General features: G+C 72.4%; 99 protein-coding genes and 7 tRNA genes (2 of these 106 only partly in view). 42 read left to right on the forward strand and 64 right to left on the reverse strand.

All coding sequences use genetic code 11. The features are described 5' to 3' along the window. The 3 genes from AOM03_RS02640 to hisS form a co-directional block, all read right to left on the reverse strand. Window positions 1-1,047: the 5' portion of a replication-associated recombination protein A gene (locus tag AOM03_RS02640; RefSeq protein ID WP_062378025.1), read on the reverse strand. 300 nt of this gene lie to the left of the window's left edge; only the first 1,047 of its 1,347 coding nucleotides appear in the window; the start codon lies at window positions 1,045-1,047; the stop codon falls past the left edge of the window. Between the two features lie 125 nt (window positions 1,048-1,172). Further along, complete coding sequence (aspS, locus tag AOM03_RS02645; protein ID WP_062378028.1) at window positions 1,173-2,978, reverse strand: aspartate--tRNA ligase; 1,806 nt, start codon at window positions 2,976-2,978, stop codon at window positions 1,173-1,175. A gap of 56 nt (window positions 2,979-3,034) precedes the next feature. Next, on the reverse strand, window positions 3,035-4,393 hold the full coding sequence (hisS, locus tag AOM03_RS02650; RefSeq protein ID WP_062378030.1) for a histidine--tRNA ligase: 1,359 nt from the start codon (window positions 4,391-4,393) through the stop codon (window positions 3,035-3,037). Window positions 4,394-4,457: 64 nt separating this feature from the next. Between hisS and AOM03_RS02655 the strand changes: the two genes are divergently transcribed. The 3 genes from AOM03_RS02655 (at window position 4,458) to AOM03_RS02665 (ending at window position 7,741) form a co-directional block, all read left to right on the forward strand. Then, window positions 4,458-5,225 carry a peptidylprolyl isomerase gene (locus AOM03_RS02655; RefSeq protein WP_062378033.1) on the forward strand — a complete coding sequence of 256 codons (768 nt, stop codon included), beginning with the start codon at window positions 4,458-4,460 and terminating at the stop codon, window positions 5,223-5,225. Next, a complete protein-coding gene (locus AOM03_RS02660; protein WP_062378035.1) occupies window positions 5,222-6,904 on the forward strand; it encodes a DUF349 domain-containing protein in 1,683 nt (560 codons plus the stop codon). The genes AOM03_RS02655 and AOM03_RS02660 overlap by 4 nt, the downstream gene beginning before the upstream one ends. 303 nt (window positions 6,905-7,207) lie before the next feature. Beyond that, complete coding sequence (locus AOM03_RS02665; protein WP_062378036.1) at window positions 7,208-7,741, forward strand: hypothetical protein; 534 nt, start codon at window positions 7,208-7,210, stop codon at window positions 7,739-7,741. Window positions 7,742-7,772: 31 nt separating this feature from the next. Here the strand turns inward: AOM03_RS02665 and AOM03_RS02670 are convergent, their stop codons facing one another. Further along, window positions 7,773-8,954: an ROK family transcriptional regulator gene (locus AOM03_RS02670; RefSeq protein ID WP_227589898.1), complete on the reverse strand. Its 1,182-nt coding sequence runs from the start codon at window positions 8,952-8,954 to the stop codon at window positions 7,773-7,775. Between the two features lie 149 nt (window positions 8,955-9,103). On the opposite strand from AOM03_RS02670, the gene AOM03_RS02675 reads away from it, so the two are divergent. From AOM03_RS02675 to AOM03_RS02700, 6 genes are all read left to right on the forward strand, one after another. Then, window positions 9,104-10,141: a substrate-binding domain-containing protein gene (locus tag AOM03_RS02675; RefSeq protein WP_082092037.1), complete on the forward strand. Its 1,038-nt coding sequence runs from the start codon at window positions 9,104-9,106 to the stop codon at window positions 10,139-10,141. A gap of 83 nt (window positions 10,142-10,224) precedes the next feature. Then, window positions 10,225-11,241 (forward strand): ABC transporter permease, encoded by a 1,017-nt coding sequence (locus AOM03_RS02680; RefSeq protein WP_227589861.1) that lies wholly within the window; start codon window positions 10,225-10,227, stop codon window positions 11,239-11,241. Then, entirely contained in the window at window positions 11,238-12,014 is a 777-nt protein-coding gene (locus tag AOM03_RS02685; RefSeq protein ID WP_062378040.1) for an ATP-binding cassette domain-containing protein, read from the forward strand. Before AOM03_RS02680 ends, AOM03_RS02685 begins: the two co-directional genes overlap by 4 nt. Beyond that, window positions 12,014-12,943 (forward strand): sugar phosphate isomerase/epimerase family protein, encoded by a 930-nt coding sequence (locus AOM03_RS02690; protein WP_062378042.1) that lies wholly within the window; start codon window positions 12,014-12,016, stop codon window positions 12,941-12,943. Before AOM03_RS02685 ends, AOM03_RS02690 begins: the two co-directional genes overlap by 1 nt. Next, window positions 12,940-13,809: a sugar phosphate isomerase/epimerase family protein gene (locus AOM03_RS02695; protein WP_062378044.1), complete on the forward strand. Its 870-nt coding sequence runs from the start codon at window positions 12,940-12,942 to the stop codon at window positions 13,807-13,809. Before AOM03_RS02690 ends, AOM03_RS02695 begins: the two co-directional genes overlap by 4 nt. Further along, window positions 13,799-14,476, forward strand: coding sequence for a nucleoside/nucleotide kinase family protein (locus AOM03_RS02700; RefSeq protein WP_062378047.1), 678 nt, complete (start codon window positions 13,799-13,801; stop codon window positions 14,474-14,476). The genes AOM03_RS02695 and AOM03_RS02700 overlap by 11 nt, the downstream gene beginning before the upstream one ends. Before the next feature lie 59 nt (window positions 14,477-14,535). Here AOM03_RS02700 and AOM03_RS02705 read toward each other — a convergent pair whose 3' ends face one another. The 17 genes from AOM03_RS02705 to thrS all read right to left on the reverse strand — a co-directional run bounded on the left by AOM03_RS02705 (window position 14,536) and on the right by thrS (window position 32,442). After that, window positions 14,536-16,794 carry a RelA/SpoT family protein gene (locus AOM03_RS02705; protein WP_227589862.1) on the reverse strand — a complete coding sequence of 753 codons (2,259 nt, stop codon included), beginning with the start codon at window positions 16,792-16,794 and terminating at the stop codon, window positions 14,536-14,538. A 178-nt stretch (window positions 16,795-16,972) separates the two neighbouring features. After that, a complete protein-coding gene (gene secF, locus AOM03_RS02710; protein WP_062378050.1) occupies window positions 16,973-18,073 on the reverse strand; it encodes a protein translocase subunit SecF in 1,101 nt (366 codons plus the stop codon). After that, entirely contained in the window at window positions 18,073-20,007 is a 1,935-nt protein-coding gene (gene secD / locus AOM03_RS02715; RefSeq protein ID WP_062378051.1) for a protein translocase subunit SecD, read from the reverse strand. The genes secF and secD overlap by 1 nt, the downstream gene beginning before the upstream one ends. Window positions 20,008-20,167: 160 nt before the next feature. After that, window positions 20,168-21,220 (reverse strand): Holliday junction branch migration DNA helicase RuvB, encoded by a 1,053-nt coding sequence (gene ruvB / locus AOM03_RS02720; protein ID WP_062378053.1) that lies wholly within the window; start codon window positions 21,218-21,220, stop codon window positions 20,168-20,170. After that, window positions 21,213-21,797: a Holliday junction branch migration protein RuvA gene (ruvA, locus tag AOM03_RS02725; RefSeq protein WP_062378055.1), complete on the reverse strand. Its 585-nt coding sequence runs from the start codon at window positions 21,795-21,797 to the stop codon at window positions 21,213-21,215. Before ruvA ends, ruvB begins: the two co-directional genes overlap by 8 nt. 75 nt (window positions 21,798-21,872) lie before the next feature. Next, a complete protein-coding gene (ruvC, locus tag AOM03_RS02730) occupies window positions 21,873-22,427 on the reverse strand; it encodes a crossover junction endodeoxyribonuclease RuvC (protein WP_062378057.1) in 555 nt (184 codons plus the stop codon). Between the two features lie 11 nt (window positions 22,428-22,438). Then, window positions 22,439-23,194, reverse strand: coding sequence for a YebC/PmpR family DNA-binding transcriptional regulator (locus tag AOM03_RS02735; RefSeq protein ID WP_062378058.1), 756 nt, complete (start codon window positions 23,192-23,194; stop codon window positions 22,439-22,441). 58 nt (window positions 23,195-23,252) lie between these two features. Then, entirely contained in the window at window positions 23,253-24,116 is an 864-nt protein-coding gene (locus AOM03_RS02740; RefSeq protein WP_062378060.1) for an EamA family transporter, read from the reverse strand. 89 nt (window positions 24,117-24,205) lie between these two features. Then, window positions 24,206-25,072, reverse strand: coding sequence for a MurR/RpiR family transcriptional regulator (locus tag AOM03_RS02745; RefSeq protein WP_062378062.1), 867 nt, complete (start codon window positions 25,070-25,072; stop codon window positions 24,206-24,208). 76 nt (window positions 25,073-25,148) lie between these two features. Next, window positions 25,149-25,799, reverse strand: a complete 651-nt coding sequence (gene pdxT / locus AOM03_RS02750; protein WP_062378064.1) for a pyridoxal 5'-phosphate synthase glutaminase subunit PdxT — start codon at window positions 25,797-25,799, stop codon at window positions 25,149-25,151. Beyond that, window positions 25,745-26,269, reverse strand: a complete 525-nt coding sequence (locus tag AOM03_RS02755) for an NUDIX hydrolase (protein ID WP_062378066.1) — start codon at window positions 26,267-26,269, stop codon at window positions 25,745-25,747. The genes pdxT and AOM03_RS02755 overlap by 55 nt, the downstream gene beginning before the upstream one ends. Window positions 26,270-26,280: 11 nt before the next feature. Further along, window positions 26,281-27,189 (reverse strand): pyridoxal 5'-phosphate synthase lyase subunit PdxS, encoded by a 909-nt coding sequence (gene pdxS / locus AOM03_RS02760; RefSeq protein ID WP_062378068.1) that lies wholly within the window; start codon window positions 27,187-27,189, stop codon window positions 26,281-26,283. After that, window positions 27,186-28,337, reverse strand: a complete 1,152-nt coding sequence (locus AOM03_RS02765) for a glycosyltransferase family 4 protein (protein ID WP_062378070.1) — start codon at window positions 28,335-28,337, stop codon at window positions 27,186-27,188. The genes pdxS and AOM03_RS02765 overlap by 4 nt, the downstream gene beginning before the upstream one ends. 1 nt (window position 28,338) lies before the next feature. Then, window positions 28,339-29,226, reverse strand: coding sequence for a phosphatidylinositol mannoside acyltransferase (locus AOM03_RS02770; protein WP_062378073.1), 888 nt, complete (start codon window positions 29,224-29,226; stop codon window positions 28,339-28,341). 19 nt (window positions 29,227-29,245) lie between these two features. Next, window positions 29,246-29,905 (reverse strand): phosphatidylinositol phosphate synthase, encoded by a 660-nt coding sequence (pgsA, locus tag AOM03_RS02775; protein WP_062378075.1) that lies wholly within the window; start codon window positions 29,903-29,905, stop codon window positions 29,246-29,248. Then, window positions 29,906-30,454: an HIT family protein gene (locus AOM03_RS02780; RefSeq protein ID WP_082092154.1), complete on the reverse strand. Its 549-nt coding sequence runs from the start codon at window positions 30,452-30,454 to the stop codon at window positions 29,906-29,908. Further along, window positions 30,451-32,442: a threonine--tRNA ligase gene (thrS, locus tag AOM03_RS02785; RefSeq protein ID WP_062378080.1), complete on the reverse strand. Its 1,992-nt coding sequence runs from the start codon at window positions 32,440-32,442 to the stop codon at window positions 30,451-30,453. The genes AOM03_RS02780 and thrS overlap by 4 nt, the downstream gene beginning before the upstream one ends. A 175-nt stretch (window positions 32,443-32,617) precedes the next feature. Here thrS and AOM03_RS02790 point away from each other — a divergent pair, with 175 nt between their 5' ends. Together AOM03_RS02790 and AOM03_RS02795 are read left to right on the forward strand one after the other, a co-directional pair. Next, window positions 32,618-34,093, forward strand: a complete 1,476-nt coding sequence (locus AOM03_RS02790) for a sensor histidine kinase (RefSeq protein ID WP_062378082.1) — start codon at window positions 32,618-32,620, stop codon at window positions 34,091-34,093. Then, complete coding sequence (locus AOM03_RS02795; protein ID WP_062378084.1) at window positions 34,090-34,767, forward strand: response regulator transcription factor; 678 nt, start codon at window positions 34,090-34,092, stop codon at window positions 34,765-34,767. The genes AOM03_RS02790 and AOM03_RS02795 overlap by 4 nt, the downstream gene beginning before the upstream one ends. 80 nt (window positions 34,768-34,847) lie before the next feature. Here the strand turns inward: AOM03_RS02795 and AOM03_RS02800 are convergent, their stop codons facing one another. The 13 genes from AOM03_RS02800 to AOM03_RS02855 all read right to left on the reverse strand — a co-directional run bounded on the left by AOM03_RS02800 (window position 34,848) and on the right by AOM03_RS02855 (window position 44,625). Next, entirely contained in the window at window positions 34,848-35,366 is a 519-nt protein-coding gene (locus tag AOM03_RS02800; protein WP_062378086.1) for a hypothetical protein, read from the reverse strand. A 118-nt stretch (window positions 35,367-35,484) separates the two neighbouring features. Then, window positions 35,485-36,678, reverse strand: a complete 1,194-nt coding sequence (locus AOM03_RS02805) for a phosphotransferase (RefSeq protein ID WP_156157585.1) — start codon at window positions 36,676-36,678, stop codon at window positions 35,485-35,487. Window positions 36,679-36,782: 104 nt separating this feature from the next. After that, window positions 36,783-37,307, reverse strand: coding sequence for a hypothetical protein (locus tag AOM03_RS02810; RefSeq protein WP_062378089.1), 525 nt, complete (start codon window positions 37,305-37,307; stop codon window positions 36,783-36,785). A 161-nt stretch (window positions 37,308-37,468) separates the two neighbouring features. Then, window positions 37,469-39,088 carry a deoxyguanosinetriphosphate triphosphohydrolase family protein gene (locus AOM03_RS02815; protein WP_227589864.1) on the reverse strand — a complete coding sequence of 540 codons (1,620 nt, stop codon included), beginning with the start codon at window positions 39,086-39,088 and terminating at the stop codon, window positions 37,469-37,471. Beyond that, window positions 39,085-39,543: a CYTH domain-containing protein gene (locus AOM03_RS02820; protein ID WP_062378092.1), complete on the reverse strand. Its 459-nt coding sequence runs from the start codon at window positions 39,541-39,543 to the stop codon at window positions 39,085-39,087. The genes AOM03_RS02815 and AOM03_RS02820 overlap by 4 nt, the downstream gene beginning before the upstream one ends. Window positions 39,544-39,759: 216 nt before the next feature. After that, window positions 39,760-40,134 carry a hypothetical protein gene (locus AOM03_RS02825; protein ID WP_156157586.1) on the reverse strand — a complete coding sequence of 125 codons (375 nt, stop codon included), beginning with the start codon at window positions 40,132-40,134 and terminating at the stop codon, window positions 39,760-39,762. 95 nt (window positions 40,135-40,229) lie between these two features. Beyond that, complete coding sequence (locus AOM03_RS02830; RefSeq protein ID WP_062378095.1) at window positions 40,230-40,823, reverse strand: 2'-5' RNA ligase family protein; 594 nt, start codon at window positions 40,821-40,823, stop codon at window positions 40,230-40,232. Window positions 40,824-41,011: 188 nt separating this feature from the next. Next, window positions 41,012-41,164 carry a hypothetical protein gene (locus tag AOM03_RS12610; protein ID WP_156157587.1) on the reverse strand — a complete coding sequence of 51 codons (153 nt, stop codon included), beginning with the start codon at window positions 41,162-41,164 and terminating at the stop codon, window positions 41,012-41,014. An 80-nt stretch (window positions 41,165-41,244) separates the two neighbouring features. Then, on the reverse strand, window positions 41,245-41,856 hold the full coding sequence (locus AOM03_RS02835; protein ID WP_062378097.1) for a thymidine kinase: 612 nt from the start codon (window positions 41,854-41,856) through the stop codon (window positions 41,245-41,247). 72 nt (window positions 41,857-41,928) lie between these two features. Next, window positions 41,929-44,112 (reverse strand): DEAD/DEAH box helicase, encoded by a 2,184-nt coding sequence (locus AOM03_RS02840; protein WP_062378099.1) that lies wholly within the window; start codon window positions 44,110-44,112, stop codon window positions 41,929-41,931. A gap of 257 nt (window positions 44,113-44,369) precedes the next feature. Further along, a tRNA-Val gene (locus AOM03_RS02845) sits at window positions 44,370-44,444 on the reverse strand. A 5-nt stretch (window positions 44,445-44,449) separates the two neighbouring features. Further along, a tRNA-Cys gene (locus AOM03_RS02850) sits at window positions 44,450-44,520 on the reverse strand. Window positions 44,521-44,552: 32 nt separating this feature from the next. Continuing rightward, window positions 44,553-44,625, reverse strand: a tRNA-Gly gene (locus AOM03_RS02855). 115 nt (window positions 44,626-44,740) lie between these two features. Between AOM03_RS02855 and AOM03_RS02860 the strand changes: the two genes are divergently transcribed. The 7 genes from AOM03_RS02860 (at window position 44,741) to AOM03_RS02890 (ending at window position 48,128) form a co-directional block, all read left to right on the forward strand. Continuing rightward, window positions 44,741-45,835, forward strand: a complete 1,095-nt coding sequence (locus AOM03_RS02860) for a chorismate-binding protein (protein WP_062378102.1) — start codon at window positions 44,741-44,743, stop codon at window positions 45,833-45,835. Beyond that, window positions 45,832-46,698 (forward strand): aminotransferase class IV, encoded by an 867-nt coding sequence (locus AOM03_RS02865; protein WP_062378104.1) that lies wholly within the window; start codon window positions 45,832-45,834, stop codon window positions 46,696-46,698. The genes AOM03_RS02860 and AOM03_RS02865 overlap by 4 nt, the downstream gene beginning before the upstream one ends. 38 nt (window positions 46,699-46,736) lie before the next feature. Next, window positions 46,737-46,811 (forward strand) — tRNA-Val (locus AOM03_RS02870). 227 nt (window positions 46,812-47,038) lie between these two features. Then, window positions 47,039-47,111: transfer RNA gene (locus tag AOM03_RS02875), tRNA-Gly, on the forward strand. A gap of 60 nt (window positions 47,112-47,171) precedes the next feature. Continuing rightward, window positions 47,172-47,243 (forward strand) — tRNA-Val (locus AOM03_RS02880). A 1-nt stretch (window position 47,244) separates the two neighbouring features. Next, window positions 47,245-47,320: transfer RNA gene (locus AOM03_RS02885), tRNA-Gly, on the forward strand. A 184-nt stretch (window positions 47,321-47,504) separates the two neighbouring features. Then, window positions 47,505-48,128: a histidine phosphatase family protein gene (locus tag AOM03_RS02890; protein ID WP_062378106.1), complete on the forward strand. Its 624-nt coding sequence runs from the start codon at window positions 47,505-47,507 to the stop codon at window positions 48,126-48,128. On the opposite strand, the gene AOM03_RS02895 is transcribed toward AOM03_RS02890, so the two are convergent. Together AOM03_RS02895 and AOM03_RS02900 are read right to left on the reverse strand one after the other, a co-directional pair. Then, complete coding sequence (locus tag AOM03_RS02895; RefSeq protein ID WP_156157588.1) at window positions 48,125-48,565, reverse strand: hypothetical protein; 441 nt, start codon at window positions 48,563-48,565, stop codon at window positions 48,125-48,127. The two genes, AOM03_RS02890 and AOM03_RS02895, sit on opposite strands and share 4 nt — an antisense overlap. Window positions 48,566-48,881: 316 nt before the next feature. Further along, complete coding sequence (locus AOM03_RS02900) at window positions 48,882-50,966, reverse strand: heavy metal translocating P-type ATPase (RefSeq protein ID WP_062378110.1); 2,085 nt, start codon at window positions 50,964-50,966, stop codon at window positions 48,882-48,884. A gap of 472 nt (window positions 50,967-51,438) precedes the next feature. Here AOM03_RS02900 and AOM03_RS02905 point away from each other — a divergent pair, with 472 nt between their 5' ends. Next, window positions 51,439-52,353: a hypothetical protein gene (locus AOM03_RS02905; RefSeq protein ID WP_062378112.1), complete on the forward strand. Its 915-nt coding sequence runs from the start codon at window positions 51,439-51,441 to the stop codon at window positions 52,351-52,353. A 62-nt stretch (window positions 52,354-52,415) separates the two neighbouring features. On the opposite strand, the gene AOM03_RS02910 is transcribed toward AOM03_RS02905, so the two are convergent. From AOM03_RS02910 to AOM03_RS02925, 4 genes are all read right to left on the reverse strand, one after another. After that, a complete protein-coding gene (locus tag AOM03_RS02910) occupies window positions 52,416-53,858 on the reverse strand; it encodes a glycoside hydrolase family 1 protein (RefSeq protein WP_062378114.1) in 1,443 nt (480 codons plus the stop codon). 93 nt (window positions 53,859-53,951) lie between these two features. Continuing rightward, the gene (locus tag AOM03_RS02915) at window positions 53,952-54,212 is read right to left on the reverse strand and encodes a PTS transporter subunit EIIB (protein WP_062378116.1); all 261 of its coding nucleotides are present in this window, start codon (window positions 54,210-54,212) and stop codon (window positions 53,952-53,954) included. After that, complete coding sequence (locus tag AOM03_RS02920; RefSeq protein ID WP_082092041.1) at window positions 54,202-55,068, reverse strand: PRD domain-containing protein; 867 nt, start codon at window positions 55,066-55,068, stop codon at window positions 54,202-54,204. Before AOM03_RS02920 ends, AOM03_RS02915 begins: the two co-directional genes overlap by 11 nt. A 127-nt stretch (window positions 55,069-55,195) precedes the next feature. Beyond that, window positions 55,196-57,070: a beta-glucoside-specific PTS transporter subunit IIABC gene (locus AOM03_RS02925; protein WP_062378121.1), complete on the reverse strand. Its 1,875-nt coding sequence runs from the start codon at window positions 57,068-57,070 to the stop codon at window positions 55,196-55,198. A 439-nt stretch (window positions 57,071-57,509) separates the two neighbouring features. On the opposite strand from AOM03_RS02925, the gene AOM03_RS02930 reads away from it, so the two are divergent. The 5 genes from AOM03_RS02930 (at window position 57,510) to AOM03_RS02950 (ending at window position 61,185) form a co-directional block, all read left to right on the forward strand. Beyond that, window positions 57,510-57,782 (forward strand): HPr family phosphocarrier protein, encoded by a 273-nt coding sequence (locus AOM03_RS02930; protein WP_062378123.1) that lies wholly within the window; start codon window positions 57,510-57,512, stop codon window positions 57,780-57,782. Further along, window positions 57,779-59,452 (forward strand): phosphoenolpyruvate--protein phosphotransferase, encoded by a 1,674-nt coding sequence (locus tag AOM03_RS02935; RefSeq protein WP_062378126.1) that lies wholly within the window; start codon window positions 57,779-57,781, stop codon window positions 59,450-59,452. The genes AOM03_RS02930 and AOM03_RS02935 overlap by 4 nt, the downstream gene beginning before the upstream one ends. A gap of 149 nt (window positions 59,453-59,601) precedes the next feature. Beyond that, window positions 59,602-60,012, forward strand: coding sequence for a hypothetical protein (locus AOM03_RS12615; protein ID WP_062378129.1), 411 nt, complete (start codon window positions 59,602-59,604; stop codon window positions 60,010-60,012). A 122-nt stretch (window positions 60,013-60,134) separates the two neighbouring features. Beyond that, window positions 60,135-60,722, forward strand: a complete 588-nt coding sequence (locus AOM03_RS12620; RefSeq protein WP_062378131.1) for a 4'-phosphopantetheinyl transferase family protein — start codon at window positions 60,135-60,137, stop codon at window positions 60,720-60,722. A 118-nt stretch (window positions 60,723-60,840) separates the two neighbouring features. Then, window positions 60,841-61,185 (forward strand): carboxymuconolactone decarboxylase family protein, encoded by a 345-nt coding sequence (locus AOM03_RS02950; RefSeq protein WP_062378133.1) that lies wholly within the window; start codon window positions 60,841-60,843, stop codon window positions 61,183-61,185. A gap of 445 nt (window positions 61,186-61,630) precedes the next feature. Here AOM03_RS02950 and AOM03_RS02955 read toward each other — a convergent pair whose 3' ends face one another. The 3 genes from AOM03_RS02955 to AOM03_RS02965 all read right to left on the reverse strand — a co-directional run bounded on the left by AOM03_RS02955 (window position 61,631) and on the right by AOM03_RS02965 (window position 68,431). Further along, window positions 61,631-63,133 carry a copper resistance CopC/CopD family protein gene (locus AOM03_RS02955; protein ID WP_062378135.1) on the reverse strand — a complete coding sequence of 501 codons (1,503 nt, stop codon included), beginning with the start codon at window positions 63,131-63,133 and terminating at the stop codon, window positions 61,631-61,633. 124 nt (window positions 63,134-63,257) lie between these two features. After that, a complete protein-coding gene (locus tag AOM03_RS02960) occupies window positions 63,258-64,562 on the reverse strand; it encodes a M1 family metallopeptidase (protein WP_062378137.1) in 1,305 nt (434 codons plus the stop codon). Further along, window positions 64,559-68,431, reverse strand: coding sequence for a Pls/PosA family non-ribosomal peptide synthetase (locus tag AOM03_RS02965; protein WP_082092044.1), 3,873 nt, complete (start codon window positions 68,429-68,431; stop codon window positions 64,559-64,561). The genes AOM03_RS02960 and AOM03_RS02965 overlap by 4 nt, the downstream gene beginning before the upstream one ends. A gap of 144 nt (window positions 68,432-68,575) precedes the next feature. Here AOM03_RS02965 and AOM03_RS02970 point away from each other — a divergent pair, with 144 nt between their 5' ends. After that, the gene (locus AOM03_RS02970; protein ID WP_062378141.1) at window positions 68,576-69,112 is read left to right on the forward strand and encodes a hypothetical protein; all 537 of its coding nucleotides are present in this window, start codon (window positions 68,576-68,578) and stop codon (window positions 69,110-69,112) included. A gap of 144 nt (window positions 69,113-69,256) precedes the next feature. On the opposite strand, the gene AOM03_RS02975 is transcribed toward AOM03_RS02970, so the two are convergent. Beyond that, window positions 69,257-69,904 carry a TetR/AcrR family transcriptional regulator gene (locus tag AOM03_RS02975; RefSeq protein ID WP_062378143.1) on the reverse strand — a complete coding sequence of 216 codons (648 nt, stop codon included), beginning with the start codon at window positions 69,902-69,904 and terminating at the stop codon, window positions 69,257-69,259. 185 nt (window positions 69,905-70,089) lie between these two features. Here AOM03_RS02975 and AOM03_RS02980 point away from each other — a divergent pair, with 185 nt between their 5' ends. From AOM03_RS02980 to AOM03_RS03015, 7 genes are all read left to right on the forward strand, one after another. Next, the gene (locus AOM03_RS02980; protein WP_369345437.1) at window positions 70,090-70,647 is read left to right on the forward strand and encodes an organic hydroperoxide resistance protein; all 558 of its coding nucleotides are present in this window, start codon (window positions 70,090-70,092) and stop codon (window positions 70,645-70,647) included. A 68-nt stretch (window positions 70,648-70,715) separates the two neighbouring features. Further along, window positions 70,716-73,238 carry a malto-oligosyltrehalose synthase gene (gene treY / locus AOM03_RS02985; protein ID WP_062378145.1) on the forward strand — a complete coding sequence of 841 codons (2,523 nt, stop codon included), beginning with the start codon at window positions 70,716-70,718 and terminating at the stop codon, window positions 73,236-73,238. After that, entirely contained in the window at window positions 73,235-74,986 is a 1,752-nt protein-coding gene (gene treZ, locus AOM03_RS02990; RefSeq protein ID WP_062378147.1) for a malto-oligosyltrehalose trehalohydrolase, read from the forward strand. The genes treY and treZ overlap by 4 nt, the downstream gene beginning before the upstream one ends. 123 nt (window positions 74,987-75,109) lie before the next feature. After that, window positions 75,110-75,760 carry an IMPACT family protein gene (locus AOM03_RS02995; RefSeq protein ID WP_062378149.1) on the forward strand — a complete coding sequence of 217 codons (651 nt, stop codon included), beginning with the start codon at window positions 75,110-75,112 and terminating at the stop codon, window positions 75,758-75,760. 68 nt (window positions 75,761-75,828) lie between these two features. Next, window positions 75,829-77,079, forward strand: coding sequence for a polyphosphate kinase 2 family protein (locus tag AOM03_RS12360; protein ID WP_082092046.1), 1,251 nt, complete (start codon window positions 75,829-75,831; stop codon window positions 77,077-77,079). 131 nt (window positions 77,080-77,210) lie between these two features. Further along, entirely contained in the window at window positions 77,211-77,396 is a 186-nt protein-coding gene (locus AOM03_RS03005; protein WP_062378151.1) for a hypothetical protein, read from the forward strand. Window positions 77,397-77,693: 297 nt separating this feature from the next. Then, on the forward strand, window positions 77,694-79,361 hold the full coding sequence (locus tag AOM03_RS03015) for an HNH endonuclease (RefSeq protein WP_062378158.1): 1,668 nt from the start codon (window positions 77,694-77,696) through the stop codon (window positions 79,359-79,361). Window positions 79,362-79,485: 124 nt separating this feature from the next. On the opposite strand, the gene zapE is transcribed toward AOM03_RS03015, so the two are convergent. The 3 genes from zapE to gnd all read right to left on the reverse strand — a co-directional run bounded on the left by zapE (window position 79,486) and on the right by gnd (window position 83,237). Next, a complete protein-coding gene (zapE, locus tag AOM03_RS03020) occupies window positions 79,486-80,505 on the reverse strand; it encodes a cell division protein ZapE (RefSeq protein WP_062378160.1) in 1,020 nt (339 codons plus the stop codon). Between the two features lie 75 nt (window positions 80,506-80,580). Then, window positions 80,581-81,804, reverse strand: coding sequence for a carboxylate--amine ligase (locus AOM03_RS03025; protein ID WP_227589865.1), 1,224 nt, complete (start codon window positions 81,802-81,804; stop codon window positions 80,581-80,583). Beyond that, a complete protein-coding gene (gene gnd / locus AOM03_RS03030; RefSeq protein WP_062378161.1) occupies window positions 81,801-83,237 on the reverse strand; it encodes an NADP-dependent phosphogluconate dehydrogenase in 1,437 nt (478 codons plus the stop codon). The genes AOM03_RS03025 and gnd overlap by 4 nt, the downstream gene beginning before the upstream one ends. A 134-nt stretch (window positions 83,238-83,371) precedes the next feature. Here gnd and AOM03_RS03035 point away from each other — a divergent pair, with 134 nt between their 5' ends. Continuing rightward, window positions 83,372-83,929 carry a DUF3000 domain-containing protein gene (locus tag AOM03_RS03035; protein ID WP_062378163.1) on the forward strand — a complete coding sequence of 186 codons (558 nt, stop codon included), beginning with the start codon at window positions 83,372-83,374 and terminating at the stop codon, window positions 83,927-83,929. After that, window positions 83,926-85,239 (forward strand): HRDC domain-containing protein, encoded by a 1,314-nt coding sequence (locus AOM03_RS03040; RefSeq protein WP_082092047.1) that lies wholly within the window; start codon window positions 83,926-83,928, stop codon window positions 85,237-85,239. The genes AOM03_RS03035 and AOM03_RS03040 overlap by 4 nt, the downstream gene beginning before the upstream one ends. A 221-nt stretch (window positions 85,240-85,460) precedes the next feature. On the opposite strand, the gene dxs is transcribed toward AOM03_RS03040, so the two are convergent. The 4 genes from dxs to AOM03_RS03060 all read right to left on the reverse strand — a co-directional run bounded on the left by dxs (window position 85,461) and on the right by AOM03_RS03060 (window position 93,715). Next, window positions 85,461-87,323 (reverse strand): 1-deoxy-D-xylulose-5-phosphate synthase, encoded by a 1,863-nt coding sequence (dxs, locus tag AOM03_RS03045; protein ID WP_062378165.1) that lies wholly within the window; start codon window positions 87,321-87,323, stop codon window positions 85,461-85,463. Window positions 87,324-87,445: 122 nt separating this feature from the next. Further along, the gene (acnA, locus tag AOM03_RS03050; RefSeq protein WP_062378167.1) at window positions 87,446-90,262 is read right to left on the reverse strand and encodes an aconitate hydratase AcnA; all 2,817 of its coding nucleotides are present in this window, start codon (window positions 90,260-90,262) and stop codon (window positions 87,446-87,448) included. 329 nt (window positions 90,263-90,591) lie between these two features. Continuing rightward, window positions 90,592-91,800: a class I SAM-dependent RNA methyltransferase gene (locus tag AOM03_RS03055; protein WP_062378169.1), complete on the reverse strand. Its 1,209-nt coding sequence runs from the start codon at window positions 91,798-91,800 to the stop codon at window positions 90,592-90,594. After that, window positions 91,790-93,715, reverse strand: coding sequence for an APC family permease (locus tag AOM03_RS03060; RefSeq protein WP_062378171.1), 1,926 nt, complete (start codon window positions 93,713-93,715; stop codon window positions 91,790-91,792). The genes AOM03_RS03055 and AOM03_RS03060 overlap by 11 nt, the downstream gene beginning before the upstream one ends. Before the next feature lie 42 nt (window positions 93,716-93,757). On the opposite strand from AOM03_RS03060, the gene AOM03_RS03065 reads away from it, so the two are divergent. Together AOM03_RS03065 and AOM03_RS03070 are read left to right on the forward strand one after the other, a co-directional pair. After that, window positions 93,758-94,423: a potassium channel family protein gene (locus AOM03_RS03065; protein WP_062378173.1), complete on the forward strand. Its 666-nt coding sequence runs from the start codon at window positions 93,758-93,760 to the stop codon at window positions 94,421-94,423. Further along, on the forward strand, window positions 94,420-95,106 hold the full coding sequence (locus AOM03_RS03070; protein WP_062378175.1) for a potassium channel family protein: 687 nt from the start codon (window positions 94,420-94,422) through the stop codon (window positions 95,104-95,106). The genes AOM03_RS03065 and AOM03_RS03070 overlap by 4 nt, the downstream gene beginning before the upstream one ends. Here AOM03_RS03070 and AOM03_RS03075 read toward each other — a convergent pair. From AOM03_RS03075 to AOM03_RS03095, 5 genes are all read right to left on the reverse strand, one after another. Continuing rightward, window positions 95,024-95,839 carry a DUF3159 domain-containing protein gene (locus tag AOM03_RS03075; protein WP_062378177.1) on the reverse strand — a complete coding sequence of 272 codons (816 nt, stop codon included), beginning with the start codon at window positions 95,837-95,839 and terminating at the stop codon, window positions 95,024-95,026. The two genes, AOM03_RS03070 and AOM03_RS03075, sit on opposite strands and share 83 nt — an antisense overlap. Further along, on the reverse strand, window positions 95,836-96,111 hold the full coding sequence (locus tag AOM03_RS12625; protein ID WP_062378179.1) for an OB-fold nucleic acid binding domain-containing protein: 276 nt from the start codon (window positions 96,109-96,111) through the stop codon (window positions 95,836-95,838). Before AOM03_RS12625 ends, AOM03_RS03075 begins: the two co-directional genes overlap by 4 nt. Then, window positions 96,108-96,548: a dUTP diphosphatase gene (gene dut, locus AOM03_RS03085; protein WP_062378181.1), complete on the reverse strand. Its 441-nt coding sequence runs from the start codon at window positions 96,546-96,548 to the stop codon at window positions 96,108-96,110. The genes AOM03_RS12625 and dut overlap by 4 nt, the downstream gene beginning before the upstream one ends. Continuing rightward, window positions 96,549-96,848, reverse strand: a complete 300-nt coding sequence (locus tag AOM03_RS03090; RefSeq protein ID WP_062378183.1) for a DUF4193 domain-containing protein — start codon at window positions 96,846-96,848, stop codon at window positions 96,549-96,551. It abuts the gene before it with no gap. Window positions 96,849-97,135: 287 nt separating this feature from the next. Continuing rightward, window positions 97,136-97,942 carry an inositol monophosphatase family protein gene (locus tag AOM03_RS03095; protein WP_062378185.1) on the reverse strand — a complete coding sequence of 269 codons (807 nt, stop codon included), beginning with the start codon at window positions 97,940-97,942 and terminating at the stop codon, window positions 97,136-97,138. A 174-nt stretch (window positions 97,943-98,116) separates the two neighbouring features. Here AOM03_RS03095 and sepH point away from each other — a divergent pair, with 174 nt between their 5' ends. Then, entirely contained in the window at window positions 98,117-99,451 is a 1,335-nt protein-coding gene (gene sepH / locus AOM03_RS03100; RefSeq protein ID WP_062378187.1) for a septation protein SepH, read from the forward strand. Here the strand turns inward: sepH and AOM03_RS03105 are convergent, their stop codons facing one another. Continuing rightward, window positions 99,452-100,621: an alkaline phosphatase family protein gene (locus tag AOM03_RS03105; RefSeq protein WP_062378189.1), complete on the reverse strand. Its 1,170-nt coding sequence runs from the start codon at window positions 100,619-100,621 to the stop codon at window positions 99,452-99,454. Further along, complete coding sequence (locus tag AOM03_RS03110) at window positions 100,618-101,184, reverse strand: DUF5998 family protein (protein WP_062378191.1); 567 nt, start codon at window positions 101,182-101,184, stop codon at window positions 100,618-100,620. Before AOM03_RS03110 ends, AOM03_RS03105 begins: the two co-directional genes overlap by 4 nt. A 148-nt stretch (window positions 101,185-101,332) precedes the next feature. On the opposite strand from AOM03_RS03110, the gene AOM03_RS03115 reads away from it, so the two are divergent. Continuing rightward, entirely contained in the window at window positions 101,333-103,762 is a 2,430-nt protein-coding gene (locus AOM03_RS03115; protein ID WP_062378192.1) for a DNA gyrase/topoisomerase IV subunit A, read from the forward strand. A gap of 202 nt (window positions 103,763-103,964) precedes the next feature. On the opposite strand, the gene AOM03_RS03120 is transcribed toward AOM03_RS03115, so the two are convergent. Genes AOM03_RS03120 through AOM03_RS03135 form a run of 4 tightly spaced genes read right to left on the reverse strand, consistent with a single transcriptional unit; the run spans window position 103,965 to window position 108,733 of the window. Beyond that, window positions 103,965-104,807, reverse strand: a complete 843-nt coding sequence (locus AOM03_RS03120) for a hypothetical protein (RefSeq protein WP_156157590.1) — start codon at window positions 104,805-104,807, stop codon at window positions 103,965-103,967. A 5-nt stretch (window positions 104,808-104,812) separates the two neighbouring features. Continuing rightward, entirely contained in the window at window positions 104,813-106,198 is a 1,386-nt protein-coding gene (locus AOM03_RS03125; RefSeq protein WP_082092050.1) for a threonine/serine exporter family protein, read from the reverse strand. Between the two features lie 7 nt (window positions 106,199-106,205). After that, entirely contained in the window at window positions 106,206-106,637 is a 432-nt protein-coding gene (locus AOM03_RS03130; protein ID WP_062378196.1) for a hypothetical protein, read from the reverse strand. Next, window positions 106,634-108,733: a DNA gyrase/topoisomerase IV subunit B gene (locus AOM03_RS03135; RefSeq protein ID WP_062378198.1), complete on the reverse strand. Its 2,100-nt coding sequence runs from the start codon at window positions 108,731-108,733 to the stop codon at window positions 106,634-106,636. Before AOM03_RS03135 ends, AOM03_RS03130 begins: the two co-directional genes overlap by 4 nt. Before the next feature lie 350 nt (window positions 108,734-109,083). Between AOM03_RS03135 and AOM03_RS03140 the strand changes: the two genes are divergently transcribed. Next, window positions 109,084-109,461 carry a hypothetical protein gene (locus tag AOM03_RS03140; protein ID WP_062378200.1) on the forward strand — a complete coding sequence of 126 codons (378 nt, stop codon included), beginning with the start codon at window positions 109,084-109,086 and terminating at the stop codon, window positions 109,459-109,461. Window positions 109,462-109,588: 127 nt separating this feature from the next. Then, entirely contained in the window at window positions 109,589-110,554 is a 966-nt protein-coding gene (locus tag AOM03_RS03145) for a TspO-related membrane protein (protein WP_062378201.1), read from the forward strand. 54 nt (window positions 110,555-110,608) lie between these two features. Here AOM03_RS03145 and AOM03_RS03150 read toward each other — a convergent pair whose 3' ends face one another. Further along, window positions 110,609-111,088: a GNAT family N-acetyltransferase gene (locus AOM03_RS03150; protein WP_156157591.1), complete on the reverse strand. Its 480-nt coding sequence runs from the start codon at window positions 111,086-111,088 to the stop codon at window positions 110,609-110,611. Window positions 111,089-111,334: 246 nt separating this feature from the next. On the opposite strand from AOM03_RS03150, the gene AOM03_RS03155 reads away from it, so the two are divergent. Then, window positions 111,335-112,822 (forward strand): alanine/glycine:cation symporter family protein, encoded by a 1,488-nt coding sequence (locus AOM03_RS03155; protein ID WP_082092051.1) that lies wholly within the window; start codon window positions 111,335-111,337, stop codon window positions 112,820-112,822. 270 nt (window positions 112,823-113,092) lie between these two features. Continuing rightward, window positions 113,093-114,601 carry an alanine/glycine:cation symporter family protein gene (locus AOM03_RS03160; protein WP_062378207.1) on the forward strand — a complete coding sequence of 503 codons (1,509 nt, stop codon included), beginning with the start codon at window positions 113,093-113,095 and terminating at the stop codon, window positions 114,599-114,601. Between the two features lie 162 nt (window positions 114,602-114,763). Here the strand turns inward: AOM03_RS03160 and AOM03_RS03165 are convergent, their stop codons facing one another. Continuing rightward, window positions 114,764-115,343, reverse strand: partial view of an RNA polymerase sigma factor gene (locus AOM03_RS03165; RefSeq protein ID WP_062378209.1) — the 3' portion only. 803 nt of this gene lie beyond the right edge of the window; only the last 580 of its 1,383 coding nucleotides appear in the window; its start codon lies beyond the right edge, outside the window; it ends in the stop codon at window positions 114,764-114,766.

The following is a 115,343-nucleotide window of genomic DNA, read 5'->3' on the forward strand; positions in this document are numbered from 1 at the left end:
CAGATAGGCGGTGGCCTGCGCGAGGGGGATCCGTCCCTCGGGCATCCCGATGAAGCTCACAGCCTCCGCGGCCGCCTGGGCGATGACCAGACCCTGCGGATCCGCGAGGCCGATGTCCTCGGAAGCGAGGATCACGAGGCGCCGGGCGATGAAGCGGGGGTCCTCCCCCGCCACCACCATGCGCGCCAGGTAGTGCAGCGCGGCATCCACGTCCGAGCCTCGCACGGACTTGATGAAGGCGCTGATGACGTCGTAGTGCTGGTCCCCCGACTTGTCGTAGGCGACGAGCGCGGCGTCCATGGTGGACTCGGTGAGCTCGGCGGTGATCACCCCGGTGCGCTCGCCCGACGACGAGGCGGACTGCTCCGCCGACTGCGCCACCGCCTCCAGGAGGGTGAGGGCCTTGCGCGCATCGGCGCCGGCGACGCGCACGATGTGGTCGCGGGCCTCGTCCTCGAGGACCACCGCGCAACCAAGGCCCCGGGAGTCCTCGACCGCCCGGGCCAACAGCGCCGCGATGTCGGCGCTCGCGAGCGGCTGCAGCACCAGCAGCAGCGACCTCGACAGCAGCGGACCCACCACCGAGAAGGACGGGTTCTCCGTGGTCGCCCCGATGAGCGTGACCCACCGGTTCTCCACCGCTGGCAGGAGTGCGTCCTGCTGGGACCGGGTGAAGCGGTGGATCTCGTCGATGAAGAGGACGGTCTCCCGCTCCCCCGTCGCGATGCGTCGCTTCGAGTCCTCGACCACCGCCCGGACGTCCTTCACTCCCGCGGTGACCGCGGAGAGCTCCACGAAGCGCCGGTTGCCCGCCACCAGGTAGGCGAGCGTCGTCTTCCCGGTCCCAGGGGGACCCCAGAGAACGACGGAGGTGGCCGGTGCATCGTCCCCGATCAATCTCCGCAGGGGCGAGCCGTCGGCGAGGAGGTGGGCCTGGCCCACGACCTCGTCGAGGGTGCGCGGGCGCATGCGCACGGCGAGGGGTGCGGTGGGGCCGGGCTCCGGCACGCCCGAGCCGGCGCGCTGGGTCGACTCGAACAGGTCCATGCGCCAAGGGTAGGTGGGTCGCAGTCCCCCGGTGGTAGATCCGCGCACGGAACCGTCGCGGTTCGTGCCCAGATCTACCACCACCGGGGGGGCGACTACGGGTGGTGGCGGCGTGGCGCGAAGAACTACGCCTCGGCGCCCGCCGCACCCGCCTCGCCCGAAGCAGACTCCCCCGCCGAAGCCTCCTCGGCAACAAAGTCGACACCGGCCTCGGCGCGCTGCTCCGGCGTGATGGGCGCCGGCGCCGCGGTCAGCGGGTCGTAGCCACCGCCGGACTTGGGGAAGGCGATGACGTCGCGGATCGAGTCCGCCTTGGCCAGCAGCGCGGTGACGCGGTCCCAGCCGAGCGCGATGCCGCCGTGCGGCGGGGCGCCGAACTGGAAGGCGTCCAGCAGGAAGCCGAACTTCTCCTGCGCCTCCTCCTCGCCGATGCCCATGACCTTGAACACGCGCTCCTGCACGTCCTGGCGGTGGATACGGATCGAGCCGCCGCCGATCTCGTTGCCGTTGCACACGATGTCGTACGCGTAGGCGAGCGCCGGGCCGGGGTCGGTGTCGAAGGTCTCCATGAACTCCGGCTTGGGGCTCGTGAACGCGTGGTGCACGGCGGTCCAGGCCGAGGAGCCCAGGGCCACGTCGTCGTCGTCCGCGTCGACGGCCTTGAACAGCGGCGCGTCGACGACCCACACGAACTCGAAGCGGTCGGGGTCGATGAGGCCCACGCGCGAGGCGATCTCGTTGCGCGCGGCGCCCAGCAGGGCGCGCGACGGGCCGGGCTTGCCGGCGGCGAAGAACACGCAGTCGCCCGGGTTGGCGCCGGTGGCCTCGGCGAGGCCCGCGAGCTCGGACTCGGACAGGTTCTTGGCGACCGGGCCGGTGAGCGTGCCGTCCTCCTGGACCAGCACGTACGCGAGGCCCTTGGCGCCGCGCTGCTTGGCCCACTCCTGCCAGGCGTCGAGCACCTTGCGCGGCTGCGAGGCGCCGCCGGGCATGACGACCGCGCCCACGTAGTCGTTCTGGAACACGCGGAAGGGCGTCTCGGAGAAGTACGAGGTGAGCTCGGTGAGCTCGAGCCCGAAGCGCAGGTCGGGCTTGTCCGTGCCGAAGCGCGCCATCGCGTCGTGGTACGTGATGCGCGGGATGGGCAGCGAGACCTCGTAGCCGATGAGCGACCACAGCTCCTTGATGAGCTCCTCTCCCACCGCGATGACGTCGTCCTGGTCCACGAAGCTCATCTCGACGTCGAGCTGGGTGAACTCGGGCTGGCGGTCGGCGCGGAAGTCCTCGTCGCGGTAGCAGCGCGCGATCTGGTAGTAGCGCTCCATGCCGGCCACCATGAGCAGCTGCTTGAACAGCTGCGGCGACTGCGGCAGGGCGTACCAGGAGCCGGGCGACAGGCGCGCGGGCACCAGGAAGTCGCGGGCGCCCTCGGGGGTCGAGCGCGTCAGCGTCGGGGTCTCGATCTCGAGGAAGTCGTGACGCTCGAGCACGCGGCGGGCGGCCTTGTTGACCTCCGAGCGCAGCACCATGTTGGCGCGCGGCTGCGGGCGGCGCAGGTCCAGGTAGCGGTGCTTGAGACGCGCCTCCTCGCCCACGTTGACGTGCTCGTCGATGGGGAACGGCGTGGGCGCGGACTCGTTGAGGATCGCCACGTCCTGGACGACGACCTCGATCTCGCCCGAGGGCATGTTCGGGTTCGCCGAGCCGGCGGGGCGCTCGCGCACCTCGCCCGTCACCTGGATGACGTACTCAGTGCGCAGCGCGTGGGCGATCTCCTCGCGAATGACCACCTGGGCGAGGCCCGAGGCGTCGCGCAGGTCGATGAACGCGACACCGCCGTGATCGCGGCGGCGGCCCACCCAGCCGGCCAGGGTGACGGTGGCGCCGGCGTCGGCGGCGCGCAGGTTTCCAGCAAGGTGCGTGCGAAGCAAGTGAGGGCCTTTCGTGCGCGCGGAGGCCGCGCGGTGTCGGTTGAGCGGGGTCCAGTCTAGCCGCGGACGATGCGCGGGTGGAGGTCCTCGGCGGGCGGCACCCAGGCGTCGGCGTCGGCGGGCGCCTGGTCTCCCGAGCGGATGTCCTTCACCTCGCCGTCCCCGGCCACCGCATCGGCCCCCGGGAACCAGACGAAGGGGATGCCGCGGCGGTCCGCGTACTGGATCTGCTTGCCGAACTTCGCCGCGTTGGGCGAGACCTCCGCGGGGATGCCGCGGGCGCGCAGGCGGTCCGCGATGGCGGCCGATGCGGGGCGCGAGTCCTCGTCCGTGACCGCCACGAGGACGGCCTGGGGGACGGAGCGCGACGGCGTCACGAGCTGCGCGCCGATCATGCGCGAGACCAGGCGGCTCACGCCGATGGACATGCCCACGCCGGGAAAGCCGCCGCCGGCGACGAGCGAGTCGTAGCGGCCGCCCGAGCAGATCGAGCCCAGGTCCTCGTGTCCCTCGAGCACCGTCTCGTAGACGGCGGCCGTGTAGTAGTCGAGGCCGCGCGCGATGCGCAGGTCCGCGATGGCGGTGCCCGGCACGGCGGCGTTGACGGCGTCGACGAGCACGGCGAGGGCGCGGGTGCCGCGCTCGAACTCGGCGCGGGCCTCGTCGGCCTCGTCCACGATGGGCGAGTGGTCCCACAGGGCCTCGACCAGGTCCGCGAAGGTGTCGTCGGTGGTCTGGATGGCGGCGAGCTCGAGGATCGCGTGGATGGCCTCGGGGCGGATGCCCTTCTCGCGCAGCTCCGCGGTCACGCCCTCGGGGCCGATCTTGTCGAGCTTGTCGACGCTGCGCAGCGCGCCCGCGACGTCGCCGATGCCCACGCCGCGGTAGAAGCCCTCCACGAGAGCGCGGTTGTTGAGGTGCATGCGCGCCGGCGGCAGCGGCAGGGCGGCGAGGGCGCGGGCCATGACGATGGCGACCTCGGCCTCGAGGTGCTCGGGCAGCCTGTCGCGGCCCACCACGTCGATGTCCGCCTGGTAGAACTCGCGGAAGCGACCCTCCTGGGGGCGCTCGCCGCGCCACACCTTCTGGATCTGGCTGCGGCGGAACGGGAACTGCAGCCTGCCCTGGTTCTCCTCGACGTACCGCGCGAACGGCACGGTGAGGTCGAAGTGCAGCCCCAGCTTGGCCTCGCGGCCGGCCTGCTCGTCCGCGTTGAGGCGGCCGATCGCGTAGATCTCCTTCGACGCATCCGAGTCGCCCGCGAGGCGCTCGACGGGCTCGACGGCCCGGGTCTCGATCTCGCCGAAGCCATGGAGGGCGAACACCTCGCGCAGGGTGGCGAGCACATGGGCCTCGACCATCCGCTCGGCGGGGGACCATTCGGGGAATCCGGACAGGGGTTGCACGCGAGCCATGCCCGCCATTGTCCCGCATCGCACCCACTAGACTGACCGCGCACATTTCCGAGGAGCGGATTCGATGACGACCAAGAAGCAGGCGAAGGCCCAGGCCCAGCGCCGCGCCGCGCAGTACGAGCGCCGCGCCGCCGAGCGCGAGGAGCACCGTCGCCACATCATGCGCATCGTCTCGATCCTCGTCATCGCCGGCCTGCTCCTGGGTGGCGGACTCGCGGTGCTGCTGGTCGCCCTCCACCAGAACGGGCAGGATTCCGCAGCCTCGACCGACGCATCGTCCCAGGTCGACGGCGACGTGACCGACCAGCTAGTCCCGGACCCCGCGCTGGCCGAGGGCCGCACCTGGACCGCCGTGGTCGCGACCTCCGAGGGCGACATCACGCTCGAGCTCGACGGCGCGGCGGCGCCGCAGGCCGTCGCGAGCTTCGTCAACCTCGCGCGCCAGTCGTACTTCGACCAGACCGACTGCCACCGCCTCACCACCGACGGCATCTTCGTGATCCAGTGCGGCGACCCGACCGGCACCGGCGCCGGCGGTCCCGGCTATTCCTTCGGCCCCATCGAGAACGCCCCGGAGGACGACGTCTACCCGGCCGGCACCCTCGCCATGGCCCGTCGCGGCGGAGACGCCCAGTCGATGGGCTCCCAGTTCTTCCTCGTGTACGAGGATTCCACGATCCCCTCCGACGCCGCCGGCGGCTACACGGTGTTTGGCCGCGTAGTTGACGGAATGGATATTGTGGACCGTGTTGCCCGCGCGGGCACGATCACCGGAGGCCCCGATGGTCAGCCCGCCCTCTCCCTCATCCTGAACGAGGTATCCGTCTCATGACCGAGTCGCCCGACGCCACCACGGCGCAGTCCACCCCCGCCACCCCTGAGGAGGTCGAGCAGCAGCCGACCGACGCCCCTGCCGAGCCCCAGGCCGCGCAGGAGCCTCAGCCCGTCGCCACCGGCGACGTGGTCGAGACGGAGGCGACGGTCGAGCCCGCGCCCTCCCCGGAGGTCGTCGCAGCGGACGATGCGCCGGTTGCGGAGGAGGCGCCCGTCGCCGAGGCTGCTCCCGCCGAGGCTGCTCCCACCGAGGCTGTTCCCACCGCGGAGGCGCCGGCCGAGGCGACCCCCGCATCGGCCCCCGCGAAGGCCAAGGGCCCCAAGCCGCGCGCGCCGAAGCCGGGCGCCCCGAAGCCCGGCTCGTTCGCGGTGCCCTCCCCCGTCGCCGTCGCGAAGCAGACCACCCACACCGTGGTGCCCGTGCCGGTCGCCGCGGAGGTGTCCGCGGAGCGCATCGCCCAGGCCGAGTCGTTCGGCTCGATCGAGGACGGCAAGGCGTTCGTCACGATCGGCGAGGACAAGGTCGAGGTGGGCGAGGCCGCCGACGAGGACGCGCTGAAGACCTACGTGCACGCGTACTTCGAGCTCGAGGCCGGGATCGAGCGCTTCCACGCCCGCCTCGCGACCGCCGAGGTCTCCCCCAAGGACATCGACGAGGCCCTGGGCCAGCTGGGCGGGGCGCTCGACACCCCCGTGAGCGTGGGCGACATCGCCGCGCTGCGCGCCCGCTTCGCGACCGTCAAGGACGAGGCGACCGCCATCCGCGACCGCATCCAGGCCGAGCGCAAGGCCGCCCGCGAGGCCGCCGTCGCCGCGCGCGAGGAGATCGTCGCGACGGCCGAGGCGCTCGCCGCCAAGCCGGTCGAGCAGGTCCACTGGAAGAACGACACCGCCACGCTGCGCAGCCTGCTCGACACCTGGAAGGAGGCGCAGCGCGAGGGCGCCCGCATCCCCAAGGACGTCGAGCGCGAGCTGTGGAAGCGCTTCACGCACGCCCGCTCGGCGTTCGAGAAGGCGCGCAAGCACCACTTCGCGGAGATGGACCGCACCAACGCGGACGTCGCCTCGCGCAAGGAGGAGCTGGTCGCCAAGGCCGAGGCCCTGTCGAAGACCACCGACTGGGACCACGGCGCCCGCGGCTTCCGCGACCTCATGAACGACTGGCGCAACTCGGGCCGCGGCCGCCGCTCGGTCGACGACGCGCTGTGGAAGCGGTTCCAGGCCGCGCAGGACGCGTTCTTCGACGCGCGTCGCGGTGCCGCCGACGCCGAGGACGAGGCCCTTGCCGGCAACGTCGAGGGCAAGGAGGCCGCGGTCGTCGAGGCCGAGGCGCTGCTGCCCATCAAGGACCTCCGCGCCGCCAAGCGCGCCCTGCGTCCCATCCAGGACCGCTTCGAGGCCGCCGGCCGCGTGCCGCGCGCCGACGTCACCCGCCTCTCCAAGCGCATGGCCGCCGTCGAGCAGGCCGTCCGCGACGCGGAGGACAAGGAGTGGAACTCGCGCAACCCGGAGCTCGAGGCGCGCGTCTCGGGCGCCTCGGCGCAGCTCCACCAGGCGATCAAGCAGCTCGAGGACGAGATCGAGGCCGCGAAGGCCAAGGGCAAGTCCACCAAGAAGCTCGAGGAGTCGCTCGCCGCGCGTCAGGCGTGGCTCAAGCAGATCGAGGGCGTCCGCTAACCACTCGTCCGGACACTCCGCACGGATTCATCCACGACACGCCGTCCGCCGGCCCCCAAACGGGGCTCGCGGGCGGCGTGTTGCTTTCCCTTCCGTGCGGAGTGTCCGGGTCTCCGCCGCGCCGCGTCACCTCTCCACACAGGCCGGCCCCCAACGCCCGCGATTTTGCTGATATCCACGCGACACGCCGACGACACGCCGGGGCGCGTGTGGACCAGCGCATTTTCTGTGTGGACAGGTGATCTGGCCACGGCCGTCCACAGGGGCTCGCGCCCGGGTCGGGTGCCGGGGGACGATGCTCGGGTGATCCTGGTGACGCGCGCCGACGTGGGCGCGGCGGCCTGGGCGCGCCAGGTGCGGGACGGTGTCCTCGTGCCGCTCGCGAGCGGCGTCGGCAGGCCGGTCGACATCCCCGACTCCCCCGGCCTCCGGGCGCTCGCGATCGCGCCCCTGGTGCCGGCTCACACCGCGCTCACCGGAACCGCGGCGCTGTGGGTGCGCGGCATGGCAGTCGAGCTCCCGCCGATGCCGTGGCACGTGGTGGGCGAACGGGGACTGCACCGCACGGTGGGTGCGCACCTCGCCTTCCACTCCGGCGTCACCGCCGCTCTCGCTCCCACGATGCAGGGACGCCGGATCGCGACCGTGCCCCGCGCCTGCCTCGACGCGCTGCGCTGGGAGGACCTGGCCGGCGCCCTGGTGCAGGTGCGCGCGCTGATCCGGGACGGCTCCGTCACGACGCGCGACCTGCGGGCCGCTCTGGCCTACGACCCGGCGAACGGGGCGGGCTTTCGCAAGGTGGAGAGCTCCGTGGCCGCGTTGGCCGCGGTGACGTGAGCCGCCACAGAGCCGGGCGCGCCGTCCCGCGTCAGACGGCGGCGTAGGTGGTGCGCGACAACACCGCAGGCAGGCCCGCGGGCGACAGCAGGTGATCCACCGCGGAGTACGCGAGGCCGGTGACGCCGGCGAGGTCGCCGAGCTCGCTGACCTCGATGGACAGTTCCCCGGTGGAGATGGGGCCGTTCTGCGCGTGCACCTTCTCCGTGATGCCGCTGAGCAGCACGGGTCCGCAGTCGGCGAGCTGGCCGCTCAGGACCACGACGCTCGGGTTGAGGATGCCCACGAGGTCCGCGACGGCGTCCCCGATGCGCCGGCCGGCGGCCCGCACGAGCCGCAGCGCCTCGCGGTCGCCCGCCTGCACCAGCCCGACGACGTCGTGGCTCGAGACCGCCTCGCGCCCGCGGGCCCGGAGGTCCCGCTGCAGCGCCCAGCCGCCCGCGAGGGCCTCGACGCAGCCCTCGTTGCCGCAGCGACAGATCACGCCGGCGGCGTCCGCGTCCGCGGCGCGGGTGTGGCCGATGTCCCCGGCGTTGCCCCGGGCCCCGCGCACGATCGCCCCGTTGAAGAACAGTCCGGCCCCCAGGCCCGTGCCCAGCTTGAGCGCGATGAGGTTGTCCAGTCCGCGCAGCCGGGCCTCCGCGATGGCTCGCGCGTTGACGTCGTTCTCGACGATGCAGGGCAGTCCGGGTAGGCGAGCCTCGAACCAGCCGACGATGTCGAAGCCGTCCCAGCCGGTCATGATGGGCGGCTGCATCACGCGCCGCGCGGCCACCTCGACGGGGCCGGGCACGCCGATCGACACCGCCCACAGCTCGGGGTGCGGGGCCTCCAGCAGCGGCAGGGCCGCGTCCCAGATGACAGACAGCACCGCGTCCGGCCCTCGCCACACGTCGATGCGGATGGCGGACCGCGACAGGATCGCGCCGTCGAGGTCGCACACCGCGAGCTCCACGCCCGTGGCACCCACGTCCACCGTGAGCACCGCGGCGCGCCGAGGCTGGAACGCGTAGCGGCTCGAGGGCCTGCCGCCGGTGGACTCCGCCGGCGTGGACTCACGGATCAGCCCCGCCTCGGCGAGTGCGGCGAGGTGCTGGTTCACCGTCGAGCGCGAGAGGCCCGTGCCGTCGATCACGTCGGCACGGGTCAGCGGTCCGTCCTGACGCAGGAGGTGCAGCACGTTTCCGATGTGCCGCCACCGGATGTCGGGCATCGCGTTCACGCCACACTCCTCCCTCGTGGATGTCTCTGTTCAGTATCTTTGCACAACTCGCCAGACTTTCGGCTTGACGCTAGACATAAGTGGGGTTAGTTTCGGCTTGTCGGCACATCGCGGTGCCGCAAGGACAGAAAAGGAAAGCCATGATCCACTCGTCCCCCCGGAGTCGATTCGGTCTCATCGCCCTCCCCGCCGCCCTGGCCCTCACGCTCGCCGCCTGCTCGAGCGGCGACAGCGAGGAGTCGGGCGCCACCGCCGCGGCAGGCGGATCCGAGACCTCTTCCATCGCGGCCGTCATCAAGGGCCTCGACAACCCGTTCTTCCAGGCCATGGAGCAGGGCATCGAGGACGCCGCCGCCGACGCGGGCGGTGAGGTCAACATCCAGGCCGCCGCGGACATCGGCGACACCACCGGTCAGGCGGACAAGCTCACCGCCCTCGCCGGTCAGGACTACGGCTGTTTCATCGTCAACCCGATCTCGGGCAACAACCTGGTGCAGGCGCTCGCCCCGATCGCCCAGGAGGGCACGCCGGTCGTCAACATCGACAACCCGATCGACGCCGAGGCCGCCGAGGCCGCGGGCCTCGACATCGCCACCTACATCGGTACCGACAACGTGGCCGCGGGCGGCAAGGCCGGCGACTTCGTCGTCGAGCAGGTCGAGGCCGGGGCCAAGGTCGCGGTCATCGGAGGCATCGCCGGTGACGTCACCTCCGCCGCCCGCGTGGACGGGTTCCGCGGCGCCGTCGAGGGCACCCTCGACATCATCCAGGAGGAGGCCGGCGACTGGCAGCGTGAGATCGCGCTGACCAAGGCGACCGACATCATCGCCGCCAACCCGGACATCGCGGCCTTCTTCGCCGCGAACGACGACATGGGCCTCGGCATCGTCAAGGCCGTCGAGAACGCCGGCCTCACCGGCCAGATCGTCGTCGTCTCGGTCGACGGCAACGTGGACGCGCTCGAGTCGGTCCAGGAGGGCGGCCTCTCCGCCACGGTCGCGCAGTACCCCTTCGCGATCGGCACGCTCGGCTACCAGGCCTGCGCCATGGCCGCGACCGGGGAGGCCATCCCGGAGAACATCGAGTCGCCCACCGCGCTGGTGACGGCGGACGTGGCGGCGGACGCCATCGCCGCCTTCCCGGAGCCCTTCGAGGCCTTCGAGAACCCGCTCGGCTGATTCGGACCAGGCGGGGGCGCGTCCGGCCCCCTGGCACGCGCCCCCGCCGCTCCCCCTCCATGAACACTCCCAAGGAGAACCCTGTGAGCACCACCGCCGCCGCTCCCTCGGGTGCACCGTCCAAGAAGGACGCACCCTCGTCGGGCTCCCGCCTGACCGAGCACCTCGGAGACTTCAAGCGCCTCAGCTTCTGGGCTGAGAACGCGGCCCCCATCGGCCTGCTGCTGCTGGTCATCGTCTTCTCGTTCCTGTCCCCCATCTTCTTCACCACCGGCAACATCTCCGCCATCCTCATGGCGTCGTCGATCCTGGTGGTCCTCGCCATCGGCCAGTCCTTCGTCATCACCACCGGCGGCATCGACCTGTCGATCGCCGCGACGATGACCCTGGGCGCCGTGGTCTTCGGCCTCAGCTGGGACGCCGGCCACAACTTCTGGCTCGCCGTGCTCCTCGGCATCGGCGCCAGCACCCTCATGGGCGCCGCGAGCGGCTTCCTCATCTCCAAGGGCAAGGTGACGGACTTCATCGCGACCCTCGGAACCATGGGTGTCGCCACCGGTCTCGCGCTGATCCTGTCGAACGGCCGCCCGATCACCATCCGCTCCGACGAGCTGCTCTCCCTCACCACCGGCAAGGTGTGGATCGTGGGACTGCCCTTCGTCATCGCCGCGACGGTGGCGGTGCTCGCCTGGTTCGTCATGTTCCGCACCCCGTTCGGCATGCACATCCAGGCGGTGGGCGGCAGCGAGGAGGCCGCAGTCGCGAACGGCGTCAAGGCCGGTCGCATCCGCCTCGCGGTCTATGTCATCTCCGGCGCGCTCGCCGGCCTCGCCGCGATCCTCCTCATCGCCCGCGTGGGCGCCGCGGAGCCCGCCGTCAACCAGGCTTACCTGCTCAACTCGATCGCCGCGGTGGTCCTGGGCGGCGTCGCCCTCGCCGGTGGCCGCGCGAAGATCGCGGGCCCCGTGCTCGGTGCCATCCTGCTGATGGCGCTCACCAACGGCCTCACGCTCATGGGCGTGTCGCAGTTCTACCAGCCGCTCGCGGTGGGCCTCGTCGTGGTCCTGGCCGCCCTGCTCACGAGGTTCCAGTCGCGATGACCACCACCCCTGCACCCGCCCCCGCCGACACCGACGTCCTGCTCTCCGCCACGGGCATCACCAAGTCCTTCGGCGGCGTCCACGCCCTCCGCGGCGCGCACCTCACGATGCGTCGCGGCGAGGTGACCGCGCTCATCGGCGACAACGGCGCCGGCAAGTCCACCCTCGTGCGGTGCCTCTCGGGCATCCACCAGCCCGACGGAGGCGAGATCCTCCTCGACGGCAAGAAGGTGCACTTCGCCTCGCCGCTCAAGGCCCGGGAGCACGGCATCGAGACCGTGCAGCAGAACCTGGCGCTGGTCGAGGACCTCACGGTCTGGCAGAACTTCTTCATCGGCCGCGAGCTCACCAAGGGCGTCGGCCCGTTCTCGATGCTCGACCGCAAGAAGATGAAGGCGCAGTCGCTCGACATGCTGGGCGACCTCGCGGTCAACATCCCGCCGGTCACCAGCCGGGTGCGCCGCCTCTCGGGCGGTCAGCGCCAGGCCGTGTCGATCGCCCGGGCCGCCGGCTGGTCCACCTCGATCGTCATCATGGACGAGCCGACGGCGGCGCTGGGCGTCCAGGAGACCGCGCGCGTCGAGAACGTCATCAAGACGCTCAGGGACAAGGGCGTCACGCTCCTGCTCATCTCCCACAACTTCGACCAGGTGCTGCGCCTGTCCGACCACGTGGCGGTCATGCGCCGCGGCCTCACCGTGGCCGAGCGACGCGCGACGGACACCTCGGGCGACGAGCTCGTCGCACTGATCACGGGAGCCAAGGAGTCGTGATGGACCCGACGATGGGCCTTCCGCGCACCGGAGGGGTCCCCCTGGGGATCCACGCCGGCGTGTGGGGCTTCTCGTGGGGCGCCCCGGATGCCGCACGCGCCATCCGGGGCGCCGCCGAGGCGGGCTTCGACTTCATCGAGATCCCCGCCTCGCCCGAGGCCCTGGCCGACCCCGAGACCACCCTGGCGTTGCTCGTCGAGCACGGCATGGGGGCGACCGTCTCGCTCGCACTGGACGAGGCGACGGACATCACGTCCGCCTCCGAGAAGGTGCGGGCGGCGGGCGAGGATCGCCTCCGCGCCGCGGTGAAGTTCGCCGCCGCGATCGGCGCCCCGTTCGTGGGCGGCGTCATCCACTCGGCCATGACGCGCTACCGCAGGATCCCCAGCCAGGCGAACCGCGACCGCGCGGTGGACATCCTGGCACGCGTCGCCGACCACGCCGCCCCGCGGGGCGTCACGCTCGGCGTCGAGTACGTCAATCGCTACGAGTCGAACCTGCTCACCACGGCGGCGGACACCGCGGCCTTCGTGCGCGACATCGGCCGTGCCAACGTCCGGGTCCACCTCGACACCTTCCACGCCCACGTCGAGGAGACGTCCGTTCCCGCCGCCATCGCGGCGTCCGACGGGCTCCTGGGCTATGTCCACGCGAGCGAGAGCCACCGGGGCGCCCTGGGCACCGGCGCGCTCGACTGGAACGCGATCGCCGATGCACTGGTCGCCTCGGACTTCCACGGCCCCGTCACGGTGGAGACCTTCTCCCCCGCGGTGGTGTCCCCGGAGCAGACCATCGAGATCGCGCTCTGGCGCACCCTCTGGCAGGACCCCGACCGCATCGCCCGGGACTCCGCCGCCTTCCTCCGCACCCACCTGGCCGGCGTCGGCGCCGGCACCCCCGTTTCCGCCACTTCGAAGGAGAAGTCATGACCACCACCAAGCTCGGCGTCCACGCTCTCGTCTTCCGCGGCGGCACCACGCCCGACGAGATCAGCGGGATCCTCGCCGAGACGAAGGCCGCGGGCTACGACATCATCGAGCTGTCGCTGCACGACGCGGACAACCTCGACGTCGCCCGCACCCGGGACGAGATCGCCGCCGCCGGCCTCGAGGTGGTCTGCAGCCGGGGCCTCGCGTTCGACAAGGACGTCTCGAGCGACGACCCCGCGGTGGTCGCCCGGGGCGCGGCGCTCCTGCAGGAGTCGCTGGTCACCACCCACGAGCTGGGCGGACGCTTCTTCACCGGCGCCCTCTACAGCGCGCTGGGCAAGTACGGCCACGCGCTCACCGCGGCGGGCCGTGCCAACGTGGTCGCGACGCTCAAGGACCTGGCTGCGGAGGCGAAGACCCGCGACATGCGCCTGGGCCTCGAGATCTGCAACCGCTACGAGACCAACGTCATCAACACGGCCGCGGACGCCCTGCGGCTCGCGGACGACGTGGGTGCGGACAACGTCGACATCCACCTCGACACCTATCACATGAACATCGAGGAGAACGACATGGCGGGCCCCGTCCGCCTCGTGGGCGACCGCCTGGGCTACGTGCACATCGGCGAGAACCACCGCGGCTACCTGGGCTCCGGTCACATCGACTTCCCCACCTTCGTGCACGCGCTCGCGGACATCGGCTACTCCGGCCCGATGACCTTCGAGTCGTTCTCGTCGGCCGTGGTCTCCCCCACGCTGTCGAACGACCTGGCCGTGTGGCGCAACCTGTGGTCGGACGGCCCGGCGCTCGCCCGCCACGCCCGCGCCACCATGAGCTCGTGGATCGAGGCCGCCCATGCGAGCTGACGGGCCCCCGGTCGCGGCGGTCGGCGCCCTGGCCGACCGGGTCCTGGCGACGCTGCGCCGCTCGGGCCGCCACCGCATCGTCATCGGGATCACCGGCAGCCCCGGTGCCGGCAAGTCGACCCTCGCGCACGCCCTGGCCGACGTGCTCAACCGGGACCGGCCCGGCATCGCCGCGAACGTGCCCATGGACGGGTTCCACCTGGCCAACGGGACGCTCGACCGGCTGGGCATCCACGACCGCAAGGGCGCGATCGACACGTTCGACGGGTGGGGCTTCCTGTCCCTGGTCCGTCGCATCGTCGCCGAGACCGACCACGTGGTCTACGCCCCCAGCTTCGACCGCACGGTCGACGAGGGGGTGACCGGCGCGATCCCGGTCGAGCCCGGAGCCCGCATCGTCATCGTCGAGGGCAACTACCTGCTCGCGGACACCGAGCCGTGGAACCTGGTCAAGGACTCGCTCGACGAGGCCTGGTTCTGCGCCACGGACGACGACGAGCGGCTCGCCCGCCTGGTGCCCCGCCACGTCGAGGGCGGCCGCTCCCACGAGGCCGCACACGCGTGGGCCGTGGGGGTTGACGGCGCGAACGCGATCGTCATCGAGGCCTCCCGCCCGCGCGCGGACCTGATCCTGTCAGGGGTGACGGCCGAGCCGGTCGAGGCCTGAGCCGACACCCGCCACGACGAGGCCGGCGCAGCGCACCCGCTGCGCCGGCCTGCTCGCGTCTAGTGAGGGCGCTTCGCTCCGGTCACGCGCCGAGCGTCATAGACGCCGTCGATGCGGCGCACGGCGGACAGGATCGCGCCCAGGTGGGACGGGTCCGCCATCTCGAACACGAAGCTCGACAGCGCGACCCGCTCGCGGTTGGTGGACACGTTGGCGGACAGGATGTTGACGTGGTGGTCGGACAGCACGTGCGTGACGTCCGAGAGCAGGCGGTTGCGGTCGAGAGCCTCGACCTCGATCTGCACCAGGAAGGTGCCCGCGGAGGCGCCGGTCCACTCGACGTCGATGAGCCGCTCGGCCTGGTCGCCCAGCTGCTTGATGTTGTCGCAGTCGGCGCGGTGCACGGAGACGCCCTGGCCGCGCGTGACGAAGCCGCGGATGGGGTCGCCCGGCACCGGGGTGCAGCAGCGCGCCAGCTTGACCTGCACGTCGGTGAGGCCGTGCACGGACACGCCGGGGTCGCCGGGGCGGGCGGTGCGCGGCGACGGGATGCCGGGGCGGGTGATCTCGGTGAGGTCCTCATCGGCGCCCTCCTGGCCGCCCACGGACTCGACCATGCGGGTCACCACGTCCGCGGCCTGCTCCTTGTGCTCGCCGATGGCGGCATAGAGCCCGTCCACGTCCTCGTAGTGCATCTCGCGGGCCAGCGCGAGCAGCGTGGGGCGGCTCATGAGGCGCTGCATGGGCAGCTGCTGGCGCCGGATCGCGCGGGCGAGCATGTCCCGGCCGGACTCGATGGACTCCTCGCGGCGCTCGCGGGTGAACCACTGCTTGATCTTGTTGCGGGCGCGGGTGGACTGCGCGAAGTCGAGCCAGTCGCGCTTGGGGTGCGCGTTCTCGTCCGAGGTGGTGAGCACCTCGACGGTGTCGCCGTTCTCGAGGGTCGAGTCGAGCGGCACCAGGCGCCCGTTGACCTTCGCGCCGATGGTCTTGTGGCCCACCTCCGTGTGCACGGCGTAGGCGAAGTCGATGGGCGTGGCGCCCTGCGGCAGCGACAGCAGCTTCCCGCGCGGCGTGAACACGTAGACCTCGGCCTTGGAGATCTCCCCGCGCAGGCTGTCGAGGAACTCCGAGGGGTCCGCGGTCTCCTGCTGCCAGTCCGCGATCTGGCGCAGCCAGCCCATGTCGCGGCCGGAGCCCGAGGACTGCTCCCCCGTCTTGGCGTTCTCCTTGTACCGCCAGTGCGCCGCGAGGCCGTACTCGGCGCGGCGGTGCATGTCGTGCGTGCGGATCTGGAGCTCGACGGGCTTGCCCGTGGGCCCGATCACCGTGGTGTGCAGCGACTGGTAGAGGTTGAACTTGGGCATCGCGATGTAGTCCTTGAACCGGCCGGGAACCGGCTGGTAGCGCGCGTGCATCGCGCCCAGGACCGCGTAGCAGTCGCGCACCGTCTCCACCAGGATGCGCACGCCCACCAGGTCGTAGATGTCGTTGAGGTCGCGGCCCCGCACGATCATCTTCTGGTAGACGGAGTAGTAGTGCTTGGGCCGGCCGGTCACCTCGGCCTTGATCCGCATGGCACGGAGGTCCTTCTCGATCTCCGCGCGCACCTGCGCCAGGTACTTCTCGCGCTCGGGCGCCCGCTCCGCGACCACCTGGACGATCTCCTGGTAGATCTTGGGATAGAGGGTCTTGAAGGACAGGTCCTCGAGCTCCCACTTGATCGCGTTGAGGCCCATGCGGTGCGCCAGCGGCGCGTAGATCTCGATGGTCTCCTGCGCCTTGCGCCGCGCGGACGCGACCGGCACGTGCTCCCACGTGCGCGCGTTGTGCAGGCGGTCGCACAGCTTGAGCAGCAGCACGCGGATGTCCTTGGCCATCGCCACGACCATCTTGCGCACGGTCTCCGCCTGCGCCGCGTCGCCGTACTTGACCTTGTCGAGCTTGGTGACGCCGTCGACGATCATCGCGACCTCGGGCCCGAACTCCTCCTCGATGCGCGACAGCGGGAAGTCCGTGTCCTCGACCACGTCGTGCAGCAGCGCCGCGGCGATGGTCGAGTCGGGCATGCCCAGGTCCGCGATGATCTGGGCGACGGCGATGGGGTGCGTGATGTACGGCTCGCCGCTCTTGCGCAGCTGGCCCCGGTGGGCGCGCTCGGCGACCTGGTAGGCCTGCTCGATGAGCGCGGTGCGCCCGCGCGGATACATCCGACGGTACGTGTCCAGCACGCCGTCGATCGCGCTCGTCTCGCGAGGCCCGCGCCGCAGGAACCCGAGCGGCCCGAGCGAGCCAGACGTGGGACGGGTCTCCGTCACGCGCACCTCCGCTTCCCGGTAGAGCGTCATTCTAACCGGCGGGCCGGACACCCCAGGTGACCATCGCATCGTTCCCAGGGACGATGCGCGGGAGACCGGGCGTGGAAAGCACCGAGGCGCCGCCTTCCCCAGGGAAGGCGGCGCCTCGGATCGCGAGTCCGCCGGGAGGCGGCCGGACTCAGCCCTTGTGGTGGCGGTTCTTGCGGCGCGGCTGCGCGCCGGTGCCCTGGTGGGCGCCCTTGTTGACGGCGCCGACGCGGGCCACGCCCTCCTCGTTGATGGAGACGTCCGAGTCGCCGGCCTCGCGCATCGCGAGGACCTTGGCGGTGTGCTCCTTGATCTTCGGCTCGGTGGCGCGCAGGGCCACCTCGACGGGCGTCGCGACGAAGATCGACGAGTACGTTCCCACGGCCATGCCCACGAACAGCGCGAGCGCGATGTCCGACAGCGTGCCCGCGCCCAGCAGGAACGAGCCGATGAAGAGGATCGCGCTGACGGGCAGCAGCGCCACGACGGAGGTGTTGATCGAGCGCACGAGCGTCTGGTTGATGGCCAGGTTGGCCAGTTCCGCATACGTGTAGCGGTGCTGCGAGGTGAGGTTCGCGGTGTTCTCGCGGACCTTGTCGAAGACCACCACCGTGTCGTAGAGCGAGTAGCCCAGGATGGTGAGGAAGCCGATGACCGACGCGGGGGTCACCTCGAAGCCGACCAGCGCGTACACGCCCACCGTGAAGATGAGGTCGTGGGCCAGCGCGACGAGCGCCGCGGCGGCCATGCGCCAGGCGCGGAAGTACAGCGCCATCACCGCGGCCACGAGGAGAACGAAGAGAAGCAGACCCTGGAGCGCCTTGGCGCCCACCTCGGAGCCCCAGGTGGGGCCGATCTGCGTGAAGCTCACGGCCTCCTCGCCCGACACCTCGTAGGCGTCGGCGAGCTCGGTCGTCAGCGTGCGCGCCTGCTCGGTCTCGATGACGCCGATCTGGACGCGGATGTCGTCGTCACCGAGCACGGAGACGCGAGGGTTCTCCTGGTCGGGTGCGACCTCGGCGATGACCTGCTCGGCGATCGTGATGTCCGGGTTGGCCACGTCGTTGACGCGGAACTCGGTGCCGCCGGTGAAGTCGATACCGGGGTTGAGTCCGCGCACGAGCAGCACGATCACGGAGAACGCGATGAGCGCGGCGGAGATCAGGAACCACCGGCTGCGCTGCTGGACGATGGGGTAGGTCTTCTCCCCCGAGTGCAGCTTGTTGCCCCACTGGGCCAGGTTGAGCTTCATCACTTCTCCTCACCGTCGGCGCGGGCGGCGTCGACGGACTCGGCGGGCTCGGTGGACTCGGCGTCGGAACCCGGGGCGGCGTCGGCCGCCTCGGCGGCCGCCTTGCGCTCGGCTGCCTTGCGCTCCGCGAGCGTGGGCTCGTTGCCGATCACCACGCGGCCGCGGCCCTTGTACGCGGCCGAGCGGCCCAGCTGGCGCGGGTCCAGACCCGACCACTTGTGGCCGCCGCCGAAGAACTGGGTCTTGGCGAGCAGCATGAGGATCGGGTGCGTGAACAGGAACACGACCAGGATGTCGACCAGCGTCGTGAGACCCAGGGTGAACGCGAAGCCTCGCACGCCGCCCACGGCGAGCATGTAGAGGACGACGGCCGCGAGCAGCGACACGGCGTCGGACGCGAGGATGGTGCGGCGGGCGCGGCGCCATCCGTGGTCGATCGCGGCGTTGAGGGATCGGCCCTCGCGCAGCTCGTCGCGGACGCGCTCGAAGTACACGATGAACGAGTCCGCCGTGATACCGATCGCGACGATCAGACCCGCGACACCGGCCAGCGACAGGCGGTAGCCCATGAGCCACGACAGCAGGGTGATCACGCCGTACGTGGTGATACCGGCGATCGCGAGCGAGCCGACGGTCACCAGGCCGAGCGCGCGGTACTGGATGAGCGAGTAGATGACCACCAGAAGGAGGCCGATCGCGCCGGCGATGAGGCCCTTCTGGAGCTGGTCGGCGCCGAGCGTCGCGGAGATCTGCTCCTCCGACTGCACCTCGAGGGTGAGCGGCAGGGCGCCGAACTTCAGCTGGTTGGCCAGCTGCTGCGCGGACTCCTGGGTGTAGGTGCCGGTGATGGACGCCTCGCCGTTGGTGATGCGGGCGTTCATCGAGGGCGCGGCGATGACGACGCCGTCGAGGACCATCGCGAACTGGTTGCGGGGCGACTCGAGGTCGACCAGGCGCTCCGAGATCGCGGCGAAGTCCGTGGTGCCCTCCGCATTCATCTTGAGGCGGACCTCGTAGCGGCCGGTGAGCGTGCCCTGCTGGGACAGCTCGGGGCCGGAGGTCGCGGTGTCGATGCCGGAGCCGTCCATCTCGACCGGGCCCAGGATGTACTTGGCGGTGCCGTACTGGTCGCAGACCACGTCCGCGGCCTCGGGGTCGCCGGGCGTGACGCCCTGGAGGTTCTCGGGGTCGGTGCAGTCGAGCGCGGCGGCCTTCTCCTCGACCTCGGCCGTGATCCAGGCCGGGTCGGAGGCGTCGGTGGGCTCGGTGGTGGCGGCCTCGTCGGTCGCGGCGGCCTCGGTGGCGTCGGCGGTCGCCTCGTCCGTGGCCTCCTCGGCGGCGGCCGATGCGGTGGCCTCGGGCTCGGTGGCGTCGGCGGCGTCTGCGGTCGCCTCGGCGGTGGCGTCGGCGTCAGCGGCCTCGTCCGCCTCGGGGGCCGTGGTGACCTCGGCCTCGGGCTCGGCGGATGCCTCGGCCGACGGGTCGGCGGAGGGCTCCGCGGTCGCCTCGTCGGTGGCGTCCTCGTCCGTGGTGGACGCGAGCGGGCTCAGGATGTCGAGCACGGGGCGGAACTGGAGCTGGGCGCTCTGGCGCACCAGGTCCACGGTGGCGGCGTCGGGGTTGCCCGGCAGCGCCACGACGATGTTCGTGCCCTGGGTGCTGATCTCCGCCTCGGCGACGCCGGAGGCGTCCACGCGACGGCGGATGATCTCCACCGCCTGGGCGAGGTCCGCCTGATCGATCTCCTGGCTCGCGCCCTCGGCGAGGGTGGGGGTCAGGATGATCTGGCGTCCACCCGCGAGGTCAAGGGCGAGCGACGGCGTCAGCGCCGCCCCGCCCGTGACCACGCCGACGGCCAGCAGTCCGTACAGGGCGACCACGACGGCGCCCAGCCAGATGAGCGCGCGCCGCGCTCCGTTCTTCACTCGTGCCACAGGAATCCTTACGTCTCGGCTCCGATAAGAGCCCCGGGGGATTCTAGGCGCGAAAGGTCCCGACCGCCTAACTCTGGACACGCCGGACAAGACCGATTTCCCGAACGTGTGGGAAATGCGACACGCGGGGACGCAACCCCGGAGACGCGGGTACCGAACCTCAATCGAAGAGGCGCGCGCCCACGGATCCCGCCTGGGCCTCGGCCGGCGGCGTGAGCCCCAGGTGGAGCCACCCATCCGCCGTGGCGACGCGCCCTCGGGGGGTGCGGCTCATGAGGCCCTCGCGGACCAGGAACGGCTCGGCGACCGTCTCGACGGTCTCGGTCTCCTCGCCCACGCTCACCGCGAGAGTCGACAGCCCCACCGGCCCGCCGGCGAAGCGGGTGCACAGCGCGCGCAGCACGGCGCGGTCGAGGCGGTCGAGGCCGCGCTCGTCGACCTCGTACACCTCGAGCGCTCCGCGGGCGGCGCCCATGTCGCCGTGCCCGCGGCCGTGCACCTGCGCCCAGTCGCGCACGCGGCGCAGCAGGCGGTTGGCGATGCGGGGCGTGCCGCGCGAGCGGCCCGCGATCTCGAGCGCCGCGTCGGGCTCGAGCGTGAAGCCCAACTTGGATGCGGACCGCTCCACGATCGCGCGAAGGTCGTCCGTCTCGTAGAAGTCCAGGTGACCGGTGAAGCCGAAGCGGTCGCGCAACGGCGCGGGCAGCAGCCCCGCCCGCGTGGTGGCGCCCACGACGGTGAAGGGCGGGAGGCTCAGCGGAATCGAGGTGGCACCGGGGCCCTTGCCCACGACGACGTCGACGCGGAAGTCCTCCATCGCGAGATAGAGCATCTCCTCGGCCGGGCGCGCGAGGCGGTGGATCTCGTCCAGGAACAGCACGTCGCCCTCGTCGAGCGAGGACAGGATGGCCGCGAGGTCGCCGGCGTGCTGGATGGCGGGACCCGAGGTGACCCGCAGCGTGGTGCCCAGCTCGGTGGCGACGATCATGGCGAGCGTCGTCTTGCCCAGCCCGGGCGGCCCGGAGAGCAGCACGTGGTCCGGGGGCGTGCCGCGCCCGAGCGCGGCGGACAGCACGAGGCCCAGCTGGTCGCAGACGGTGCGCTGACCGACGAACTCCCCCAGCGAGCCCGGGCGGAGCGCGACCTCATTGGAGCGCTCGACGGCGTCCGCGTCGGCGTCGGTCACGCGGACCTCCGCGTCGTGCTCATGCACGGGTTCCTCCCAGGTGCTTCAGCGCCGCCCGGAGCACCGTCGCGGTGTCTCCCGGCGCCACGGGGCCGTCCGCGACGGCCTCGACCGCCGCATCGGCCTGCTTCGCGGCGTAGCCCAGGCCCTGCAGGGCCTCGATGACCTCGCCGCGCGCGTCGGCGGGCGCCGCGGCGGCCTCCGGCAGCGCGAGCTTCCCGCCCAGCTCGAGCAGGAGCCGCGCGGCCACCTTCGCGCCGATGCCGGGCACCTTCTGGAGCGCCTTCTGGTCCCCCGCCTGCACGGCGGCGGACAGCGCCTCCGGCGAGTGCACCGCGAGCATGGCGAGCGCGAGTTTGGGTCCCACCCCCTGGACGCTCTGCAGCGAGGCGAACGTGTCACGCTCCCCCGCCGTCAGGAACCCGAACAGGGTCATCGAGTCCTCGCGCACCACCATCTGGGTGTGGACGGTCACGTCCTGGCGCACGCGCAGCTCGCCGAGCGCGGCGGGCGTCGCGAGCACGCGGTACCCGACGCCCGCGACGTCGACGATCATGGCGGCGGCGCCCACATGGGCCACCGTCCCCGTCAGCTGCGCGATCACGCGATCCCCTTTCGAACACCTGTACGAACACGGTACGCGATGGGTGGGACGGCGGCCGCCATGGCGCGCCGGGCGTCAGCCTCGCCGCCGCGCCGCCTTCTCGGCCTCCGCCCAGCGGCGCTGCGCCGCCGTGGTCGCGCCGGACCCCGCCGGGGCCGCTCCCCCGCGCCACGCGTGGGCGATGGCGATGGCGAGGGCGTCCGCCGCATCGGCCGGGCGCGGGGCCTCCTGGAGACCCAGGAGGCGCTGCACCATGAAGCCCACCTGCGCCTTGCCGGCGCGGCCGTCGCCGGTGACGGCGGACTTCACCTCGGACGGCGTGTACAGCGACAGCGGCAGCCCGCGGCGCTCGGCCGCGAGCATGACGACGCCGGAGATCTGCGCCGTGCCCATGATCGTGGAGACGTCGGAGCGCGCGAAGATGCGCTCCATCGCCACCGCGTCGGGCCGGTGCCGGTCGAGCATCGCCTCGAGGGTGTCCGCGATGAGGGCCAGCCGCGCCGGCGTCTCCTGGGACGACGGGGACGTGGCCACCTGGACGTCGACCAGGCTCACCCGGCGGGCCGAGCTGGAGTCGACCACCCCGAGCCCGCACCTGGTGAGGCCGGGGTCGACCCCCAGGATGCGCATCGTCCCTGGTCTCAGGCCTGCGCGGCCTCGAGAACCTCGTCGCTCGCGTCGAAGTTGGCCCACACGTTCTGGACGTCGTCCGAGTCCTCGAGCGCGTCGATGAGGCGCAGCATCTTCTTGGCGCCCTCGACGTCCATCTCGATCTTCATGGACGGCATGAAGGTCGCCTCGGCGCTCTCGTAGTCGATGCCCGCGGCCTGCAGGGCCGTGCGGACCCCCACGAAGTCGGTGGCCTCGGAGATGATCTCGAAGACGTCGCCCAGGTCGTTGATCTCCTCGGCGCCGGCCTCGAGCGTGGCCTCCATGAGCTGGTCCTCGGTGACGCCGCCCTCCTTGGAGACGATCACCTGGCCCTTGCGGGAGAACAGGTAGGACACCGAACCCGGGTCCGCGAGCGTGCCGTTGTTGCGGGTGAGGCCCACGCGCACCTCGGTGGCCGCGCGGTTGCGGTTGTCGGTGAGGCACTCGATGAGGACCGCGACGCCGCCGGGGCCGTAGCCCTCGTACATGATGGTCTCGTAGTCGACGCCGTCGGCGTCCTCGCCGGAGCCGCGCTTGACGGCGCGGTCGATGTTGTCGTTGGGGACCGAGGACTTCTTGGCTTTCTGGATCGCGTCGAAGAGCGTTGGGTTGCCCGCCGGGTCGCCGCCGCCCACGCGCGCCGCGACCTCGATGTTCTTGATGAGCTTGGCGAACAGCTTGCCGCGCTTCGCGTCGATGGCGGCCTTCTTGTGCTTGGTCGTCGCCCACTTGGAATGCCCGGACATGATGCTCCTCGGTGTGCCTGGTCTGGAATCCCGCCCATTCTAGTGGGCGGCGGCCGCCCTACCCCGCACTCACCAGCGCGATTCCCCCGAGCACCACGAGCGAGCCGAGCACCCGGCGCCGCAGGTGCGCCTCCTTGTACAGCAGGCCCGCGGCGAGGGCCCCGATGACGATCGAGCACTCCCGCACCGGCGCGACGATCGACACGTCCGTGGTGCGCAGGCACCACAGCACGAGCCCGTACGACAACGGCATGAGCAGCCATACCGCGGCGAAGGTCGAGGGGCGGGCGCGCACCAGGTCGCGGGCGTGGCGACGCCCGGGCCACCACGCGGGCGCGAGTATCACCACGGAGGCCGCCTCGGCGAGCATGAGGAACGTGAGCGGCGGCACGTGCTCCGTGCCCACCGCCCAGCCGTCGAGCACCGTGTATCCGGCGATGCCCAGGCCGGACAGGGCGCCGAACATGAGGCCCGTGGCGACGGCGGGCCGCCGCAGCACCGCGAGGCCGCCCGTGACCACCGCGATGCCCAGGATCACCACGGCGCCGCCCGCGAGGGCCAGGAGGGGCGGGCGTTCGCCCAGCACGACCACGGCCAGCACCATCGCCACCGACGGCCCGACCCCACGGGCCGTCGGGTAGACCACCCCCAGGTCCGCGCGGGCATAGCCGGCCTGCAGTGCGAGCGCGTACAGGTTGCGCAGCGCGCCCGACGCGAGCGGCGCGAGCAGGAGCACCGGGCTCACGGCCCACCCGTGGTGCGCCCACTGCCACACCCCGAAGGGCGCGATCACGACGAGGCTGCCGGCCGCGTACAGGCTGACGATCACCCGCGGGTCGCCGGCGAGGCGCTTCGCGGTGAGATTCCACGCCGCGTGCGCCACCGCGGCGGCGAGGAGCAGCCCCAGGACGCCGGCGCTCATGAGGCCCGCGTCAGCATGACCTGAAGAGGTGTTTGCACATTCGCAAGTTTATGAACGCGTCGAAACGACGTTCCCCGCGAAGGTCCCGGTCAGTACCCGAGCACCTCGGCCGTGATGGCGCTGGCCTTGCGGGTGCGCTCCATGTCCGCCAGCGCGACGCCGGCGTGCAGCATGTCGACGATCGTGAGGTGCGCGATGCGGCTGGACGAGGGCGTCATCTCGAGGCCGGGGTCCGCGCCGCCGGCGACAAGCGAGATGGTCGCGAGCTCCGTGAGCGGCGACTCGACGTAGCTGGTGATCGCGATGACGTGAGCGCCCACCTCGCGGGCCGCCCTCGCGACCTGGAGGCTCGTGGCGGTACGGCCGGAGTGGGAGATCACCAGGGCGACGTCCTTGGTGCCCAGCAGCCGGGCCTGGATCTGCTGCGAGACGTCGTCGCGGGACATGCCGACGACGAGGCCCACCGACCGGAAGCGGAAGACCGCGTCCACGGCGGTGGCGTGGGAGGTCGAGGTGCCGGCGAGCAGCACCTTGTCCGCGTCGGAGATCGCCTGGATCGCCCGCTCGAGGGCGTCGATGTCGAGGGTGCCGCGGATGGCCGCGACGGACTCGGCGTGCGAGCCCAGGATCGCGTTCTGGATGTCGGCGGTCGTGCGGGAATCGGTCACCGCCAGGGGCGTGTGGTCGTCGGGGCGCAGCGCCGTCGCGCGGTGCAGGGCGAGGCGGAGCTCGGCGAATCCCTCGAACCCGGCGGCCCGGGAGGCGCGCACCACCGTGGCGGGCGACACCTGGGCGCGATCGGCCACCTCGGCCGTGCGCGCGTCGCGCACGAACTCGGGGTCGTCGAGGACCAGCTGGATCACGCGCGCATCGGAGGCGCGCAGGGCGGGCAGGCGTGCCTGCAGCGAGGCGCGCAGGGAGCCGAGGTCGTGAGGGCGGCGAGCGTCATTGTTCACGTGTACAAGTATCCGATAGCGCGTCTGGGACCCCCCACAAATGGGGGAAAACGGCGCGTCGCGGTGGGGATGAGCGCTACGCGAGGTCGCGCAGCAGCGCGTGGACGCGGTCGTCGGGGGTCGCGCCGGGCGCGACCATCTCGGGGTGGAACGAGGTCGCGATGGCGTTCCCGTGGCGCACGGCGACCGGGTGGCGTGCGCCGTCCGGGCCCTCGACGGTCGCGAGAACCTCGACCTCCGGCGAGTGGGACTCGACCCACGGCGCCCGGATGAAGGTCGCGTGCATGGCCGAGCCGTCGGGCGCCCAGGCGAGCTCCACCTCGGACGAGTCGACCTGGCGACCGAAGGCGTTGCGGCGCACCGTCATGGGGATCGCGCCGAGCGACCGTTGGCCCGCGATGCCGCCCACGATGTCCGTGGCGAGCATGATCATGCCGGCGCACGAGCCCAGCACGGGCATGCCGCCTGCCAGGCGCTCGCGCAGCGGCTCGAACAGGCCGAAGGCGCGCAGCAGCTTGTCGATGGTCGTCGACTCGCCGCCGGGGATCACGAGCGCCTCCACCGCCTCGAGCTCGGACAGCCGCCGCACGCGCACCGCCTGCGCGCCCACGCGCTCCAGCGCGGCGGCATGCTCGCGCACGTCGCCCTGCAGGGCCAGCACGCCGATCGTCGTCACTCGTCCACCTCTCCCAGGTCCCGGGTCTCCCCGTCCCACTCCATCAACCATCCCCACGGCTCGCGCAGCGTCGCCGGGAACACCTCGATGGGCGCGTCCCGCACGTCGGACTCGCTCATCCACGCGAGCTCGTCGATGGTCTCCTGCTCGATCTCGGTCCACTCGGACGCGGTGCGCGACCGCCGCTCCGCATCGGCCACCCGCCCGACGAAGATCTCCTCCGCCTGTGTGTACGGCCGGGACTTGAAGTCGAAGAGTGCGACGCGCCGCCACACCGGTCCGACCAGCTCGTCCTCCTCGAGGACGTAACCCGTCTCCTCGGCGAGCTCGCGCACGGCCGCGGCGCGCATCGTCTCCCCCGGCTCGAGACCGCCGCCGGGCGTGAACCAGAAGGTGCGGTCCGCATCGTGCGGGTCGTGCCCGCGCACCATGAGCATCTCCGGCCCGGAGGTTCCGGGCCGCAGCAGCAGGACGCGGGCGCCCCGGCGATGAATGCGCCGGTCGCCCGCGTCACCCGCCACCAGCAGGCCGCTTACCAGCCGCGCTCGGCGAGGCGGTGCGGCTCGGGCTCCTCCTCGACGTTGATGCCCACCATCGCCTCGCCCAGCCCGCGCGAGACCTCGGCGATGACCGACGGGTCGTCGTAGAACGTGGTGGCCTTGACGATCGCGGCGGCGCGCTTGGCCGGGTCGCCCGACTTGAAGATGCCGGAGCCGACGAACACGCCCTCCGCACCCAGCTGCATCATCATCGCGGCGTCCGCCGGGGTGGCGATGCCGCCCGCGGTGAACAGCACGACGGGGAGCTTGCCGGTCTTCGCGATCTCCTGGACCAGCGGCAGCGGCGCCTGGAGCTCCTTGGCGGCCACGTACAGCTCGTCCTCGGGGAGCGCGGTGAGCGCCTTGATCTCCGCACGGATCTGGCGCATGTGCGTGGTCGCGTTGGAGACGTCGCCGGTGCCGGCCTCGCCCTTGGAGCGGATCATGGCCGCGCCCTCGGAGATGCGGCGCAGCGCCTCGCCCAGGTTGGTCGCGCCGCACACGAACGGCACGGTGAAGTTCCACTTGTCGATGTGGTGGGTGTAGTCCGCGGGGGTGAGCACCTCGGATTCGTCGATGTAGTCCACGCCCAGCGACTCGAGCACCTGCGCCTCGACGAAGTGGCCGATGCGGGCCTTCGCCATGACGGGGATGGAGACCGTGTCGATGATGCCCTGGATCATGTCCGGGTCGCTCATGCGCGACACGCCGCCCTGCGCACGGATGTCCGCCGGCACGCGCTCGAGCGCCATGACCGCGACCGCGCCCGCGTCCTCGGCGATGCGCGCCTGCTCGGGCGTGACCACGTCCATGATCACGCCGCCCTTGAGCATCTCGGCCATGCCTCGCTTGACGAGGTCGGTGCCGACCTGGGGCGTCGCGTTGTCGACGGTAGTGCTCATTGAGGTGTCACGTCCTTCGTGGGATGGGGATGGAACTCGGCGTCCATCCTAATGGCGTCGCGATACGTCTCCTCGATGCGGGGCGCGACGTTGGACCAGTCGAAACTCATGGCGCATTCGCGGCCGCGGGCGGCCAGGTCGCGGCGCGCCTCGGGGTCGTCGAGCAGCTCGACGATGCGCGCGGCCAGGTCCTCCGGGTCGCCCACCCGGTGGTGGGCGGCGGCGTGCCCGTCCCCGAAGGACGACACGTCCTGGAAGGCCACCAGGTCCGAGGCGACCACGGCGGCGCCGGCGGCCATCGCCTCGACCAGGACGATGCCGAAGCTCTCCCCGCCCAGGTTGGGGGCGCAGTAGATGTCGACCGAGGACATGAAGCGCGCCTTGGCGGGCTCGTCGAGCTCCCCGATCACCTCGGCGCCGGCCTGCGCCGCCTTCGCGGCGACCCGCTCGTTGAACCGGCCCGCGACCAGGAAGCGCGCGTGCGGATGACGGGCGCGCACGTGAGGGATGGCGGCGAGGTAGTCGTCGAGCCCCTTGCGTGGCTCGTCGAGGCGGCCCAGGATCCCGATCGTGGGGGACGATGCGGTGCCCTGCCACCGCGGCTCCGGCACCGCGTCGACGTAGTTGGAGGTGTCGACGCCGTTGGGGATGATGTGCGTCGCCTGGACCCGGAGGTGGTGCTTGATGGTCTCCGCGGCCGAGGGCGACACGGCGATGCGCGCGTCCAGCTCCTCGTAGCCGGGCTTGATCCACGGCTTGGCCAGCCGCATGGCGATCGACTCGGACTGCGACGAGTGGAAGGTCGCGACCGTGGGGCCCAGCCGCGCCCACATCGCGATGACCGACAGGGACGGGGCGCCCGGCTCGTGCAGGTGCACCACGTCGAAGTGGCCCAAAGTGAGCCACTCGCGCACCCGCGCGGCCGCCATCATCCCGAACGTGAGCCGCGCGGTGGAGCCGTTGTAGCGGATGGGGATGGACCGGCCGGCGCTGGCCACGAAGGGCGGCACGGGGGTGTCGTCGGCCGCCGGCGCGAGCACCGAGACGTCGTGGCCCCGGTCCATGAGCGCCTTGGCCAGGTCGAGGACGTGGAGCTGGACGCCGCCGGGACGGTCGAGCGAGTACGGGCAGACGATCCCGATCCTCATCTCAATCCGTCCATCCGAAGCGCTGCAGCATGTGCCAGTCCTCCGGCGTCTCCTGGATCGACCGGCCCATGAACTCTACCCACGCCCGCGTGAGGTGCCCCACCGCATCGTCCCCCGGCGCGTCGCCGGGCTCGAGCGGCTCCCCGAACGTCATCACCACGCCCCACCTGGAGCGCGCGCGCAGGCGCGCCCGGCCGCGCAGACGCTCGTAGGTGACCATGACGGGCACCAGGGTGGAGTCGGTGGCGACGGCGAGGGCCGCGGGACCGGGCGCCACCTTGGCCTCGTGGCCGGCGAACTCGACTGGGATGCCGGAGCCGGACAGGTCGCGGTCGGCGAGCAGGCACAGGACGCCGCCGTCGGTGCTGCCGATGCGCACCAGCTCCTTGAACGTCGACGACCCCTCGTGGCCCAGGATGCGCATGCCCACCTTCTCGCGCAGCGCGACGAACTCGTCGAACACCTCGCGGGGCTTGAGCACCTCGGCGACCGTGACCACCTGGCCCCAGTGGCGGCAGGCGTACGCGCCCACGATGTCCCAGTTGCCGGAGTGCGACAGGGCGACGACGGCGCGGCCGTCACGCGCGAGCGCGTCGGTGAGCGCCGGGCCGTTGACCACACGCACGCGGGCGTCGATGACGCTTCCGGGCAGCCGGCCCAGGGTGAACGTCTCCGCGTAGTAGCGCGCCGTCGAGGCGAGGCCCTTTCGCGACAGCGTGCGCAGCGCCCGCCCCTCGAGGCCGGTGACGCGATGGAGGTTGTCCTCGAGGCGCCGGGCGGGCTTGAGGCGCCGCGCCCACACCGTCATGGTGCCGGTCCACGCGATCGCGCGGATCACGGGCTCGGGCACGTAGCGGGACGCGCGGAAGGCGAGCAGAAAGGCATTCATGCGGGGACGCGCCGCCTGCTCACTCGTGGGGGTACAGCTGCGGTCCGCCCTCGAGCCGCGCGTTCCACTCGGGGTGCAGGCGGGCGTGGCGCACCACGGCCCAGATGCGCTGGACCACCGTGATGGCGGCGAGGACGGTGAGGATCCACAGCGCCCAGGTCAGGACGACGAGCGGGAAGATCCCGATCCCGTAGAAGCCCACCGCGACCAGTCCGACCACCAGCCGGTCCGAGCGCTCCGCGAGCCCGCCCTTGGCCTCGACGCCGATCGCCTCCGCCTTGGCGCGGGCGTACGGCACGAGCGAGCCGACGGCCAGGGTGCACAGCGCGCCCAGCGCGGTGAGGCGGTCGATGTCGACGAACACCCACGCGATGGTGCCGAAGATCGCGGCGTCCGCGACGCGGTCCAGCGTCGAGTCGAGGAACGCGCCCAGGCGCGAGCTCTTGTCGCCCAGGCGCGCCATGGTGCCGTCGAGCATGTCCGTGATGACGAAGAAGGTGATGAACAGCGCGCCGTAGAACAGCCAGTGCCCGCCGCGCGGGAAGAACAGCAGCGCGCCGGCGACCACGCCGACGGTGCCGATCACGGTCATGACGTTGGGGTGGACACCCAGGGCGAGCAGCGCGCGGGCGGGCCTCTGCCACAGGGCGGCCATGTAGGGCCGGAGCCTGCCGAACATTCAGCGGTCCTCTCTGAAGGCGGCGCTGAGGCGCTGCCACGTGTCGTCGAGCAGCTCGGGCAGCGCCTTGGTGCGCCCGATGATGGGCAGGAAGTTCGCGTCGCCCTCCCAGCGGGGGACGATGTGCTGGTGCAGGTGGGCGGAGATGCCCGCTCCCCCGACGCGGCCCTGGTTCATGCCGATGTTGAAGCCCTGCGGTCCGCTCGAACGCTCCAGGAGGGTCATGGAGCGCTGGGTGAGCACCGACATCTCGTCGCGCTCGGCGTCCGTGATCTCCGTGTACATCGCCACGTGCCGGTACGGGCACACCATGAGGTGGCCGGGGTTGTACGGGTAGAGGTTGAGCACCACGTAGCAGTGCTCGCCGCGGTGGACCACCAGCGCGGCGCGGTCGTCCTCTTCCGCCTTGCGGCACAGGGGGCAGCCGCGGGACTCCCCCGCCGGCTTGTCGGACTTGACGTACGCGAGGCGATGAGGGGTCCACAGCCGCTCGAAGCCGTCGGGGTCTCCCCCGAACTCGTGCGCGTCGACCTCGTCGGTCACGCTCAGACCTGGGCCTTCGAGGCGACCGCGGCGACGATGCGCTCCACCGCATCGTCCACCGGGACCTGGTTGTCCTGGCTGCCGTCGCGCAGGCGGAAGGACACCGCGTTGGCGTCCGCGTCCTCGCCGCCGGCGATGAGCACGAACGGGATCTTCTCCTTGGACGCGGTGCGGATCTTCTTGGGGAAGCGCTCGTCCGAGGCGTCGAGCTCCGCGCGGATGCCGCGGGCCTTGAGGCGCGCGACGATCTCGCCCAGGTAGTCGTTGAAGGGCTCCGCGACCGGGATCGCGCGCACCTGCACCGGCGCCAGCCACACGGGGAACTGGCCCGCGTAGTGCTCGGTGAGGATCGCGAAGAAGCGCTCGATCGAGCCGAACAGCGCGCGGTGGATCATCACCGGGCGCTGGCGGGTGCCGTCGGAGGCCTGGTACTCGAGCTCGAAGCGCTCGGGCAGGTTGAAGTCCAGCTGGATGGTGGACATCTGCCACGTGCGGCCGATCGCGTCGCGCGCCTGCACGGAGATCTTGGGGCCGTAGAAGGCGGCGCCGCCCGGGTCCGGGACCAGCTCGAGGCCCGAGGCCTCGGCGACCTCGGCGAGCGTCTTCGTGGCCTCCTCCCAGATCTCATCCGAGCCCACCGACTTCTCGGGGTTGCGGGTCGACAGCTCGAGGAAGAAGTCCTCCAGGCCGTAGTCCTTGAGCAGGCCCAGCACGAACTCGAGCGTGGTGGTGAGCTCGTCCTTCATCTGCTCGCGCGTGCAGTAGATGTGCGCGTCGTCCTGGGTGAAGCCGCGCGCGCGGGTGAGGCCGTGGACCACGCCGGACTTCTCGTTGCGGTACACCGTGCCGAACTCGAACAGGCGCAGCGGCAGCTCGCGGTAGGAGCGCCCGCGCGAGCCGAAGATGAGGTTGTGCATGGGGCAGTTCATGGGCTTGAGGTAGTAGTCCTGGCCCTGCTTGGTGACGTTGCCCTGGGAGTCGCGCTCCTCGTCCATGTGCATGGCCGGGTACATGCCGTCCTTGTACCACTGGAGGTGGCCGGAGGTCTCGAACAGCTGCGCCTTGGTCGCGTGCGGGGTGTAGACGAACTCGTACCCCTCCTCGACGTGGCGGCGGCGCGAGTACTCCTCCATCTCCATGCGGACCACGCCGCCCTTGGGGTGGAACACCGCGAGGCCCGAGCCGATCTCGTCCGGGAAGCTGAACAGGTCCATCTCCGCGCCCAGCTTGCGGTGGTCGCGGCGCTCGGCCTCGGCAAGCCGCTCCTTGTACGCGACCAGCTCCTCCTTGGTGGGCCAGGCGGTGCCGTAGACGCGCTGGAGCTGCGGGTTCTTCTCCGAGCCCTTCCAGTACGCGGCCGCCGAGCGCATGAGCGACCAACCGTTCGCGAGCACCTTGGTGCTGGGCACGTGCGGGCCGCGGCACAGGTCGCCCCACGCGCGGTCACCGTTGCGGCGCACGTTGTCGTAGATGGTGATCTCGCCCTCGCCAATCTCCACCGAGGCGCCCTCGGCACCCTCCGTGTCGTGCGTGAGCAGCTCGCACTTGAAGGGCTCGTGGGAGAGCTCCGCGAGGGCCTCCTCGCGGGTGACCTCGCGGCGCACGAAGGCCTGGCCCTCCTTGACGATGCGCTGCATCGTCTTCTCGAGCTTCTTCAGGTCCTCCGGGGTGAAGGGCGTCGCGACGTCGAAGTCGTAGTAGAAGCCGTTCTCGATGGGCGGGCCCACGCCCAGCTTGGCGTCGGGGTTGACCTGCTGCACCGCCTGCGCGAGCACGTGCGCGGTCGAGTGGCGCAGCACCATGAGTCCGTCCGGGTCCGCCGTGGTGACGGCCTCGACCGCGGCGCCGGCGGGCACCTCGCGGGCGAGGTCCCACAGGGCGCCGTCGACGCGCATGACGACCACGTCGCGCCGGTCGGCGAACAGGTCCGTGCCCGTGGTGCCCGGCTCGAGCTCTCGCTCGATGCCGTCGATGGTCGCGGTCAGGCTGGGCACGGTGGTACTCCTCGGGTGGGCGGGCGTTCTACGGGACGATGCTACCGAGCCTGGGTCCCGCGCCGTCGCCTTGGGCGCGGGTTCGGTGTGGCGGGGGCTCGGTCACGCGGTCACGCCGTGGCGCGGCGGCGGCGCCGCGCGCCGGTACCTTGGGATCCGACCCGAGGAGGAGCGCATGGCCGACGCATCGCCGCGCCGCGGCGTCAGCGTGCGCACGCGGATCCTGGCCGCGGTGCTCGCCCTCACCGCGCTCGCCCTCGCGGTGTCCGGGTTCGTCGCCGCCAGCATCCAGGACGCCCAGGTGATCGACCGCATCGGCCGCGATCTCGCCTCGGACGTGAGCGAGTTCGAGCAGCTCCTCTCCGTGGGGGTGGACCCGTCGACCGGGCAGCCGTTCGCCGCCCCGAGCGACGCGCTGCGCACCTCGATGCAGCGCGTCATCCCCAAGCCCAACGAGGGCGTGATCGGTTTCATCGACGGCGAGCTCGCCTACCTCTCCCGCGAGGCCGTCATGCCGCTCGAGGACGATCCCGAGTTCATCGACGAGGTCACGCCCCTCACCACCGCGGACGACGTCTCGTACGCGCGCGTGTCCACGACGTATGGGAACTACCAGGTGGCCGTGGTGCCGGTCCGGGCCACGGTGGACGGCGAGCTCGTGGTGGGCACCGCGGGGAATGTCGACGCCGACGTCCCGGTCGCCGCCGAGGTGCTCGCCTACGACGAGGACGCGGAGCTCGCGGAGTTCCGCAGGGCCTTCGCCATCTACGCGTGGGTGGCGCTCGCCGCGTTCGTCGTGGTCGCCGTGGTCGCGTGGCTGTTCGCCGGCCGCCTGCTGCGCCCCATCCGCGTCCTCGCGGCCGCCGCACGGAGCATCGGCCGGGAGGACATCTCCGAGCGCATCCCGGTCACCGGCACCGACGACCTCGCGGACATGACCGACTCCGTCAACCAGATGCTGGGCCGCATGGAGACCGCGTTTGCCTCGCAGATGGCGCTGCTCGACGACGTGAGCCACGAGCTGCGCACCCCCATCACGGTGCTGCGCGGCCACCTCGAGCTCATGGACCCGGCCGACCCGGCGGATGCCCGGGAGGTGCGCGACCTGAGCCTCGACGAGCTCGAGCGCATGAGCCGCCTGGTCGAGGACCTCATGACGCTCGCCAAGTCCGAGCGCCCCGACTTCATCCAGGCCCGCCCCACCGACCTGGGCCCCCTCACCGAGGCAGTGCTCGCCAAGGCCCGCGGCCTGGGTGAGCGCGAATGGATGCTCGACGCGACGGCCGATGCGGTGGTCGCCGTGGACCCGCAGCGCGTCACCCAGGCCTGGCTCCAGTTGGCGGCGAACGCGGTGCGCTTCTCCACGGCCGGCTCGCAGATCGGGCTCGGGGCGTCGATCGACGGCGACCGCGTCCGCCTGTGGGTGCGCGACCAGGGCGAGGGCGTGCCCGCCGAGCATCAGCAGCGCATCTTCGACCGTTTCCAGCAGGCCACCTCGAGCAGCGGGTCGGGGCTGGGCCTCACCATCGTGTCCGCGATCGCGGCCGGCCACGGCGGCACGGTCGAGCTCGAGTCCGCGGTCGGCATCGGCTCCCGCTTCACCATCGTCCTTCCCGTCACCGCCACGAGCCACCAGGAGGCCCGCGCATGAGCCAGATTCTGATCGTCGAGGACGAGGACCGCATCGCATCGTTCATCGAGAAGGGGCTGCGCTCGGCGGGCTTCACCAGCGAGCGCGCCGCGACCGGGCGGGACGGCTACCACCTGGCCATGACCGGCGACTTCGACCTGGTCATCCTCGACCTGGGCCTGCCCGACGAGGACGGTCTCGACGTGCTCGAGCGGCTGCGCGGCTCCGGCAACGACCTCCCCGTCATCATCCTCACCGCGCGCACCTCGATCGACGACACGGTGCGCAGCCTCGAGGGCGGCGCCGACGACTACCTGGGCAAGCCGTTCCGCTTCGAGGAGCTGATCGCGCGGGTGCGGCTGCGCCTGCGCCGGGAGGCGCCCACCGCGGACTCCATGGTGCTGAGCCAGGGCGGCGTCGAGCTGGACCTGCGCTCCCGTCAGGCCTCGGTCGACGGCGTCGAGGTGGACCTGTCCGCGCGCGAGTTCGCGCTGGCCGAGGCGTTCCTGTCCAACCCGGGCCGCGCCCTGAGCCGCGAGCAGCTCCTGTCCCGGGTCTGGGGCTACGACTTCGACCCCGGGTCCAACGTGGTCGACGTCTACGTGCGCTACCTGCGCGGCAAGCTGGGCGCCGAGCGCATCGAGACCGTCCGCGGCGTGGGCTACCGGTTCGTCGCGAACCGGCGCCAGGCCTGAGGCGACGCCCGACGGTCACCCGGACGCGCATCGGCCCCCGGCTGGTGATGCCGGGGGCCGATGCGGGGTGGGCCCGCCGTCTACGCGGACGCCGCGCTGGGGGCCGAGTCCGGGGAGTCGATGCTCGCGGGCGAGTCGACCGAGGCGACCGAGGCGATGGACGCGACCGAGACGATCGAGGCCGGCGAGATCACCGAGTACACCGAGTAGGTGGACTTCGCCGAGATGGTCGAGAGGTTGAGCGGCACCTGGGTCGAGGCGGGGCGCGAGGTCGTCGACGGCGTCGCCCCCTCCGTGGCGCCCGCGGTCGAGGAGTCCGGCGACGCCTCGGAACCCGGTGCGGCGGCATCCTCGCCGGCGGCCGTGCCCTCCTGGCCCTCCGTCGACCCCGCGCCCTCCCCCGCGACCGAGGTCGACGCCTCGTCGGCGTCACGCACGTCGCGCTCGATGCCGTCGACGTACATGCCCTCCTTGTCGACGTCCGAGCCGCCCAGGGTGGCGCGGTCATTGCCCAGGCCCTGCGCCACGGCGACGCCGCCCAGCGACGCGAGGCCAAGCGCGCCGGCGGTGATCCAGATGGTCTTCCGAGTGAACTGCATGATGCTCTCCTTCGCGAGGGGCGCCGATGCGCCTGCCGATGGCACCACTGTGCCGCTCGCTCATGTGCCGTCGAGGAGGCCTACGTGAACGCGCGGGGAGAGTTCGATGAGAGAACTCTCATGCGAGCAGGCGGCGGTCGAGCACCCCTTCGGCGAGGCCCAGCCACTCCCCGCGGAACGACGCGTCCGCGGCGCCCGCGGCCAGCGCGATGAGGTTCGCGGCGGTGCGGGCCCGCAGGTCGTCGGCGTCGCAGCGCGCGGCGAAGGCCGCGAAGTGGTCCTCCGCCGCGGATGCGGCGGTCGGATAGCCCGCCGCGTCGAAGGTGGGCAGGACGAGCAGGTGCGCGAGCATCGTCGCCAGGTCGTCGGCGCGCCGCCCCGGGCCCAGCGTGTCGATGTCGATGAGGGCGGTCACCGCCGTGGGTGCCGTGCCATCGTCGACGAAGACGTTCGCGGGGTGGAGGTCGCCGTGCGTGACGCCCACCTCCGGCGCGAGGTCGCGTTCCAGGACGCTGGTGATCGCGCCGACCGCCGCGTCGACGCGGGCCCGGTCGAGCCCCTGGGCGACCGCCGTGGCGGCGTAGTGGTGGAGCCGGTCCGGGACGGACGGTCGCGCCCTCAGCGCGGCGGCCTCGGACGGGAGCGAGTCGATGGCCTTGAGGACGAGGTCGGGGTCGAGGGCGGCCGGGGCGTCTCCCCGGGGACGATGCAGGGCGTGCGTCATGGGCACGCCGCGGGCCTGGGCGACGGCGACGACGCCGTGGCCCAGGTCGTACGCCGCGGGCGCGAGGGCGCACATCGCATGGCGCTCGAGCAGCGCGTCGGCGCGGGAGGGCCGCACCACCTTGACGAACCAGGTGGACCGCTCCCCTGCGGCCTCGACCTGCGCGCGCAGCACGGCGCGCCGCAGGGGTCGGAGCACGAGCATCTGCAGCTCGGCGACCGCGACGTCACCGTGCCCGGCGCGTCCGAAGGCCTCGGCCAGGGTGGCCGGCGTGGAGGCCGTGGCCAGCCCCGGGAGCGCGGGGTCGGCCGGGTGACGCCAGACGTGGATGACGGCATCGCCGGCCTCGAGCCTCACGGCGCCGCACGCGGCGCGTTCGGACTCGGTGAGCCGGGCGTCGCTCGCGACCAGGTACAGCTCGCCCGCTCCCGTGCTCGCGGCGTAGCCGACGGAGGTCTCGGCGCCCGGCCGGGCGTGCACGGCGTCGATGCGCCAGTCGCCCAGCTCGAGGCCGGCGGTTCCCAGGGCGGCGGCGAGCACGTCGCCCGCCTCGCTCGACGCGAGCAGGTCCAGCGTGGTGGCGGTCATGGCATCCATCATGGCGGCAGAAGGGCCCCGTCCTCGTCGGCGCTGAGGGGTTTGCCGACGAGGACGGGGACGGTTGGTGCGGGCGGACGATGCGCTTCCGGGCCTCAGGCGGACGGCGCGCTGGGGGCGCTGGGCGCCGACGCGGGCGAGGCGGGCGAGGCCGGGGAGTCCACCGACGCGGGCGACGCGACGGAGGCCGGCGAGTCCACGGAGAGGGGCGACGCGACCGAGAGGGGCGAGTCCACGGACAGGGGGGACGCGACCGAGGCCGGCGAGGCCACGGAGAGGGGCGAATCGACGGACGCGGGGGACGCCACCGAGAGGGGCGAATCGACGGACAGGGGCGACGCGACCGAGAGGGGCGAGTCGACGGACACCGGCGACGCCACCGAGACGACGGACACCGCGGACACGGGCGAGATCACGCTGTAGGCCGAGCGCACCGACTGGGTCGACAGGGCCAGCGGCGCGATCGACGAGGTGGGCTTGACGGTGGCGTCGTTCGCGGTGGTCTCCGGCTCGAGCGGGGTCTCGGTCATGCCGGTGGCGGCGACGGCGCCCCCGCCGATGGTCGCGAGGCCGAGCGCGCCGGCCGTGATCCACATCGCCTTGCGGTTGAACTTCATCATGATGGTCTCCCTTGTCTGCGGTCCGGCGGTGGTGCCGGTCCCTTGCGGTGAGACCACTCTGTCGAGCCCGCATAAGGGGCTCAGGAGCGTTGCATGAGCGCGACCATGAGATTCGATGAGAGTCCTCTCACGTGGGTGAGTCCCCTCTCAGAAGTGCGGCGTCAGAGCCCCTGCCCGCCGTCCCAGAGGCGCTCGGAGGCGCCGGAGATGAGGTTGGCGAGGCTCATGGCCTGGGCGTCCGTGAGCGAGGCGACGTAGTCGATGATGCCGCGGCCGGTGGCGAGCCGGTCGAGCACCGCGCCGTCGGTGCTGGGGAGCAGCTCGGGTCGGCGGGCGCGGACGCGCCGGTAGTCCGCGTGGGCCACCTCGACCATGTCGAGCAGGCGCCGGGGCGCGCGCTTGACGTCGACCTCGTCCTCGAGCCACGCGTCGAGGGACTCCACCAGCCGCTCGATGACGCTCGCCTGTCCGCGCTGATATACGGCCAGGTCGGGACGGTGGAGCACGAAGCGCTCCTGGAGGAACTTGAGGATCTGGACGTCGTGCCACGCGGCGGTCTCGAGGCTGATGTGGCCCGAGCGGATGTGCGGGTGCCGCACCACCTGGACCGAGTGCTGCAGCCGCGCGATCCACCGCGCCATGAAGACCGTGAGCGACCTGTCGGCGGCCAGGGAGCCGTCGTAGGGGATGGCCAGGAGCCCTTCGACCACCTCGTCGGCGACCCGCGCGACGGACTCGCCGAACGCATCGTCGTTGGCGATCCACGCGTCCTTGCCCACCAGCTTGCGCTGCAGGATCTCCAGGCCGTGGCCGGGCGTGCGGCGATTCCGGCGGAGCTCGTCGGTGTCCATGGCCGCCAGGCGCGCGCGGTCGTACGCGAAGGTGCGGAACTCGGACGACACCGCGGCCTGGTTGAGCAGGTCCGCGCGGTAGAAGTCGTCGAGGTCGTGCATCGAATACGCCACGTCGTCCGCGACGTCCATGATCGAGCACTCCACCGTCTGCTGGAGGTCCTCGATCGCGGGGTAGGCCGCACGGGCCTCGGCGAAGTCGGCGGCGTCGAGCACGTACGCCGAGAACTTGCGGGCGCCCTCCCCCGGCCGCCGCGGGGACAGCCCGCGCGGGGTCTCCGGTCCCGCCGCCCAGCGGTCACCCTCGGCGCGCAGCCACGGGTACTTGAGCACCGCGGCGCGCACCGCCGCGGTGAGGTTGAGTCCGCTGCCGGCTCGGTCGTACTCGTCCAGGCGCGTGAGGATGCGGAAGGTCTGGGCGTTGCCCTCGAAGCCCTCGAGGAGACCGAAACGCGACCGGGCGAGTCGGTCGAGCGTCGTCTCGCCCAGGTGGCCGAACGGCGGGTGGCCCAGGTCGTGGGCGCTCGCGGCCGCCTGCACCACCACCGGGTCGCAGCCGCCCAGCTCCTGGACCAGCCGGCCGCGCTCCCCCGCATCGGCCGCGAAGGAGACCGCGATGGCGCGCGCCACGGCCGTCACCTTGACCGAGTGGGTAAGGCGGTTGTGGACCGCGAGTCCCGCGCCGGACTGCGAGATCACCTGGGTGACGGCGGACAAGCGCGAGAAGTACGGCGAGAAGCGGATGCGCTCCAGGTCGACGCGGTACTCGGGGCGGTACTCGACGCGCTGGTACTCGTCGAGCGGCTCGGGGATGCGGCGCAGGACGCGCGGGTCGAACGCGGGCGCCACCTCGGTGGCGTCGGGCAGGTCCGTCCCGGGTGCCGTCGACTCGGGCGCCGCCGGCTCGGAGAGGTCGGCCACGTCCGTCACCGGGGAAGGCCGTTCGCGGCGAGCGACGAGTTGAGGTACTCGGGCCGTCCGGTGACGTCGTCGCCCACCCACGGGGGCAGCGGGAAGTCCTCGTCCTCGGACTCGAGCTCGAGCTCGGCCGTGACCAGCCCGGCGAGGTCGCCGTGGAACTCGTCGACCTCCCAGGTGTGACCCTCGAAGGGGACGTACCAGCGGGTCTTGTCGATGACGGTTCCCTCGGCGTGCGCGAGCAGGGCGCGCGCGTCCTCCACCGGGATCGCGTACTCGAACTCGCCGCGCGCCTTGCCACCGCCGAACTTGAGCGTCAGCCACGCCTCGGAATCCGCGATGCGCACGCGAACGGTGCGCATGTCTCCCGACGCCACGTAGCCCTGTGCCATGCGCGCCGAACCCGTCGCGGCGTCGCGCCACGACTCGTCCCTCACCAGGTGCTTGACCTCGATCTCGATGCCCATGCCGGCCCGCCTTTCGCTCGGGCCGACGCTATCAGGGCTGCGGCGGCGGTTCGGGCTCGGCGAGGATGTCGAATGCGTTCGGGACGCTAGCCGAATTTATGCACTTTGGGCAGACCGAGCGCGCCCCCGCCCGAACTGCGTGAATTCGGCTAGCGCACCGCAACCACACCCCGTGCTCGCCGCGCCCGTGCCCGCGGCCCGTGCGACGACCGTCAACTACCGCGCCCGCGCCTGTTCGCGCCAGGCGACCACTGCGCAGGTCACGCATCCGGCGGCGGCAACGACGAGCGAGACCGCGTCCCATGCACCCATCTGGTCCGTCACGGACAGCACGGCGATGAGCCCGGAGGCAATGCCTCCCCAGATGGCGATGCCACGGCGACGCGCCGTGGCCGCAGCAAGGCCGCCGAGGAGGACAGCGGCACCCACGAACACGAGCGCCGTCACCACACTGGCACCGCCGTCAACGTGGGCGGCCGCGGGCCAGGCCAGTCCCGCCCACATGAGAGCACCCGCGCCGAGCGTCGCGACCGCGCCCACGCGCCATCCGTCGAGGCGGGCGTCGCTATCCACCGCGAGCGAGTTCGGCATGGAGGAGAGGCTAATCGACAACCAGCTACCCCTCAGGCGCAAGGAAGTCGCGAGACCGACCACCATCTACCAATTCCGTGAGGGGGCGGCGCGCGTCAGGCGACCCGCTGTACCGGCAGCGACGCGAGCGTCACGTAGCGCGGCGTGCCGCCCGGCCGCGACTCGATGACCTCGACGGAACCAGGGATCCAGGCGGCCTCCGCCACGGAGACCGGAGGTGGCGCGACCGGCCGAGGTCGCACCCGGCCCACGGTGACGTGCCCCATGAACCGCGGCGCGGCGACCCGGAGCTCCCGGGCGACGGCGCGGGCGAGCGGCTCCGCTCCGGACACGGGGACCACGACCGCGGAGTGGCCGAGCAGTTCGACCTGGGATCCCAGGGCGAGTTGGGGCGCGGGGGCAGCGCGGCCTGCGGGGACTGGGCCGGACGCCGGGGCCGGGCGGGTCGCCGACGCCGGGCGAGACGCCGGGTCGGCGGACGCGGGCGCGACCGCGCGCTCGACCGCCTCGATCACCGGCTCGGGGTCGTCGCACTCCCCCACGAACCGCAACGTCACGTGACGTGCGCCGGAGGGCACCCAGCGCAGCCGCACGTGCTCCGCTCGGGCCCAGACGCGCACCTCGCGCTCGAGCCCATCGAGCGCCTCGTCCACCTCCGGCGGAACGGCCACCGCGATGAAGACCCGCATGCGTCCACGGTACGCACCGCGCACCGGCCGCGGCGCTGCGGGGGTCGCAGCGGGGCCACAGCACGCGAGCCGCACGCGAAGCACGCGAGCCGCACGCAACGACGGCGACACACGACGAAGGCGCCGCCCCCGACAGGGAGCGGCGCCTTCGTCTCGCGCGGCCCGCAGGCCAGCGCTGAATCGTTCGTTCAGTTGTTGTCCTTGGCCCACTGCTCGGCCTTGCCGATGGTCCGGCCGGCCTCGTCGGGCGCGTGCTCCTCGACCTTGTCGGCCACCTTCTCGATCTGCTCGTCGCTGGGCAGCGCGTCCTTGGCCTTCTTCTTGAGCTCGTCCATGTCCATGCAAGATCCCTTCGTCGATGGTCCCGGGCACCCGGACGGGCGCCGGCGGACCCTCAGAGGAACGAGCCGGACAAGCGGGACTATTCCGCGATGCCCACCGGCTCGGCGTGTCGCACCGGCCCCACCTTGTCGCGGTAGCAGCGGCCGCACAGCGACTCGTACGAGGCCTGCTGGCCGTCGATCGCGACCTGCGCGCCGTGCGAGACGAACTCACCGCCCACCAGGCGGGCGTTGAAGATCGCCTTGGACCCGCATCGGCAGATGGTCTTCAGCTCCTCGATGGAGTGCGCGATCTCGAGCAGGCGCAGCGAGCCCGGGAAGGACCGCGTCATGAAGTCGCCGCGCAGGCCGTAACAGAGCACCGGCACGCCGTGGCCCACTGCGACCTCGAACGCCTGATCCACCTGGTCCGCGGTGAGGAACTGGGCCTCGTCCACGAACACGGCGTCGATGCGGTCCAGGGGACGATGCGCGGCGAGCCTGTCGAGGAACGAGTCCTCCGCGCCGAGCAGCACGTCGACGGAGCGCTCGACACCGATCCGGGAGGAGACGGACTCCCCGGCCTTGGTGTCGATGCCCGGCTTGACGATGACGGGGTGCTGGTCGCGCTCCTCGTAGTTGTACGCGGCCGTGAGCAGCAGCGCGGACTTCGACGAGTTCATCGCGCCGTAGCGGAAGTACAGCTTGGCCACCGGTTCTCCTTCACTTGCCCCACGGGGAACGCCGACGAGCGTACCGGCCCCGCCGGCACGCCCCGGACGGGATCAGACGCCGTCCTCCGCCTCGAGCGCACCCGTGAGCAGCGCCACCAGCGCCTCGAGCTGAACGTCGGAGACGGCGTCGCCGTCCTCGATGACCGCGCCGTCCAGCGCCCGCGCGGCGAGGTTGGACTTGCTGTCGATGAGCTCCGCGATGGCCGCGTCGATGGTCTGCGCGGCGATGATGCGCCACGCGGTGACGGGCTCGGTCTGGCCGATGCGGTGGATGCGGTCGATCGCCTGGGTCTGCTCCGCGTCGGTCCAGGACAGCTCGGCGAGCACCAGGTTCGAGGCGACCTGCAGGTTGAGACCCACGCCGGCGGCCATGAGCGAGCACACCGCGACCTGCACGTCGGGGTCCTCCTGGAAGGCCTTGACGTTGCGGTCGCGCGCGGCGCCGGTCTGGTCGCCGCGGATCGAGGCGTAGCCGATGCCGCGATCGGCGAAGATCCGCTCGGCCTCGTCCATGACGTCCACGTGCTTGGCGAAGAACACGACCTTGCCCACGTTGCGGGCCAGCTGGGCCGCGTAGTCGGCGGCCAGCCCGGCCTTCGCCTGGCCGATGCGACGGACCACGGAGAAGACGTTCTCGCCCTTGGTCTTGCCCACCGAGTCCTTGAGCTCGGCCGCGGCGACGCGGCGGGCGACCTCGAGGTCGATCCCGGCCACCGCATCGTCCCCGGTCCCGGCGCCAGGGACGGCGCCGTGCCCCGTGGCCATGACGGCCCGGTAGCGCTCGACCATGCGCCGTGCGAGCTCCGCCTCGGCCGCGCGGATGGAGCGCCCCACGGCGCCGTCGAGCTCGACCGGAAGGTCCGCGACACGGCGCGCGGGAATGTCCGCGGCGACGTCGACCTTGCGGCGGCGGACGATGCCCATGTCGACCACCGCGGAGCGCGCCGCCGGGGCGAAGGCGCGGTTGACCGGGGTCACGCCGATCTCCTCGAGCCGGGTCATGAGCGGGCCCAGCGGCTTGTCGTCGTCGATCCAGCCGAGCAGTTGCCAGATGGCGCGGAAGTCCTCGATGTCGTTGATGAGGGGCGTGCCCGTGAGAGCCATCATGAGCGGGTGCGCGGTGCGCTCGCGGATGCGGTCCGCGATCTCGAGCGCGTGCTGGGAGCGCTGGGAGGTCTTGTTCTTGATGAAGTGCGCCTCGTCGACGACCATGCCCTGGAAGCCCAGCTCGCCCATCCAGCCCACGTGGCGGTCGAGGATCGCGTAGTTGACGATGACCACGTCGGCGAACGCGTCGACGGTGTTGCCGTCGCCGTGGACCACGGTGGCGCGGCGGCCGGGCAGCCACATCTCGACCTCGTGCGCCCAGTTGCTCTTCACGACGTTCGGCGCCACGACCAGCAGCGGGAAGGCGTTCGCCGCCTGCGCGGCCAGCAGGGCCTGCGCGGTCTTGCCCAGGCCGGGCTCGTCGGCGAGCAGGAAGGTCCGGTGGCCGCGGGCCGCGGCGGCGACGAGCGCCGCCTGGTGGGGCATGAGCTCGCGACCCGGGGGCACGCCCATGCGGGCCGCGAGGGCGGGGCCGGGCGCGGGCAGATCCATGCACGACGGGGTGCCGGAGGTGTCGGTCTCGAAGGACCGGAACAGCGGCTCGAGGAGCTCCCAGCCGGCCAGGCGCAGCGGCTCGACCGTCTGGCGGGCCGCCGCGACGGAGAAGTCCGGGGCGAGGAACGGGTTGACCATCTGGCGCTGCAGGACCGACTGGGGCACCACGCGCTTGTCCGCGCCCGGGGGCGGCGGCGTGGGCGCGACCGGCTCGGGCTCCTCGGGGGCCTCGCGGCCGGCGGCGCGCAGGACGGTGGCCTTGTACTCGCGGGCCGCGTCGGTGACGCGCGCGTCGTCGGCGAGCAGCGACAGCAGGGACGTGTCGCGGGCGGCGGTCTTCGCGAGCATGGTGGCGATGCCGTCGAGGCGCTTGAGTTCCTGCTCGCGCTTGGCCTGGGTGAGGTCCTCGTCGGTCTTGACGCGGGCGCGCTCCTCGCGGATCAGCTGCGCGACCACCTGGAACTTGGTGCGCACCGCGGGCCGCGTCGGGGGTCGCTTGACCGTGCCGTCGACCTCCCTCGCGAGCCCCGCGAGGACTCCGATCAGGTCCTTGGGTGCGGGACGCGCGGAACGGCCCCGTGATCGGGTGCCCGCCGACGACCGCCCGCTGCGGCCACCACCACTACGCGCCAAGGCGCCTCCTTCGTCGTTCCCACGCCGGCGTGCTCCGCCGCGCGGTACAGCATCGTTCGCCGGGACGCACGCACCGAAGCGTGCGGTGCCCGGGCCTCCGTGGCCGGACCTCCACCCGTGGTGCCGGGGCCTCCCGCCGGTGGGACCTGCCCGGCGGATGCGGGTCGATCCGCGCTCCGTGCACCTTCGTCGAGTGTCGTCACTACGACGAAACCCCCGCAACCCTGGTTCAGAAGGGAGATACGGGGGTTGTGTCCTGGTGGGCGATACTGGGATCGAACCAGTGACCTCTTCCGTGTCAGGGAAGCGCGCTACCGCTGCGCCAATCGCCCATGCGAGGTGGGTACGGGATTCGAACCCGTGTATACGGCTTTGCAGGCCGCTGCCTCGCCTCTCGGCCAACCCACCGCGGTACCAACCGAGGTTGGCGTCGAACTACGAGCGGACGACGGGACTCGAACCCGCGACCCTCACCTTGGCAAGGTGATGCTCTACCAACTGAGCCACGTCCGCGTGTCAGGGCGTTGCCCCGACGAGAGATAGAGATTAGCCCACAACCCCGGGCAAGCCAAATCGGTGCCCGGAGGCGCGTCGCGGGGGCCTCCGGGGCGCGCACTACCGTGGGTCCGTGACCTGGGAGAGCGACCCGCGACGGGCCGGCAGCGCCGCCTTCCGCGGCGTGCGCGCGGCCGGCGTGGACGCGCATGCGGACCTCGCCGTCGACGGCGCCCGGGTGGCCGCCGGGGGCTTCTGGGTGGTCGTGGGGAGCTTCGAGGGGCGCCTCGACGCCTGGCGCATGGACCGGGTCACCAGGGACGATGCGGCGGAGACCCCGTCCGGACGCTCCTGGGAGGGGCCGGACGGCCGCGCCTGGTCGAGCAGTCTGGACCGCGCCGGCTACCTGGCGGGGGTGGAGGCGATCCGTCGGGACATCCGCGACGGCGAGGCCTATCAGGTGAACCTGTGCCGGATGCTCGAGGCGCGGCTGCCCGCGGCCGCCCCGGGGCCGGACGCCGTGGCCCTCGCGGAGCGCCTCGCGGCCGGCAACCCCGCCCGGCACGCGGCGCGCATCGTCGTCCCGGAGGCGCCCGGCCGGCCGGGCGCCTGGGTGGTCTCCGCAAGCCCCGAGCTTTACCTGCGCGTCTCCGGCACGACGGTCGAGTCGAGTCCCATCAAGGGCACGTGCGCGCCCGGCGAGGCGATGCTGCCCAAGGACGACGCGGAGAACGTGATGATCACGGACCTGATCCGCAACGACCTCTCGCACGTCGCCCGGCCGGGGTCGGTGCGCGTGCCGGAGCTGCTGGGGCTCCACGAGCACCCCGGGCTGGTGCACCTGCAGTCGACCGTCGCCGCGGAGCTCGCGCCCGAGTACGACTGGACCCCCGCGCTGTGGCCCGCGCTGCTCGACGGCACGTTCCCGCCCGGCTCCGTGTCCGGCGCCCCCAAGTCGAGCGCCCTGCGCATCATCGCCCGCGAGGAGCCCGTCGCCCGCGGGCCGTACTGCGGGGCGATCGGGTGGATCGACGCCGACCGCCGCGAGGCCGAGCTGGCCGTGGGCATCCGCACGTTCGCGTGGTCGCCCGAGCGCGGCGGGGTGCTGCGCTTCGGCACCGGGGCCGGGATCACGTGGGGGTCCGACCCCGCCGGCGAGTGGGAGGAGACCGAGCTCAAGGCGCGTCGCTTGATCGCCCTGGCCTCCGCCACGAGGATGTCCGCATGAGACAGGTGGTGTGGGCCGCGGGCGCCCTGCGAGACCCGGACGAGCCGATCCTCACGGCGGCTGACCACGGACTCACCGTGGGCGACGGCGTGTTCGAGACCCTCGAGGTGGTCGACGGGCGGGCGTTCGGGCTCGCGCGCCACCTGGAGAGGATGCATCGTTCGGCGTCGCGCATCGGCCTTCGCGTGGACGATGCGGCGGTGCGCGACGGCGTCTCCGCCGTGCTCGCGGCCGCGCCGGGTCTGACCCGGCTGCGCATCACGGTGACCTCGGGGCCCGGGCCCATGAGCTCCGCGCGCGGCGACGGCCCCGGCGTCGTGGTGGTGACCGCCAACGACGGCGCCCCGCCCGCCGAATGCCGCGCCGTGCGCTCGCCCTGGCGGCGCAACGAGCGCTCGCCGCTCGCCGGGGTGAAGAGCACCTCCTATGCGGAGAACGTGGTGATGATGGAGTTCGCGCGCGAGCGCGGCGCCGACGAGGCGCTCATGGCCAACACCGCGGGCGACCTGTGCGAGGGCACGGCGACCAACGTCTTCGTCGAGCGCGGGAGAGAGATCCTCACGCCGCCGCTCGAGGCCGGTTGCCTCGCCGGCATCACCCGCGGGCTCGCCCTCGAGTGGGGCGCGGACGCGGGGCTGCCGATGCGGGAGGCCGCGCCGGGCGAGCTGCCCTTCTCCGTGCTCGACGAGGTGGCCGACGGGCGAGCCTTCGCCGCCGTGACGTCGTCGACGCGGCGCGTGCAGCCGCTGGTGTCCCTGGATGGCGCGGAGCTCGCGCCCGGACCGCTGCTGAGCCGACTCGCGGAGGCATTCGACGAGCGGGCCGGGGCCGATTCCGACCCGCCGGCGCGTCGGGTGTCATGACCACCCCGCGAGAGGCGCTATAGTTGTCTCTCGCACAAGGGCGATTGGCGCAGGGGTAGCGCGCTTCCTTCACACGGAAGAGGTCACTGGTTCGATCCCAGTATCGCCCACCACGCACGGCCCTCGGAGACATCCGGGGGCCTTCGTCGTCTCCGGGGGGCCTGCGCGCACGACGCTCCCCCGAGACCCGGCCCGGCGCGTCGCCCTCCAGGCCTCGCGGAGCCCCGCCCGGCGTGACCCTTGTCACGGCTCGACCGCGACACGCGGCGTGTCCGTGTCGCCCGCGCAGTTGAATATCAGGTAAAGTGTTCGACGGCCCTGATCGAGAGATCGGGACCGCGCGGACGTGGCTCAGTTGGTAGAGCATCACCTTGCCAAGGTGAGGGTCGCGGGTTCGAGTCCCGTCGTCCGCTCGAGGAAGGTTCTCCCGTTCCCGGCACCGCCGACGGACGCGAGGGCCGGATTCACCCCCCGGGCGATTGGCGCAGCGGTAGCGCGCTTCCCTGACACGGAAGAGGTCACTGGTTCGATCCCAGTATCGCCCACGCGGACGTGGCTCAGTTGGTAGAGCATCACCTTGCCAAGGTGAGGGTCGCGGGTTCGAGTCCCGTCGTCCGCTCCACTGGGGCCCTCCTTCGGGAGGGCCCCTTCTTCGTGTCCGGGGACGATGCATGGCGCACCCTGGCAACAAGCCAGGCCGCTCGCTTTCCTAACCTTCCGTTCACCTGGGCCTGCTACGGTCCCACCAGTCCTGCACCGGCGCGCCGCCGGGAGCGGTGCGTCCGCCCCGACTTGGAAGGCGCGCCATGCCGCTCACTCTTCACCTCGTCCGCCACGGCCGCACCGTGTACAACACGGAGCACCGCTTCCAGGGCTGGTGCGACTCCCCCATCACGTCCTTCGGGCTGGAGGGCGTCCGCGAGACGGCGGCCGCGCTGGCCGACGTGCCCTTCGTCGCCGCGTACGCGAGCCCGCTGGGCCGCACCGTGGCGACCGCGCGCGAGATCCTGCGCTTCCACCCCGGGCTGCGCCTGGTGACGGACGCGGACCTGCGCGAACTGAACTTCGGCGAACTCGAGGGCGCCCTCGAGGCCCCGTTCTGGGCCGAGCACGACCACCACGAGTTCTGGACCGCCATGATCGACGGCTCCCACCCCGGCCTGCCCGGCGGCGAGAGCTCGCAGGAGTTCCGCACCCGCGCCGCGCGCGCATTCGACCGGATCGCCGCCGCCCACCCGGACGGCGACGTCCTCGTGGTCGCCCATGGCGCGCTGCTGCGCATGCACCTCACGCTCACGGAGCTCGCGTCGGGCGTCACCCCGACCGCCACTCCCCTGGCCAACGCGTCCGTCTCGCGCATCGTCATCGACAACGGCGCGGCGCGAGTGGCGGCCGTCGGAGAGGTGCCGGAGCCCGCGCTCGTCGGCTAGGGCGTGCCGTCGGGCGCGTGCGCCTGGCGACGTCGGACCACGAGCCCTGCTGCGGTGACCGCGGCGCCGACGGCGACGATCACGCCGGACGGCACCAGCCAGTCGGACCGCAGGTTCTCCTGGTACATGGCGCGTCCCTCGGCCATGATCGCGTCGAGCTCCTCGCGGGTGCCCTCCCAGACCACGGGGCCTCGTTCGCCGGCCAGTGCGCTCCACACCTCGGGCGCATCGACCGGGTCCTCGACGCCCACGGCGGCGAAGGAGCCCGCCTGCGACTCGGACGCCACGGTTCCGTTGGAACTCGCGAACCATGCGGACACCGCCCAGACTCCTACGCCCAGGAGGCCCACGGCGACCACGACGATTCCAGTGATCAGCAGGGCGACGCCGCTCCTGCGTGTGGGTGCGGCCGCGCCCCGTTCAGTCGTGCCGGCCATCGTTCTCACCTCCCTCCCTCACCATCGAGGTGGAAGTCCCACCTCCTCAGTCTACGCCGGGGTGCATGGCCGACCTGCGGTCTCCGCGGGCGGCGGCGGCGCGCCCGCCCTAGGCTGAACGTGTACGACCTCCCCGCACGCGATGAGGCCGTCCGTGGCCCGGCGACGACGACGGAGCGGCCCGCGCCGGCGGCATCGGCAACCCCATCTGAGCGACCCTCGTCGCCGCGGCGCGGCCCCCAGCTGGGGGCCGCGCCGCTGTCGCGTCGCCGGGCCGTCGCGGGCCGGCGTGGACCGTGTCGGGACGATGCGCAGATCAGCGACGGCCGAGCCTCTCCGGGTCCAGGTCGATCCTCCGCAGCAGCTGGGCGTTGAGGGCCACCACGATCGTGGACAGGCTCATCGCGATCGCGGCGACCGCCGGAGGCATGGTGACCCCCACCGGTGCGAGCACCCCGGCCGCGACGGGGATCGCGACCAGGTTGTAGCCCGTCGCCCAGGCGAGGTTCTGACGCATCTTCCGATAGGTCGCGCGGCTCAGCTCGATCACGCCGAGGACACCGCGAGGATCGGAACTCGCGAGCACCACACCCGCGGCCTCCATCGCGACGTCGGTGCCCGCGCCGATCGCGAGCCCGACGTCCGCGCGCGCGAGCGCCGGCGCATCGTTCACGCCGTCGCCGACCATGGCCACCGCCCTTCCCTTGCTCTGGAGGTCGGCGACAGCGTCGTCCTTGTCATCCGGGAGGACTTCGGCGAACACATCGTCGATGCCCAGTTCGCTCGCGACGGCATCCGCGACCGCGCGGGCGTCGCCGGTGATCAGGGCGACCGAGACCCCGCGGTCGTGCAACGCATCGACGACCGCACGCGACTCGTCCCGGACCGGGTCGACGGTGGTGAAGGCACCGACGACCTCACCGTCGACGACGACGTGAAGCACCGCGCCGCCCTGGTCGCGCCAGTCGTCCGCCGCATCGTCCAGACCGGAAGGCGCCCGGGCGCCCAGTTCCTCGAGGAGCGCGGGCCCGCCGACGGCGACCTCGGACCCATCGACCCGGGCGCGGACGCCCTTCCCCGGGATGGTGTCCGTACCGTCGGAGGTGGGGACGTCCAGGTCGCGATCCTTCGCCGCCGCCACGACGGCTCGCCCGATCGGGTGCTCGGAGTCGGATTCGACCGCGGCAGCGAGGGTGAGCACCCGGTCCTCGTCCCACCCGTCCGCGGTGGCGACCTCGGTGAGCCGGTGCGAGCCCACGGTCAGGGTGCCGGTCTTGTCGAAGAGCACGGAGTCGACCGTGCGCATGGCCTCGAGCGCGGCGGTGTCCTTGATCAGGATGCCGTGCTTGGCGCTCTCGGACGTCGAGATCGCGATCACGAGCGGGATCGCGAGGCCGAGTGCGTGGGGGCAGGCGACGACCAGAACCGAAACCGCCGCGGTCAGCCCGCCCGTCGGATCACCGAGCAGCAGATGCACGACGAGAGTGACGGCCGCGGAGCCGAGAGCGATCCAGAACAGCCAGGCGGCCGCGCGGTCGGCCAGACGTCGTGTGCCGGATCGGCTGTTCTGCGCATCGGCGACCATGCGCTGGATCCCGGCGAGCGCGGTGCCGTCGCCGGTCGCGGTGACCTCGACGCGCAGCGAGCCGTCGGTCGCGACCGTGCCGGCGACCACGCGATCGCCCTCCGACTTCGAGACCGGGGCCGACTCTCCCGTGATCATGGACTCGTCGATGCTCGCGTCGCCGCGCACGATGTCGCCGTCCGCCGGGACCCGACCACCCGGTCGGACGACGACGATGTCTCCCTCGGCCAGGTCGCCGATCGCCACGTGGTCGGTGGCGTCTCCGTCGTCCGTGACGCGCTCCGCGTCGTCCGGCAGGAGCTCGGCGAGCGCCGCGAGGGCGCCCCGCGCCTGGCCGACGGCCTTCATCTCCTGCCAGTGGCCGAGCAGCATGATCACGATCAGCCCCGCGAGCTCCCACCAGAAATGGAAGCCGCCGATGCCGAAGGTGCCTGCGGCGCTCGCCAAAAATGCGGTCGTGATCGCGAGCGAGATGAGCGTCATCATCCCGGGCCTGCGCTGGGTCAGCTCGTCCCTCCAGGCCATCGACAGGAACGGCCAGCCGCCCCAGGCGAAGATGACCGTCCCGAGCACCGGCGGGATCCATGCGGAGCCCGGGAGGTCGTAGCCGAACCAGCCCTCGACCATCGTGCTCGTCGCGATGACCGGGATCGCGAGCACGACGTTCCACCAGAAGTCGCGACGGAATAGGTCGGCGTGGCCGGAGTGGTCGGCGTCGTGAGCGGAGTGGTCGGCGTGATCCTCGGCGTGGCCCTCGTGATCGGCGTGGCCCGAGCCGTCAGTTGTCACTGTGCCCCGGTGGTCGCCGTGATCCATGAAAACCTCCTGGTCTCTTCAACAGTTCAGCACGCTACTCCTTCCATCTCGCTGGAAGGTCAAGCCTTGCTCGCGGTGATGGATGATCGTTTCGACCGGAATGTCAGACCCCTTTGATTGGCTGTACACATGCGGATCACCGCCTCCGGAGTCGAGCGCGATGCCGCTGGGGTGCGCGCGTTCGTCGGCCGCGAGGACCGCTCGCTGACCGACGAGGATCTCCTCGACTTGGCGAAGGCGGTCGCCCCGCTCAAGAGGCGTGCGGACGTCGTGGGCGCGATCGCCGGCGGCGAGCGCGCCGAGGACGCAGCAGGGCCGGCGCGGCCCGTCGTGGTTCCCGGGACACCGATGGAAGGCTGTCGAAGGACAAGGCGGCGCGCCCGCCCTAGGCTGAACGTGTACGACCTCCCCGCACGCGATGAGGCCGTCCGTGGCCCGGCGACGACGACGGAGCGGCCCGGAAGGGACCGTCATGCGCGCCCTCGTGTCCCCCGGCGCCCGGTCGGGGACGCGTGCCTGGACGGCGGCAGCGGGCGCCTGCGTCCTCGTTCTCGCAGGATGCCTGGGCAACGACTTCGCTGCGGGCGGGCTCGCCGTGGAGAAGGGAGACCACGGGTGGCTGCTGGCGATCGAGCCCGACGAGACCGTCGACGTGGGTCTCCTGGGCAGCAATGCGCATCCGGACGCCCAGTGGAGCGTCGTCGACTTCGACGACGAGGTGATCACGCTGACGGACACGGCGGTGATCCCGCCTCCCACCGATCAGGTCCAGGCCCCGTCCGGCGAGTCCAACCCCGGTGACGACGAGGATCCCGGTCCGTCGGCGGACCCGGGCACTCCCCGGTTCCTCGCCACCGAGACGGAGTTCACCTTCACCGGATCCGCGCTGGGCACCTCTCCCCTGCGCTTCGAGCTCACTGCCGGCGGCGAGCGCATCGACGTCGCCGAGTACACCGTCGAGGTGGTCGAGGACGCGTGCGGTGCCCCCACCGCGGCCATCCCCAACCGTTGCTACGACGCCATCGGATTCGGCGGCGCTGCGCCCGTGACGTCGGAGCTCGACTACGGCCAGGAGATCGCGGTCGCGGACGGAGCCTCGGCGTCCGTCATCCTCCGGGCGGCCGCGCTCCACCCCGACACCCCGTGGGAGGTCACCGCCTATGACGATGCGGTGGTCGCGGTCGACGGCCCGATCCCGTTGGGGCCCGCACGCGCGCCGGGAGACTTCAGCGAGCTGGATCCGACCGCGGCGCACTCCTTCCTTCAGGCGTGGGAGTTCCGCATCACCGGCGTCGGCGACGGACGGACCACGCTCGTGCTCGACCTGACCGCCGACGGCCTGCTCATCGACACGTTCGAGGCGACCATCGTCGCGACCGGCGGGTAGGCGCCGGACGCACCACGGGGCCGGCCGCCGCAGCGACCGGCCCCGCGTTCAGCACGCCCGCGCTACGCGGAGACGAGCTCCTTCGCGCCCATGGGCACGATGTTCGCGCCGCGGGTGCGGATCACCTCGGCGTACCAGTCGAAGGACTTCTTCTTGTAGCGCTCGAGGGTGCCCGAGCCGTCGTCGTTGCGGTCCACGTAGATGAAGCCGTAGCGCTTGGACAGCTGCGCGGTGGACGCCGACACCAGGTCGATGGGTCCCCACGTGGTGTAGCCCAGCAGCTCGACGCCGTCCTCGATCGCCTCGGCCACCTGGTCCAGGTGGTCGTTGAGGTAGGCGATGCGGTAGTCGTCCTCGACGGTCTTGACGCCGTCCACCTCGACCAGCTGGTCCTTGGCGCCCAGTCCGTTCTCGACGATGAACAGCGGCTTCTGCCACCGGTCCCAGAACTGGTTGAGCACGATGCGCAGGCCCTGCGGGTCGATCTGCCAGCCCCACTCCGACGCCTCGAGGTGCGGGTTGGGGATGCCCATCATGATGTTGCCGGCGGCGTTGGCCTTGACCTCGGGGTCGCCGGACTCGCACATGGACATGTAGTAGGAGAAGGACACGAAGTCGACCGTGTGCTTGAGGTCCTCGACGTCCTGCTCGGTGATGTCGAGCTCGATGCCGTTCTCACGGAAGAAGCGCTTCGCGTAGCCCGGATACTCGCCGCGCGTGTGCACGTCGGAGAACATGAGGTTCGCGTGGTCGGCCTTCATGACCGCGACCGCGTCGTCCGGGTTGGGCGTGAGCGGGTAGATGGGCATCGAGATGACCATGCAGCCGATCTGCAGCTCCGGGTTGATCTCGTGGGCGACGCGGGTGACGCGCGCGGAGGCCACGAGCTCGTGGTGGATCGCCTGGTAGAGGTCGTTGACCGGGAGCTCGGACTTGGGGGTGTTGATGCCGCCCGAGCCGAACGGGATGTGCAGCACCGAGTTGATCTCGTTGAACGTCAGCCAGTACTTGACGCGGTCGCCGTAGCGCTCGAAGCAGGTCCGGGCGTAGCGCTCGAAGAAGCCGATGAGGTCGCGCGAGCGCCAGCCGTCGTACTTCTCGGCGAGGTGCAGCGGGGTCTCGTAGTGCGACAGCGTGATGAGCGGCTCGATGCCGTGCTTCTCGAGCTCGTCGAGCACGCGGTCGTAGAACGCGAGGCCCTCCTCGTTCGGCTCGGCCTCGTCGCCCAGCGGGAAGATGCGGCTCCACGCGATCGAGAAGCGGAACACCTTGAAGCCCATCTCCGCGAGCAGCGCGATGTCCTCCGCGTAGCGGTGGTAGAAGTCGACTCCCTCGAGCTTGAGGTTGTCGGCGGTCGGGCCGGCGACGCGGTCGAACATGATGCCCTGGGGCGTCACGTCCTGGATCGACAGGCCCTTGCCGCCGTCGGCGTAGGCGCCCTCGATCTGGTTGGCGGCGGTGGCGCCGCCCCACAGGAAGCCCTCCGGGAAGCGTGCGGTGGTCATGGTGAGTCCTCTCTGGTGGTGGGTAGGGTCCGGCCCGGGACGATGCGCGGGCCGGGAAATCTGTGAGGTTGAGTGCGAGGTTCGGCGGGCGGGTCAGCGGCGGGCGCCCACGCCGGCGCACACCGTCGCGTGGAGCGCGTCGAGCCCCGCGGCGGGCGCGACGTGCACCTCGCGGCCCTGGCGGATCGCGATGCTCACGCCGGGGAGCGCGCCGATGGCGTCGACGTCGGCGTCCTCGGGGCGGAGGAGGCGAAGCCGCAGCCGGACCAGGCACCGTCCCACGTGCTCGACGTTGTCGACGCCGCCGGCCAGGGTGATGACCGCCGACGCGAGCAGGATCGTGTCAGCTTGCACGGGCGACGCCCGCCTCGCGCAGGCCCGCCGTGAGGCGGATGACGTGGATGGTGAGGTAGAGCACCTCGCCCGCCTTGACCTCCCAGCCGTAGCGCTCGCCGATGAAGGTGGCCAGGCGCTCGGCCACGGCGTACTCCCTCGGCTGGGTGAGCCGGATGGCCTGGGTGAGCTCGGGCGTCTCGTCGTCGCGCGCGGCGCCCTTGGCCCCGCGGGCATACAGGTAGCGCAGGTGGGTGACGAAGCGGGCGACGGCGTTCTCGTCGTGGCCGAGCGCCTCGCCGTACTCCTCGCGGATGATCTCGAGCACCCGCGCGAGCACCTGCGTCATGTCGACGGTGGCCTGGATGTCGCGCGCGCCGAACTGCGCGTTGACGAAGTGCAGGGCGAGCGGCACGGCCTCGATGTCCGGCAGCGCCACGCCCCGATCCGCCTCGACCATGGCGAGCGCGCGGCGCGCGAAGGCGAGCTCGGCCGGGTACAGGGACATGACCTCCCACTTGAGCGGGTAGTCGGTCAGCGCGGCTCCCTCCCCGGCACGGCGCAGGGCGAAGCTGATGTGGTCGGCCAGCGGCACCAGGACGTGCTCGGTGACGTGGTCGCCCAGGACACGTCGGCCCTCGTCCACGATCCTCGAGGTGAGGTCGAGGTCCGCGGCCGGAATCTCGTCGATGAGGGCGACGATGCGCTCGGCGGACGCGCCCTCGGAGGGAACGAAGCGCCGCTCGATGAGCGACTCGTCGACCAGGTCGCCGCGCCGCGCCTGGAAGCCCACGCCGCGCCCGAAGACGACGAACTCGGCGCCCGCCTCGTCGACTCCGAGCACCACGGAATTATTAAAGATCTTCGCGATCCGCATCGATCACTCGCTCCTGTGTGTGTTCCCAGCGGGAACCCTGCGTGGGGGGCGCCGGAAGCGACGCCACGTACAAGTGTGAGGTCCCCGCGCCGGGCCGGGGCACCCGGCGCGGGAGACCTTTGTCACATCAGCGGGAGACCGTGAGCAGGTCGCCCTCGCCGGCGACGGCGCCCGTGGCGGCCACGGCCACCGCGTCGGCCTCGTCGGCGTTGGTCACGAGCACCACCGTGGTGGTGTCGAAGCCGGCGGCCTTGACGGCGGCCAGGTCGACCTGCGCGAGCTGCTGCCCGCGGACCACGGTGTCGCCCTGCGCGACCTTCGAGGCGAAGTGCTTGCCGTCGAGCTTGACGGTGTCGATGCCCACGTGCACGAGCACCTCGACGCCGGCGGCGGTGCGGATGCCGTACGCGTGCGGCATGACCGTGACGAGCTCACCGGCGACCGGCGCGGTGATGACGCCCGACGCGGGCAGGACGCCCGCGCCCTGGCCGAGCGCGCCCGACGAGAACACCTTGTCGTTGACCTCGGCGAGCGGGATCACGGTGCCGGCCACGGGGGCGGCGACGGTGACGGGGCCCGCCTCGACCTCGGCCGCGTCCTTGGCCTCGTCCTCGTCGGTGGTGGCCGGGAGGTCCTTGAAGCCCAGGAAGAAGGTCAGCGAGAAGGCGATGACCATGGCGAGGCCGGTGCCCAGCAGCTGCATGCCGAAGTTGCCGATGTTGATGGTCGACACGACGGTCAGGGCCGACGGGAGGACGAAGCCGTCCGCGGCCGAGCCGCCGATCGCGGCGATCGAGCCACCGACGGCGCCGCCGATGACGCCGTAGATGAACGGCTTCTTGAGGCGCAGCGTGACACCGTAGATCGCGGGCTCGGTGATACCGGCCACGATGCCCGACAGCGACGCGGGACCCGCGACGCCCTTGAGGTCCTTGTTCTTGGTCTTGAAGAACACGGCGAGGGCCGCGGCACCCTGCGAGGCGACGGCCGCGAACAGGGGGCCGGTGAGGAGCGAGTAGCCCACGGTGGTGAGGCCGACCATGAACAGCGGCAGAAGCGCCCAGTGCAGACCGAAGATGACGAAGACCTGCCAGCCAGCACCCAGGAGCGCACCGCCGACGGCCGGGCTCAGGGCCCACAGGTTGTCGACGACCCACGCGAGGCCGTCACCCAGCAGCGCGGAGAGCGGGCCGATGACCAGGAAGGTGAAGGGCACGACGACGCCGACGACGATCATCGGGTTGATGAAGTTCTTGATCGCCTCGGGCATGAACTTGTCGAGCAACTGCTCGAGCTTCGACTGGACGTACACCGCGAAGATCGCGGGGATGACGGCCGAGAGGTACGCCGGCATGAGCACCGGGATGCCGAAGAAGTCGAGCGCCTCGCCCGAGTCCGCGAACGCCTTGAGCGTGAGCCCGCCGATCGCGTCGATGCCGATGGTCTCCGAGTACAGGAGCGCGCCGACGATCGCGACCGCGACCCACTGGTTCGCCTTGAACTTCTTGGCGGCCGTGATCGCGAGGAACAGCGGCAGGAACTGGAACGTCGCGTCGGAGGCCGCGTAGAAGAGCGCGTAGGTCGTGGTCAGGCCGAAGTCGGCATTGATCGCGACGGCGACGGCCAGCGCGGCCTTGATCAGACCCGTGCCCGCGAGCACCCACAGGAACGGGGTGAAGATGCTGGTGACCAGGTCGATGAGGCGTGCCATGAAGCCGCCCGTGGCGACCGACTCGCCCGCCTTGATGCCCTTGTGGCGGATGATCGCCTGGTAGACCTCGTTGACGGTGTTGCCGATGACCACCTGGAACTGGCCGCCCGACTCCATGACGGTGATGACGCCGCGGGTCGCCTCGACCTTCGCCTTGTCGGCCTTGTCGCGGTCGTTCAGTGCGAAGCGCAGACGGGTCGCGCAGTGGGTCACCGACTTGACGTTCTCGACACCTCCGATCGCTTCCAGGACCGCATCAGCGATCACCTCGTGCTTCGTCGCAGTTGCCACGATTCCTCCTTGAATCAGTTGAGAGGGGACCGCCACTGCCCCAGACATGCAAAAAGACCCGGGATCTCAAGAGGGACAGTGCGACGCAGCGATGCGTCGCACCCTTCTCGAGACCCGGGTCTTGCCTGAAGCAGTAACAATCCCGTGTGTTCGATCGCGGTTCCTTCCGCGATGGCTCGGAAACGTACCACCGTGCCAGAACGGTTGCAAACCGCGGCGCGTCGCGCGCGCCCCGACCCGGGACGATGCGCCGATCGCCGGCCCCTCCGGGTCGCCGGGCGGTTGGTTGCACCCGGGTGCGGAACCGTGTATGTTCACTGGCACTCACAAAGGATTGTGACCGGAACACGGGCAAGACCTGGCGAGGAGCGAAGGCTCCTTCCAGGTCTTTTTTGTTGCCCGGGGACGGTCCCCAGAACTCCCCCACGAAGGACCCGCCATGCTGCAACGACGCACCATCATCGCCAACCCCACGGGCCTGCACGCCCGCCCCGCCGCCACCTTCGCGCAGAAGGCGGGCGGCGCATCGGCCACCATCACGATCGCCCGCGCCGGCGAGAACGCGATCGACGCCTCGTCGATCCTGTCGGTGATGTCGCTGGGGCTCGCGCACGGCGACGCGGTGGTGCTCGAGGGCGATTCTGGCGACGCCGCGGTGATCGACGAGCTCGTGGCGATGCTCGAATCCAACCTCGACGCCGCGCACGCATGAGCACGCTGGTCGAGGGCGCCGTCCTCTCCGGCATCGGCGTCGGGAGGTCCGCCGCCGTCGCGCCGCTCGCCCTGGTGCGTCCGGCGCCCCGGGCCCCCGAGCATGAGCCCGTCGGCCCCGATGCGGCCGACGCCGTGCACGCCGCGTTCACCCACGTGGCCGAAGGTCTCGCCGCCCGGGCGGCCGCCGCATCGGGCAACCTCAAGGAGGTGCTGGGCGCCACGGCGCTCATGGCCAAGGACAGGGCGCTCATCGCCGACGCGGTGAAGCGCGTCGAGGCGGGCACCGGTCCGGCCACGGCGGTCACCGAGGCGGTGGCCGGCTACGCGGCGATGTTCGAGGCCGCGGGCGGCTACCTGGCCGAGCGGGTCACCGACCTCAATTCGGTCCGCGACCGGGTGGTCGCGCGGCTGCTCGGCGCGCCCGAGCCCGGGCTGTCGCTGACCGAGCGCTCGATCGTCGCCGCCGAGGACCTCTCCCCCGCGGACACCGCAGCGCTGGACCTCGACCTGGTCGCGGGCATCGTCACGGAGCTGGGCGGACCCACCGGCCACACCGCGATCATCGCGGGCCAGCTGGGCATCCCGTGCCTGGTGCGCGTCGCCGGCATCCTCGACGTCGCGCCCGGCACCCCGGTCGCGATCGACGCGGCCGCCGGGACCGCCACCGTCGACCCGGGCCAGGAGGTCCGCGACGCCGTCGAGGCGATCGCGGCGCGCGAGGCGGCCCTCGCCTCCGACACCGCTCCGGGCGCGACGAAGGACGGCCACGCGCTGCCCCTGCTCGCGAACATCGGATCCGCGGCGGATGTGCCCCGGGCGCTCGCCGCTCACGCCGAGGGCGTGGGCCTGTTCCGCACCGAGGTGCTCTTCCTCGACGAGGCCACCGCTCCGGCCGTCGAGGACCAGGCGCGCGCCTACCGCGCGGCGATCGAGGCGCTCGACGGCCGCAAGCTGGTGGTGCGCACGCTCGACGCCGGCGCGGACAAGCCGCTGGCGTTCGCGACCCAGCCGGACGAGGAGAACCCGGCGCTCGGCGTCCGCGGCTTCCGCCTGGCCCGCACGCTGCCCGAGCTGGTCGAGTCCCAGCTGCTCGCGCTGGGCCAGGTGTCCACGCACAGCACCTGGGTGATGGCGCCCATGATTGCGACCCCGGCCGAGGCCCGCGACTTCGCGTCCCGCGCGCGTGCCGCCGGCGCCACCACGGTGGGCGTGATGGTCGAGGTCCCCGCCGCCGCGCTGCGCGCGGACGCGATCCTGCGCGAGGTGGACTTCGTCTCGCTGGGCACCAACGACCTGGCGCAGTACACCATGGCCACCGATCGCCTGCGTGGCGAGCTCGCGGACCTGCTGGACCCCTGGCAGCCCGCGGTTCTCGACCTGGTCGCCGCCACCGCGGCCGCCGGGCGTCGCCTGGGCAAGCCGGTGGGCGTGTGCGGCGAGTCCGCGTCGGACCCGGTCATGGCGCTCGTCCTGGCGGGACTGGGCATCACCAGCCTGTCGATGTCGCCCGGCGCCCTCGCGTCGGTGCGCTTCGCGCTGCGCCACCACACCCTCGCCCAGTGCGAGGCGATCGCGCAGGCCGCGCTCGCGGCCGGGTCGCCGTCGGACGCGCGCGTCGCCGCGCTCACCCACATGGACCCGGAGGCCCGCGCCACGCTGGGGCTCTGACAGGTCGTGTTCCGGCCGGGCGCCTCGCCCGTGCCCGGCCGGAACGCTCCACGCAGGCGGACCCACCGCGCCCCGGGTCAGGCCGACGCCTCCGCTACCGTGACACCGGGGCCGCCATCCGGGGCCCGAGGGAACGAGACGGAGGCGACGTGTGGCACCTCGATGAGCGCGGGTCCCGACCTGTCATCGTCAGGCCCGGCAAGGACTGGGTGATCGTCGTCGCCACCATCATGGCGGCGACGTGGGGCGCGCAGGTGGTCGTCGCGCTGCGCGCGGTCACGGAGGGCGCCTTCGACTCCCGCGTGGCGCTCTTCGTGTCCGCGGGGTTCGTGCTCCTGGGGCTGCCGGGCGTGTTGCTCCACCAGCTCGTGGGCCGGGAGCAGCGTCGGGGCGTGCGGCGCGTGCTCGCGGTGCGTCCCGTCGCCCCGGGCACCCGTCACGGCGACCTCATGAGCGGCGCGATCGTGACCGTGATCGACTCGCGCCGTCGGCGGCGGGACGTGCAGATGGACGTCGACGCCGCCGACCGGCTGCTCGACCGGTTTCCCGCGCCCGCCTGACCCGCGCCTTCTCCGGGCGCCGCCCGCCGGACAGCCCCTCCGCGCCCTCACACGTCCGCGCACGTCCGCGCACGTCCGCGCACGTCCGCGCACGTCTCAGGTCGATGCGTCACACTCATGCCGTGATCACCGTGCATCTCGTCTCTCATTGGACGGCCCCCGGGCACGATGCGCGTGTCGCCGCGGACGACGCCGCCCGGGCCGCGGTGGAGGCCGCATGCGCCCTCCCAGCGTCGACCCCGATCGCCATCGGTCGCAGATGCCACTCATGCGGAAGCCGGGACCACGGCGCGCCGTTCGCGGCGTTCGAGGGCGAGTCCGCCGTGCCGCACCTCTCGATCTCCCGCGCGCCCGGCGTGGTGATCGCGGCGGCGTGCGTGCGTGCGCCCGTGGGCGTCGACGTCGAGGCCGCCGGCACGCCGCTCGACCCGCGCCTGGCCGACGTCGCCCTTGCCGCCGCCGAGCGGCCCCGCACCACGGCCCCCGGGGACCTCCTGCGCGCCTGGGTGCGCAAGGAGGCGCTGCTCAAGGCGACCGGCGCGGGTCTTGCGGTCGATCCCGCGACGGTGGAACTCCACGGCACTCGCGTGGCGCGCGGCCCCGCGGGACCGTGGGAGCTGCAGGACGTGGACCTCTCCCCCGGACTCGTCGTGTCCGTCGCGGTCCGGGCCGAGGGTCCGATAAGTGTGGTTTCTCACACGACGCCGTGACGCGTCCGGCCGTCGGGACTAACGTCCCCCTCCGGCTGGCGGGGGGGGGATTACGTTGCCACCAACCCCGGAGTCAGTAGTTCCACCCAGGCAACGAAGCCAGATTGAGAGACGCACCATGTCCCACCACGAGCACTACGACGACGTCATGAGCGGCATCGGCGCTCTCGGCGAGCACATCCCCGGCACCATCAAGAGCTTCTTCTCGCTGCACCACGCCGCGCTCGCCGACGGAGCGCTTCCGAAGTCGACCAAGGAGCTCCTCGCACTCGCGATCGCCATCGCCGTGCGCTGCGGCGGCTGCATCACCTGCCACGTGAAGGACGCGCTCGCTTCCGGCGCGACCCCCGAGGAGATCTACGAGACCATCGGCGTCGCGATCCTCATGGGCGGCGGCCCGTCCGCTGTGTACGGCAACGAGGCCCGCAAGGCCGTCGAGGCGTTCGCCGGCGTGCCCGCCTGACGCGCAGCCACGTATGAAGGGCGGGGGCCCATGGGCCCCCGCCCTTCATGCATCTCGAGCGCCGTGGCAGTTGGCCTCGCCGGCATCGCTAGGGCCTGCGCCACCCCGGGCGCCTCCCCCGGCGCCGAAGACCGACCGCCACCAGGCGCATCGTCCCCCCGCGCATCGTCCCCCGGTCCTACCGGCGGGTCTCCGGGTCGAGCGCCGGCAGCTTGGCGCGGTCCAGCCACTTCGACAGCAGCCCGCCGATCGCCTGGCCCGTATCGAAGCGGGCGATCCCGCGACGGTGGAGCTCCACGGCACTCGCGTGGCGCGCGGCCCCGGGGGGCCGTGGCAGCTGCAGGACGTGGACCTCTCCCCCGGACTCGTCGTGTCCGTCGCGGTCCGGGCCGAGGGTCCGGTGCGGGTCCTCACCCACACCGCGGGGTGACGCAGCCGTCCGCGGCTACCCGTGCGCGGAGGAGGCGACCAGGACCGCGGTCGCGACGACGACAAGCACGAAGACGAGCGCCTCCGCCGCGGCGGCACGGCGCAGTCCGGCGGCCTCCGGCGCGGCCGTCGCCGTCGCGTCCGAGCCGACGTCCCGGTCCGCCGCCACCAGCCGGGGCACCAGCCGAAAGTGCGTGTAGGCGCCCATCGCTGCGACCACGAGCACCAGGACGACCTTGATCAGCAGCACCACGCCCCACGTCGACGTCCACAGGTCGGAGACTTCCTCGGCGATGCTCCACGCGAGCAGGACGCCGGCGACGCCGACCACCACGAAGGACCCGGCCGCGACGACGCCGAAGCGCACGGCGATCGGGCCCGCGTCGGCGGGTCGGCCGTCGCGGCGCCTCGACCGGAGCACCGCGAGCAGCGCGACCACTCCCCCGAGCCACACCGCGGCGGCGACCAGGTGCGCGACGTCCGCGCCGACGACCAGCCACCGCGGCTCCGCCGTGTTGCTGTGCCCGCCCAGCACGTGCCCGGCGCCGGCGATGACCGCCCCGACACCGGCGAGCCACGACGCCGGGACCGATCGCCAGGCGCCGACGGCCATGGCGAGACCTCCCGCGGCCTGCAGCCCCACCACCCACGCCGCCGTGCCCGCCAGGGCGTCCCCCAGAGCATCGTCGCTGAACGCATCGGCGAGGGACCCGCCCGAGATCACCGCGGCCCGTCCCACGACCCGCAGGGCGAGGCCGCCCAGCAGTAGGGCGCCGCACCACCGCACGCCGGCGAGGACCCGAGGGACTTCGGCCCGGTCGGCACCGCGCAGGGCGATCGCGGCGAAGGCGAGCGAACCGGCGCCCACGAGGAGCGCCCAGAGCGCCACCGCGGACCCTGCGCGCGCGACGGCCTGCGCGAGCGCGTCGGAGGTCTCGGGCTCCGCGCCCTCGTGCGGGACGTCCATCGGCTCGGCCGGGACGGCGGACGGGGTCGGGGATGATTCCACGCCGTCGGCGTCCGCGGGCGCCGGCGACGCACTCGGCGAGGGCGAGGCCGCTGCCGACGGCGACACGACGCCGGTGGGCGACGGCGACGCCTGCCCGAGCTCCTCGACGACGAACGCGAAGTCCCCGTCCAGCGGATGGCCGTCCTGGGCCGCGACCGTCCAGGTCACGGCGAAGTCGCCCGCGCCGAGCGGCGTGGCGGGTGTGACGACCAGGACCACGCCGTCCTCCGCCTGCTCGACGGTCGCCGGCACCGGACCCCCCGGCCCGGTGATCACGGCGGCATCGCCCAAGGGCGTGACCGGCAGCGTGAAGGTCAGACGCACCTCCTCGAGCGGCGCCCGCACGCGGTCGCCGTCGGCCGGGTCCGAGATGTCGAGGTCGGTGTGCGCGGCGGCGGGACCGGCCGCGAACACCGTCAGGAGCACAGCCACGACGAGCGCGGCGATCCGCGACGCCCGGGCTCGCGGGGCGTGCGGCGAGGAGTGGGGATGCGCGCCGGGGTCGGACATGGCGTCCCACCCTAGGCGCGGACGGCCGGCATGGCTAGGGCCGGCGCCACCCCGGGCGCCACCCCCGGCGCCGAAGACCGACCGCCACCCGGCGCATCGTCCCCCCGCGCATCGTCCCCCGGCCCTACCGCCGGGTCTCCGGGTCGAGCGCCGGCAGCTTGGCGCGGTCCAGCCACTTCGACAGCAGCCCGCCGATCGCCTGGCCGGTCTCGAACTCGACGCACTCCACGAAGGACTCGCGCGACACGACGCCGTAGCGGTTGGCCACCACCCACGCGCGGATGGCGCCGAAGAACGCGTCGTCGCCCAGCGCGACGCGCAGCGCGTGCAGCGTGAGCGCGCCCCTCTTGTAGAGGCGGTCGTCGAACATGAGCTTGGGTCCGGGGTCGCCGATCACCAGGTCCTGGGGCAGCTTGGACAGGCGACGATGCGTGGCCGCGGCGTGGTCGTCCACGGTCGCCTTGCCGGCGGCCTCCGCCCAGATCCACTCGGCGTAGCAGGCGAAGCCCTCGTGCAGCCAGATGTCCTTCCACCGGCCCACGGTCAGGCTGTTGCCGAACCACTGGTGCGCGAGCTCGTGGGCGACCAGCCGCTCGCTGCCGTGCTTGCCGTCCATGTGGTTGGCGCCGAAGACCGACAGGCCCTGCGCCTCGAGCGGGATCTCCAGGTCGTCGTCCGTGACGACCACGCTGTACTCGGCGAACGGGTACGGGCCGAAGAGCTTGCGGAACAGCTCCATCATCGCGATCTGCCGGTCGAGGTCGTGGAGCACGCGGCGGCGCAGGCGCACCGGCGCCCACGCGCGGATGGGCACGGGGTTCTCGGCGAGCACGAGCGGCTCGTAGCGCCCGATCTGCACGGTCGCGAGGTACGTGGACATGGGCTCGTGCTGCTCGTACACCCAGGTGACGCGGCCGCGACGCACCGAGCGCTCGACCAGGACGCCGTTGCTCACGGCGGTGTGCGTCGAGTCGACGGTGACGGCGATCCGGTAGGTCGACTTGTCCTCGGGGACGTCGTGGCACGGGAACCATGAGGGCGCGCCGTCGGGCTGGCCGGCGACGATCACGCCGTCGTCGAGCTCCTCCCAGCCGATCTCCCCCCAGGTGCCCTTGCGGGGTCCGGGCGCGCCGGCGTACTCGACCACCAGGCGACATGTGTCGCCCTTGGCCAGCGAGGCGGGCAGCTTGACCGAGAGCGACCCGGCCTTCTGGATCCACTTCGCGGGCTTGCGGCCGTCGACGGTCACCTTGGAGACGCGCAGCCCCTCGAAGGACAGGTCGATGCGGTCGAGCCGGGAGGTCGCCTTGATGTCGAGCTTCGCGGTCGCGTCGAGCCGGTTGCGGCCCACGCGGTAGTCGATCTGGAGGTCGTAGTGCCTGACGTGGATCGCGGCGTCGGTGCGGCGAGGGACGTAGCGATCCTTCATGCGTCGGCGGGCTCCACCGGGTTGCCGGTCCAGCGGGAGCCGGCGGGGAGCAGGTCTCCGCGCAGCACGAGCGAGCCCGGACCCACCTCCGTGCCGTCGCCCAGGCCCGCGGCCGGCAGGATGACGCCGTGCGGACCCATGGTTGCGCCGGCGCCCACCGTGACGGTGTCGAGGCTCATGACGCGGTCGTGGAACAGGTGCGTCTGGAGCACGCAGCCGCGCTCGACGTTGGCGCCGTCGCCCACGGTGATGAGGTCCGCCTCGGGCAGCCAGTACGTCTCCACCCAGGCACCCTTGCCGATGCGCGCGCCCAGCGTGCGCAGCCACGCCGGGAGGATGGGCGAACCGGAGGCGCCGGGCATGAGCCACGGCACGGCGAAGGCCTCGACGAAGGTGTCCGCGAGCTCGTTGCGCCACACGAACGAGCTCCACAGGGGGTGGTCGTCCTTGGCGATGCGGCCCACGAGGAGCCACTTCATCGCCGCGGCGACCAGCCACGACAGCACGGAGGCCGCGATGACGAGCCACGGCGCCAGCGCCAGCGCGACCAGGACGCCCTGGTCGACGACGAGTCCGTGGAGCGTGAGCGCCAACGCGAGGCCGAGCGCGAAGGACGCCATGACGGGCACGAGGCGCAGCGCCTCGATGGTGGCGCGTGCGACGCGCAGGCCGGCGGGCGGGTCGTAGGTGAGGCTCGAATCCATGTCGTGCTCGACGCGGCGCAGCTTCTCCGGCGGGGAGCCGAGCCAGGACGAGCCCTTCTTCGCCTTGCGTGGGGTCGCCGAGAGCACGGCGACCAGGCCGTGCTTGGGCACCGCGCGGCCGGCGAAGATCATGCCCGAGTTGCCCAGGAAGGCGCGCTTGCCCACCTTGACCGTGTCGATGCGCATCCACCCGCGGCCCAGCTCGTACGACCCCACCAGGGTGTCGTCCGCGAGGAAGGCCCCCTCGCCCACCGTCGTGAGGGTGGGGATCATGAGCGCGGTGGAGGCCTCGACGTCCCGGCCGATGCGGGCGCCCAGCGAGCGCAGCCAGAACGGGGTCACGGACGAGGCGTAGAGCGGGAAGAGGGTGCGCCGGGCATCGTCCATGAGGCGCAGCACCGCCCACGCCTGCCAGCCGCCGCGCGAGCGCACCGGGTAGTAGCCCTCGTGCAGGCCGATCGAGAGCAGGCGCACGCCCACCCACGTGGCCGCCGCGAGGACGACGAACGCGATCAGACCGCCCAGCCACGACCAGGCCATCGTCTCGGTGACGCCGGCCGCGAGCGACGGCGCGTCGCCCACGATTGCGAGCACCGCGACCAGGCCGACGATCAGCGCGACGGACGGTAGCGCCGACAGCACCGCCGCGGAGGCGCCGTAGACGCCCACCCAGCGGCGGCCGCGGGCGGCGCGCTGCGCGGGCCAGTGCTTGCGCGGGGTGCCGCGGAAGGTCGCGGGCGAGCCCGCCCACAGCTCCCCGGGAGGGACGTCGCCGAAGACCACGGAGCCGGGCGCGACCTGCGCCTCCTGGCCCACGCGGCTGCCGGGGCCGAGCGTGCTGCGCGTACCCACGTTGGCGCGGCGGTCGACGCGGATGCGTCCCACGACGAGCGTGTCGCCCTCGAGGCGGTGCCCGGCGAGGTCCACCTCGGGCTCGATCGCGCAGCCGTTGCCCAGCGTCAGCAGTCCCGTGATGGGCGGCTGGGTGTGGAGGTCGACGTTCTTGCCCACCTTCGCGCCGAGCGCCCGGGCGAACACCGCGTTCCACGGGGCGCAGGACAGGTTGCCGGCGCCGGCGGCCTCCGCCCAGGCCTCGGCGAACCACAGCCGCAGGTGGACACGGCCGCCGCGGCGGTAGCGGCCCGGCTTGAGACGATGCACGGTCGCCCGGGCCACGGCGAGCGTGGTTCCCATGCGGCCGAACGGGCTGATGAAGACCGCCCACCCGGCCAGCGCCCAGGCCCACGACCACGCGGGCAGCTCGAGCCAGGGGGCGAGGCCGATGCCGTGGGCGACGAGCGCGCCCAGCAGGGTCCAGGTGAGCCAGCGCAGGCCCACGACCGCGGACAGCGGGATGGTGAGCAGCAGCTGGATGAGCTGGGAGGTCCGGCGCACGGGCGGCGGCACGTCGGCCGAGGCCTCGGGCGCGGGCTCGAGCTCGTCGAGGCGCGCGGCGAGGTCGCCCAGGCGGGGCGTCTCATACACGTCGGCCACCGTGACGGTGGGATAGCGGCCGCGCAGCGCGGAGACCAGCTGGGCGGCCAGCAGGCTGCCGCCGCCGGCGAGGAAGAAGTCGTCGTCCGGGCCCGAGACGCTCGCGCCGAGCACGGAGGTCCACCGCTCGGCGACCCACTCCTCGGTGGGGGTGAGGCCCTCGGCGGCCGGCGCATCGTCCCCCTGCGCAAGGGGCCACGGGAGCGCGTCGCGGTCGACCTTGCCGGAGCCGCGCGTGGGCAGCTCGTCCATGACGGCGAGGAGCGGGACCAGGGCGGCCGGGAGCTGCTCGGCGAGCTGCGCGCGGCACGCGGTCGTGTCGATGGAGGCGCCCGGGTGCGGGGCCAGGTAGCCCACGAGCACGGCGGCACCGCCACCGGTCTTGCGCACCGCGACGGCGGACGATGCGACGCCCGGCAGCGCGCTGAGCGCCGCGTCGATCTCGCCCAGCTCGATGCGACGGCCGCCGATCTTGACCTGGTCGTCGACGCGGCCGATGAACACGAGGCCCTCGGTCTCGTAGCGGACCATGTCGCCGGTGCGGTAGGCGCGGTCCCAGCCCAGCTGCGGGGCGGGCGCGTACTTCTCGGCGTCCTTGGCGCCGTCGAGGTAGCGGGCCAGGCCCACGCCGCCGATGATGAGCTCGCCGCTCTCGCCCTCGGCCACGTGCTCTCCGTCGGGGCCCACGACCGCGAGGTCCCAGCCGTCCAGGGGCAGGCCGATGCGCACGGGGTCGGAGCCGTCGAGGATCGCGGCGCACGCGACCACGGTGGCCTCGGTGGGTCCGTAGGTGTTCCACACCTCGCGGCCGTCGGTGGCGAGGCGGGCCGCGAGCTCGGGCGGGCAGGCCTCGCCGCCGAAGATGAGCAGGCGGACGCCCTCGAGCGTCTCCGCGGCCCACAGACCGGCGAGGGTGGGGACCGTGGAGATCACGGTGATGCCCTGCGAGACGAGCCACGGGCCCAGGTCCATGCCGGTGCGCACCAGCGCGCGGGGTGCGGGCACCAGGCAGGCGCCGTAGCGCCACGCGAGCCACATCTCCTCGCAGCTCGCATCGAAGGCCACCGACAGGCCCGCGAGCACGCGGTCGCCGGGGCCCAGCGGCTCCTCCTGGAGGAACAGCCGCGACTCGGCGTCGACGAAGGCGGCCGCGGAGCGGTGCGTGACCGCGACACCCTTGGGCGTGCCTGTCGAGCCGGAGGTGAAGATGATCCAGGCGTCGTTCTCGAGGTCGGGGCGGACGGGTGCCGCGTCCGCGGGCTCGGCGGCGCGGCCCGCGCGGCGCAGGCCCGAGGCCAGGTCGCCCTCCGTGAGGATCAGGCTCACGCCCGCCTCCGCGAAGACGGTGCGGGCTCGCTCGTCGGGGTCGTCCACGTCCACGGGCACGTAGGCGGCGCCGGCGGCGAGCACGGCGAGGATCGCCGTGTACAGCTCGGCGGTGCCGGACGGGATGCGCACGCCCACGCGGTCGCCGCGGCGCAGGCCCGCGGCGGCGAGGGCGGCGGCTCCCTCGCGCACCTTGTCGGCGAGCTGGGAGTAGGTCAGGGTGTCCTGGCCGTCGTCGATCGCGAGCGCATCGGGGTGCGCCGCGATCGTCGCGTCCAGGACGTCGATCAGGGTTCGGGGCTCGGCCGCGCGGCCGGACCGCACGAACGCTTCGTTGGCGGTCATCGCCGTCGATTCTCGCATGAAGCGCGCCGAAGGTCCCGGAATGGGCGATTGCTCGGGGCGTCGGCGGGGTGCCCCGCGGGTGGCGGCGCGGTACGTTGGAAGTGACGGCGCAGCGATGTCGCGCGCCGCCGGAAGGAGGCCGTGATGTCACGCGAAGACAGGCTGAGGAACGCCGCGAGGACCGTCACCGGCGACGAGTCGATTCTCGACGTCGCCGAGTTCATGCCCCAGGAGGTGGCCGACGCCCTGGCGCTCAGCACCCTCGAGGACAAGCGGCCGCGCCACGTCGCCACGATGGATCCCCAACTCGCGAAGCATCTGGGCGCCGACCTGGCCGACAACCGCACGGAGCTGCCACCCCATGTGTGCCTGGCCGTGTCGCCCACGCTGGTCTACGTGCTCGGGCTGCCGCACGGCTTCTGGACCTCGCACCCGGATGACTCGTACCTGATGGGGACCTTCCGCCGCGACCAGTTGGAGGTGCACGTCAAGGGACGCATCGCGGACCGCGTGCTGACGCTCATCGACTCCGAGTCCGGCGCGCAGATGGCGCTGGTGGCGGACCGGCTCTCCGCGTATCACCCCAAGGCGCTCATCGAGCTGCTGCTCATGGGGCCGAGGCATCAGGAGGACGAGGACCCGGGCACGGTGGATCCCAGCCCCGACCAGCCGCAGGGCTGAGGCGGCGGCGGCTGCTCGCCCGCGCGGGGGCGGCTCGCCCACGCGCGCGGCTCTCCCACGCGCTGGCCGCTCGCCCACGCGCGCGGCTCTCCCACGCGCTGGCGGTAGTTTCGCGCACGAACCGGGGCCACCTCGTGCCCAGATCTACCGCGACGACGCGACGGGCTCCTCCCCGCCGCCCGCGGCCCGCCCCGCGGCGCCACCCGCGGCCCGCACGATCGCCGCGAGCGAGCGGACGAACTCCTCCGCGACGCCGCCCGGGTCGCCCGAGAGGTAGCCGGCGACCAGGGCACCGTCGCGCAGCATCATCGCCTGGCTCGCCACGGCCCCGGGGTCGCGCACGCCCTGGAGCCGCGCCCACTCCGCGATAGCGCCGGTCATGAGGCCGCGGAACTCGGTGACGACGCGGCGCACCGGATGATCGGGGTCCGGGTACTCGGCGGCGGCATTGATGAAGGGGCAGCCGCGGAAGTGGGGCCGGCACATCTCGTCCGTCAGCGCGGCGGCCACGGGCGCGAGCCCCTGGGCCGCCGACCTCTCGACCACCCCTCCGAACGCGTCGCTCGCGCCACGGTCGATGGCCGTCTCCCCGGCCGCAGCGGCCAGCACCGCCCGCACCCGCCCCAACTCGCGTTCGAGGTAGGCCACCACGACCTCGTCCTTGGACGGGAAGTGACGGTAGAACGTGACCTTCGAGTAGCCGGCCTCGGCGAGGATGCGGTCCGCGCTCACCGCGCGGATGCCGTGCTCCCCGAACAGCGCCTCGGCGGCGTCGAGGATCGCCTCGCGCACCCCGGCCCCGCGGGCCGGTCTCGCCTGCGTGGGCTCACTCGCTCGAGCGGCCCGGGTGGCCGGACCTGTCGACATCGGGCACCTCCTTAGGGAATCAATCATGCCGCCCCCGCGCTACAGTGACAGGTAGACGTACTAGTAACTCTACCGAAGCAGACGTCACCGTCAACGAAGGGAAGATCCCGATGAGCACCGAGCACACCACCACGGACACCGCCACCGAGACCGCCGCAAGCGAGGCCGACCAGATGTACGGCGAGGACGCCGCCCAGGCCGCCGACGCATCGGCCCCCGCCCCCGAGGACGGCAAGGGGCCCCGCCACCCCAAGGCCTTCTACACGGCGCAGGCGCACGCCACGGGCAACGGCCGCAACGGCCATGTCGCCTCGAGCGACGGCCTGCTCGACCTCGACCTGGTGATCCCCAACCCCATCACCAAGCCCAAGAAGACCAACCCCGAGCAGCTCTTCGCCGCCGGCTTCTCCGCGTGCTTCAACTCCGCGTTCCAGGGCGCGGCGAAGGTGATGAAGGTCAAGCTCGAGGCGTCCGAGGTGACGGCGCGCGTGGGGATCGGCCCCCTGGCCCTCCACCGCTTCGGCCTGGGAGTCAAGCTCAAGGTCACCGCGCACGGCATCGACCAGGAGACGGCCGAGCGCGTCGCCGTCAAGGCCGAGCAGATGTGCCCCTACTCCAACGCGACCCGCGGCAACATCGCCGTCGACGTCGAGGTCACCGTCGCCTAGAACCGGCCTGCCGGCCCTCGGGGTGCGTCTGCCATGATGGGCATACCCCGAGGAGGCTGGTTCTTTTCATGCCCGATGCCACGCAGGAACGCACGAAGACCACCAAGCGGCTGGGACACCGGCCGGACGCGCCGGTACCGCTCTCGACGTACCGGCTGCAGCTGAGCGAGGCCTTCACCTTCGCCGATGCGGCGGCCAGGCTGGACTACTTCCAGACCCTGGGCGTCACGCACCTGTACCTCTCCCCCATCCTCACCGCCGCGCCGGGCTCCACCCACTTCTACGACGTGGTGGACCACTCGCGGATCTCCGAGGCGCTGGGCGGCGAGCGGGGACTGCGCGAGCTGTCCTGGGCGGCCGGCGAGCACGGCATCGGCCTCATCGCTGACGTGGTGCCCAACCACATGGCCGTGCCCACGCCCGCGTATCACAACAAGGCGCTGTGGTCGGTGCTCGAGGAGGGCCACGACTCTCCCTTCTCGCACTGGTTCGACGTCGACTGGGAGTCCGGCGAGCCGGTGCTCATGCCGGTGCTGGGCCAGCGCATCGGCACGATCCTCGCCGCCGGCGAGCTCAAGCTCGACACCATGGTGGTCCCGGGCCACGAGGACCGCGGCGAGGTGCCCGTGCTGCGCTACTGGGACAACGTGTTCCCCGTGCGCCCGGGCACGGAGAACCTGCCCATCGCGACCCTGGTCGACGAGCAGCACTACCGCCTCGCGTACTGGCGGGTGGCGAACGAGGAGCTCAACTACCGGCGCTTCTTCGACGTCGGCTCGCTGGTGGCCGTCCGCGTCGAGGACGAGGACGTGTTCCGCGCGACGCACGAGCGGATCATCGACCTGGTCGCCGACGGCACCCTGCAGGGGCTGCGGATCGACCACCCGGACGGTCTCGCGGACCCCGCCGGGTACATCCAGCGGCTGTCCGAGGCGACCGACGGGGCGTGGATCGTCGTCGAGAAGATCCTGGAGGACGAGGAGCACCTGCCCACCTCCTGGAAGACCGCCGGCACCACCGGCTACGACGCCGCCTGGCGCGTGGGCGCCCTGCTGCGCGACCCGGCCGGCGCGGCCCCGCTCGCCGGGACCCTCCACCGCGTCGCGGGCGACGCCATGGGCGAGCTGCCGGACATGATCGACCAGGCCAAGTGGGAGATCGTGCGCGAGTCGCTCTCCAGCGAGGTCCACCGGCTCGCGACCATCGCGCACCACGTGTGCACCACGGACGTGCGCCTGCGCGACCACACGTGGCGGTCGCTGTTCGACTGCCTGCGCACCCTGCTGGTGACCTTCGACCGCTACCGCGCCTACGTGGTCCCCGACGAGCCGCCCCGCCCGACCTCGCTCGAGGCCATCGACCACGCGGCGGAGAAGGCGCGCGCCGCGCTGGATCCCGAGCGCCACGAGACGCTCGAGGTGGTGGTCGACCTGCTCAAGGGAGCCGAGGTGGGTTCCGCTGGCCGCACCGAGGACGCGAAGCGCCGCGAACTCATCACCCGCTTCCAGCAGGCGTGCGGCGCCGTGATGGCCAAGGGCGTCGAGGACACCGCGTACTACCGGTGGACCCACCTGCTGCCGCTGTGCGAGGTGGGCTCCCCCGCCGGCCGCTTCGCGCTGCCGCCGGCCGCCTTCCACGCGTGGGCGCACGAGCAGCAGCAGTGGTACCCGCACGCCATGACCTGCCTGTCGACCCACGACACCAAGCGCTCCGAGGACGTGCGGGCCCGCCTGGGCGTGCTGTCCGAGGCCGCCGACGACTGGGACGAGCTGGTCCAACAGCTGCGGCAGATCACCGCGGACATGCGGCCCGCGGAGCTCGACGGCCGCACCGAGAACCTCTGGTGGCAGACCCTCGTGGGCACCTCCGACGAGGAGTCCTTCATGGAGTGGGACCGCCTCGAGGGCTACCTCACCAAGGCCATGCGCGAGGCGAAGTCGCACACCACGTGGACCTCGATCAACGAGCAGTACGAGTCGCAGGTGCTGTGGTTCGCGCAGGCCACCCATGCCGACGCCGCGGTCCGGGAGGCGGTCGCCGGCTGGCACCGCGCCACCGCGACCGGGGTCCGCGCCGCGATCCTGGGCCAGAAGCTGCTGCAGCTCACCATGCCGGGCGTGCCGGACGTGTACCAGGGCACCGAGGCCGTCGCGCCCAGCCTCGTGGACCCCGACAACCGCCGGCCGGTCGACTTCGACGCGTACGCGGAGATGCTCCGCCGGGTCCGCGGCAAGGCCAAGCCCCGCACGCTGTCCGAGGAGAAGATGCTCGTCACCACCGGGGCCCTCCGGATGCGGCGCGCCAAGCCCGAGGCCTTCCTGGGCGAGACGGCAGGCTACGTGCCCCTCGCATCGTCCTCCGGCCATTGCGTGGTCTACGCGCGCACGGACGGCGACGACCCGCGCGCCATCGCGATCGTCACCCGCTCCGCGCTCGAACTCGAGCACCTGGGCGGCTGGGGCGAGCACACCGTGTCGCTGCCCGCGGGGCGGTGGCGCGACGTCATCGGCCGCCAGTTGCATCAGGGAGGCTCCGTGCCCATCGCCACGCTGCTCAAGCACTACCCCGTCGCACTCCTGGAGCGCGCATGAGCCAGCAGATCGAGGTGTGGGCGCCCGACGCCGAACGCGTCGAGGTGGCCGTAGGCCCCGCCGACGAGGCCGTCTTCGACGTCCTGTCCAGGGACGATGCGCGACCCGGCTGGTGGCTCGGGCCCCACCTTCCCACGGGGACCGACTACGCGTTCGTGGTCGACGGGGCGGGCCCCTTCCCGGACCCGCGCAGTCCGTGGCAGCCGCACGGCGTCCACGGCGCCTCGCGCACCTTTAACGCCGCGGCCCATGCGTGGGCGGACGGGTCCTGGGAGGGCATGGACGCCCTCGGCGCCGTGACCTACGAGTTGCACGTGGGCACGTTCACGCCGCGCGGGACGCTCGACGCGATCGACGACCGCCAGCTGCGGGACCTGGCCGGGCGCGGGATCCAGATGATCGAGCTCATGCCGCTCGCGGACTTCCCCGGCGACCGCGGGTGGGGGTACGACGGGGTCGCGCTGTACTCGGTGCACTCGGCGTACGGGGGGCCGGCGGCGCTGCAGCGCTTCGTCGAGCGGGCGCACGGCTTCGGCATGGGCGTGTGCCTGGACGTGGTCTACAACCACCTGGGGCCCGACGGGAACTACCTCGCGCAGTACGGGCCCTACTTCACGGACGCGCACGAGACGCCGTGGGGATGGGCGGTCAACCTGGACCAGGAGCACGCGGCCGAGGGCATGCGCGCCTTCATCCTCGACAACGCGCTGCGCTGGTTCGAGCACTTCCACGTGGACGCGCTGCGGCTCGACGCGGTGCACGCACTGGTGGACGAGTCGCCCCGGCACATCCTCGCCGAGCTGTCCGACCGGACCGCGGAGCTGTCGGCGCGACTGGGACGGCCACTGTCGCTGGTGGCGGAGTCCGACCTCAACCAGGAGTCCATGGTCGCGCCGGTGGCGCAGGGCGGGCTCGGCATGACCGCCCAGTGGGCGGACGACGTGCACCACGCGCTCCATGCCTACCTCACGGGCGAGCGCCACGGGTACTACTGCGACTTCGGATCGATCGAGGCCCTCGACAAGGTCTACCGGGACGTGTTCCTCCACGACGGCGGCTTCTCGACGTTCCGCGGCGAGGACTGGGGCGCGCCCGTGTCCGCCGCGACCGACCGCCGCCGCTTCGTGGTGTTCGCCTCCAACCACGACCAGGTGGGCAACCGGGCGCTGGGCGACCGGCCCGCCTCGCGGCTGTCCGAGGGCGCGACCGCGGCCTCCCTCGCGCTCGTGCTGCTGTCGCCCTTCACGCCCATGCTGTTCATGGGCGAGGAGTACGGCGAGACCAGGCCCTTCATGTTCTTCACCGACCACGGCGAGCCGCTGGGCTCGGCCGTCACGTCCGGGAGGCTCGCGGAATTCGCGGGCCACGGCTGGGAGGACCTGTACGGGGGCGCGATCGAGGTGCCCGACCCCCAGGACCGGGCCACCTTCCTGCGCTCGAAGCTGGGATCGGGGGTCGCCGCATCGTCCCCCGCGAACCGGCGCATCGAGGAGTGGGTGCGCGCCGTCATGGGCGCGCGGGCGCTCACGCTGCGCGACGGCGCGTGGGAGCGGCACCCGGCGGGCGCCTCCGAGGCCGGACCCAGGCAACTCACGATGCACGGACCGGTCGAGGTGCATGCGAACCTCTCGGGCTCGCCGATGCGCGTGATCGGCGCGCCGATCGCCACGTTCGGGGACGTGCAGGAGGACGGGTACGCGTGCGTGCTCGGGCCCGACGGGGTGGCGCTGGTGGCGCGGGAGCGGTAAGGGCGTGGGCTGGAGGCGACCGGCGAGTCAGGTCGCTGACTGAGCCGGTCCGTGGCCGCGCTGCTCCTTGGGCCCTGGGTCCACGACCCCCTCGTCCCGGTCGCCCCGCGATAGCCTCGCGGGGTGACCACGCACCCGCTCCCCTCGACGATCGCGCAGGTGGTCGAGCACGAGCTGGTGATCAAGAAGTCCGTCTTCCTCACCCACCTGGCGCCCGTGCGCTCCGTCGAGGAGGCCGAGGACGTCATCGCCCGCATCCGCAAGCAGCGCTGGGACGCGCGCCATCACTGCACCGCGCTGGTGGTGGGCGTCGACGCGGACCGGCAGCGGTCCTCGGACGACGGCGAGCCCGCCGGCACCGCCGGTGTGCCCATGCTCGAGGTGCTGCGCCGCCGCGAGGTCACCGACGTGGTCGCGGTGGTGAGCCGCTGGTTCGGCGGCATTCTGCTCGGCGCCGGAGGCCTTGTCCGCGCCTACGGCTCCGCGGTGTCCGAGACGCTCGACCTCGCCCGGCCCGTGCATCGGTCCTTCCTCACCCGGGTGTCCATCGAGGTGCCCCACGCCGATGCGGGTCGCATCACCGCCTTCCTCCACCAGTGGGTCGCGACGCACGATGCGGTGGTGGACCAGCCCACCTACGGCGCCGCTGCGGTGCTCGGGGTCCGCGTGGCGCCTGCCCTCGTGCCAGCGTTCGCGGCCGACCTCGCGGCGCTGTCCGGGGGTGCGCTGGCGCCTCGGATCGGCGCGACCGAGGTGGTCGACCGGCCCGCCTAGCGCCCCATCCTCCCGGCCTACCGGGAGAAACGCCGTTATGGTGGTCTGATTCCATCAAGGAGACGGACATGGGCGGCACGGGCTGGAAGGGGCGCGCGAGCGACCTGTTTCGGGTGCATGAGGGCTTCGACCTCGCGAGCGTCGACACGAGCGCGACGCCGGGCTTCTCCGGCGGCAAGCAGGCGGGCCGGGCGCTGCGCACCGAGTGGGGCGAGCGGCTGTCGGAGCTGCAGGAGCGACTGTACGCCGACGGGCGTTCGGGCGGATCGCGCGCCGTGGTCGTGGTCCTGCAGGGCATGGACTCCTCCGGCAAGGGCGGCATCGCCCGCCACGTGCTGGGCATGGTGGACCCGCAGGGCGTGGCGGTCCGGTCGTTCGGCGCCCCCACCCCGGAGGAGCTCAAGCACCACTACCTGTGGCGGGTGCGGCGGTCGCTGCCCACGCCGGGGAAGATCGGCGTGTTCGACCGGTCGCACTACGAGGACGTGCTGGCGGTGCGGGTGCGCGGGCTCGTCGAGGGCGATCCCTGGGAGCGACGCTTCCGGGAGATCAACCGATTCGAGCGCCTTACCGACGAGGCCGGCATCACCGTCATCAAGTGCGCGCTGATGATCTCGCCCGGCGAGCAGCTGGCGCGACTGAACGAACGGCTCGACCGGCCCGACAAGCACTGGAAGTTCGCGCCGAGCGACCTCGACGACCGGGCCCTGTGGGACGACTACATGCACGCCTACCAGGACGTCTTCGACCACACGTCGACCGCGATCGCGCCCTGGCACGTGATCCCGGCGGACAGAAAGTGGTACGCCCGCCTGGCCGTCACGCGCCTGCTGCTCGACACGCTCGAGGCGATGGACCTGACATGGCCCATGGCGACCTTCGACGTGGCCGAGCAGCGCGCGCGGCTCGAGGCCACCGCCGTGGCGGAGGGCATCCTGCTCCACAAGGTCGAGGAGGAGCCCGTGGACGATGCGGAGTCTCCGGCCGCGGAGACGCCCCCTCGTGCGAAGGGCAAGAAGAAGGGTGCGCGGTCGTCCAAGAGGTCGGGGGCGTCGAAGGGCTCGAAGAAGGCCAAGTCCTCGAAGGGGTCCAAGTCCTCGAAGAAGGAGTCGGCGTCGAAGAAGGAGGCGGCGTCGAAGAGGGAGTCGGCGTCAGGCAAGAAGGGGAAGTCGGGCAGGAAGGATGCCGGCAAGGACTCCTCGCTCGACTCTGCACCTCACTCGGCCAAAGAGAAGTCGAAGGCGAAGGGCAAGGCCAAGGGCGAGCTCAGGGCCAAGGCGAAGGGCAAGGCCGGTGACCGGAAGGCCAAGGCGGCCTGAGCGAGGGAGGGGGGAACCCGCATCGTCCCCGGGTTGTTCCGGACCGCGGATCCTCGCGCTGCACGAACGGCGCGGCCCCCTGGTAGACCTGAAGGGGAGGTGCGCGGCGCACCTCCCGAAGGGGGTGCGCGATGAGCAGCGGCAACAACGGTGCGGCGGCAGGCTGGGGCGGAACCTACTTCCTCGCGATCATCGGATCCGCCGTGTGGTTCTGGCAGCAGGCGGACGGCTTCTGGGAGCACGTGGGCGCGATCTTCCAGGGCCTGGTGTGGCCCGCGTTCCTTGCATACGAGGTGTTCTCGGCACTCAACGGGTAGCGGGACACGCAGGGCCGAGGGCGCCGCATCGGCGTCTGGCGGCTCCCTCCATCGGGCTCGTCGCGCGCGTCCCGCCGCCCTCCTCCACCACCCCCCCCCCGTCCTCCTCCACCACGCCGCCGTCCACCTCCTCCGCGCCGCCGTCCACCTCCTCCGCGCCGCCGTCCACCTCCTCCGCGCCGCCGTCCACCTCCTCCGCGCCGCCGCCGATGTCCCCGGTCCTTGACCACACCCCACCTGTCCACCGATGCGTCCTGTTTCTCCGGAACACCGAACGGGTCGTGGTTGGCTCGAGACATGGACATCAGCAGCGTCGACGTCACCCTCGCGGTGGACGCACTCGGCGCCTTCGAGGGGCGCGATCTGCGCGAACTCGACCACGCCACGCTGCTCGAGGCCCTCACCGCCGGGTGCGAGATGCTGCACTGCGCCCGACTCGCGCTCGCTCCCATCGCGGCGCAGGCCGCACGGGAGTCCGGTCCGGGTCGGCATGGATTCGCTCGCAAGGCCGGGCACTCCAATGCTGAGCATCTGATCGCGGATCTGCTCGAAAGCACCGTGGCCGAGGCCCGGAAGCTCATCGAGACCGGGCTCGCGATGGAGCCGGAGGATGGCGAGACGGGCCGGCCCGGCGAGGACTCCGACGAGGACGACGACGCAGACCCCGAATCGGAGGAGCAGCAACAGGGCGATGACGGAGACGACACGGCTGACGGAGACGACGCGCCCGATGATGAGGACGCGGACGACGACGAGAACGATGCTCCGCCGCCGGAGGGATCCCTTGCGCACGCACTCCTCGAACGTGCCGTCTCGGTGGACGCGGCGGCGTTGATCCGAGCGACTCTTGCCGAGGTGCGCCCGGTGCTCGACGACGAGGCGCTGTGGCATGTCGAGCGACGGCTCGTCGCCAAGGCGAAGTCGCAGTCGTTGACGATGCTGCGCCGCGCGTGTCTGCACGAGCGCGCCGAGGCGGATCCCGCCGGGTGGCGGGAGCGGGAGAAGCGTCAGCGGGCCCTGCGCTCGCTCACGATTCACGAGGACCCGGAGGGAATGGTCATCCTCAACGGTCGGCTCGATCCCGTCTCGGCGGCGCCGCTGATCGCGTGGCTCGACGCGCAGGTGAAGCAGGGCTTCCAGGAGGCGCGCGACTCAGGGATCCGGGAGGAGAGGTCTGCCGCGCAGATCAGGGTCGACGTGCTGTCGATGCTCGCCGCCCATGCGACCGACTGCACGTCCGAGGCGACCGGGGTGAAGACCACGGTGGTCGTGCGTCTCGGCCTCGCCGACCTCACGACGGGCGCGGGTCTTGCCGACTGCGACCAGCTCACGACGCCGCTGTCCGCCTACTCCGCACGGCTCCTGGCGGCGGACGCGCAGATGATCCCGATGACCCTCACCGGAGCGTCGCTCCCGCTCGACGTGGGCCGCTCGAAGCGCCTCTTCACGTCCGCCCAACGGCTCGCGCTCGCCGAGCGCGACGGGGGCTGCACCTGGTGCACCGCGCCGGTTCGGTGGGCCGAGGCGCACCACCTCACCGACTGGGCGAAGGGCGGGCGCACCGACCTCGAGGACGGGCTCTCCCTGTGTCGCTCGTGTCACCTGAGGCTCCACGACACCGACTGGAGCGTCCACGTCGACGGCCCCCACGTGTGGTTCGTGCCGCCCGCGAGCATCGATCCGTCGCGCACTCCCCGGCTGGGTGGTCGACATCGCTTCGCGGCAGGTGAGCTCCCCGAGCCGCCGACCCATCTGCGTCCACGCCCGCTGGACGATGCGTGCGGCGACGCCCACCGCGGAGACCACCGGACGGACGGCGACGCTCGCCATGGCTTGGGCGGCCCGGCACCTGCGGCGGCCACGGCGAGCGCTGACGCCCCGGGCCCTCCCCCACGTCCCGCACACACCCCGGCACCGGCCTCGGACCCGGCCCCGAACCCCGCCCCCGCACCGTCGCTGTGGTGATGCCTGGCCTGTGACACCGCGGGCGCCCGAGGCACGGCGGGGCCAAGGGGCCAGGCGCATCAAAGTGCCGGGTGCATCAAGGGCCGGGGCGCACCCAGGGGCAATCCCCACCAACCGCCGCGCGTCAGACGGGCCGCGTGTGCTCGATCGCGGCGTGCGCCATCGATTCCAGGCGCGACAGGGCCCGCAGGTACTTCTTGCGATACCCACCCCGCATCATCTCGGGCGTGAACACCTCCGTCAGCGGGACCCCGGACGCCAGCAGCACCACGTTGCGGTCGTACAGACGGTCCACCAGCGCCACCAGGCGCAGCGCCTGGTTCTGGTCGCCGAGCGGCTCGGCATCATCGATCGCGACGGCACGCAGCCCATCGACGTACGCCCCATACCGGCTCGGGTGCACCTGCGCGAGGTCCTCGATGAGGTCCGCCCACGCCACGCGGACCGTGCCGTCCGTGGCCGCCAGCGCGTCGAGGTCGGCGGACGTGGCCGGGGGCGGGAACTCGAGGTCGCCGCGGTGCCGGTAGTCGGGTCCGTCGATGCGCACCGTGTCGAACAGGGCCGCCACGGCCTGGATCTCGCGCCGGAAGTCCTCGGCGGCGAATCGCCCCTCGCCCAGGGCGTCCGGCAGCGTGTTGGAGGTTGCGGCCACGTCGACGCCCGCGTCCGTGAGCTCGCGCATCAGCCGCGCCATGATGAGCGTGTCGCCGGGGTCGTCGAGCTCGAACTCGTCGATGCAGACCACCTCGAACCGGCCCAGGGCCGCCCGCGCGGCCGCGAAGCCCAGCGCCCCCACGAGGTTCGTGTACTCGACGAAGGTGCCGAACGCCGCGCGCTCCCCCACGGCGAACGCCAGCGCCGCGAGCAGGTGGGTCTTGCCCACGCCGAAGCCACCGTCCAGGTACAGGCCGCTCCCCTGCGCGGCACCGCTGCGGCTCCGCCCGCGGCCCGACCACCACGAGCGCCGCAGGTGCGGCGCCGCGAACTCGCGAACCCGGGCCAGCGCATCGGCCTGCGAGGGGTGCGCCGGGTCGGGACGGTAGGAGTCGAACGACGCCTCCGCGAAGTGCGGGGGCGGCACGAGCGCCGCGATGAGCTCGTCCGGCGTGAGCACGGGCCGCCTGCCCACCAAGGTGAGGGTCACGCGCGCCAGCCTAGCGCCAGGCTCCTAGCAGGCAACATGCAACGCGGCGACGAGGCCAACCCCCGCACCGACCCCTCAGAAGCCCGTCGCCGTGTACTCGGGATAGTGGCGCTTGTACTTCCGGTAGTGGTTGAGCGTCATGCCCCACACCGCGACCATGCGCCGCAGCGCCCGGTCCGCGGGCGACATGAGCGGGCGCGCCAACGCCCGGATCGCGGCCCCCTCGACCCGCCGACGCAGCTCCACGTCGGGAAGGTACCGCAGCAGCAGCCGCACCGGCACCACCGTGTACAGCACCTCGCGGTCGACGCGCACCGGCTCGATCGCGCGCCCCTCGAGGTCCGCCACGACGTGCTCGGCGACGTTCGCGCCGGCCGCCGTGACGTACCAGTTGTTGCGGCCGATGCGCGGGTTGACCTCGAAGAACACGTGTCGCCCCGTGCGCGGGTCGAGTTTGAAGTCCGCGTTCGCAAAGCCCCGGTAGTCGATGTGCTCGAGGTAGCGGCTCATCGCGTCCATCGCGTCCGCGTACGGCTCCGTGAGGATCGCGGCGGGGATGCCGAGCGTGCCCGGCGTGTGCTCCTCGAGCAGCACCCGGCCCGTGGCGAGCAGCGTGACACGTCCCTGGGCCGAGCGGTACGCCGTGAGCGAGCGCATGTGGGTCTCGTCGCCGGGGATGAACTCCTGGAACAGGAACGTGCCCGTGAAGCCGGCGCCCGCGAGCTTCGCGATGAGCGCGTCGACCTCCTCGCGCGAGTCGAGGTGGTGCACCTTGAGCTTCCCGGCGAACTCGACGTAGTGGTACTCGGCGCTCGAGCTCGGCTTGCCCACCACGGGGAAGGTGAGGGCGTCGAGGGCGGCGGCCGTCGCATCGTCCACCCCGTCGCCGGGCCGCACGTGAACCGTGGCCGGCACCGGGATGCCGAGTGCCTCGCAGTCCTGCTGGAACCGCTCCTTCGAGGACACCCGGTCGAAGTTGTCGGCCGAGCACAGGGCGATGTCGAACAGCGGCTCGAGCCGATCCCGGTTCGCGTTGATCATGCCCACGTACCAGTCGGCGTTCGTGAGCAGGACGCGCCGCGACGACGGGTGATCGGCGGCGACCTGCTCGAGGGCGGCCACCAGGGCGGCCTCGTCCTCGACGTCCGCGACGCGCACCTCGGCGAGACGGGAGGCCTCGAACGGGCGCGTCACCACCTTCGCAAGGACCACCGAGGTCGCCCCGAAGGCCTCGTGGAAGGCGCGCACCATCGCGTACGCGCCGATGTCCCCACCGACGACGACAGGAAGGATCGTCACGCCTCGACCTCCGTGCGGTCCCCGGACCACTCCGTGTGGAAGGTGCCCTCGACGTCGATGCGCTGATACGTGTGGGCACCGAAGAAGTCGCGCTGGCCCTGGATGAGCGCGGCCGGCAGTCGCTCGGCGCGCAGGGAGTCGTAGTACGCGAGCGACGAGGCGAAGGCCGGCGCCGGAATGCCCGTCAGCGCGGCCTGCGACACCACGCGACGCCAGGCCGGCACGCCTCCCGCCACCTCGGCGGCGAAGTACAGGTCGACGAGCAGGGTGGGCAGGCCCGCGTCGCGCGTGAACGCCTCCGTGATGCGGTCGAGGAAGCGCGCCCGGATGATGCAGCCCGCCCGCCAGATGCGCGCCATGTCGCCCAGCGCGATGTCCCACCCGAACTCGTCGGAGGCCGCGCGGATCTGGTCGAATCCCTGCGCGTAGGCGACCACCTTCGAGGCGTACAGCGCGAGCCGCACGTCCTCGATGAAGGCGGCCTCGTCGGCGACGGCGAACTCGACGGTCGCCCCGGGGAGCACGCCCCTCGCCGCCTCGCGCTGCGCCGTCTGGGAGGAGATCGCGCGGGCGAAGGTCGCCTCGGCGATGCCGGTGACCGGAACCCCGAGGTCCAGGGCGCTCTTCACGGTCCAGCGCCCCGTGCCCTTCTGCCCGGCCTGGTCCTTGATGACGTCCACGAGCGCCGCGCCGGTGCGCGCGTCCGTCTGGCGCAGCACCTCGGCCGTGATCTCGATGAGGTAGGACTGCAGGTCGCCCCGGTTCCACTCGGCGAAGATGTCCGCGATGCGTGCCGGGGTCAGGCCCAGGCCCTGGCGGAGCAGGTCGTATGCCTCGCCGATGAGCTGCATGTCCGCATACTCGATGCCGTTGTGGACCATCTTGACGAAGTGGCCGGCGCCGTCGGGGCCCACGTGGGTGCAGCAGGGCGTGCCGTCCTCGGCCTTCGCCGCGATCGCCTCGAGCATGGGTCCCAGGGTCGCGTAGGACTCGGCGGGGCCGCCCGGCATGATCGAGGGGCCGAGCAGCGCCCCCTCCTCGCCGCCCGACACGCCGGATCCCACGAAGTGCAGGCCGCGCGCCGCGAGGGTCTTCTCGCGGCGCATCGTGTCCGTGTACAGCGCGTTGCCGGCATCGACGACGATGTCGCCCGGCTCGAGCAGCTCCGTGAGCTGGTCGATGACCGCGTCTGTGGGTCCGCCCGCCTTGACCATCACCACCACGGTGCGCGGCCGCGCCAGCGCCCCCACGAAGTCCTCGAGGGTCTCGCACGCCACGAACTCTCCCTCGTCCCCGTGCTCCGCGATGAGCGAGTGCATCCGCTCGACCGAGCGGTTGTGAACCGCCACCGTGTAGCCGTGCCGCGCGAAGTTGCGCGCGAGGTTGCGGCCCATCACCGCGAGGCCGGTGACGCCGATCTGTGCTGCGGGCATGGAACATCCTTCTTCAGGGGCGTGGGACTCCCCCAGCCTAGACGCACGCGGGTGCCGCCCCGGGGACGACGCACGGGCCGGGTGGCGCGCGCCGGTCCGCCGCTCGCGCGCGCCCCGGGCTTAGGCTCAGGGTTATGACCAGGGACATCGCTGAGGCACCCGCGGACTTCCGCGACGCCCTCATGTCCCTGCGCGAGGCGCCGACGCATCCGCGCGTCACCCTCACCGAGGTGCCCGCGCCGTCACGGATTGCCCCCTTCGCCGCCGCCATCAGCGGCGAGATCGACGCCCCCACCGAGGCCTCGGGCCGGTTCGTCGTGCTTCACGACCCGGCCGGCCAGCCCGCCTGGGAAGGGACGATGCGCGTGGTCGCCCTCGTCAAGGCCCAGGTCGAGCCCGAGGTGGGCCGGGACGAGCTGTGGGGGGACGTCGCCTGGTCCTGGCTCGAGGACGCGCTCGCGGGGGTCCCGCATCGTGCCCGGGGCGGAACCGTCACCAAGGTGACGTCGACCGCCTACGGCGACCTCGCGGACCGCCCGGACGAGGTGCACGTGGAGATCCGCGTGTCCTGGACCCCGACCACGACCGACCTGGCGCCGCATATCGCGGCCTGGACCCAGCTGATGGCCGCCTGCGCCGGGATGCCTCCCGCACCCGAGGGCGTGACCGTGCTGCCCGAGAGGAACATGTGACCGACGCACCCGACGAGAACCTCGACGCGACGCTGGAGGACGAGGCCGGTGACGAGCCGGGGGACGATGCGCCCGTCGCCACCCCGTTGACCGAGCCCGCGGGTGGGGTCCCCGACATCATCGACACCCCCGAGGCCCTCGCCGCCGCGTGCGAGGCCTTTGCCGTCGGCACCGGCCCCGTGGCCGCCGACGCCGAGCGCGCCTCCGGCTTCCGCTACGGCCAGACCACCTACCTGGCCCAGTTCAAGCGCGAGGGCGCGGGCATCGCGCTCATCGACACGGCGGCCCTGCCCGACCTGTCGGCCTTCGGCGAGGCGCTCGGCGACGCCGAGTGGGTCTTCCACGCCGCGAGCCAGGACCTGCCCGGCATGCGCGAGCTGGGCATGAACCCCGCCAAGGTGTTCGACACCGAGCTCGCGGCCCGGATCATGGGCTGGCCCAAGGTGGGCCTGGCGGCCGTCGTCGAGCGGGAGTTGGGCTTCGCGCTCGCCAAGGAGCACTCCGCGCAGGACTGGTCGCAGCGGCCCCTGCCCCACGCATGGCTCGTCTACGCGGCGCTCGACGTCGAGGTGCTGCTCGACCTGCGCGACGGCCTCCACCGGCACCTCACCGCGGCCGGCAAGCTCGAGTGGGCGGAGCAGGAGTTCGAGGCGGTCCGTCTCGCCCCGCCGCCCGAGCCGCGCGTCGACCCATGGCGGCGCACCTCCGGCTCCCACCAGGTGCGCGATCAGCGCGGCCTCGCCATCGTCAAGGCGCTGTGGGAGGCCCGCGACGCCGAGGCGCAGCGCCGCGACGTCTCCCCCGGCCGGGTGCTGCGCGACCAGGCGATCGTCGCCGCCGCCCAGGCCAAGCCCGACTCGCTCGAGGCGCTGCTCGCTGTGCGGGAGTTCCAGTCCAAGGGCACCCGCCGCCGCGCCGCGCAATGGTACGCGGCCGTCGAGGAAGCCATGGCGCTCGGCGAGAGGCGCCTCCCGGCACGTCGGGCGCCCCAGGGCGACGGCCCGCCGCAGCAGCGGATGTGGAAGGACAAGCGGCCCGAGGCGTTCGCGCGGCTGAGCGCCGCGAAGGCCAGAATCGGCGACCTGTCCGACCGGCACGAGGTGCCCGCTGAGAACCTGCTGCAGCCCGACGCGATGCGGCGCACCTGCTGGGAGTACCCCGGCGAGGGCGGCGAATCCTGGATCCGGAGCTTCCTCGCCGGCCGCGGGGCCCGGGCGTGGCAGATCGACCTCACAGCGCCCGCGCTCGCGGAGGCCTTCGAGTCGGCGGCCGCGCTCACGGCGGCGGCCTCGGAGTCCCAGGAGGGCTGACGCCGGCCCCGTCGTCCCGGGGTGGGGCCCACATCACCGGTCCACGCCGCTCGCCGGCCCGCTCGGATCACTGGTCCACACCGCTCACCGGTCCGTTCAGATCACTGGTCCACACGGCCATCGGCGTGTCGCCCGGCGTGTCGGGGCAACGGCGCTCGACACGCCGACGACACGCCCGTTCGTGTGTGGAGCAGTGACCTCGGCCGTGCTCCGGCGCGACCTCAGTCCCGCGCCAGCGCCGCCAGCGCCGTGTCCGCGATCGCCGACGGGTCGAGCCCGATCCGATCGATCACCTGTGCGCGCGACGCGTGCTGCAGGAACTCCCTCGGCACCCCGTGGTGCGACCACTGCGCACGCGCGCCCGCGAGACGCGCGAAGGCCGCCCACTCCTCGCCAATGCCGGCGTCCGTGAGCCCGTCCTCGACCGTCACCACGAGCTCCGCGCCCGAGATCAGTTCCAGCAGGCCCCCGGGCACCGGGTGCACCCAGGTGGCCGAGGCCGCCAGCACATCCAGCCCCTCGGCCGCGAGCTTCTCCGCGACCGACACCGCCGTGCCCGCCATCGAACCGAGCCCCATCACCACGACAGACGCGTCGCCCCCGTAGGACGCCAGCACGTCGAGGTCCCCCACCGACCGCACCGCCGGCAGCGGCGCCGCCACGGCACCCTTCGGATACCGGACCACCGTGGGTGCGTCGGAGACGTCGAGCGCCTCCCGGAACGCCCGCCGCAGGCTCGGCTCGTCGCGCGGCGCCGCGAGCCGCAGCCCCGGCACGTGCCGCAGCAGGGCCATGTCCCACATGCCGTTGTGGCTGGGTCCGTCGTCACCGGTGATGCCGGCGCGGTCGAGCATGAACGTCACCCCGGCGCCGTGCAGCGCCACGTCCATGAGGACCTGATCGAAGGCGCGGTTGAGGAACGTCGCGTACACCGCGACCACCGGGTGCATGCCGGCGAACGCGAGCCCGGCCGCGGAGGTGACCGCGTGCTGCTCGGCGATGCCCACGTCGATGACCCGTGACGGGTACCTGTCCGCGAGCGGCTGCAGGCCCACCGGCGCCAGCATCGCGGCCGTGAGCGCGACCACGTCGGGACGCTCCTCGGCGACCTTCACGATCTCGTCGGCGAACACGGACGTCCACCCGAACCGCGACGGCTCGATGGGCAGCCCCGTCTCGGGGTGGATCTTCCCCACGGCGTGGAAGCGGTCGGCCACGTGCTGCTCCGCCGGCGTATAGCCCCGGCCCTTCTCGGTGAGCACGTGCACGATGACGGGCTCCCCGTAGTCCCGCGCCTGCGCGAGGGCATGCTCGATGTGTGCGATGTTGTGGCCGTCGACGGGGCCCACGTATTTCAGCCCCAGATCCGCGAAGATGCTCGGCTCCTGCAGCAGCCCCTTGAGGGCGCGCTTGCCGTGCATGACGGAGCGGTACGCGAAGTTGCGGAACCGCCCGCGGCCCGCGAAGGTGCGCTTGCCCCAGCCCAGGAAGCTCTCGTAGCGCCGGTCCACGCGGATCCCGTCGAGCTTGCGCGCCAGGCCGCCGATCGTGGGCGCGTACGACCTTCCGTTGTCGTTGACCACGATGACCACCCGGTCCCGCGACCCCGCGAGGCCGTTCAGCGCCTCCCAGGCCATGCCACCGGTGAGGGCGCCGTCGCCGATCACGGCGACCGTGCATCGGTCCTCCTCACCCCGCAGGGTGTGGCCGCGCGCGATCCCCGCCGCCCACGACACGGCCGTGGAGGCGTGCGAGTTCTCGACGATGTCGTGGTCCGACTCCTCGCGCGACGGGTAGCCGGCGAGGCCGCCCCGCTTGCGCAGGGTCGAGAAGTCCTGGCGCCCCGTGAGCAGCTTGTGCACGTAGCTCTGGTGGCCGGTGTCGAAGACGATGCTGTCGCGCGGCGACTCGAAGACGCGGTGGATGCCCATGGTGAGCTCGACCACACCCAGGTTGGGTCCCAGGTGGCCGCCCGTGCGCGAGACGGTGTCGACCAGGAAGCCGCGGATCTCCGCCGCAAGCTCGTCGAGCTCGGCGGGCGTCAGCGCCTGCAGGTCGGCCGGGGACCCGATGCGCTCCAGCACACGTTCTCCTCACTGTCGGGGGTTGCTCCACTGTACGCGCCGCCGCACCAGGCACAGCGCAAGGCCGGTCCCGGGGACGATGCGGTGGCCGCCCCCGGGACCGGAAGGCCCCACGTTCCCGCTCAGCCCTTGACGAGCGAGCGCAGCACGTACTGCAGGATGCCGCCGTTGCGGAAGTAGTCCGCCTCGCCGGGGGTATCGATGCGGACCACCGCGTCGAAGGCCACCTCGGAACCGTCGGCCTTGACCGCACGGACCGGCAGGGTCCGCGGGTGCTCGCCCGCGCTAAACGCCGCGACGCCCGTGATGTCGAACGTCTCGGTGCCGTCGAGGCCCAGCGACGCCGCCGACTCCCCCGCCGGGAACTGCAGCGGCAGCACGCCCATTCCGATGAGGTTCGAGCGGTGGATGCGCTCGAAGCTCTCCGTGATGACCGCACGCACGCCCAGCAGCGCGGTGCCCTTGGCCGCCCAGTCGCGCGACGAGCCCGAGCCGTACTCCTTGCCCGCGAGCACGACCAGAGGCACGCCAGCCTCCGCGTAGGCCACCGACGCGTCGTAGATGGAGGTCTGCTCGCCCGAGAGGTGGTCGAGCGTGAAGCCGCCCTCGACCCCGGCACCGTCATTCGCGTCGGCCAGCAGCAGGTTGCGCAGGCGGATGTTCGCGAAGGTACCGCGGATCATCACCTCGTGGTTGCCGCGACGCGACCCGTACGAGTTGAAGTCGCGACGCTCCACGCCGTGCTCGGCGAGGTAGCGGCCGGCCGGGCTGTCGGGCTTGATCGAGCCCGCCGGGGAGATGTGATCCGTGGTGACCGAGTCGCCCAGCAGCGCCAGCACGCGGGCGCCCACCACGTCCTCCACGGCCTCGGGCTCGAGGCCCATGCCCTCGAAGTACGGGGGCTTGCGCACGTACGTCGACTCGCCGTCCCAGGCGAAGGTGTCGCCGTCGGGCGTGGGCAGGGTCTGCCACCGCTGGTCGCCCGCGAAGACGTCCGCATAGTCCTTCTCGAACATCTCCTGGGTGATGGAGGTGCCCACGATCTCCTCGACCTCGGCCGCGGACGGCCAGATGTCGCGCAGGTACACGTCGTTGCCATCCGAGTCCTGGCCCAGCGGGTCGGTCTCGAAGTCGTGGTCCATGGTGCCGGCCAGCGCGTAGGCGATGACCAGCGGCGGCGACGCGAGGTAGTTCATCTTCACGTCGGGGTTGATGCGGCCCTCGAAGTTGCGGTTGCCGGACAGCACCGAGACGACCGCCAGGTCGTTCTCGTTGACCACGTCCGACACCTCCTGCGGCAGCGGACCCGAGTTGCCGATGCACGTGGTGCAGCCGTAGCCCACCAGGTGGAAGCCGAGCGCCTCGAGGTCGGGCCACAGGCCCGCCTTCTCGTAGTAGTCGGTGACCACCTGGGAGCCGGGCGCCATCGACGTCTTCACCCAGGGCTTGGACGCGAGCCCCCGGGCGTTCGCGTTGCGCGCGAGCAGCGCCGCCGCGAGCATGACCGACGGGTTGGAGGTGTTGGTGCACGAGGTGATCGAGGCGATCACCACGGCGCCATGGTCCAGTGCTGTCTCCGTGCCGTCGGCGAGGGTGAGCGGCGCGTGCTTGTGCGGGCGCGACTTGGTCGCGACCGGGGACGATGCGGGGGCCGGTTCCTCGCCGCCGTTCGCGTGGGCGGCGATCGGGTCGGAGGCCGGGAACGTCTCGTCGACCGACTCGTCGAGTCCGTGGAGGTCCTCGTGCTTCGCGTAGTCGAGGACCGAGCGGCCGAAGGAGGCCTTCGCGTCCGTGAGTTCGATGCGGTCCTGGGGGCGCTTGGGGCCGGCGATCGAGGGCACCACGGTCGACAGGTCCAGCTCGAGGTACTCGGAGTAGGCCGCCTCCCGCGAGGGGTCGTGCCACAGGCCCTGGAGCTTCGTGTACTCCTCGACCAGCGCCACCTGGTCGTCGCTGCGGCCCGTGAGGCGCAGGTAGTCGAGCGTGACCTGGTCGATGGGGAAGATCGCGGCCGTCGAGCCGAATTCGGGGCTCATGTTGCCGATGGTCGCCCGGTTCGCGAGCGGCACCGCGCCCACGCCCTCGCCGTAGAACTCCACGAACTTGCCCACCACGCCGTGCTGGCGGAGCATCTGCGTGATGGTGAGCACCACGTCGGTCGCCGTGGCCCCGGCCGGGATCGCGCCGGTGAGCTTGAAGCCCACCACCCGCGGGATGAGCATCGACACCGGCTGGCCGAGCATCGCGGCCTCCGCCTCGATGCCGCCCACGCCCCACCCCAGGACGCCCAGGCCGTTGATCATGGTGGTGTGGGAGTCGGTGCCCACGCACGAGTCGGGGTACGCCTGGGTGGCCGCGCCCGCGACCTCGCGGGTCATCACGCCGCGCGCGAGGTACTCGAGGTTGACCTGGTGGACGATTCCCGTGCCCGGGGGCACCACCTTGAAGTTGTCGAAGGCCGTCTGGCCCCAGCGCAGGAACTGGTAGCGCTCGCGGTTGCGCTCGTACTCGAGGTCGGTGTTGCGCTCGAGCGCGTCGCGGCGGCCGAACACGTCGATGACGACGGAGTGATCGATCACCATCTCCGCCGGCGCCAGCGGGTTGATGACGGTCGGGTCGCCGCCCAGCTCCTCGACGGCCTCGCGCATCGTGGCCAGGTCGACCACGCAGGGCACGCCGGTGAAGTCCTGCATCACCACGCGGGCCGGCGTGAACTGGATCTCCGTGTCCGGGTCCGCGGCCGGGTCCCACGACGCGAGGGCGTGCACGTGGTCGGCGGTGATGTTCGCGCCGTCCTCGGTGCGCAGCAGCGCCTCCGCGAGGATCTTGAGCGAGTACGGGAGCCGCTCCAGACCAGGGACCGCATCGAGGCGATAGACCTCGTAGTCCTTCTCTCCGACGGTGAGCGTGGACTTGGATCCCAGGGTGTTCGCGGACATGCGTCTCCTCCGTGGTTCGGGGTCTCCCAGCAGCGGGTCTGCGGTCATACTATCGGCCGCCACAACAAGGTCAGCGCCGCCGCGACGCAGAACTATGCAGGTATTTCGCGGGGCGATTCCGCCGCATCGGTCGGGCCGGCCCCACGGAATCCGCAGGACCGGAAACCTTCCGCCGGGGCGAGCGCGCGGCCGCTCCCGCGCCCCGACCGGCGCGCCGGCGCTCCCCTGGTCCCGCGCGCACCTGCCTGCGCGACCCTGCTTGCGCGAACCCACTTGCGCGACCCTGCCCTCGCGCGAACCCACTTGCGCGACCCCGCTTGCGCGCGAACCTACTCCCGCACGAACGTCGCGACCGTCTCCACGTGGTGCGTCATGGGGAACAGGTCGAAGGCCTGCGCCTCGTCGAGCGCGTAGCCCCGCTCGGCCAGCAGCGCCGTGTCGCGCGCCAGCGCCACCGGGTCGCACGCCACGTACACGAGCCGCTCCGCGCCCACCGGGACCAGCGCGTCGAGCGTCTTCCGGCCCGCCCCCGCGCGGGGCGGGTCGAGCACGACGGCCTCCGCGCCCTGGCCCTCGACCAGGGACCTCCGCACGTCCCCGTGGACGATGCTCGCGGTCGGCAGGTCGTGGACGTTGCGACGGGCGTCGCGCGCCGCCCGGGGGTCCGCCTCGATCGCGGTGACGGCGCGGCCCTGCGAGGCCAGCGGGACCGTGAACAGGCCCGCACCCGCGTAGAGGTCGAGCACGCTCCGCGCCTCTCCCACCCGGTCGAGGACCGCGCCCACGAGCGTCGCGGGCGCCTCCCGGTGCACCTGCCAGAACCCGCCGACGTCGAGTTGGTACCCCCACTCGCCGTGGGTGGTCGCCACCCGCTCGCGCACGCGGCGCGGCGCGTTGTCGCGCCGGTCCGCCCGGCCGCCCTTCCACGGGGCGCCGTCGACCAGCACGCGCGCCGGTCCCTCGCCGCCCGGTGCCACGGCCTGGACCCGCGCGCCGGCGGGGAACCGGCCGCCCAGCAGCGCCTCCTCCACGGGCCCGCACGCGATGGGCAGCGAGTCCAGCGCCAGCAGCGCATCGGAGCGGTACCCATGCATGGCCGCGCGGCCCTCGGCGTCGGCCGTGGCCGTGGCGCGCGTGCGCCACCCCAACCCGGCCCGCGCATCGTCCCCCGCGGCCGCGGCCACCTCACCCGGGAAGTCCCGGTGCGCGAACCGCTCGAAGGCCTCCCGCAGGATCCGGAGCTTCCACGCCCGCTGGGCCGGCAGCGCCACGTGGCCCAGCTCGCCGCCGCCCACGCCTCCCGGCCCGGCCTCGGGCCACGGCGACGCGACGCGGTCGGGAGACTCCTCCAGAATCTCCACCGCATCGGCCCGCCAGAAGCGGTCGCTCTCCCCCGCCTCGGTGAGCCGCGCCCGCACCCGCTCGCCGGGGATCGCGTGCCGGACGAAGACCACGCGGCCCTCGTGCCGCGCGACGCAGTGGCCGCCGTGGGCGGGGGCGCCCACCTCGAGCTCGATCAGGTCCGGGTCACCGGTCACGGTGGGCCTCCTTCGCCACGTGCGCCTCCTCCGCCACGACGGGCACCTCCGCCGTCTCGGTGTCGAGCACGTCGCGCGCCGACTCGAGGTGCCACGGCACCGCCGAGACCACCACCTGTGGGATCTCGAGCAGCCGGTCGCGCAGGCGCATCGAGGCGCGGTTGTGCAGGAAGCGCTCCCACCAGCGGCCCACGATGTACTCGGGCACGTAGACGACCACCATGTCGCGCGGCGACTCGCGGTGGATGCCGCGCACGTGGTCGAGCACCGGCCCCACGAGGTCGCGGTACGGCGAGTCGAGGATGACGAGCGGCAGGCCCAGCCCCAGGGTGCCCCAGCGCCGCTGGATGCCCTTGGTGGTGTCCTTGTCGATCTGCACGGTGACGGCCTCGAGCGACGAGTGCCGCGCCGCCTTCGCGTAGGCGATGGCCCGCAGCGCGGGACGATGCAGCTGGGCCACGAGCACCACGCCGTGCGTGGCGGAGGGACGCGCCCCGGCGCGGTCGTCCTTCTCGATGGCGAGCTGCTGCGCCACGTTGGCGTAGTGGCGCGAGATGCCGTGCATGAGCACCACGAGCGCGGCGATGAGCAGCAGCGCGAACCATGCGCCGGCGCCGAAGTTGAAGACCGCGACCACGATCCACACCAGCGCAGCCACGGCGGCGGCGGCGCCGTGCAGCACGCGGGTGCCCCGCATGCGCATCCGTGCGCTACCGCTGGGCTGGAGCGCGATCCGCGCGCTCTGGAGGCGGAACATCGCGACCTGGCTCAGCACGATCGCGGCGAAGGCCCCGATGAGGTACATGTGGATGAGCTGCTGGACGCGCGCGCCCGTGAGGAGGATCAGCAGCGCCGAGGCCCCCGCGACCCACAGCACGCCGCCGCGGAACACCAGGCGGTCCGACTGCTGGGCGAGCTGGCGCGGCAGGTAGGAGTCGCGGGCGAGCAGCGAGGTGAGGCGCGAGAAGCGGCGGAACACCGCCGTCGCGGCGGCGTAGAGGATCGCGACCGTGGGCAGCGCGACCAGCCACGCCGCCGCCGGGTTGTCGAAGATACGCTCGGTCGCCTGCAGGAGCACCGGGCCCTTCTGCCAGCCCGAGACGCGGTAGCGCCACACCATGAGCGTGACCGCGAGGAAGGCCGCGGCGCCCACGAGCACCGCGATGACCAGCGTGCGGCCCGCCCGCTTGGCGCGCGGCGCCAGGTGGTACGGACCCGAGGAGGCCAGGTGCTCGATGCCGGTGACCATGACGGCGCCGGAGGCGATCGCGCCGGCGAAGGCGAACAGCGTCGACAGGCTGGCGTCGGGCGGGTTCCCGGGTGCGATCTCCTCGCCGAGGCGGGCGATGCCGCCGGCGAAGGCCACCGAGATGACCAGCAGGAACCCGAACCACACCCCGAAGAGCAGGCGCGTGCGCTCGCGGAAGCCGCGCAGGCTCGCCATGGTCATGATGGCGATCGCGACCAGCGCGATCTGGACGTGGTAGCCGGAGGTGCCCGGGACGAGGAAGTCGAGGTACTCGGCGATCGCGGCCACGGACACGGCCACCGTGAAGATGTAGTCGACCAGCAGCGACGCCCCGGTGACCACGCCCGCGGAGCGTCCCAGCCGGTCCCGGACCAGTCCGTAGTCGCCGCGCTCGTCGGGACGCTTGCGGACGTTCGAACGGTAGGCCGCGGCGAGCAGCGCCATGATCGCGACCACGCCGAGCGCCATCCACGGCAGGGCCGCCTGCTGGCCGCCGCGCCGCAGGGCGTCGATGACGGCGTCGGGCGCGTACGCCACGGTCGACAGGAGGCTCGCGCCGAAGACCCCGATGGCCAGGCGCGAGGGCAGCCGCAGGGGCTGGGCGGTGTCGGACGCGATGGGCCGCCCGAAGACCAGCAGTTTCAGCCGCTCGACAATCCCTCGCACGTCGCACCATCCTAGGGGGGAAGGGGTATACCGTGGGTCTCCGTGCACATCGTCATCATGGGCTGCGGCCGCACGGGAGCGAACCTCGCCACCGAGTTCGAGTCCCGCGGGCACACCGTGGCCGTCATCGATCGGCAGGGTGACTCGTTCCGCCGGCTGCCGTCCACCTTCGAAGGCCAGCGGATCACCGGCGTCGGATTCGACCGCGACACGCTCGTGTCGGCGGGCGTCGAGGACGCTTACGGCTTCGCGGCGGTGTCCGACGGCGACAACTCCAACATCCTCGCGGCGCGCGTGGTGCGGGAGACCTACGGCGTCGACAACGTGGTGGCCCGCATCGCCGACTCGGGCCGCGCGGCGGTCTACAGCCGCCTGGGCATCTCCACGGTCGCGCCGGTGCCCTGGACCACGTCGCAGATCGTCTCGAGGCTCCTTCCCGGAGGCACCGACTCGCTCTACGCGGACCCCTCGTCGGGCGTGAGCATGCGGCGCCTCGTCGTGCATGCCGGCTGGGTGGGTCGCCGCTATGCGGATCTCGAGTCCGCCGCCGGCGCGCGCGTCGCCTACGCGGTGCGCTTCGGCGAGCCGCTGCTGGTCTCCGCCGACACGCTCGTCCAGGACGGCGACGAGGCCTACTTCATCCTGCTCGACGTCCGCCGCGACGATGCGATGCGCATCATCGGGCGCTCCCCGGAGGTGACCGAATGAAGGTGCTGATCGCCGGAGCCGGCTCGGTTGGCCGCTCGATCGCGCACGACCTGCTCGAGCACGGCCACGAGGTGCTGCTGGTCGACAACAACCCGGCGGCGATGCGCGTCGCGCAGGTGGCCGAGGCCGAGTGGATGCTCGCCGACGTGTGCGAGCTGTCCGCGCTCAAGGAGGCCGAGGTCGACGCCATGGACGTCGTCGTCGCCGCCACCGGCGACGACAAGGTCAACCTGGTCGTGTCGTTCCTGTGCCGCACCGAGTTCGGCGTGCCGCGCACCGTCGCCCGCGTCAACAACCCCCGCAACGAGTGGATGTTCGACTCCCAGTGGGGCGTCGACGTCGCCGTCTCGACGCCGCGCATCATGACCGCAATGGTCGAGGAGGCCGTGGCCGTGGGCGACCTGGTCCGCGTCTTCACCTTCCGCCAGTCGGGCGCCTCGATGGTCGAGGTCACGCTGCCGCCGTCGTCGCCCATGGTCGGCGTGCCGCTGCGCGAGGTTCAGTGGCCCGTCGACGTGGTGCTCGCCTGCATCATCCGGGGCGACCGCACGCTCGCCCCGTCCCCCGACGACACCCTCGAGGCGCACGACGAACTGCTGTTCATCGTGTCGTCGGAGGCGGAGCCTGACTCCCTCGAGCATCTTCTGCGCCACGGGCCAGCAGCCATACGCCCCACAGCGTGAGCGCGAACAGCGGCAGGCCCATCGCAAGCTTCGCCGTGCCCAGCGCCGCGACGGCGCCGGCCAGGTAGAGCGGCACCTGCACCGCGAGCCGCAGCGCGAACATCGCGGCGAGCACCGCCGAGGCCAGCTGGTAGCGCCGCACCAGCGGCCGGTCGGCGCGCCAGTGGGTGCCCTCGCCCCGGATGAGGCCCATGACCACGCCCACGATGGGCCAGCCGACCAGCATCGACACGAGGATCCCCGCGAGGTAGCCGGCGTTGAGCCACAGTCCAGGCACGTAGTAGTCCGACGGGTCGCCCGAGCGCCACGCCCACACCGCGCCGATCGCCACGCCCACCGCGCCCGACAGCGCCTGGGTGACGGGCGTGCGCTGGATGAGGCGGATCAGCACCATGACGACCATGACGGCCGCGGCCGCGATCACGGGGATGCGGAAGCCGCCCGCCGTGAGGTACGCGACCACGAACACGACGCCCGGCGCCGAGGACTCGAGGAATCCCCGCCAGCCCCCGATCGCCTCGTGCAGGGAGAAGGTCTCGCCGCCCAACAGGCGGCCCGCGCCGGTCGCGGCGGCGGGATTCGGGGAGTCGTGCGGGGACGATGCGGGGGTCGCCTCCGCCTCGCCGGCGGGCGACGTTGCGGGATTCGCCTCCCCGGCGGGGGACGCTCCGGGAGCCACCTCCCCGGCGGGGGACGATGCGGCGGTCGCCTCGGCGTCCCGGTCGTCGCTCACGGGGCCACCAGCTCGTATCGGGGGTTGTACAGGCGCGGCAGCGACTCGGTCGCGCAGATCCGGCCCTCGACGGCCAGCCAGCGGCCGGGCTCGATGCCCGGCACCTCGCGTCGGCCCATGAAGACGGCGTCGACGCGGCCCGAGCCGTCGTCGATCCTGACGGTGAAGGCGGGCGCGACGTCCGAGGGCTCGACCTGGATGGCGACCACGCGGCCCTTGACGCGGGCCACGTCGCGTCCCTGCAGGGAGTCGATCGCGACCGTGTCGATCACGAGGTGCCCGTCGAGCCGAAGCCGCCGTCGCCGCGGACCGAATCCGGCAGCTCCTCGACCTCGACGAAGTCCGCGGTCTCGACCCGCTGGATCACCAACTGGGCGATGCGGTCGCCGCGGCGCAGGGTCACGGGGGCCGCGGCATCGGTGTTGAGCAGGGTCACGGCGATCTCGCCGCGGTAGCCCGCGTCCACGGTGCCGGGTGCGTTCACCACGGTGATGCCGTGGCGGGCCGCGAGGCCGGAGCGCGGGTGCACGAAGGCGGCGAATCCCTCGGGGAGCGCGATGCGCAGGCCCGTGGGGACCGTCGCCCGCTCCCCCGGCGCGAGCGTCACGTCGACGCGCGTCGAGATGTCCGCGCCCGCGTCACCGGGGTGGCTGTACTGCGGGAGCCGGATGCCCGGCTCCGTCGCGGCGACCAGGATCCGAGCGGACATTCAGGCCGCGCACTCCGAGCAGATGGGCTGGTCGTTCTTGAAGCTCGCCAACTGGCTGCGGTGGTGCACCAGGAAGCAGGACATGCACGTGAACTCGTCCTGCTGGGCGGGCAGCACGCGCACCGAGAGCTCCTCGCCGGAGAGGTCGGCACCGGGCAGCTCGAAGCCCTCGGCCGCCTCCGTCTCGTCCTCGTCGACCACGCCCGAGGACTTGTCGGCACGACGGGCCTTGAGCTCCTCGATCGAGTCGGCCGAGATCTCGTCGTCGGTCTTGCGCGGGGCGTCGTAATCCTGAGCCATGCGGGTGTCGGTTCCTTCCACGGGGCCTGTGGGTGAATCAATGCTTCGGGGTGCTCGTGTGTTCCCACCGGGCGGAGGCATTCTGCACTATTCCCGGCGCTCGCGCGACCCCGACCCACGCACGGGCGTGTCTCGGCGTTTCCTGCATGCGGTGCCGGATGGCCCCGCGTCACCGCGGGTGGGCGGCCCTCGTCGGCGGCCCCTGGACCACCCAGGACTACCCAGGACCACCCGGCAGCGCCCGTGATCCTGCCCCCCGGGCCGGCCGTCGGGCCCGGCCGTCGGAACTACAGGCCCCCGGCGCCCGCCGCCACCAGGGCGTCCCGCACCGCGTCCCACCGGTCCGCCGCGGCCGCCACGAGCATCGTCCCGTCGGCCGGACCGCCGTCGAGCCCGGCGACCCGCACGCCCGCCTCCGTCGCGATGAGGGCGCCCGCCGCGAAGTCCCACGGCTTGAGCCCGTTCTCGTAATAGGCGTCGACCAGGCCGGCGGCGACGTGGCACAGGTCCACGGACGCCGATCCCAACCGTCGCACGTCCCGCACCCGCGGCAGCAGGGCCGCGAGCACGCGCGCCTGGGCGGCGCGGCGCTCCGCGACGTAGCCGAACCCGGTCGCCACCAGCGTGCCGCCCAGTTCGGGCCCGCCGTCGCGCGCGATCCGCTCGCCGTTGCGCCATGCCCCTCGCCCGCGGGCCGCGCTCCACAGGTCGCCCGCGCCGGTCGCCACCGCTCCCGCCTCGATGGTCCACTCGCGCGGGTCCGGGCTGCCCGACACCGCCGCGATCGACACGGAATAGTGCGGAATGCCGTAGAGGTAGTTGACGGTCCCGTCGATCGGGTCGACCACCCAGGTGATGCCCGAGGTGCCCACTACGTCGTCGCCCTCCTCGCCCAGGATCCCGTCGTCGGGCCGGAGCGCGGCGAGGCGCTCGCGCACGAGCGTCTCCGCCGCTACGTCCATCTGGGTGACGATGTCGACGTCCGACGTCTTGGTGTGCGCGACCTCCGCTCCGGCACGGCCATCGATGATGAGCCTGGCCGCCTCCGCGGCGATCGACTGGGCGGTCTCGAGCAGGGCGGCGGTCTCCGTCATGCGGCCATCCTAGGAGCGGGGCCTCGCCGGACCGGTCCGAGCGCCGTTCCTGCCCCAGGAGCCCGCGGGCCCGGAGCGGCGCTCGAGACCACGGCCCCCTCCGGCACGGGACGAAACCGACACGCCCGGCGCGGCGCTCCGGGAGGCCCGGGTCCCCCGTGGCAACCTGAGTCCATGACGCGCCTTTCCCTCGTCGGCCCCTCGGACGACGGCCTCCACCTGGTCGTGGCCTCCGAGTCGGGCGACCGCTTCGAGCTCCCCCTGACCGATGAGCTGCGCCACGCGGTCCGCTACACGCGGCCCTCGACGCGCGCCTCCGAGTCGACCCGGACGCCGGGCTGGCCCGGTGCGTCCCAGGAGGAGGCCGACGCCCCGTCGCTGTCGCCGCGCGAGATCCAGCAGCGCATCCGCGGCGGCCTCAACGCCGCGGAGCTGTCGGAGCTCACCGGCATCCCCGCCTCGGCCATCGAGAAGTACGAGGGCCCGGTGCTCGCCGAGCGCCAGTACATCGGGGAGCTCGCGCAGCAGACGCGCATCGGCCGCGACCCCAGCTCCCCGCAGCTGGGCGAGCTGGTCACCGACCGACTGGCGGCCCGCGGCGTCGACCCCGAGACCGTGGTGTGGGAGGCCTGGCGCGAGATCGACGAGCCGTGGCGCGTGGCCGCCGACTATCACGTCTCCGGCCGCTCCGTGCGCGCTGTGTGGGCCTTCGACCACTCCGCGCGGACCGTGACCGCCGAGGACGAGGAGGCGCGCTGGCTCTCCGAGACGGAGCTGCTCGACGTCCCGATCCCGCGTCGTCACCTCAGCGCGGTGCGCGACACGGACCCGAACGCGCCCCTCGCCGAGTCGCGCCCCCTCGTGCCGGTCGACGCCCCGACCGGGTCGTCCGCGACCGCCGTCCCCGGGGACGATGCACCTGCGTCGGTGGAGCAGATGAACGCCAGGGCCGACGCGGCGGACGACGCCCCGGCCGCCGGCGGCCACCTGGACGACGCAGGCATCCTGCCCGGTCCCCCGTCGCTGCCCGATTCCGCCTCCTTCGACGACGCTGCTTCCTTCGACGACGCTGCCTCCTTTGACAACACCGTGCCCGCGCGCTCCTCGGCGGCGCCCTCCGGCACGGCGTCCTCCCCCGCCCGCGCCGTCGCCGAGCCCAGCGCCACCGAGCTCCTGCTCGAGGGCCTCGAGCTCAAGCGCGGCACCCGCGAGCAGGTCGCCGACGACGAGGACGATGACGACGACGAGGCGTTCGAGGGCTTCGGTCCCGCCCAGCGCGCCCGCCGCGGCGACGCCGCGTTCCGTGCCGCCGGTTCCGACAAGGCTGCCGGTGCATCGTCCACGGGGCCGCGGACCAAGCCGACCGCCCGTGTCGAGGACATGCACGCCGAGCCGCTCATCGAGGCGCCCGCGGAGACCGGCGAGGTCGAGCGGCGTGCCCGCCGCGGCCGCGCCTCGGTGCCCAGCTGGGACGAGATCGTCTTCGGCGCGAGGAACGACCAGGGCTGATCAGCGCCCGCCGCCCGCGACCACGAGCGGCACCTCGAGTTCCTCGGGCGTGAGCGAGCCGTGCACGCCCACGAGTCCGATCGCCTGAGGCGACTGCGTCCGTGAGTCCACCACGGTGGCGCGCCCCGTCATGGGCACGATCACGTCGCCCAGCCGCTCGCGCACATGCGGGCTGACCGGGCCCACGAGCCCCGACTCGATCAACTCGTCCCGCGTCGCGACGACGGCGTGCGTGCCGAGCGTCTCCGACCACCGCGCGGCGACCGCGTCGGCGGTGTCGGCCGCGGTGTGCAGGTGGAGCATGCGCGGCTCCCCCGCGACCAGCTCGACGTCCCGCGCGAGGGCGGGAGTCGACGCGACGTCCCACCGGGGCGCCCCGGTGACGTCGACCATCCCGTGATCGGCGGTCATGATCATCGCCGCGCCCCGCGGGAGACCTGCCTCGAGCCGGCGCAGGTCGGCGTCGGTCTCCTCGAGCGCCGCCACCCAGGCGTCGGACTGCCAGCCGTGACGGTGGCCCACCGCGTCGATCTCGCCCCAGTACAGGTAGGTGAGCCCGGGACGGCGCGCCTTGGCCAGGGCGGTTCCCACCCGCGCTCCCAGCGCATCGGCCCCGATGAACTCGCCGCCCGCCAGCGCGGCGCGCGTGAGTCCCGAACCCTCGAAGCGGGGCTTGCCGAGCGTCGTCACCGCGAGGCCGGCGGCCTCGGCGGCGGCCAGCAGGGATGGCTCTCGCTGCCACTCGTCGGGGTCGTCGGCGCCCTCCCACGAGACCAGGTTGGCGAGCCCGCCCGTGCGCGGATTGCGCGCGGAGTAGCCCGTCATGCCGGTCGCACCCGCGGCGCGCCCCGTGCCGAACAGCGCGAGCGAGGTCGCCGTGGTGGTGGGGAATCCCGCGGTCAGGGTGCCCGTCATCGCGTTGCGCAGGTAGGGCGCGTGCCCGCGTCGCGCCTCGATGAGGTGCCGGCCCAGCCCGTCGACCACGACGGCCACGACGTGGTCGGCCGCGCCCAGGCCCAGCCGCGCGCGGTCCGCCTCGGCATCCCGGCCGGGCACCGCATCGGCGATCCCGAGCGCCGCCAGCGCCGCCGGCAGCACCGCGCCCACCTCGCGGCCCCCGTAGTCGGGGACGGACAGGCCCGCCGCGGCGAGCCGGCCGGTCAGTGTCACCGAGCCGTGCCGACCGCGCCCTGCAGCACGATCGCGAAGTCCTGGAGGGCGCGGATCGAGTCGGCGCCGTCGGCGATAAGGCTGACGCGCACCAGAATGTCGTCGCCGGTCATGTTGCCGGTGTAGCCGTGGTCGGCCTCGCAGCTCTCGTCGCCGCAGGTGGCGGGCTCGAGGTCGATGCGCGAGTGGACGGAGCCGCCGACCGCGAGGACGAGCTCGTGCGGGAGGTCGTGCTCGGTGAAGTGCTCGGGCTCGTGGATCACGTGCGTCATCGCGGTGTTGCGGATCGCGCCCAGCGCGGTGGTCTCGACGGTCGCGGAGGCCTCGTGCCCGCCCTCGGCGGTGTGGCCGGCGCCGTCGTCGATGTGGACGCGGAGCAGGCGCGACTCCGTGATCACGAGCACGGTCATGTGGCGGCGGACCTCGCGATCGTCGAACGTCGTCTCGGCATGCACGAAGTGGGCGCGCACCTTCTCCGTGCCGATCGCGGTGCGCAGCACCGACCAGGCGAGCGCGGGATAGTAGCCCGCCGAGCGGACCGCCTTCTCGAGTGACGTGGACATGCCCGCTATTGTCTCACCCTTGCAGGAAGCGGCCGCGTGCCGATGTGGACGCGGCGCACGCGCTCACGGACGGCCTCCGCGTGGCAGGCGGCGGATGTCCCACGTGTGCGGGACAATACGGGCTGGACCGGACGGAACGAGGTGGAGCATGGCGGACGCGCCCGACACGCAGATCGTCGACATCGACGTGAGCGCGGAGATGGAGGCGTCGTTCCTCGAGTACGCGTACTCGGTGATCTACTCGCGCGCCCTGCCCGACGCGCGCGACGGGCTCAAGCCCGTGCAGCGGCGCATCGTCTATCAAGCCCAGGAGATGGGGGTGCGGCCCGACCGGCCGTACGTGAAGTCGGCGCGCATCGTCGGTGAGGTGATGGGAAAGCTCCACCCCCACGGCGACTCCGCGATCTACGACGCCCTGGTGCGCATGGCCCAGCCGTGGGCGCTGCGCCTGCCGCTCATCGACGGCCACGGCAACTTCGGCTCGCTCGACGACGGCCCCGCGGCCTCCCGCTACACCGAGGCCCGCCTCGCGCCGGCCTCCCTCGCGCTCACCGCGGACCTCGACGAGGACGTCGTCGACTTCGTCCCCAACTACGACAACAAGCTCCAGCAGCCCTCGGCGCTGCCCGCCGCGATCCCCAATCTGCTGGTCAACGGCGCCACGGGCATCGCGGTCGGCATGGCCACCAACATGGCCCCGCACAACCTGGTCGAGGTCGTCTCGGCGGCCCGCCACCTGCTCGACAACCCCAGGGCGACGCTCGACGAGCTCATGCGCTTCGTCCCCGGCCCCGACCTGCCCTCCGGCGGCAAGATCGTCGGGCTCGACGGCGTGCGCGAGGCCTACGAGTCCGGCCGCGGCAAGTTCACCACCCGCGCCACCACCCGCATCGAGAAGGTCACCGCACGCCGCCAGGGCATCGTGGTCACCGAGCTGCCGTACATGGTGGGCCCGGAGAAGGTCATCGAGAAGATCAAGGACGGCGTCACCGCGAAGAAGCTCGAGGGCATCTCCGCGGTCACCGACCTCACCGACCGTCACCACGGCCTGCGCCTGGTCATCGAGATCAAGAACGGCTTCAACCCCGAGGCCGTGCTCGAGAAGCTCTACAGGCACACGCCGCTCGAGGACTCCTTCTCCATCAACGCCGTCGCCCTCGTCGAGGGCCAGCCGCGCACCCTGGGCCTGCGCGAGCTGCTCAAGGTCTGGGTGGACCACCGCGTCACCGTGGTGCGGCGGCGCTCCGAGTACCGCCTCAAGGCCCGCAAGGACCGCCTCCACCTGGTCGACGGCCTGCTCGTCGCGATCCTCGACATCGACGAGGTCATCCAGATCATCCGCGCCGCGGACGATGCGTCGATCGCCCGGGAGCGCCTGCGCACCGCCTTCGACCTGTCGGAGATCCAGGCCGAGTACATCCTCGAGCTGCGTCTGCGCCGCCTCACCAAGTTCTCCCGCCTCGAGCTGGAGAACGAGAAGTCCGAGCTGCTCGCCCAGATCGCCGAGCTCGAGGAGATCCTCGGCTCCGAGTCGGTGCTGCGGTCCCTCGTGGGCCGCGAGATGGAGGCCGCGGCCGCCGAGCACGGCACGCCCCGCCGCACCATCCTGCTCGCCGACGGCGGCGCGCTCTCCCCCGCCACCCCGGCGGCGGGAGCCAAGGCGCCCGCGCTGTCGCTCGAGATCGAGGACAGCCCCTGCTACGCGCTGCTGTCGACCACCGGGCTCGTCGCCCGCACCGCCGAGGACGTCGCCCCCGAGCGCGACGGACGCCGCTCCCCGCACGACGCGCTGCGCTCCGTGGTCCACGCCTCGGCCCGCGCCGACGTCGGCGTCGTGACCACCGGCGGGCGCATCGTGCGCCTGTCGCTGCTCGAGGTGCCCGCGCTCGCTCCCACCTCGGAGCCGCCGTCGCTGGGCGGCGGCACCCCGGTCGCGCAGCTGGTCGCGCTTGAGCGCGGCGAGGAGATCGTGGGGCTCGTCCCGCTCGACGGCGCCGCTCCCCTGGCGCTCGCCACGGCGGGCGGCGTGGTCAAGCGCGTGCGCGCGGACGACCTCCCCAACCGCGACGAGTGGGAGGCCATCTCCCTCGACGACGGCGACGCCGTCGTGGGTGCGGGCGTCGCGCCCGACGGCACGGACCTCATCCTCATCGCCGACGACGCGCAGCTGCTCCACTTCGACGCCTCGCTCGTGCGCCCGCAGGGCCGCGCCGGCGGCGGCATCGCCGGTATCAAGCTGGGCGCCGGCGCGCGCGTGATCTTCTTCGGTGCGGTGCCGGTCGGCACCGAGGCGGTCGTGGCGACCGTCGCGGGCCCCTCGGACGCCCTGCCCGGAACCGCGGCCGGGTCCGCCAAGTGGACACCGCTCGAGGAGTACCCGACCAAGGGTCGCGCCACCGGTGGCGTGCGCGCGCATCGGTTCCTCAAGGGCGAGGACGCGCTGCTCCTCGCCTGGGCGGGCCCCGCGCCGGCGCGCGCGAGCTCGGGTGCGGGTCAGCCGCTGGACCTGCCGGAGGAGGCCGGACGACGCGACGGCTCGGGGGCCGCGATGCCGGCGCCGGTGGCCGGGCTGGGCTGAGCCGGGACGCGGCTCGGTCGGAACGGGGCTGGGCTGAGCCGGGTCGCGGCTCGGCCGGATAGGGGCCGTATCGGATCGCTGCTCGGTCGATTCGGGCCTGGCTGAGCCGGGTCGCGGCTCGGTCGGAACGGGGCCGCGTCGGATCGGGAGAGGGACACCCGGCGGCAACCCGCGCATCGTCCCCCGTCGGCCCGCAGGCCCCTCAGCCTCCCAGGCCCGGGGTCCCCGGCTCCTCGATGATCGCGTCGCGGTTGCGCCCCTCGCGCAGCCGCACGCCGTCGCCCACGAGCAGCACGTCGCCCCGGAAGAACCGCAGCAGCCACAGGACCGCGTCGACGTTCGCGTCGTGCGCGAAACGCACCGGCTCGGCCGCGTCCTCGCGCTCCGAGCGCCGCCCGATCACGTCCAGCACCGAGTGCACCGCAAGCGTGTACCTGCCCCGGATGACGTGCTCGAGAGGCCGCGTGGCCTTCCGGTACCGCACCTTCAGGCCCTGGCCGCCGGCCTCGACATCCGCGCGATGCCCCACCTCGGCGGTGCGGCGCACGTACAGACCCTTGCGGGGGACGATGCGGTCGACGCCCACGCCCCGCCGCATCGCGATCTCGATCGCGAAGGCGAGCCCCCAGCCCGATGCCTCGCCCGTGTTGGAGAACACGGCGACGTCGCCCTCAACCTCGCGGTCGCGCAACACGAGCACCGCGACGGTCGCGTGGCCGTTCTCGTGCGCGTCGACGGCGCCCGTGACCGCGGCGGTGAGGAAGGCACGGCGTCGATGCGGCTCGGGAACCGCCAGCAGCACGCACCCCGCGTCGGTCGCGCGCACCATGGCCTCGCGCACCTCGCCCCGCACCACGCCACCGTCGACCACCTCGATGTCGGGCCGCAGCGCACGGAACCGCGCCGTGGCGTCCGACAGCGCATCGGAGGTGTACAGCACCAGAGTCTTCGCGGCGGTGGCGACCCGGGCGGCGGCGCGGTCGCTCAACAGGTGGCCGTCCATCACCGCGATGCGGCGCGTGCGCTCCAGGACCGAATCGGGCACCGTCGTCACCCCCGCTCGTACGACCACTTGGGATCGGTGAGCAGCTTCGCGATCACCAGGCCCACCATGATCGACATCATCACCAGCACCACCTCGAGCATCGCGCCGATCGCATCGTTGTAGCGGGCCTCGTTGGCGCTCACCACGGACTGGAAGGCGAGCACCCCGGGGATCATCACCAGGACCGCCGGGACGGACAGCGTGATGTGGGGCCAGCGGGTGCGCCGCGACGCGAGAGCCGCGAGCACGCCGACGATCACGCATGCGATGACGGTGGCGGCCTGCAGCATCATGCCCTCGTCGACCAGGAAGCGGCGCAGCGTGTTCGCGACCATCCCGATCGCCGCCGCGGTCACCGCGAGGCGGCCCGGCGAGTTGAACATCAGCGCGAAGCCCAGCACGCCCACGAAGCTCGCGAGGGCGGTGAGCCCCAGGTGCTCGACCAGCGGCAGCGGCAACGGCTCGCGCACCTCCGTGCTGAGCGAGCCGACGAGCGTCATGCCCCACACGGACAGCGCGGCGCCCACCGTCATCATCGTTCCGAAGATGAGCCGTTGCGTGCCCGCAGACAGATCGAGCCGCGCCATGTCGAGCGCGCCCGTGATGAGCGGGAATCCGGGCAGCAGGAACAGCACGCACGCGATGTAGCCCGACGCGTGCACGTCCACCGAGGAGCCCGCGATGCTGTACACGCCCACCGATCCCAGGTAGATGGCGCAGGCGAGCGCCGCCGCGAGCATCGTGGTGCCGAAGGGGTTGAAGTGACGGTGGTGGAGCCACCGGCGCAGGAACTGCCCCAGGGTCGCGGCGAGGAACACCGCGATCACCTCGAGGGGTCGCGCGTAGTTGAGCACCGCGAAGCCGGCGCACGCCCCGCCCGCGTAGATCGCGTTCATGACGGGCGGGTACAGGGCTGGCTTGCCCTCGATGCGGTCGAGGCGCGCGTGCACCTCCTCCACGGTGGTGGTGCCGCCCAGGTCCCGCCGCATCTGGTCGAGCGCGCCGATGCGGTCGGCGTTGACGCCGATGCTCCGGATCTCCGTCACCTCGGTGCGGAAGATCGGGCCGCGGTGCGTGGTCGCCGTGATCTCCGTCAGGGTGACGTGCGCGGAGTGCCGGTCGATGCCGAGCGAGTGCGCGACGGCGGCCATCGCCTGCTTGACGCGGTAGCTCGCGGTGCCGGACGCGAGCATCATGCGACCCATCCTGAGGATCGCGCCGGACTGGCGGATCAGGCCGACCGGCTCGAGCGAGTCCTCGGGCGCGACGGCGCGGTCGGGGGTGCCGGGCTGGTCCGGGGTGCCGGGCTGGTCCGGGGTGCCAGGTTGGTCCGGGGTGCCAGGTTGGTCCAGGGTGCCGGGCTGGTCCGGGGTGCCGGTGTGTTCGGTCATCGCCGCCTCAGCGGGGAACGCCCACGCGCCGGTGCCAATCACGGATGCGTCGCAGCCGCTCGCGCTGGATGCGGACGTCGACCCGCGACAGCCCGGCGATGACCACCACGCCCATGACGATCACCGCGACCTCGACTCCCACGGCGGCGCCCATGAGGATCAGCACGGTCACCACGGCTGCGACCACCGCGGCGCCCAGCATCGCGAGGCCGTGGCCCCGCGTGGCGCGCTCGCGGATCCACAGCTCGTCGAGGAACTCCTCCTCGCGGTCCGCGGCGTGGAGCTCGTCCTCGAGCTGGGGGCAGCGGGCGGGCAGCCCGATGGGCGAGTGATGGCGGAACACGGACTGGCGTCCGCGCGGGTGGAGCCGCGGGCTGTGGTGGTACCCGTAGGGGTGCACCGGGCAGGGCGGAGCCTCCTCGTCGTACACGCGGGTCATGCGTCGATCCGCGACTGGTCGAGCGAGGCGGCGCCGGCGACGATGAACTCGCGCCGGGGCGCCACGTCGTTGCCCATGAGCAGTTCGAACACGCGCTCGGCGGCGGCCGCATCGGCGCTGGTGACGCGCCGCAGCGACCGACGCGACGGGTCCATCGTGGTCTCGGCCAGCTGGTCGGCGTCCATCTCCCCCAGTCCCTTGTAGCGCTGGATGTCGTCCTTGTACTTCCGGCCCGCGCGCTTGAGGTCGCGCAGGGTCGCCTGCAGCTCGGGCTCGGAGTACGTGTAGATGTACTCCTTGGGCCGGCGGGCGCTGCCCGAGACCTCGATGCGGTGCAGCGGCGGAACCGCGGCGAAGACGCGTCCCGCGTCCACAAGGGGCCGCATGTAGCGGAAGACGAGCGTCAGCAGCAGGGTGCGGATGTGGGCGCCGTCGACGTCCGCGTCCGTCATCATGATGATCTTGCCGTAGCGGGCCTGCTCGAGGTCGAAGGTGCGGCCCGAGCCGGCGCCGATCACCTGGATGATCGAGGCGCACTCGGCGTTGTGGAGCATGTCCGTGATGGACGCCTTCTGGACGTTGAGGATCTTGCCGCGGATGGGCAGCAGCGCCTGGAAGTCGGAGCGGCGCGCGAGCTTCGCGGTGCCCAGCGCCGAGTCTCCCTCGACGATGAAGAGCTCCGACTGCTCCACGTCGTTCGACCGGCAGTCCGCGAGCTTGGCGGGCAGCGAGGACGTCTCGAGCGCGTTCTTGCGGCGCGAGATCTCCTTCTGCTTGCGCGCGGCCACGCGGGCCCGCATCTCCGCGACGATCTTCTCGAGCACCGTGCTCGCCTGCGCCTTGGTGTCGCGCTTGGTGGAGGTGAGCAGCTTCGTGACCTCCTGGTCGACCACGCGCGCCACGATGGCGCGCACGGGACCGGTGCCCAGCACCTCCTTGGTCTGCCCCTCGAACTGCGGCTCCGGGATACGCACGGTGACCACCGCGGTGAGGCCGGCCAGGATGTCGTCCTTCTCGATGCGCTCGGCGCCGTCCTTGCCCGTGAGCTTGAGGCGGCGCGCGTTCGACGTGATCTGGGTGCGCAGCGCCTTCACCAGGCCCTGCTCGAAGCCCGCGAGGTGGGTGCCGCCCTTGGGCGTCGCGATGATGTTGACGAAGGAGCGGATGTCCGTCTCGTAGCCGGTGCCCCAGCGCAGCGCCACGTCGACGAGGCACGTGCGCTCGACCTCCTGGGAGACCAGGTGGCCATTCGCCTGGAGCACCGGGACCGTCTCCGTGTAGGTGCCCTCGCCGGTCACCTCCCACGTGTCCGTGAGCGCCGGGTCGATCGCGTTGAAGTCGACGAAGTCCTTGGCGCCGCCCTCGTACCGGAACGACTCCTCGTGCGGGTCCTGGGGGTCGCGCTGGTCGCGCACCACGAGCTCGAGGCCCGGCACCAGGAACGCGGTCTGCCGCGCACGCACCAGGAGGTCGTCGTAGGAGAACGAGGCGCCCTTGTTGAAGATCTGCCGGTCCGCCCAGTAGCGGATGCGCGTGCCCGTCGCGGAGCGTGCCACCTTGCCCACGACGTCGAGCGAGGATCCGGTGGTGAACGGGGAGAATGCGGCGTCCGGCGAGGGTTCGCCATCGCCGTCCGCGAACCGTCCCGGCTCGCCGCGGTGGAAGGCCATGTGGTGCGTCTTGCCGCCGCGGTCGACCCAGACGTCGAGCCGCTCGCTCAGCGCGTTGACCACGGACGCGCCCACGCCGTGCAGTCCACCGGAGGCCGCGTACGAGCCGCCGCCGAACTTGCCACCCGCGTGCAGCTTCGTCATGACGACCTCGACGCCCGTGAGCCCGGTCTTGGGCTCGACGTCGACGGGAATGCCGCGGCCGCGGTCGCGCACCTCGACGGAGTCGTCGGGGTGCAGCACGATGTCGATGCGCGCGCCGTGCCCGCCGAGCGCCTCGTCGACCGAGTTGTCGATGACCTCCCACAGGCAGTGCATGAGACCACGCGAATCCGTGGTGCCGATGTACATGCCGGGGCGTTTGCGGACGGCCTCGAGTCCCTCGAGGACCGACAGGTGCCGGGCGGAATAGGTCTCACTGCTCACCCGCAGATTCTAGGCGCGAGGGCAGACGTTGTGATGCCGCCTCGCCGTTCCAGGGGACGATGCGCGGGACGGGAGCGGCGCGGCGGGGGACGATGCGCGGGCCGGGCGACGCACGGCCGCCGCCGATGCGGGGGCCAGCAATGTTGGGGCCGACGATGCGAGGGCCGACGGGGCCACGGCGGCCACCCGCCTCGGGGGGCCGCGCCCTGACGGCGCGGGCCTGGGCACCGCCACGCCGACGTGCCACGGCTTGCAGGATCCCCACCAAGGGTGTAGACATGGTCAGGCACACCCCAAGAGTTCGTAAAGCACGAGGGATCAACACCGAGACATCGCCAAGAGGAGGCATCGTGACCGTCGAGACCGTTGCGCAGCAGACCGCTTTCACCGCTCAGCCCGCCATCGACTCCGCACCGACCGTGGACCCGCGCCTGGTCCGCACCTGGGCCGCCTCCCCCAAGGTCACCGACCGCTACCGCGCCGGCCAGCACCCGTGCGCGGAGCCGGCCACGCTCGTCGCCCTCGCGAACGACATCGCCGCGACCGTGCGCCGCGCCGTCGCCCTCAACCCGGCCGCGCCCGAGTCGATCCTCATCGACCTCGCCTACGACGCCTCCCCCGACGTGCGGCTCGCGGTCGCCTCGAACCCCGCCGCCCCCGTCCAGGCCCGCGAGGCCCTCCGGGAGGACGCGGTGACCTTCGTCCGTCTCGCCGCCGCCGCGGCCTGACCCGCACCGCGCATCGTCCTCGGGCGGTGCGCACCCCGCGCACCCCGCGCCCACGGCGCTCCCCGGCCCGTGCGCCACGCGGACTAATTCTTCGCCTCGCAGCGTTGCGCCTGGCAAGGAGGCCAGCATGGCGACTTTCGCAGCACCGGACACGTCCAGGCGCCGCGCGCCCCACCCCGCTCAGCGGGTCGTGATCGGGGCCGGGGCCCTCCTCGCGATCCTCGGCGCCGCGTGGGGTGCCGGAGCCTTCGGCGGCACGCCGATCCAGGACGCCGCGGGCGGAGCTCTCGCGGCGGATGCGACGCTGCTCGCCCCCGCGACGCCGGCATTCGGCATCTGGTCCGTGATCTACACGGGCCTCGCAGGCTTCGCGGTCCTCCAGGCCATCCCACGCACAGGCTCGAGCCCGCGCCTGCGGCGCGTCGCGTGGCTCGTGCTCGTGGCGATGGCGCTCAATGCCGCATGGATCGCGGTGGTCCAGGCCGGCGAGGTGGTCGGCGCGGTCGGCGTGCTCGCCGCGATCGTCGCCGTGCTCGGATGGGCCGCCGCGCGCCTCACGCGCGAGCGCCCGGACTCGTGGATCGAGGCGGCCCTGCTCGATGTGCCCGTGGGCCTCTACCTGGGCTGGGCGGCGGTCGCCACCGTGGCCAACGTCGCGGCCGCCGGTTCGGTGCTGCTCGGTACGGCGCCGGACGCGGGCCGCTGGGCGGCCGTCGGCGCCCTCGTCGCGGTGCTGCTCATCGCCGTCGCGATCGTGCGCGACCTGCGCCCCTCGACCGCGCTCCCCTGGTCCGTCGCGCTGGCGATGATCTGGGGCACGGCATGGATCGGCGTCGGCAGGCTCGAGGCGGGCCCGCTCGACGCGGTCGTGGGCTGGACGGCGATCGCCGTGGCCGCCACGATCGCGTGCGCCGCGTGGCTCGCCGACGTCACGGTGGCCCTCGCCCGGCGTTCGCGCCTGCGGCACACACGGGAGCGCGAGCTCGCCGCCTCCCGCCGCTCCCCGTTCGGCCGGATCCTCCGCGGGCCCGGGCGCGCGCCCGCCGCAGACAACGGCTCGCGCCACCGGGCGCCCCGACGCCGCGAGGCCTGACGCCGCAAGGCCTGCCACCGCGAGGCCTGACACCGCGAGGCCCGACGCTCGGCGTCAGTCGCGCCGGGCGACCCTCACCGACGTCATCGCGATGTTGTCGTGCTTCACGAAGAATCCCAGGTCCTGGTACAGGTGGAGGCCCGCGGGGCTCGCGTGCAGCTCGACCACCTCGATGCCGCGGCGGTCCGTCTCCGCGAGCAGCGCCTCCATCACGGCGCGCGCGTAGCCCTTGCGCTGGTGCTGCGGCGCGGTCGAGACCCACTGGATGTATCCCATGTGGTGGGCTCGGGCTCCCGGCCGCGCGAGTCGCGGCGCCACGTTCACCAGCCCGCAGGACGCGAGACCGCCCTCGGGCGCGTCGATGACGCACCCGAACAGGTCGTCGCCGAGGCGCTCGCGGACGGTGTCGGTCGCCTCGACGGCCCACATGGGCGTGGGCCGCGCGCCCACGGCCTTGTACATGAGCGCACCCAGGTGGACGATCTCGGCGGCATCCGCCGCGACGGCGGCGCGCACCCGGCCGGGCTCAGACACGCGGACACCACCCCAGGGTTCGCGCGAGGACGATGCGCGGTTCGCTCATGCTCCGCCCCTTCCGCCGATCTTCCGAACGGGGACGATGCTAACCCGGCCTCGTGCCGCTCGGCAGGAAGCGCCATACCCCGGGCCACCGGCCACTTTTGCCCCACCTTGGGACCATGGTCCCCAGTTGTGTGACAAGTCCCACGTGGCGGCAAAGTCCACCAAAGATCAACGTTTCACTGAGTAAAGTCCGTTCCCATGACTTTCATCGAAGACATGTTCGCCAGCGCCGGCGGCTATCTCTGGGAGTGGGCAGTGCTGCCCCTCGTCGCGTGCCTCGGCCTCTACTTCACCATCCGCACCGGAGTCGTCCAGCTGCGATTCCTTCCCCACATGATGCGCCTGGTCACGGACCGCCGCACCACCACCCCGGAAGGCGGCAGGGGCATCTCGTCCTTCCAGGCCTTCACCGTCTCCGCGGCGTCCCGCGTGGGCGTCGGCAACATCGCGGGCGTCGGCACCGCGATCGTCGTCGGCGGCCCGGGAGCCGTGTTCTGGATGTGGCTCATGGCGTTCGTCGGCGGCGCCTCGAGCTTCATCGAGTCCACGCTCGGCCAGCTCTACAAGGTCCGTGAGGGCTCCACCTTCCGCGGCGGCCCCGCGCACTACATCACGCGCGGACTCAAGGCGCGCTGGGCGGGCGTGCTCTTCGCGGTCATCCTCATCGTCTGCTTCCCGTTCGCGTTCTCCTCGCTGCAGGCCAACACCATCGGCGCGACCCTCGCGGCCGCCGTCGGCGGCGAGACCCCCGGCTGGCTCATGCCCGCCATCGGCATCATCCTCGCTGCCCTCACCGCGGCAGTGATCTTCGGCGGCGCCCGCCGCATCGCCAGCGTCACGGCCAAGCTCGTGCCGTCGATGGCGCTGCTGTACCTCATGGTCGGCCTCGTCATCGTGGTCCTCAACTTCGACCACCTCGGCACCGTCTTCGGTCAGATCGTCGGCGACGCCTTCTCGGGTCAGTCCGTGGCCGGCGGCGCGATCGGCACCGTCATCATGGTGGGCGTCCAGCGCGGCATGTTCTCAAACGAGGCCGGCCTGGGCTCGGTCCCCAACGCCGCGGCGAGCGCCAACGTGAGCCACCCGGTCAAGCAGGGCCTCGTCCAGACCCTGGGCGTGTACTTCGACACCTTCCTCGTGTGCTCGATCACCGCGTTCATCATCCTGGTCACCGCTCCCGAGCTCGCCGGCGCCGAGCGGGGCATCGCCCTCACCCAGGGCGCCCTGGTCGACAACCTGGGCTCGTGGACCACGGTGCTGCTCGCGCTGGTGATCTTCCTGCTCGCCTTCAGCTCGATCCTGGGCAACTACTTCTACGGCGAGTCGAACCTCGAGTTCATCGCCCGCGGTCGCACCGCGCTCGCCGTCTACCGCACCCTCGCGGTGGCCGCCGTCTTCGGCGGCACCGTGGCCTCGGCCTCGCTCGTCTGGACGGCCGCCGACGCGATCATGGGCGTGATGGCCCTGGTGAACCTGGTCGCGATCGCGTTCCTGTCGCCCATCGCGTTCCGCCTCCTGCGGGACTACGGCCGTCAACTGCGCGAGGGGCGCGACCCCGAGTTCCGCCACGCGGACATGCCCGACCTCGAGGGCATCGAAGCCTGGGGCCCCCGCGCCGCGGAGTCGGCCGACGACGACGACCTCGACGGGGACGCCGACCGCCGCCGCGAGCCCGCGCTGGTCTGACGCCGACGCGGCTCCGCCGCGCACGCCACCACCCCGCGCACCCCACCCAACTCACCACCACACCCGGCCCGGCAACCCCGGCGCCACGACCTCGACGGCCGGCCCGTGCATCGTCCACCGATGCCCGGGCCGGCCGCCGCCGTTTCCGGGACCTTGTTCCATTCCTCATCACCACACGCCCACCGCGCCTCAGCCAATGAGACGCATGTATCGCGAGACGGGCCGGGAGTCCCGCGATTGTCCCGTATGCCGCGCTTACGGTGTTCGGCTATGGAATCCCTTGAGAGCACTGTCGCGCAGTTCGCCGACACGGTCTGGTCCTGGGCCGCCGTGCCGATCGTGCTGGCGCTCGGCCTGTACTTCACCATCCGCTCGGGCTTCGTCCAGGTGCGGCTCCTGCCGCGCATGCTGGGCACGCTGACCGACCGCACCCCGACCGACGCCGAGGGCAGGCCGCAGTCGCTGTCCGCCTTCCAGGCGTTCACCGTCTCCGCCGCGTCGCGGGTGGGCATCGGCAACATCGCCGGCGTCGGCACCGCGATCGCCATGGGCGGTCCCGGCGCCGTGTTCTGGATGTGGATCATGGCCTTCGTGGGCGGCGCCTCGAGCTTCGTCGAGTCCACGCTCGCGCAGCTGTACAAGCGCCGCGACACCGACGGCTTCCGCGGCGGCCCCGCGTACTACATGGAGCGCGGGCTCAAGGCGCGCTGGCTCGGCGTCTTCTTCTCGGTGCTGCTCATCGTCTCGACGCCCATCGCGGTCAACGCGCTGCAGTCGAACACCATCTCCGTGACCATCCAGGGCACCGTGGGCGACGGCGCGCCCACCTGGCTGCCGTACGCGATCGCCGGTGCGATCGCGGTGCTCACCGCGGCGGTCGTCTTCGGCGGCATCCACCGCATCGCGAACGTCACGCAGGCCCTCGTGCCCGCGATGGCGCTGCTGTACCTCGCCGTCGGCGCCGTCATCCTGGTGATCAACTGGGATCAGCTGCTCCCGGTCTTCGGCGACATCTTCGACGACGCGTTCTCCGGCCGCTCCGTCGCCGGCGGCGCGATCGGCACCGTCATCATGATGGGCGTCCGCCGCGGCATCTTCTCGAACGAGGCGGGCCTGGGCACGGCGCCGAACGCCGCCGCGAGCGCCGCGACGACTCACCCCGTCAAGCAGGGCCTCGTGCAGACGCTCGGCGTCTACTTCGACACCTGGCTCGTGTGCTCGATCACCGCGTTCATCATCCTGGTCTCGCGGCCCGACCTGTCCGGCACGCCGGACGGCATGACGCTGACCCACGACGCGATCGTCGGCTCGCTGGGCTCGTGGTCCGGCGTGCTCATCACCGTGATCGTGTTCCTGCTGGCCTTCTCCACCATCCTGGGCTGCTACTTCTACGGCGAGGCGAACCTCGAGTTCATCACCACCAAGAAGGGCTGGCTCGCCATCTACCGCGCGTTCGCCATCGCCGCGGTGTTCGTGGGCGCGCTGTCCTCGGCCGCGCTCGTGTGGAACCTCATGGACGCGATCCTCGCGCTGCTCGCGGTGACCAACCTCGTCGCCATCGCGCTGCTGTCGCGCCACGCCTTCGCCCTGCTGCGCAACTACTCGGAGCAGGCCAAGCGAGGCCTCGATCCGGTGTTCACGCGCGACCAGCTGCCCCAGATCGAGAATGTGGACGCGTGGGAGGACTACGAGTCCGTCACGGGGCTGTCCGCGGACACGGACCAGCGGGGCACCAACACGGCCAGCGCCGATGCACGGGAGACGGTCGCCTCGAGCTGACCCTTCCTGTGCGGACGCCCCGGTTCCGCCTGCCCGCACCCGATGGGCCCCCGCCGCACGGCGGGGGCCCATCGTCGTCTCGGGAGACGGCGAAGGCGCCCTCCCCCATGCGGGGAAGGGCGCCTTCTCCATGTGCTGGCACCCCGCTCGGGGGCGCCTCCATCAGTCCAGGTAGTCGCGCAGCACCTGCGAGCGCGACGGGTGGCGCAGCTTCGACATGGTCTTGGACTCGATCTGGCGGATGCGCTCGCGGGTCACGCCGAACACGCGGCCGATCTCGTCGAGCGTCTTGGGCTGGCCGTCGGTCAGGCCGAAGCGCATCCCGACCACGCCGGCCTCGCGCTCGCTGAGCGTGTCCATCACCTTGGTGAGCTCCTCCTGGAGCAGCGTGAAGCCCACCGCATCGGCGGGCACGACCGCCTCGGAGTCCTCGATGAGGTCACCGAACTCGCTGTCGCCGTCCTCGCCCAGCGGCGTGTGCAGCGAGATGGGCTCGCGCCCATACTTCTGGACCTCGACGACCTTCTCGGGCGTCATGTCGAGCTCCTTGGCGAGCTCCTCGGGCGTGGGCTCGCGGCCCAGGTCCTGGAGCATCTGGCGCTGGACGCGCGCGAGCTTGTTGATGACCTCGACCATGTGGACCGGGATGCGGATGGTGCGCGCCTGGTCCGCCATCGCGCGGGTGATGGCCTGACGGATCCACCAGGTCGCGTAGGTCGAGAACTTGTAGCCCTTGGTGTAG

The organism is Demequina pelophila, assembly GCF_000971175.1.
Classification (GTDB): Bacteria; Actinomycetota; Actinomycetes; order Actinomycetales; family Demequinaceae; genus Demequina; species Demequina pelophila.

Coding starts and splice junctions, on each gene's coding strand:
- ruvC (WP_062378057.1), bottom strand. CDS start 22,427: ATGCGCATCCTGGGGGTCGACCCCGGCCTCACCAGGTGCGGGCTCGGG.
- AOM03_RS02685 (WP_062378040.1), top strand. CDS start 11,238: ATGACCACCACCCCTGCACCCGCCCCCGCCGACACCGACGTCCTGCTC.
- AOM03_RS12360 (WP_082092046.1), top strand. CDS start 75,829: ATGGGCGGCACGGGCTGGAAGGGGCGCGCGAGCGACCTGTTTCGGGTG.
- AOM03_RS02950 (WP_062378133.1), top strand. CDS start 60,841: ATGTCCCACCACGAGCACTACGACGACGTCATGAGCGGCATCGGCGCT.
- AOM03_RS02770 (WP_062378073.1), bottom strand. CDS start 29,226: ATGAATGCCTTTCTGCTCGCCTTCCGCGCGTCCCGCTACGTGCCCGAG.
- AOM03_RS02740 (WP_062378060.1), bottom strand. CDS start 24,116: ATGAGCGCCGGCGTCCTGGGGCTGCTCCTCGCCGCCGCGGTGGCGCAC.
- AOM03_RS02905 (WP_062378112.1), top strand. CDS start 51,439: ATGCGCGCCCTCGTGTCCCCCGGCGCCCGGTCGGGGACGCGTGCCTGG.
- sepH (WP_062378187.1), top strand. CDS start 98,117: ATGACGCGCCTTTCCCTCGTCGGCCCCTCGGACGACGGCCTCCACCTG.
- gnd (WP_062378161.1), bottom strand. CDS start 83,237: ATGCCCGCAGCACAGATCGGCGTCACCGGCCTCGCGGTGATGGGCCGC.
- AOM03_RS02735 (WP_062378058.1), bottom strand. CDS start 23,194: ATGTCCGGGCATTCCAAGTGGGCGACGACCAAGCACAAGAAGGCCGCC.
- AOM03_RS02810 (WP_062378089.1), bottom strand. CDS start 37,307: ATGATGAAGTTCAACCGCAAGGCGATGTGGATCACGGCCGGCGCGCTC.
- AOM03_RS02965 (WP_082092044.1), bottom strand. CDS start 68,431: ATGACCGCCAACGAAGCGTTCGTGCGGTCCGGCCGCGCGGCCGAGCCC.
- AOM03_RS02980 (WP_369345437.1), top strand. CDS start 70,090: ATGAGCACCGAGCACACCACCACGGACACCGCCACCGAGACCGCCGCA.
- pgsA (WP_062378075.1), bottom strand. CDS start 29,905: ATGTTCGGCAGGCTCCGGCCCTACATGGCCGCCCTGTGGCAGAGGCCC.
- hisS (WP_062378030.1), bottom strand. CDS start 4,393: ATGGCTCGCGTGCAACCCCTGTCCGGATTCCCCGAATGGTCCCCCGCC.
- AOM03_RS02910 (WP_062378114.1), bottom strand. CDS start 53,858: ATGACCACCGCACGCTTCCCGGAGGGCTTCCTGTGGGGCGGCGCCACC.
- AOM03_RS02765 (WP_062378070.1), bottom strand. CDS start 28,337: ATGAGGATCGGGATCGTCTGCCCGTACTCGCTCGACCGTCCCGGCGGC.
- AOM03_RS03145 (WP_062378201.1), top strand. CDS start 109,589: ATGGCGACTTTCGCAGCACCGGACACGTCCAGGCGCCGCGCGCCCCAC.
- AOM03_RS03070 (WP_062378175.1), top strand. CDS start 94,420: ATGAAGGTGCTGATCGCCGGAGCCGGCTCGGTTGGCCGCTCGATCGCG.
- AOM03_RS02900 (WP_062378110.1), bottom strand. CDS start 50,966: ATGGATCACGGCGACCACCGGGGCACAGTGACAACTGACGGCTCGGGC.
- AOM03_RS02930 (WP_062378123.1), top strand. CDS start 57,510: ATGCTGCAACGACGCACCATCATCGCCAACCCCACGGGCCTGCACGCC.
- AOM03_RS12610 (WP_156157587.1), bottom strand. CDS start 41,164: ATGGACATGGACGAGCTCAAGAAGAAGGCCAAGGACGCGCTGCCCAGC.
- AOM03_RS02800 (WP_062378086.1), bottom strand. CDS start 35,366: ATGCAGTTCACTCGGAAGACCATCTGGATCACCGCCGGCGCGCTTGGC.
- AOM03_RS02695 (WP_062378044.1), top strand. CDS start 12,940: ATGACCACCACCAAGCTCGGCGTCCACGCTCTCGTCTTCCGCGGCGGC.
- AOM03_RS02890 (WP_062378106.1), top strand. CDS start 47,505: ATGCCGCTCACTCTTCACCTCGTCCGCCACGGCCGCACCGTGTACAAC.
- AOM03_RS03125 (WP_082092050.1), bottom strand. CDS start 106,198: ATGACCGAACACACCGGCACCCCGGACCAGCCCGGCACCCTGGACCAA.
- AOM03_RS02895 (WP_156157588.1), bottom strand. CDS start 48,565: ATGGCCGGCACGACTGAACGGGGCGCGGCCGCACCCACACGCAGGAGC.
- AOM03_RS02935 (WP_062378126.1), top strand. CDS start 57,779: ATGAGCACGCTGGTCGAGGGCGCCGTCCTCTCCGGCATCGGCGTCGGG.
- AOM03_RS03155 (WP_082092051.1), top strand. CDS start 111,335: ATGACTTTCATCGAAGACATGTTCGCCAGCGCCGGCGGCTATCTCTGG.
- AOM03_RS02970 (WP_062378141.1), top strand. CDS start 68,576: ATGTCACGCGAAGACAGGCTGAGGAACGCCGCGAGGACCGTCACCGGC.
- pdxT (WP_062378064.1), bottom strand. CDS start 25,799: ATGGTTGATGGAGTGGGACGGGGAGACCCGGGACCTGGGAGAGGTGGA.
- AOM03_RS03115 (WP_062378192.1), top strand. CDS start 101,333: ATGGCGGACGCGCCCGACACGCAGATCGTCGACATCGACGTGAGCGCG.
- secF (WP_062378050.1), bottom strand. CDS start 18,073: ATGAAGCTCAACCTGGCCCAGTGGGGCAACAAGCTGCACTCGGGGGAG.
- AOM03_RS03130 (WP_062378196.1), bottom strand. CDS start 106,637: ATGACCCGCGTGTACGACGAGGAGGCTCCGCCCTGCCCGGTGCACCCC.
- AOM03_RS03090 (WP_062378183.1), bottom strand. CDS start 96,848: ATGGCTCAGGATTACGACGCCCCGCGCAAGACCGACGACGAGATCTCG.
- AOM03_RS03035 (WP_062378163.1), top strand. CDS start 83,372: ATGACCAGGGACATCGCTGAGGCACCCGCGGACTTCCGCGACGCCCTC.
- AOM03_RS02795 (WP_062378084.1), top strand. CDS start 34,090: ATGAGCCAGATTCTGATCGTCGAGGACGAGGACCGCATCGCATCGTTC.
- AOM03_RS03110 (WP_062378191.1), bottom strand. CDS start 101,184: ATGTCCACGTCACTCGAGAAGGCGGTCCGCTCGGCGGGCTACTATCCC.
- AOM03_RS02790 (WP_062378082.1), top strand. CDS start 32,618: ATGGCCGACGCATCGCCGCGCCGCGGCGTCAGCGTGCGCACGCGGATC.
- AOM03_RS02830 (WP_062378095.1), bottom strand. CDS start 40,823: ATGCGGGTCTTCATCGCGGTGGCCGTTCCGCCGGAGGTGGACGAGGCG.
- AOM03_RS02670 (WP_227589898.1), bottom strand. CDS start 8,954: ATGCCCGACATCCGGTGGCGGCACATCGGAAACGTGCTGCACCTCCTG.
- AOM03_RS02820 (WP_062378092.1), bottom strand. CDS start 39,543: ATGGGCATCGAGATCGAGGTCAAGCACCTGGTGAGGGACGAGTCGTGG.
- AOM03_RS03005 (WP_062378151.1), top strand. CDS start 77,211: ATGAGCAGCGGCAACAACGGTGCGGCGGCAGGCTGGGGCGGAACCTAC.
- acnA (WP_062378167.1), bottom strand. CDS start 90,262: ATGTCCGCGAACACCCTGGGATCCAAGTCCACGCTCACCGTCGGAGAG.
- AOM03_RS03095 (WP_062378185.1), bottom strand. CDS start 97,942: ATGACGGAGACCGCCGCCCTGCTCGAGACCGCCCAGTCGATCGCCGCG.
- treZ (WP_062378147.1), top strand. CDS start 73,235: ATGAGCCAGCAGATCGAGGTGTGGGCGCCCGACGCCGAACGCGTCGAG.
- AOM03_RS02690 (WP_062378042.1), top strand. CDS start 12,014: ATGGACCCGACGATGGGCCTTCCGCGCACCGGAGGGGTCCCCCTGGGG.
- AOM03_RS02660 (WP_062378035.1), top strand. CDS start 5,222: ATGACCGAGTCGCCCGACGCCACCACGGCGCAGTCCACCCCCGCCACC.
- AOM03_RS02655 (WP_062378033.1), top strand. CDS start 4,458: ATGACGACCAAGAAGCAGGCGAAGGCCCAGGCCCAGCGCCGCGCCGCG.
- AOM03_RS02825 (WP_156157586.1), bottom strand. CDS start 40,134: ATGCCGAACTCGCTCGCGGTGGATAGCGACGCCCGCCTCGACGGATGG.
- AOM03_RS02865 (WP_062378104.1), top strand. CDS start 45,832: ATGAGACAGGTGGTGTGGGCCGCGGGCGCCCTGCGAGACCCGGACGAG.
- AOM03_RS02700 (WP_062378047.1), top strand. CDS start 13,799: ATGCGAGCTGACGGGCCCCCGGTCGCGGCGGTCGGCGCCCTGGCCGAC.
- dut (WP_062378181.1), bottom strand. CDS start 96,548: ATGTCCGCTCGGATCCTGGTCGCCGCGACGGAGCCGGGCATCCGGCTC.
- treY (WP_062378145.1), top strand. CDS start 70,716: ATGCCCGATGCCACGCAGGAACGCACGAAGACCACCAAGCGGCTGGGA.
- AOM03_RS02675 (WP_082092037.1), top strand. CDS start 9,104: ATGATCCACTCGTCCCCCCGGAGTCGATTCGGTCTCATCGCCCTCCCC.
- AOM03_RS03015 (WP_062378158.1), top strand. CDS start 77,694: ATGGACATCAGCAGCGTCGACGTCACCCTCGCGGTGGACGCACTCGGC.
- AOM03_RS02955 (WP_062378135.1), bottom strand. CDS start 63,133: ATGTCCGACCCCGGCGCGCATCCCCACTCCTCGCCGCACGCCCCGCGA.
- pdxS (WP_062378068.1), bottom strand. CDS start 27,189: ATGAGCACTACCGTCGACAACGCGACGCCCCAGGTCGGCACCGACCTC.
- AOM03_RS02920 (WP_082092041.1), bottom strand. CDS start 55,068: ATGCGGATCGCGAAGATCTTTAATAATTCCGTGGTGCTCGGAGTCGAC.
- AOM03_RS03160 (WP_062378207.1), top strand. CDS start 113,093: ATGGAATCCCTTGAGAGCACTGTCGCGCAGTTCGCCGACACGGTCTGG.
- AOM03_RS02805 (WP_156157585.1), bottom strand. CDS start 36,678: ATGACCGCCACCACGCTGGACCTGCTCGCGTCGAGCGAGGCGGGCGAC.
- AOM03_RS02960 (WP_062378137.1), bottom strand. CDS start 64,562: ATGAAGGATCGCTACGTCCCTCGCCGCACCGACGCCGCGATCCACGTC.